We start from the raw sequence: 98,804 nt of genomic DNA, 5'->3' as shown, positions 1-98,804 counted from the left end.
TCATGAGTCTCGTCGGGCTATTCAGTTAAACCCCCGGCGAGGGTAGCCTCAAGCCATGGTGCTTATTGCTGTGGCCGGCGGGACCGGGCATGCAGGCAGGGCCGTGGCGGCCGACGCTGCCGGCCGCGGTCTCAAGGTCCGGTCGGTGAGCCGGCACGTTCCAGAAACGGCGGGCCCCGGGCGCGTGGCCGGCGTCGAGCATGTGGCGGCCGATTTCCGAACCGGTGACGGCGTCGCGGAGGCGCTGGCCGGCGTCGACCTTCTCGTGGAAACCCTTGACGCGCGCACCGGGCCGTCCCTGAAGGCGCTTCCTGCAACCACGGTGGCTGTCCTGGCGGCGGCGCAGAGGGCCCAGGTGTCGCGCTGTGTGCTGCTCACAATAGTCAACGCGGCGCAGTCGTCCATGGGCTATTACCAGGTCCAGGCAGCCAGGGCACGTAGTTACGAGGCGTCGGGAATGCCGACCACGGTGGTCTACGCGACGCAGTTCCACGATCTCGTGGCAGGCATCTTTTCGGCAGGTTCCCGTGTGGGGATCATCCCGACATTTTCAGGTGTGTCGTTCCAATCGATAGCGACGGCGGACGTGGCGCGAGTGCTCGTGGACGAGGCCGTGGCCGGCCTGGGGACGGGCGCGGAGGTGCACCGCTCCATTAAGGCCGGGGGACCGTCAGTGTGGCCCATGAAAAGCATGGGCGAGCAATGGAAATCAGCGACGGGTCGCCGCGGCGTGGTGGCATCCATGCCGCTGCCGGGTTCGTTCGGCACGTTTTTGAGGGCGGGCAAAAACCTGGTGCCGGATGCCGCCGTCGGACGCCTTGAGTTCAACGACTGGCTGGCCGCCGGTCCCCGTGGTTGAACCTCTTGAAACCCGTGGTTGGACCCTAAGCCGTTTTCGCCGCAAACAGTTCCAGGGCGATGTTGTCCGGGTCGCGGAATTCGACGATGAGGCCGCTACCGATGTCCTTGATGCCGCCATGCCCGACGCCGATTCCGTCCAGCAACGTGACGGACGCTTCAAGGGCCGCAGGGGAGTCCACGGCAAGGCTGAGATGGTCCAAGCCGGTTCGGTCTTCGCTGAACACATCGCTCGCCACCGGCCGGAGCCCGAGGAGTGTGTAGCCGAGGTTGTAAATGACACCGCCGTAGAGGAAACCATACTTTGCCTGTTCCTCGGATGGAGTGCCGGCCGGCATTTCAATGGCGACGGGCCAATTGAATATTCCTTCATAGAATCTACGGGACCGCTCAATGTCGGTGACCGTCAGGCGGATGTGGTTGACGGAGCTGGTATGTATGGGCATGTCTGCATCGTCCCACCGCGGCGCGATTCCCACCAGACGCAATGTTGAAGCGCGGGCACCTTTGGGGATTGCGACGGACGCGACCCGCTTGAGGCGCCGCGGTTTGGATTCTGCGACGGTGAGGGCTTAACCTAGAAACGCTGACGGTTCTACAGCCGTCACGGGGCTATGGCGCAGTTGGTAGCGCGCCTCGTTCGCATCGAGGAGGTCAGGAGTTCGAATCTCCTTAGCTCCACCCCGAAAGCCCCCTGACCTGCGGAAACGCTGGGTTGGGGGGCTTTGCTTTTGGTGAAAATGGCTCCAACCCGACGTTTACCCGACGATTTGAACGCAAACTACTGTGAATCTTTGACTACTGTCATATTTGTCGAACACGGTCTTTTGCGCATGAGAGGGTCCCCGCCGGTAAGCGAAACTGCGGTTCCAAATCGTCGCCGAAGAGTTGCTTGCACTCATGTGGTCGGCCGGATTGACGGGTGCCTATTCCTCGCCGAATTGTTCCAGGGCATCTGTGACGTCGGGTGTTTCGGATGCCTTGGCGATGTAGTGCTTTTCCGTTATGCCCGGCCCGGAATGTCCAAGTTGGGCGGCCGCCTGTTTGGAGCTGTATTCACGGTCAATCAGCGTGGCGACGGATTTCCGGAAAACGTGCGGGGTGACCCATTCAAAGCCGGACCCCGAGCGCGCATCCCGCCATTGTCTTCGAAAGTTGTGGGGGCTGCGGACGGTGCCGGTGGAGGAGGGGAAAAGCATATCTTCGGGCTTGGGATGCTCCGAGCCTTGTTTGCGGAGAAGTGTCTTGGTCGCAAAGGGTGGGAGCTTGACTGTCCTGAAGCCGGCCTTGGTTTTCGGGTGGTCCTGGCGGTAGGTGCCGCGTCCTTTCTCCATGACTACGGTCCCTGAGATGGTGATGGTTGGGGGCTTCGCGTCGAGGTCGATGTCCTGCCAGCGGATTGCCAGGACTTCGCCGATGCGCGCACCCGTGGCCAGGAAGATGTCTAGTACGTCGATGAGGTCGGATGCCCGTGGGCGGCCTTGGTGGTCGGGGTCGTCCTGCCATTTGCGGACGATTGCTCTTAGCTTCTTGACCTCGATGGGCGACAGTGCCCTAACGTCTTTAGTGGCGAGCTTGATCGCGCCCACATCACGAATGGGATTGCTGCGGAGGGCATCCTGCCGAACGGCGAGCCCCAGAATGCCGGTCAGCACGATTTTGGCATGTCGGGCGGTCGTTGCATGATCGAGCGCAACATTCTTCAGGAAACGGTCCAGTCGGCCCGTTGTCATTTCGTTGAGACGAACGCCTGCCAAAGCGGGCGCAATGGCGCGGTTGTAGGTGTCTTTGTATCCGTCGATCGTGCGTCGACCTGCGCGGCCGTTATTTTCGATTTCGTCGAACCACAGGGTACTGAGTTCGGACAGTCGCATGCTGGGAGTTATGTCGGACTCCACATGGGCCTGCCGGTCCTTGAGCATTGTAATGAGGGCACGCTCCGCAGCAGCGCCTGTATCGCCCCAGGCCTCAACTGCACGCGTTTTGCCGTCGGTGTCCCTGTAGCGGGCAGTTGCATGCCACCTACCGCTCTTCACGCGTTGGCGGCGGATTCTCCCCCAGGAGCCCAGTGGCAAGGGTGGCCGCGGCGACATTATGCCTCCAGGTGCTCGGCGATCCAGGTCTCAAAGTCGCTGCGAATGACGCGCACATGCCTGCCGACTTTGTGGGCCCGGGGGCCTTGGTGGTTGACGCGCCACTGGTAGAAAGTCTGCTCCGGGATGTGCAGAATATTGCAAATGTCCCGTGGGGACAACCATTCCTCGGCGGTTGGGTCCTGGGACTGATCGGGGACTGTATTGGCTAACATGCTTCCCCTCAGTGTTCTGGGGAACCGAAGGTGTGGCCGGCTTCAACGTGGGACTGCAGCCATTCATCGAAGTCGCGGCGATCAATGCGCAAGTGCCTGCCAAAGCGGTAGGCGCGTGGTCCAATTCCCTTGACCCGCCACTGGTAGAACGTTTGCAGCGGAATCTGCAGTTCATGGCAGATGTCGGTTGGTGACAGCCATCGGTTAGTTTCGGAATCGATGCGGTTCTCTGGATCAGTGTAGATCGTCATCGGGGTGCCTTTCCTATGGGGCTGCCGACTGATTGACGGTGGCCAATTGTGTTCGTACCACTCTCATAGTTAGGGAAGCGGTGAACAATATGACTGAAAACCAGTCAGGATGGAAGGCTGCTCAAAACTTAAGTCCAAGGAATTGGTACGCCCGTGCCATTTCCTGGAAAATCTCGGGGACGCCCGCAGCAAAGTGCGGATCAATGCGCCCGTGGGTGGGCACAATACGCGTTACGACGCCACGGTCAACAAGGAACGTGATCTCGCGGAGAGTGACCCTCTTGGACAGGCCCAGGGCGGAGGCGATGTGCGCCACCGAGCATGGACCCTCGGTCACCAGCATGTGTAGAATTCGGCTCCGCGTGAGATTCATTAAGATTGAGGGCTCCATGGGTAACACTCCTGCGCCGCGCAGGCGGGTCAAATTGGACCCGTCCATTCTGAACAATTTACTCTCATCAGTCCATGGTGTAAACGGCCATAAACAACATGACTAAATGCAAGTTGGCATGGCAAAGTGACTTGCGGTTCGCCAACTTGCGGAAGGGGAGCGACTTCTTGCGGTGCTGAAAGCTGGCGACAATACTGGAGGGAACGCGACGGAGCCGGGGAATCTGGATCCGTCCAAACTTGGATTGTGAGGAGCCGGGCATGACCGCTGGACCTAGTGGGACGCCGGAGCCGCTGTCGCCCCAGGTGGCCCTGGCCAGGCGCCTGAACCTGCTGTTGGACGCGGCGGCTGAAAAGCGCGGCGAGGCGGTCACTTTCCGTGAGGTCAAGGAAAAGCTTGCCGAGCACGGGGTCGGTATGTCCCGGGCCCGGTGGTTCTACATGAAGGATGGCACCGGTGCGCTGGTTCGGGACAAAAAGGTTCTGATCGCACTTTGCGAAATGTTTGACGTCGACCCGTCATTTCTGCTCGACATGGACTCAGATGAACTTCCCGAGAGCATCCAGGCCCGCCTCGATTTTGTGAAGGCATTGCGGGCCTCGCGGGTTCAGGCCTTTGTGGCACGCACGCTGGCGGATGTTTCCCCGGACACCCTGCATGCCATTACTGAGTTCTTGAACCGCGACATCGCCGCGCATGCTGATGTGCCTAACGCTCCGTCAAGTAGCGAAGATGGGCTTCCATAAGGGCCTTGATCCCTTCGGGGTTCGCTGAATACCGCGGCGCCCGGCCGTGTCGGCGACCGGGTTCAACGTCGACCACCACGGCACCAGCGTCCTCCAGAAGTACCAGGTGCTTGGCAACGCTCGCCTCGCTGGCACCCACGTTGGCAACGATGTCGCCACGTGCGGAGGGTCCGTGTTCAAGCAGGTAGCGGATGATTTCAGTGCGCGCCAAGTTGCCGAAGGTGAACACGGCCACTTCGATTTCTTTGGGCCAATCCTTGGCCACTGGACGCGTTATTCGAGGCATGCCCTCATTCTGCCTCATAGGTATCAACAAGGTAAGATTGATCCCTTGACAATATATCTTTGATGCTTGCAAACTAGTCTTACGACACTTTGAGCAGGGTTGCGAATAGTCATTGATCGAGCCCGGCCTGCTAATTCCGGTTCCGGCCGGAACGATTCTGCCGCCATCCCGGTGGCTCCAGGACCGCCAGCACGACATCCGCAAACGATGCCGCGCATACTATCCAATCAACGCGCGAAGCGGTGATCATGATGGGTCCACGGACCAGTGAAGAAGTTGAAGCATTTGCAAGGGGGACGCTTGACAGGTCCCTGACCCGGCCTCCGGTGCCGGACATTCCCGTTGACCAGCTGATGCGGGCCGTCGAGGGGGTTCGCGCCTACGTCGGCTCCCACTTGTCACGTTACGGCCTGTTCCAGGACCTGGAGGATGTCCTGCAGGACATCCGGGTCGCGGCGTGGGAAGGAACGGTGCGGGGGAGCTATCAGGCCATTCCCGACGTGAAATTTGATGCCTGGGTGCAGGGGATTGCCTGCAACCTGTGTGCCGACCACCTCCGGAGGAGCATTGCCAAGTCGACAGTTCCCTTCGTCGACTACCCCGAGCGCGGAGTCCACGACGTGGCAGACCTGGGACTGACGCGCCGCCCGGATCCGGTATCAGAGGAGGCCACCGGCGGTGTTTGGGCAGCCGACATCCTGAACATCGTCAAGGCACACGTGTCCGACGGTATTTGGGACCTGGCGATGGAAAACGTGTTGCGCCCGTCGCGGTATGGAGATCCGGACAACGTTCGTGTCGCTGACAGCAAGCACTGGCATGCCCTGACCGTGGTACGCCAGATGGCCGTGGCCGTGAAAAACGCCATGGACGTCGATCCCAGGACGGTGGAGGATCTGCCATCACTCCGGGAAGCGTCCGTCGAGTCGCTGCCGACGCCTCTGCTCCAACTCATTGCCAAGCGGGTTGTCGTGCCGGGCTTCAAGGGCAAGGAGCGTACGGCGGCAGCCGCCGCCGTCGGCCAAGAGTCGGGCGTCAGTGCGAGGTATGCCGAAGTCCAGATTGGCCTTGTCCGCGACATGATTCACGCAGTGGACGACGTCCTGCGCTCCGGCACCGGCATCGAGGGTCCCGTCATCCAAAGCAGGGACAAGCGCCCGCGCGCCGCCGACGCGAAGGGCCTGGGCCACCCGATGACGAACCACAGTCATGTTCCAGAAGTCGCTACATCATAGGGGTTCAGCCGGCCGGGTCCGACGGTGGGTACTGCTGTTCATCGCTGCGGCGGCCATCGCCGGAATCGCCGCGGTGCTGTCGATCAGGACACCCAATTCTGCAACCGGAACCACGGCTCTGGCGCCGCCGAGCTCGGCACGGGCCACGCCTCCGCCAACCTCTGCAGGTGCCACCCAACGTCCGACGGCGGCCAGCCCGCCTCTGGACGCGGCACCAGTCCCAGCTGGGGAACCATCCACCCTCGACTTCCGCCATCTCGCCGCCGCGGCGGCCCGCGCTGTCTACACCTGGGACACGCGCACCGCCACCTACTCCCAGACGTACGGAAGGCTGCGCAACTGGTGGCACGTGCTCCCGGACGGCTCGAACCCATTGACAGTCTTCGCCACGCAGTTCGAGGCCACCGGGACCAACGCCGCGGCCTACGCATCCCTGACCGGTTCACAGGGCTACCGCACCGCCCGCCTCCTGAACTCCTCCTGTGACAGCCAGCTGGCCCAATACGTCCAACACCCGCCACCCTGGGCCGGGATGCACGTGTGCACCGAGACCCTGGCCGTGACCGAGCACGCCACCTCCGGCACCAACAACTACACCGCACCCGTCAGCGTCGTCGTCAACTGCCCGCCGGCAGCGACTGCCCCCGCCAACCGTTGTGACATGGTGGCTTTCTACGCCGCCGCCGACCGGATCGTGTACTGATGCCCGCCCCGGCACTACTCCTGGGCGCAGTCAAGAAGCGCGCCGTACTCAAGCTCGCTGGAACGGCCCTGAGCGCCCTGGTGCTGTGCTGCATCATGGCTTTTTGCGGGTCCATGGCCCTGATGGCCGTTGCAGCCCACGGCTCGACGGCGGCGTGCACTGTTGCTGCCGGCGGACCGGGGACGGTGATGACCATCACCGTGCCCGGTGGCAGATCTGTCGGACTGAACGCTGCACAGGTGGCCGTGGCCCGGACCTACATCGCCGTCGGCCTGGCCCGCTCAGTGCCCGACGACGGCATCGTCATCGCCCTGATGATGGCGCTGCAAGAATCCAACCTGCAAATGCTGGCCAACCCTTCCGTGCCTGAGTCCCTGAACTATCCCCACGACGGCGTCGGCAGCGACCACGATTCCATCGGCAGCGCCCAGCAACGTCCCTCCGCAGGCTGGGGGAGCGTCGCCCAGCTCATGCAGCCCGCCTACAACGCCGAGGCGTTCTACGGCGGACCCCAAGGACCCAACCACGGCTCCCCACCAGGACTACTGGACGTCCCGGGCTGGCAACAGATGGACAAGGGTGCAGCAGCCCAGGCCGTGCAGGGATCGGCATTCCCGGAACGGTACGCCCAATGGCAGCCGGCGGCCGAGCAAATTCTCAGGGCGCTGGCCACCTCCACAGGTCCGGCTGCGTGCAGCACGACCCAGCAAAGGCCCGGCCAGCCGACGCTTCCCGCCAACCTGAGCCAGCTCAGGCGCACCATCCTTGCTTACGCCCAGCAAGGTGTCGGCGGCGCCTACGTCTGGGGAGGAACTGCCTTCAAGGCGTGGGACTGCTCCGGCTACGTGAAATGGGTTTTCGGCCAGGCCGGAATCACCCTGCCGCGGACGGAGCAGTGGACCTTCGGGACGCGGACAACCAACCCACAAGCGGGCGACCTCGTCGTCCAGAACCCCGACGGACCAACCCACTGGGGCCATATTGGCATCTACGCAGGCAACGGCATGATGTACAGCGCCCTCAACCCGGAGGTTGGGACGCTTCTGCACCCTGTTGCTTGGAACACTGGGACGGCGTACTTTCATGTGAGTGCACTCATGGATCGTGTTCCTTAGGGCCTTGAAACCGGGGGCCATGCCAGCTGGCGCCAGGCTTTTGGTCCCTGCCTCGGGCGACAATTGACGGGAATATATCCAAATTGCTGAAATGGATCCTCGACGTCAGTTCAGCAGGCTTTGGGTTTGTGGACCTTATGACTTGAACTGGTCCGATCGAACACGACTGAATTCAGTGAAGGCGCGGCGTGGGTTGTTGGTTTACTCAGTCCGCCGTAATTCGTTCACCTTTTCGGGAACAAGAGAGTTGAGCGCTAGCTCGGTCCAGGAGACGGGTGGAAGGACGATGGAGACAGATGTGCCGGCATGGCGGAGTGTTGGGTTTTCAGTCAAGTTGACACGGTTTTGGTCGTCGATGGTGTTGGCAGCGTTTGGGTCCTCGGAGCTCAGGGTGCGGGCGGTCATGTTGCCAACAGGGAGCCCCCCGATGTCAATGGACACTTCAATTTCTTCGTTCTGGGATCGGTTGACGAGGTACACGGCACCGTGGCCACTAGATTCATCGAATGTGGCGACGGCGTCGATGAGTGGCACCTCACCGTAGGACGACGTCGAGTAGCTTTCGCAATCGATTTGCACTCTCAGTGCCGTGCCGGTGGCGCGGGCCGCGGTGGCGGCAAAGGGGAAGAAAGTGGTCTGGCGCCAGGCTGCGCCGCCGGGTTCCGTCATGATGGGGGCAATGACATTGACCAGCTGGGCCATTGACGCGCTGGTCACCCTGTCTGCGTGATTCAGCAGGGAGATGAGGAGGCTGCCGAAGACGACGGCGTCCGTGACGGTGTAGCAGTCTTCGAGCAGCCGAGGAGCGACTGGCCAGTTGTCCACACCCTGGATCTTGTCGACCTTCTCGAATCGTTCGTTGTACCAAATGTTCCACTCGTCGAATGAAATGTTGATCGTCTTGTCACTGCCTCGCACGGCTTTGACGTGGTCAGCGGTTGCAGCGACCGATTCGATGAAGCGGTCCATGTTGACACCGGAGGCGAGGAAGTTTCCGGGGTCTCCGCTTTCTTCGTAGTAGGCGTGGCAGGAGATGTAGTCGACTTCGTCGTAGGCGTGGGTCAGGACGCTTCGCTCCCATTCGCCAAAGGTCGGCATGGAGGCGCTGGAGGAACCGCAGAGGACCAGTTCGAGGCTCGGATCGAATGAGCGCATGGCTCGGGCGGTTTGGGCGGCCAGTTTTCCATAATCTTCGGCGGAGCGGTGCCCCAGTTGCCATGGGCCGTCCATCTCGTTGCCCAGACACCACATCCGCACGTTGTATGGTTCTGGATGTCCGTCCGCGATTCGCTTTTCGGACAGGGCCGTGCCGCTGCCCAGGTTGGCATACTCGAGAAGGTCCAGTGCTTCCTGCATGCCTCTGGTGCCTAAGTTTATGGCGAGCATCAACTCGCTGCCGGCCTTCTCGAGCCAGCTCGAGAATTCACTCAGGCCAACTTCGTTGGATTCTGTGGAGTGCCAGGCCAGGTCGAGGCGGCGGGGTCGCTGATCTCGTGGTCCGACGCTGTCTTCCCAGCGGAATCCGGAGACAAAGTTGCCGCCTGGGTACCTGATTGTGGTGACACCGAGTTCTCGGACAAGATCGAGTACGTCTGTTCGGAACCCCTCATCGTCGGCTAGGTTGTGGCCGGGTTCATAGATGCCGTCATAGACAGAACGGCCAAGGTGTTCGACGAAGGAACCGAAGAGGCGCCGGTTGATGGGTCCGATGACGGATTTGGAGTCGACGGTGAGTCGGGCTTGATGCATTGGAGTCACTTTCGGGCGAGGGAGGATTGGGCGACGGCTGCCGTGGCATGTTGGCGGAACCGATCGGCCACCGGATTCCGGCGCCGATGGAGTGGACCTTCGGGGTTTTCGACGAGATCGAAAAGTCCCATTGAGAGCAGGTGGTCTGCGCGTGGGTTGGTGCTGTGTCGGTAGGTCCACTCGTACATGTCAAACAGTGGCCACCACGTATATCCGACGATCGGGAGGCCGGCGGAGCGGAGTCCATGCACGGTGGCAACCGATTCGTCCATCCAGGCCAAGCGTTCAGCGACGCTCCCGGTGACGCACGTCTCCGTCAGCATGACCGGGGCGCCGTAGCGATCGGCGTAGCTGGTCAGGACCTCCCGGAGTCCTTCGGTTCCTGCGTCGAAATGTGGCCGCGGGTCTGCGAACCCGCCGGAATGATGAACTCCGGTCTCAAAGATCTCTGTGGAATGCCGGGGATAGTAATTGACGCCCATGACGTCGGGCTTGACGGCGTTTTCCGCGAACCAGGAGAGTTGGCGGTCCGTCACACCGCCGAGGCGCAATTGGCTCAGTAGGGGGTGTGAATCGCCAACGTTTCCGGTGACGAGGTCCTCGACGAGGAATGACTGGTGGCGGAGTCTGGCGACTGTATCGCGGTGCTCCGGGGCGTCTACATCGCCGACGTAGCGCATCCCTGCGTCGACATGGACGAATGTCGCCCTGTCACCGAGTGTGGCCGCAATGGCCTGCTGGGTCAGGACGAAGCCCTCCGCAAGCGACGCCGCGATGGACACCAGGCCGGACGGGCCCTCCAAGTACGGAGGCCAATAGGCATATTCGCCGGAGAACAGGGCATGGATCATGGGTTCGTTGACTGGCGTATAGTCTGTGGCCACGTGTGCGTATCGCTCGGCGAACCGGGCCCCGAATTCAGCCATGTGCTTGGGATAGTCCGGATTGGCGAACTGATTCTCAAGCCACAAGGGTGTGCCGTAGTGCAAAAGGTCCACCACAGGTCGAAGGCCGAGCCCTTCGAAGCTTGCCATCGCTCGGTCCACCCACGACCATTCCCACTGACCGGACGACGGCGCCACCCGGTACCACGGGACCCCCCACCGCACCATCTCGGCACCGACTTCCTTGGCCAGGCCCAGGTCGGAATCGACCTGCTCGTAATGGTCGGTCAGCTCATATTCGTCGATGGGGCGCTCGCCTGGACGGCTTTGTGGGACAAACGTGTCTTCTATACCGAGGGCGAAGTGGAGGTCTCCGTCGTTGAACCATTTCATGCGTTCTTTGTCCGTTCCATGTTGCGGAGGTAGGTGGGTTTGGGGTCGGCTGTGCCGCATGGCTGCGTTACTTGAGTCCTGTGCTGGCGACGCTTTCGATGAACCGGCGTTGCACGAGCAGGAACATGATCGCCAAGGGGAGGATCGCGATCAGGGCCCCGGCCATCATGATGCCTTGGGGGATGATGCCGCCGGGACCGGTCAGGAGGGTCAGGCCGGACGTGATCGTGCCCATTTTCTGGTCAGTCGTGAATACGAGGGGCCAGAGAAGATCGTTCCAGTTGTTCACGAAGGTGAAAATGCCCAAAGTCATCAGGGCCGGAACGGCGTTGGGCAGGATGATGCTGCGGAAGATGCGCCATTCGGACGCGCCGTCGATCCGTGCTGCATTGTCGAGGTCTCGGGGGAGCGAGATGAAGAATTGTCGCAGAAAGAAGATGCCAAACGCATCGGCTGCCCGGGGCGCGATGAGGCCGGCGAATGTGTTGACCCAGCCGAGGTCGGACACGATCTTGTAGATCGGTATCAGGGTGGCCTGGAAAGGGATCATGAGGCTGGCGATGATGACGATCAGCAAGATTTTGGACCCGCGAAAATCGAGGCGGGCAAGTGCATAGGCTGCGAGCGAATCAAACATGAGGGCGAATAGAGTCACACCTCCGGCGAAACCGAAGCTGTTGGCAATGAGGCGGCCAAACGGCAGGGCTGAGAAGATGGCCTTGAAGTTGGCAAACGTCCACTGGTGCGGGAAGAGCGACGGCGGAAAGGCGTTGACCTCGGAGGCTGGCTTGAACGCGGTGAGCACGATAATGATGACGGGCAGCATCAAGGCCACAGTTACCACCAGAAATGCTGCAAAGTAGAGCCAGCGAACTGGATCTCGTGTCCTCTTCGAACGAGTGTTGGTTGCCGGAATCGTGCGGGGTTGGGTGAGCGCGGTCATGACGTGGTGTCCTCCCCTCGGCGGCCGAAGAACAGAAATTGCACGAGGCTCAGGAGCAGGGTGACAATCAGCAGAACGTACGACAAGGCGGAAGCGAATCCGAGGTCGAGGTCTTTGAAGCCGGACTGGTAGATCTGCATCACGATTGTTTCCGTGCTGCGGTAGGGCCCGCCGCCTGTCAACACATATATCTGGTCGAAGGCCTGAAGCGCTGCAATCAGGGCAACAATGACCACGAACGTCATTGTGTTGCTGAGCATGGGGAAAGTGACGTGGACGAATCGTTTCCAACCGTTGGCGCCATCGAGCTGGGCGGCCTCGTAGAGGCTCTTTGGGATGTCCTGGAGGCCTGCGAGGAAAATGACCATGTAGAACCCGAAGCTCTTCCACACGGCAACCAGCACAACGGTTGGCATGGCAAGGACTGGATCCTGCAGGACGTTGCCGATCCGGATGCCCGCCGTCTGGAGCCAATAGTTCAACAGACCGATCTGGGGGTCGAGCAGGTAGGACCATGCGAAGGCGGCTACAGCGAGTGAGACGATGAACGGCAGAAAGAGCGAGGACCGGAAGAAGCCGCGAAATGGCAGCCTGTCACTATTAAGCATTAGGGCTAGGACCAGGGCAACGATGATCGCGACAGGAGTGAACAACACTGCGTAAAGGGCTGTGTTGCCCATCGCCCGCACGATATTCGGGTTGGTGAAAATCCGGACATAGTTGTCGAATCCAACGAATCGGGGAGTCCCGAATCCGCTGGCATCGGTAAAGGAGAGCTGTAGCGCCGAGATCATCGGCCAGCCGACGAAGGCCGCGAGGACGATGAGGGCCGGGGCGAGGAAGCCGACAATGGTGGCGCGCCGCTTGAAGGTTCCATTTAGGGGAGTCCGCCCGCCGAGCTGGCCAGGGGGCCGGTAGGGGCGTCGTCGTTGGAGTTGCTGCTGGGTGGTCATGATGTCTCCGCTGTCCGTGGGGCCCCGGAGGGCCCCACCAGTTGGCTTGGTGCTGCGGCCTATTTGGCCAGGGCCGACGTAATGTTTGTCTGCGCCTGGTCCAGCAGTTGCTTGGGGTCTCCGCCCGCTACCGTTTTCTGTGTGGCGGTGTCGATCGCGGTCAACACGTCCGTGCTGTTGACAACGCCCGGCAACAATGCGCGCGTGTTCGGGGATATTGCCGTCAGTTTCGCGACGGTCGCGTTCGAGCTGACGTCGGCCACCGTCACGTCGGTCCGCAGGGGCGGCCAGCCGGACCCCAGAGACCACTTCGTGGACGTCGCCTTGTCATTGAAGTAGGCAAGGAATTGCTCTGCGGCCTTCTGCTTGTTCGAATCTGCCTGTGCCGTTATTGCCAGGGAGATGCCGATCGCTGAAGCTGCTTGGCTCTTCGGGCCTGCCGGTATGGCGGCGATGCCGTAATCAATTTTCGAAGCGGTCGCGACGCCAGCCATCCAAGGCCCTCCGACCTCCATTGCCGTTTTTCCTGCGGTGAATAATTTGTCCGCGGCGATGCCGTCCAGGCCTGTTGGTGAAATTTTGTCGTTGCGGATGGCTTTGGCCCAGTAGGTCAGCGTGTCGACATTGGCTTGTGAGTTAATGGTTGCTTCGGTGCCGGCATCGTTCGTGATCGAACCGCCGTTTCCTTCGAAAAGGCTGGGCCAGATGCCGTTGCCGACGGTGGCGTGGTCTGGAAGTGCAAGCCCGTACTGCTCTGGCGTCCCGTCGCGGTTCGCGTCGATGGTCAGCTTCTTCGCATCCGCCACCCATTGATCCCAGGTGGTGGGGAATGTTGAAATGCCAGCTTTAGCAAACATGGTCTTGTTGTAAATGACGGACAGTGGAACAAATCCACTGGGAACTCCATACTTCTTCCCGTCAACAGTTTCCATGGCCACGGCCTCGGGCTTCAAAGAAGCGGTGTTGCTTGAGGCCTGGGAGTAGAACTCGTCGAGGCTGGTCAAGGCATGCTTCTTTGCATAGACCGGCAGCCGGTCGGAGGTCATCGCCACGAGGTCCGGCCCATTTTTCGATGACAATGCCGGCAACAATGTGTCGTCAATGACGGCCCACGTCTTCGTCTGGGTTGTGATGGTGATTTTGTCTTGCGAGGCATTGAAGTCCTTGACGATTTGGTCTAGGACCCCGCCGTCAGCTTCCGTGTAACCGTGCCAGAAGGTCAGTGCGACCTTCCCGGTCGAGGACTGGGAGCCGGAAGAACCGGAGCAGCCGGATAGCCCGACGGCCAAGACCGCCGCCGCTGCAATGACACTGGCCAGTTTTTTCACTGAGCACCTACTATCCGCTCCCAACACCATTGCTTGGAAGACTTTTGAGGGATGGACACCAAATTTACATCGATGTAAATTTGACTGTAGGCGACATCACAATGACTGTCAATGGGTGTTGGAGGATTTCTTGGGGTGGTCTACAAAGTTGCGATGTCGGTCGAGGATTCGCGAACCACCAGGGCATAACTGGTCTCGATCTGCTGCGGTGCCGCATTCTCGGCCCGACCTTCAATCCGCTCAATGAGGAGGGAGACAGCAGTAAGGGCGATCTCGTCGCGTTGGGGCGAGACAGTGGTGAGCGACGGCGTCGAATAGGCGGCGTCCTCAATGTCGTCGAATCCGACGACGGCGACATCACCTGGGATTCCCCTGCCGTGCCGATGAAGCGATCTCATCGCACCGAGGGCAAGGGCATCATTGAAGCAGACGACGGCGTCAAAGTCGACACCACTGGCGAGGAGCCGGTCCATGGCCGCGACTCCATCGGTCCGGTGCCACAGCGCTGCGGTCATCACCAGGGCGGGGTCAACGGCTATTCCGTAGTCGGCGAGCGCGTCGGCATAGCCGCGCAATCGTGAAGCCCCTGTCGCGACTGGACCTTCAGGCTGGGCGCCGATAACGGCGACACGGCGCCGGCCCGAGGAAAGGACATGGGTGGTGGCGGCTTTCATCGCCGCCACGTTTGATATCGTGACGTGATCGGCACGGCTGCCCTCGATCCCTTCGCCCAACACGACGAGCGGGAATTCTACGTCGAACTGGTTTACGTCGTTGGCCCGGAGTGCCAACGGACTGTAGATCAGCCCATCGATGGAGTGCTTGCGCATTGCGGCAACAGCACCGACTTCATTCCCGCTGTCAGAAATCGTTTGCTCGATTAACACCGTGTAGCCCCGTGCCCCCGCAGCGCGGATGACTGAATCGGCAAGCTCAGCGAAGTACGCCTGACTCAACTCTGGAACGGCAAGACCGAGGACTCGAGTGCGCCCAACACGAAGGTTGCGTGCGGAGACATTGATCTCATAGTGAAGTTCATCGACCGCGCGCATGACTCGGTCACGCATCTTCACCGAGACGTGCTCGTAACCCGACAACACGTTGGAGACCGTCTTGCGTGAGACCCCCGCCAGAATTGCGACATCGTCCATCGTCGCGACTGTTCGTGCAGTCTGAGCCATCGCAACCTCCGAGTGTCGTCGGCATCCCGTGACGATGCCGATCTTCCAGTCATCTTATGCACAAACCATTTCTATCGAACGAAAGCGGTGCACAGGCCAAGAAGTCAAGGCACAGCCAGGGGAGCAGGCCAACAATTGCTTGTTCGTATGGCTTGGCCCCAGCATGCAGCTGCCGTTAGGTTCGCATCCACCTATCACAGTGGTTCAGAGTGGGGGATTCCGAGTTGTATCCAGATTTGCGCCTGATCATATAGTTTCGCCACCCGCCAACCATGAAGCAAGTGAACATACTGTCCACGCACGTGGACAGACACCGAATGGAGTTCACGATGTTGTACATGGCAGCGGTGGATCCGGGGATCACCCCGAACACCAACTTTCCGTTTCTCGAGTCGCTCAAGCAGATCGGCGGGGGCATCCTCGTCGGCGCATTCATTGTGATCGCCATCGTGGCGATCATCGGCGCCGCCATGCTTCTGGCCGGCAAGCTGAGCCAGTCCTCGCGGCTGGCTTCGGGCGGCGGCATGATCCTGCTCTGGACCGGACCCGTGGCGGCGATCTTGGGCGGCATCAACGGCTACATCCTGTGGTCGCAGAACGCGTTCAATCTCGGTTTCTAGGTTGCGGCCATGCTACCGATGGTCAAATGTGGGGCCGACGGCTGGTGGCCGCCCGGCTGCGGCATCGTGTCTCAGGCCAATGACGACTTCGCCTCGTCCGTCACGGCCTACATCGCCGGCATCCTGGAGAGCATGGCTTCGTGGATGTGGTCATTCATCTCCGGAGCCTTCGGCGTCTCCAACATCGACACCTCCGAATGGGCCATTGTCAGCGGCCTGACGAACTGGTGGATTGTCGTCATGATGACACCCCTGGTCGTCGTCATGATCGTGCAGCTGATCGCCGGACTGGTCAGCCAGCAGCCCCGCCGCATCGGACGCGCACTCCTCGGCGGTGCCCTGGCTGTTCCGCTGGTGTTCGTGGCCACGGGGCTCATGGGCAAGCTCTCCAGCTTCACCGACTCGGCATCGACGGCGCTGCTTCAGACCCTCGGTACGGACCCCTACGTCGTGTTCATGCGGCTCTTCGGCTTCCAACGTGCACCCGTCGGCTCCGGCCGGGCCTGGGACGTGGTCTCACTCAGCACCGGAACGGCAGCCGGACCGGTCGGCGGGGTTGTCGTGACCGCGATCGCTGTGCTGGTCGTATGGATCCTGTCCTTCATCCTCATGTGCTCCATGATCTTCCGCTCCTTCGCTCTGATCGTCCTCGCTGCGGTGGCCCCGGTGGCGCTCATGCTGCTGCCGTGGGAGCGCACCAAATCGTGGACCCGACTCTGGTGTGAAACGGTCGTCGCCCTGCTGATTGCCAAACCGCTGGCCGCCACTGTGCTGGCGGTGGCCGTGAAGCTGTTCGCCAATTCGACGTCGTTCAGCGGGCTGGCGTCCGGCGCCGTCGGCATGGTCCTCGCCTGCGGCGCACCCTTGATGGCCCTGAAACTTGTCAGCTTCGCCGGAGGCGAGATAGCCGGGGCGGCGCAGATGGCAGGCGGCGGCCACGTTGCCAGCCGGGCCGGCTCCTTCACCGGACGCCAACTTGGCCGCCAGTTCGGCGGGAAGTTGCACATGTCCGGGGTGGGTGCCCATGGGCCGACTCCGGTTGCATCGACACACGCGACCAGCCACCTACCGCCCAAGGAGGGCTGGACAAGGATTCCCAACCAGTCAGGTGCGACGGGCCCGACGACGTCGAGTAGTTCGTCTGCGGGCACGGCGCCGAAGCAGGCATCGAAGCCGGCAGCGTGGCCCATGCCAGGTCCGGCGCCCAAGGATGAATCCCCGTCGGGGCAAGGGAGCGGGCACGCAGAAGCGCCACAGCCTGCGCAGGCAAAAAGTCCCACGACGTCACGCTATCCGGGCCGGCCAAGAACGACGGCGGCCAGCCCGCCACCGCCTTCGCCGGCAGCGACGGTGAAACCGCCGGACGTGCCAGGACGGCACGCAACACCCCCTCCGAACTTCCCGCCACGAACGGAACACGGAAACGCACCAAGAACTGGAGATGGCAGCCATGACTGAAGACACCCGCACCCTGCAAGCGGTCCGCTTCCCGCGCTATGAGCGCCACGGCTTGTTCATGGGCCTGCAGTGGTACCAGCTCACGCTCATCGCTGCCGGCACGCTGGTCGCCGTCGTCGCTTCAGCCACGGGCGGGCCGCCAGCGTTCCTCATGACAGCGCCATTCTGGCTGGCCATCATCTTGTTCGGGATCCTCCACTATGCCCGCATTCCCTACCCCGTGTGGGCCTACACGGCTTCCTTGTTCTTCCTCCGCAGCGTCCTCAATGAATCCCGCTACCTCGCACGGCCTGAGCAGGCACGAAAAACAGGGACCATGGAACTTCCCGGCGGCCTGGGCAGCCTGGAACTCCGCCGCACATCAAAGGGTGAGGCCTTCATGGTGGACCACACGGGCCACGAGGCCATCGTCGCCCTGCGGTGCACCACCAACTCGTTCGCCCTCATGGACGGTGATGACAAGGCCTACGCAGTCCAGGCGTGGTCGCGGGTGCAGGCGGCCATGGCCCGCCGCCCGGCCGTTGCCAGGATCGCCATCCAGGACTACACAGTGCCGTACCCGTCGAGCGCCCTGCGCGCCTACTACGAGCGGGCGGTCCCGCCGGAACGCATTGCAGACGCGCAGTGGGGAGACCAGTCCTATCTGGACCTGATCGAGGCCGCGGGGTCCTCCATGAGCCATGAGATCATCATGGCAATCGTGCTGGACACCGCGAAGGGGCGCCGCCGGATCAAGGACGCCGGCGGAGGCATGGCGGGACTGGAGTCAGTCCTCCGCTCGGAAGTGGAATCCTTCACCACAGGGCTGAAGACGCACGGCGTCCTGGTGACGGAGTGGCTTTCCGACGCGGCCGTGACCGCCGTCGTGCGGGGTTCCTTTGACCCGGAAGCGGTCGCCAAATGGGCCTCGGCCACGGGCAGGGAACTGCCGAAAGTGTCGGCCGGCCCCATGGCGGCCGAGGAACACTGGTCCTACCTGCGCACGGATTCCGGCTTCCACCAAACGTTTTGGGTGGCGGAGTGGCCGCGCCAGCAGGTCTTCCCCGGATTCCTGCATCCGCTGATCTACGTGGGCGACTTCCGGCACACCGTCACCCAGGTCATCCGGGCCGTGCCCACGGACCAGGCCCTGCGGGACATCCGCTCCGCACAGGAGGCCCATGACACCCGGCGCCGCATCAATGCCCGCCTGGACCGGCCCCTGACCCGTGAACAGCGCGCCGAGGAGGAGGAAGTCGCCCAGCGCGAGGAGGAAATTGTCGCCGGTCATGGAGATGTGCGCCCCGCCGCCTATGTAACTATCACCGCGGACACCCTGGATGGGTTGTCCCGGTGCCGGCAGGAACTCGAGTCCGCGGCCGCCGGCGCGTTCGTCGAGCTGCGGCTGATGGCCGGACAGCAGTGGCCGGCCTTCATCGCCGGGGCGCTGCCGCTGGGAAGGGGATTGAAATGAGCAAGCACGTGGGAACCGTGGGCTTCGCACCGGCCGGGGAGACCCTTGGTCAGCGGCAGGCACGACGGCGGCGCGAACGTTCCCTGGCCGCCTCACCCAAGTTGTCCCTGCGAGAGCTGAGGGCCCAGCGGGCCGCTGACAAGGGCGAGGCCGGTTCGGCAGGTGATTGGGGCGACCGGGACGGCGCCACGATGTGGGGCCCGCACCGGGCCCAGCCGGCACCGCACCGGGCCTCGACCCTGACCATGGCCGCAGCCTATCCTTTCCTGACCGAATCCGGGCTGGGCCCCGAGGGCACCTACATCGGCACGGATCTGTTCGGTTCCGGCGCGTTCTGCTACGACCCCTGGGTCATGTACGACAAGGGCTTCATCAGCGGCCCCTCCATCGTCGTCATCGGCACCGTCGGCACCGGCAAGTCCATGTGCGGCAAGTCCCTCGTCACCCGCTCCATCACCCTGGGCCGGAAGGCTGCCGTGGCGTCCGACCCGAAGGGGGAGTGGGTTCCCGTCGCCAACGCCATCCCCGGCGGGAAGGTCATCTCCGTCGGCCCGGGCCGTGTGGCCAGGGTCAACCCGCTCGACGCCGGCCCGCGCTCCAGCGCCCTCACCGACGCCCAATGGCAGGCCGTCGTCCGGCAGCGCCGGCGCCACCTCCTCGTCGCGCTGGTGTCGCTGATGCGCCCCGGCGTCCCGCTGACCCCGGTGGAACACACCGCCCTGGACATGGCCCTCTCGGACGCCGTCGCCGCCAACACCACACCCACCCTGCCCATGGTCCTCGAGTACCTGCTCAACCCAACGCCCGCGACAGCCGCACTCGTCGGACCAAACGGTGGGACCGGCGTCGGGCATTCACTGCGGCGCACAGTTTCCGGCGACTTGGAGGGCATGTTTGACGCACCCTCCACGGTCGCGTTCGACGCCGACGCCCCCATCATGGTCCTGGACACCTCGGCCCTGATCGGCGCCTCGGAGCAGGCCCTGTCCCTGGCCACGGTGTGCGGCGCCACCTGGCTGGAGGCAGCCGTGACCAACCCCGGCGGCGCCAAGCGACTCGTGGTGTACGACGAGGGCTGGCGCATGCTCGCGGACCCCTACATGCTGGCAAAAATGAGCGAGCAATGGCGCCTGGCCCGCAGCTACGGCATCGCGAACCTGCTCATCATGCACAAAATCGCCGACCTCAACGAGATCGGCGACAGCACCAGCGGCCTACGGCAAAAAGCCCTCGGCCTGCTCACCGAGGCCGACACCCGGGTCATCTACCGGCAAAAACACGACGCCATGCGCCTGACCAAGGAAGCCCTCGGCCTCACCGAAGCCGAATGCGGACACGTGGAAAACCTGCCCAAGGGCGTGGGCCTGTGGAAGGTCGGCAACCGCTCCTTCATCGTCGCCAACCAGGTCACCACCGACGAACTCGCCGTCTTCGGCACCGATGAAAGGATGCTCTGATGCCGCGCCGCCTCGACGACGGCAACCCGCTGGTCTCCATCGGGCTCGCCGCCACCGCCGGCTATGTGGTCCTCGACCTCCTCGTGGAGGCCGCCGCCCACCTCGCCTACGCTTCCCACTGCGGCACCAACGCCCCTTGGGACTTCAACCCCACTGCACCGCTACTACTCCTATCGGGGCGGATGCAGTGGGCCCAACCAGGCGGGGGAGCCTGCAGCATCGGGGCCGGGCAGGTGTGGCTCATCATCGCACCCGCCCTGCTTTTCATGGCCCTGGCAGCGATCGCAGGCACCCTCGCCTGGCACTCCTGGCGCCAATCCGGCGCCTGGCTGCGGCAGGACATTCTCAAGCGCGACGGCGTGGCCCGGCGCGCGGAGATCGCCCGGGAGTTCGGTGCCCGGGCCGCGCTCAAACGCGGCCGCTACACCCGCCCCGGCGCGAAGGACCCCAAGGTGGAGGAAGTCTCCTGGACGATAGGGAAGTCCCGCGGCGTCACAGTCCACGTCTCCACGGAGGAATCCCTTGTCATCCAGGGCGCGCCCCGTTCCGGCAAGGGCCTCTATGTCATCATCAATGCCATCCTGGACGCCCCCGGCGCAGTGGTCACCACCTCCACCCGCGCCGACAATCTCGTCGTCACCATGAAGGCCCGCGCCACGAACGGCCGCCCCGTCACCGTGTTCGACCCGCAAGGCATGTCCGGACTGCCGTCCACACTGCGCTGGTCGCCCGTTCGCGGATGCCAGGACCCCGACGTTGCAACGCGGCGTGCCCTGGTCATCTCGGCCGACGCGGCACTCAAGGGGGAGAATGCCGCCTGGCAGAAGCGCTCCCAGATTGTCCTGCAATGCCTGCTCCACGCCGCAGCCTTGGAGGGGGAGGGTGTGGCATCGTTCCGGCGCTGGGCCTCCAACCCCGTCCTGGCCCGGGAGGCTTTGGACATCTTGGGCTGTCCCGAGGCTGCCTTGGGCTGGCAGGCGGACCTGATGGGGATCCTCCACGACGACCCCCGCAACACCTCCAACTCCTGGATCGGCGTGACCGCCGCCGTGGCGCCCCTGTCGTCGCCCAAGGTCCTGGCCGCCCTGAACCCCCTGGGGGCCGGCGAGCAGTTTGACCCCAAGGACTTCATTGAGCAACGCGGCACCCTGTACCTGATCGGGACCAAGAGCGGCGCATCTGCCGCCGGGCCCTATCTGTCGGCGCTGATCGATGACATCGACAACGCCGCCCGTGAAATGGCCTTCGTCGCTCCCGGTGGCCGGCTCGACCCGCCCCTCTCACTGATCCTCGATGAGATCGCGAACCTCTCACCGTGGCCTGGGCTGCCCGTGGTGCTTTCCGACGGCGGCGGAATCGGCATCTCCACCATCGTGGTGCTGCAGTCCCTCTCCCAGGCACGGTCCGGCTGGTCCATGGACGAAGCCGCCACCATCTGGGACGCCGCCATCATCAAGGTCATCTTCGGCGGCGGCTCCGACGAACGCGACCTCCGCGCCCTGGCCGGCCTCATCGGGGAACGGACCCTGACGTTCAACACCCGGTCCTGGTCCGCCCAAGGCAGGCAGGACGGTGAACAAATCCGCGAGTCGCCCGTGATTCCGCTTCACGAGATCCGCCGCCTCCCCGCCGGGACGGCCATCATGCTCGGACGCCGCAGCCGGCCCATCCTGCTGGATCTGCGCGAATGGCACAAACGCAAGGACGCCGCCCAACTCGGACGGTCCAAGGAACAAACCGAGCTTGAACTGCTCACCGGACACCTCAAACGACAACACGACCAACAAGCGGCCATCACCGCAGACAACCAGGAGGCATGACCATGGACGACGAGGACGAATCCTTTGAATACGACGTCGCAAACGGCGCTGAAGACAACTTCGCGGAGCTGCTCTTCGGCTCCACGAAGGGACTGCGCTCCGAACGGGTGCCCATGACGTACCGTTGGCGGGACATGGATCCCCGCACGGCCAGCCACGTCTGGGACCACCTGGGCAAGTGGGTGCAGTGGCTGGTGGCAACTTACCACCTGACAAGTTCCGTGGTCCCGGACTGCTGGTGGCGGCACTCGGAGATCGTTGCCGAGCTCTACGCGCTCCAGCGGGCCGAGCAGGCGTCCTACACCGAGGACGATGGCGGCTTCGGCCCCTTGGGTTTCCACGAACGGCTCGAACACTGCATCGCCCGGCTGCGGGAGGAAACCAGGACGGCCGGCTGCGTCAGCCTGCAACACCACCGGGAACCGCCACAGCGCAGGCTGCCCAGCGACGGACCCGGAGGAACAACGCCACTCTTTGGCGGATCCGGGAACGGACTGCCGACCCCGAACGAACCGGAAAAGGAAGGCGGCCAGGAACCGGATCGTTCCGATTCCTGACCCCAGCGGAGGCACAAAGTCATGGATCCCAACCCAAAACCGGCAAGTCGCCACCTTACAGTCGTTGACCCCAACGGGGCAGCTCCGGTGGCCTCGCACCCAGGACCCGAGCAACGCGTCGCCGAGCTCACTGAGGGGCTCTACGCTTTGCTGGCAGAAGCTGTCGACGATCCGCGGCAGTGGCACCGCCTGCTCGACGCCTCAGCAACCTTGTGGCGCTACTCCGGCGGCAACGTGGCCCTGTTGATGATGCAAATGGCCCAGCGAGGCACAGTACAGCCAACGCTTGTTGCCGGCTACAAGGAATGGGAACGCCACGGCCGCTACGTCCTCAAGGGCGAACACGCCTTGTTCGTCATCGCACCACGCACGGCCCGGATCACCGAGGCGGACCCGGCACCGCCGAGTTCAGGCTTCGGAGACCAGCCGCTGACGGAGCCCGGCGACGGCAAGAGCAGGTCACGAATCGTAGGCTGGCGGGGACAAGCCGTCTTCGATGTCTCCCAAACAGAAGGCGAGCCATTGCTCGTTCCCACATCCCGACCTGACGAGCTGCCACTGGATCCCCGAGCTCGCGAACAACTCTGGGAATCACTAACGGCCGTGGTGAGACAGGCACGCTACAAACTCGTGGTTTCCGACTCACAGGCCGGGCTCGCGGACGGGTTCACCGACCACGCGCGCCGGCTGATCAGCGTCGGGTCGTGGCTGGACCTGGATGACCGCGTCGCCACCCTGGCCCACGAGCTCGCCCACGCCTCACTTCACGTCCCGGGTGACGCCATCGGTGCGCTCTATGGCAACAGCGCCGAGCACCGAGGCCTCGCCGAAATCGAAGCAGAATCTGTGGCGTATGTGGTCCTACGCGCGCACGGCATCGACCGGGGACCACAAGCGGCAGCCTATTTGGCAGGTTGGGCGGATGCCATCCTGGAAGCCGAAGCCGACTCCATCTTGCGCGGCTCAAGGCAACGGAAACCATTGTCCCGGGTCGACATCGCCAAATCCACGCTGGGCCGGGTAACCTCCGTGGCGAAGACCATTATGGAAACGACCAATCCGTCGGGTTTCGGCGGGAGGTTGGGAGTCGCAGGTCCGTCTCCCCATCAAGGCCGAACGGCGAACGCGCCAGGTGTTCACGATTCATGGAATTTGCACGGCTCGAATACCGATGTCCTTGGTCCGTCGGCTGCGGGGTGACTGCAGTGGACTTGGAGCAAATGCCGATATTTCGCAACAGGTGGCCACCGCCGATGTGGACTGGCCACCTGCCACGGAAAATAGGGCCATCGATGCTATTCGCTGAAGATGTGTCCCCGTTGAGGACCGCGCTTTCGAGTCCAGGCCTCCGGTCATGGTGGTGGGGTCGCTTTTGGTGTCCGTTGATTTTTCGGGGTTTATTGTGGGTCGGGGCCTGTTAATTTTGTCCGGTCTGCGATAAAATGGAGTTACTGTTTTGATGCTTCGCGGAGGGTGGAATGATGGCTGTTATGACTGCCCAGCCGCCTCTTCCCCTGTCAATGGTTCCTGCGGCGGTGCCGGTGGGCTTGGCCGTGTCCCTGGTTGAAGGCGACCGGGGCGGGGAGGTCTATATTCGTGGTCAGCTCTGTGATGTTTGGGATGTCGGGGATGGTGCCGCCCGTCGTTGGGCGGCCGTGAAATTGGTGCGCCTGCATGCGGCGTCGGCCGCTGAAATCGCGAAGGCTTTCAAGGTTTCCACGGTGGCGTTGTGGAAGTGGGGCCAACTGGCCGATGCTGGTGGAGTGGCGGCCCTGGTGGCGGAGAAGAAGGGGCCCAAGCGTCCCTCGGTGCTGGTGGCTGCAACGATCGAACGGATTGTTGCCCTGCGCGGGCAACACCGCTCCCTGCGTTCCATTGCAGCGGCGGTCGGCGTCTCGGAATTCAGTGTCCGGCGTGCCTTGAAAATCGTTGATGAACAGGGAGTCCGGGAATCCGCAGCAGCGCCGGTAATTACCGCTGCCGGCGAAGACGAACCACAGCCGCCGCTGCCGGTGCTGCCGGTACCTCTCGCCCGTGGCGGGGAGCGGGCCGCGGCACGGGCCGGGCTCCTGAAGCAGGCGGAACCACGGTTTGCCCCGGCTGCCCGGGTGCGGCATGCCGGATTGTTCCTGGCCGTCCCGGCACTGGAAACCACAGGCCTGCTGGCATGCGCGAAAGCCACCTACGGTTCCTTGCCTGACGGGTTTTACGGGCTGGAAACCGTCCTGGTCGATGCCGTGCTCCGGGCCCTGGCCGGGGAAGCCCGTGCCGAGGGAGCCACCCGCTTCGACCCCCAGGAGCTTGGCCGGGTGTTGGGGCTGGACCGCGCCCCGGACGTAAAAACGATCCGCCGGCGGATCAGTCAGCTCGCGCAGGCCGGCAAGGCCGAAGACCTGATCGCGGCCCTGGCCAAACACCACCTCACATCCACCGGTCCGGGCGGGGCGGACCTGGCCGCAGTTCTTTACGTTGACGGGCATGTGCGCGCTTACCAGGGAACAAAGAAGATCGGGAAGATCTACTCGACCCGGTTGAAGTTCCCCGTCCCGGCGACCGAGGAAACCTGGGTCACCGACGCCCAGGGTTCCCCGGTCCTTGTGGTCATGGCCGCACCCGCCGCGTCCCTGGCCTCAGAGTTGCGCCGCATCCTGCCCGAACTCCGGAGAGCCGTCGGGGACTCCAGGCGCGTCCTCGTTGGTTTCGATAGGGGCGGCTGGTCGCCGGATTTGTTCCAGCACATGTCGGAAAACGGGTTCGATGTGCTGACCTGGCGCAAGGGCGCCAGCGAAGACATTCAGCAAGATCTCTTCAAAAAGGTCTCCCACACTGACGAGCACGGGCAGGAACGCAAATGGTCGGTCGCTGACACGGTCGTTGAGCTGTCCCTGGCCACGACGAAGACGACCGGGGAAGTCTTCCCGATCCGACAGCTCAGCCGCATCGTTCCGGCGACCGGTGGCGGCACACGGCAAATCCACATTCTCACCACCGACCGCACCATGAGTGCCGGGGAGGCGGTGTACCGGATGGGAGCCAGGTGGCGGCAGGAAAACCAGTTCCGCCAATCCCTCCTGCACTCGGGCATGATTCCTTTGGACAGCTACGCCGGCACCGGTGACGATGAAGACAGGAAAGTGACAAACCCGGCCAAGAAACAGGCCTACCAACTCGTTGTCGCAGCCCGTGCCCGGCACGCGGAAGCCGCCGCCGTGGCGGATGTGAACCTGCTGGCCCTGAAATCCCCGGCAGAAGGTGCCGGCGAGGTCACGGTGACCAGCACCATGCACAACCACGCCATGGCACCGCTCTGGGAAGCCGAAAATGCTTTGATCGCCGCTGAGAAGACCCACAAAGCCATTCCTGCCAAGCTCCGCCTCGGGGACCTGAACCCGGGCCAGCAAGTCCTGGACACCGAGACGAAACTGATCCACCACGGCATCCGCATGGCCGCCTACAACACCGCCATGACGATCGCACGGGAGATACGCACCAACACCGGCTACAAACGCGCCGCCCAGGAAGCCCACGCCCTCGCACGCCAGGCCCTCAACCAAACCGGCGACATCGACACCACCCGGACCGGCTACCTGACCATCACCCTCGATCCACTACCGACCAAGGCGAAAACCGCGGCCATCAAAGAGCTCTGCGACCACCTCACCGCCACCGAAACCCGCTACCCCGGCACCGACCTCACCCTCCGCTACGCCATCAGACAATCAGGACCGGGATAACAACATTAAATCGCCATGACCAGAGGCCTGGAGTCCGAGCCCATGGCGGCGCCAATCCAGACGAGGAGGCCGGTGAAGCTAGACGTGGCTGCGGCTACCGTGTCGGACCACCAAATAGTGCTCGTAGAAGGTTGCGAGGTTATTGCAAGGCTGTCGGCTGAACCATGGGCTCCGTCTTACCGGTGTCAATCAACCGATCGAGAACGCGATCACACTCGGATCGTGAATTTCGCACCTCAATTCACTTTGAGCCAGGGACGGCCAAGTCCCCAGACCCGCCGGCCGTAGGCTCTGCGGAAACCGGTCTGCAGACGGGCTGGCCACGATGAAATTCGAATGTGGCCGATCAGCGTTGTTATGAGAGTTCCGATATGTGCCTAGAGATGAACGACAATGTTGGAGCACACGATCGCGCCTCGCCATTTTACGATGCTGATTACTGACCAATGGTAAGGTTTTCGAAAGCTGGACCCAGCAAGATACTGGACCTCTCTTTATCGGCAGATCTCCAAACTCAAGTACCAACCCGATGCGCTTCCAAATCCACCACGCTAGATGTCCACGAGCCCAGCCTCCACCTCACCGTCCTCCAAAACGACGGGAACCGCACCATCCCCAATTGACCTTAGCTGCCCCTCGAGGCGCCGCCTAACTGCCTGAATCTCGGGGTCTCCATTGATCCGTTCAAAGTCAAGGAGCGCGTCTATGGCATCATCTATGGCAGAGAAATCGCCGTATTTACTGGCCAGGGCCAGACCGATCTCACCAAGCGTTCTGTAGCTATAGAGGTCTGATTCATATTGGCTAATGCACCGCCGGATAATGCCCTCGGCATCGAGCAGCATCGCCTTTCTATCGTTTTCTTCGATGCCTGGGGTGACCTCTGACTTCCTCAGGGTGAGCACTGCCTTATGTCGCATAATTACGGGATCATTGCCGATTGATCGTTCTGCCATGGCGATTGCGTTGTCAGCATCGTTCAAGCGGTCATTCTTGATATACAAACGAACCAAGCGCCTCCGTGGCGTTCGGTGCGCAGGGATCGTGTCGATGAGTCGGTGAAAGAGGACGATCTGACGCGATAAGTCCGTGAGGCGGGCGATGCCCCCGTCATTTGTAGCGATTGCAATCGCCGTCTCCATCTCTATCCTTTCAGATGGGTTCAATCCATCGATGAGATTTTCCAAGAGTTCGAACAGTTCGTCTTGGTCAGAGAATTTCCATTTGGCGATAACTTCCGCAATCACATCGTGGCGCGTACACCAGCCAAAGATGCCTTTTCGATCGTCGATGGTGTATTCATTAACAATTCCATCTAGCTGGCCCAACAATGCATCCAGGCCAGTTCCGCTGATCCCCTGAATGCGCATAATTAGCTGTCGGTGAACGAAGCCCCCGAGGGATTGAATGGCGGCAACGTAGCGGTACACATCCTTAGCTTCGCTGCTAAGTTCGGCGTACTCTTGAAGCAGAATGTTATCAAGGTTATCGTTCGCGAAAATATTCTTCAGGCATACGAACATGTCTGCGCTGCACTTGTCGCGGAGTCGCTTGATCTGGTCAAGCCTGCCGAGTACCAGAAATTGTTGTTCAACTAAGGCCCGTATTCGCGGCCTAGTTTCGACCAAATTAACAAGAGCTTCGATATCCGTCCTCTCCAAGAGCGAGAGACTAATCAAGGTACCGCGGGAGAAAAAACCCTGGGACTTCGGAGAAACCCTCCATTTTGCTGATTCGACTGTCGCCATAACCCTAAGGTAGGGACGATCCAAGGCGGAGAGTTTGTCCACGAGTTTGTTCAAAGACCGCAAATGCCTCGAGCAATCATCGACAAACAGGAACGCCTCTCTCCCCGTCCGACGCAGTCGTGTCTCGACGGCAAGCCAAGAGTTGACGTCGAGCGGATGATCGCCGAGGTGCTCCCAAGCCAAAATATCTTGCTTGGTCTTATCCAGCATAAACGATCGGGCCAAGGTGGTTTTTCCTACACCTCGTGCGCCACTCACTACTAAAAAGAATCCACGAACTCCACGCTGCGCTTCTTGCAGTCGAGCCTGGGCCACCCGGGTGATTGTGTTCCCCTGACAGATGTCGGCGTAAGTCGCTGGAGTTCCATTGAAAAGCCGGACTGGATCTGACAATAACTGAGATGCATGAGCTACATCCCGCGTTGTGAGTACAAGGTCTGGTGATAGAATTTCATTCGTTGAAGTAGTAGTCGAATATGCTGCTTCTTGAGATGATTTACCTTCAGTCATCAATGCAAGCAAAAGGTCTTCCAGGTCGCCTGAGATTACTTCGACGCCTAAGCGGGTGAAGAGTCCTGCCCGATCCTCATCGTAGGTGTGGACCATCAGGAAAACCCTGCCTTGGACACCTTCGCTGCGAAGGCCGACTACTTTTTTAACCAACTCCTTTAAGTGTCTATCATTCAAAGACTGCCCTACTATGACTGTGTCGGCAGTGAACATGTCAGCAGTCAAGGCGTTGAAAAGAGTCTGGCGATATTTGTCAAAGTCGTCGTAGTCGCTCTCCGTGATTAACATACGACTGTAGTGGCCACCGGAAGAATCCTGAGTTACGCAGCCATGGATCTTATAGAGTGGCGTGGTGGTAGTTCTTGGCTTCGAAACATCGAAATTTGAACGATACACGTCCAGATTTCGACCTGCTGCGCGATAAGAATCTTCAATCAAAGTGTCAAAGTTCGTCGAGTAGATAGATAGCCAATTGAAATTGGGCAATGTTAGAAGGCCTGCCGTCGGCTTAAGGCCTGCCAAAGATTCACGCACGATCTTTATTAATTCTGCTCGGCCTCGCTTGTTCTCGAAAATCTGGGCAATTTCGGCGAGGTCGTCACCTTGAGCCCGTCCAAGTCGATTGGCCAAGACGTTTGCTAACGCTGCGCCACTAGGTGCGCCAGAGGTCATTGACGCCCCAGCTCCGAACAGAAGAGTGGTCCTTGATGGCTGGATTGCCGCAGCGAGCTCTTGGATTTTCACGGATCCCCCATCTGTCGTCTGCCCTCTTACGGAGGCTCCGATAGCCTCAACAAAGTGACATGGCGCACGGTACGCCCGTGTTCCAGCATAGCTGTTGGCGGTCATCTCGGGTTCGTCGACAAGGCCGTGAGGGCTCGACCAGCCTGTAGGCAATCCTCGGGTACAGACCAAAGAGACTACTTGCACTCCCGTCTGTGGCCGCCACGGAAGTCATCGTTGAAGGTTACCCGTCTCAGGCTTGTACGGAGCGATAGCAATGAATGATTCACGCAATTGCTGCGCGTTGACTTTCTGGAAAGTCTGGACCGTCTGATGTCCACTGGGTCGTGAGACGTCGTATGTTTTCGTAGGTGAGCTCCAGCGTACCGTTCGGAACTGCCACAGCGAACCAGTGCCCAGCGCCGTACAGTCGCACCTGAATGAGGACACAAGGCTCCGAGACGAAGCCCCGGTCCAATACAACTAGCCGGAATGCGGCAAGATGATTGCATGGGATCTGCAACATTCGAGGACGTGCTGGACCGGCTCTATTTCACTGCCATTGACCAGAAGGACAAAGGCAGCAAGTTTGAGCGGCTGGTCAAGCGGTATCTGCAGCTGGAGCCGAAGTATGCAGACCAGTTTTCGGATGTCTGGATGTGGCAGGAGTACCCCGGCCGGGACGGCAAGGTGGACACCGGCATAGACCTGGTCGCCAGGGACCGGTACACCGGAGAACTGACGGCCATACAGTGCAAGTTCTATGACCCGATGTCCACGCTGCAGAAAGCGCAGATCGACTCGTTCTTCACTGCTGCCGGCAAGACCGACTTCTCCTACGGAATGGTGGTCTCCACCACGGACCACTGGTCCAAGCACGCGGAGGATGCACTCGAGGGCCAGTCGAAGGAAATGACCAGGCTGCGCTTGAAGGACTTGGCCGAGTCAACGATTGACTGGTCAGAGTTCGACGTCGACGTCCCCGAGCAGATGCGCAAGCTGGACCGCAAGGAACCCCGCAAATACCAGCGTGAAGCAATCGACGATGTCAAAGCCGGGTTCCAAACCAGCGATCGCGGGAAGCTGATCATGGCCTGCGGTACTGGCAAGACCTACACATCCCTGAAGGTAGTGGAAGAACAGGTTCCCATTGGCGGAACCGTGCTCTTCCTCGTCCCCTCAATCGCGTTGCTGCAGCAGACACTGAACGAATGGACCGCCCAGGCCACCGTCCCTCTCCGGGCGCTCGCAGTCTGCTCCGACACCAAGGTCGGCCGCAAGGAAAACGAGGACGTCAGCATCCATGACCTGGCATTTCCGGCCACCACGGACCCCGTCAAGTTGCTAAACCGCGTCCGCATCAGCACCGGCCAGGAGGCCGTGACGGTCGTCTTCTCCACATACCAGTCCATCGATGTCATTGCCCAGGCCCAGCAGCAGGGCCTCGCCGATTTTGACATGATCCTCTGCGACGAAGCCCACCGAACCACGGGCATCACGGAAGCAGACCATGATGATTCATCCTTTGTCCGCGTCCACGATGAGACGTACCTGAAGGCGGCAAAGCGACTGTACATGACAGCAACGCCCCGCATCTACGTCCAGGAATCCAAGGCGAAGGCCGCCGAGGACAACGTGGCGGTCTATTCCATGGACGATGAGGCAGTGTTCGGCCCCGAGTTCCACCACTTGGGCTTCGGCAGGGCCGTCGAGATGGGCCATCTGGCCGACTACAAAGTCCTTGTCCTGGCAGTCGATGAAGAAGCGGTGTCGCGCTCTTTCCAAGGCATGTTTGAGGAGAACGGTGATCTGAAGCTCGACGACGTTGCGCGCATCGTGGGTTGCTGGAACGGCCTTTCCAAACGGGGCGTCAACGGCCAACGCCTGGACATCGCTGACGACTCGCCCATGCGCCGGGCCGTGGCCTTCGCCCGCAACATCAAGGAATCGAAGAAGCTTGCCGAGGAATTCGAGCTCATAGGCAAGCAACTCTTGGTCAACGCCGCTGACGCTGAGGCAGAAGAGGCATTGAAGCTTGAGGCCGGTCATGTGGATGGCACCTTTAACGTCCTGGAACGTTCCGCGAAACTTGACTGGCTCAAGGAACCGGCGGACGGCAACGTCTGTCGCATTCTCTCCAACGTCAAATGCCTTTCCGAGGGCGTGGACGTGCCGTCCCTGGACGCAGTGCTGTTCCTGAACCCACGGAACTCGCAGGTCGACGTTGTTCAGTCCGTAGGCCGTGTGATGCGCAAGGCTGAGGGCAAGGAATACGGGTACATCATCCTGCCCATCGCAGTGCCGGCGTCCCAGGACCCGGAGACCGCCTTGAACGACAACAAGAAGTACAAGGTTGTCTGGGACGTTCTGCAGGCCCTGCGTGCCCACGATGACCGCTTCGAGTCCATGATCAACAAGCTGGACCTGAACCGCAACGCCAACGATGTCATCGACATTATCGCGGTCTCCAACCCGTTTAATGAGGACGACGGCGGTGCCCCGGCCGGGGAGAGGAACGGCACCGACAATGCAGGCACCCAGGAGACACTGTTCGCCCTCGCCAGGGCAGATGAATGGCGGAATGCGATCTTCGCCCGCATGGTTCGCAAGGTCGGCGACCGGCGGTACTGGGAATCCTGGGCCACGGACGTCAAGGAAATCGCGGACCGCCACGTCATTCGCATCCGCACCATCCTGGACGGTCCTGATCCAAGGGCACGCGAAGAATTCGCCGTGTTCCTGGAAGGGCTCCGCGGCAACCTCAATGACGGCATCAGCGAATCCGACGCGATCGACATGCTCTCCCAGCACTTGATCACCAAGCCCGTGTTCGAGGCCCTGTTTGACGGCTACTCATTTGCCGCCCACAACCCGGTGTCCCAGGTCATGGATTCCATGATCGCGGTTCTCGAGCAGTACAACCTTGACTCCGAGGTGCAGAACCTGGAGGACTTCTACCGCTCCGTGCGGATTCGCGCCGAAGGCGTAACCAATGCCGAGGGCAAACAGAAGATCGTCACGGAACTGTACGAACGGTTCTTTAAGCTCGCATTTCCGCGTACGGCCGAGTCCCTTGGCATTGTCTACACCCCGGTGGAGGTGGTCGACTTCATCATCCGCGCCGTCGACGATGTCCTCGCGAAGGACTTTGACTCGTCCCTGTCGGCACCCGGCGTGCACGTCCTTGACCCCTTCGCCGGAACCGGCACCTTCACTGTGAGGCTGCTGCAGTCTGGCCGCATCAAGCCGGAGGACTTGTTGCGGAAGTACACACAGGAACTCCACGCCAACGAGATCCTGCTTATGGCTTATTACATTGCCGCCATCAACATCGAGGCAACGCTGCATGGAATCCTGGAAGACCAGGCTGCAACCGCGGGAGGGGATCCCGCCGAGGTGGAGTATGTGCCGTTCGACGGCATGGTACTCACCGATACGTTCCAGATGTCCGAGGACGGCGACACCCTCGATGAGCATGTCTTCACATCGAATAATGACCGTGTGGTTGCCCAAAACAAACTCGACATCCGAGTAATTATTGGCAATCCACCCTATTCTGTGGGCCAGTCCAGCGGCAACGACAACAACACCAATCTTAAGTATCCGACCCTCGATGGATCTATAGAGTCTTCGTATGCTCGTCGTTCATCCGCGTCGCTGAAAAGGAATCTCTACGACTCCTATATTCGCGCCATTCGGTGGGCGTCTAACCGAGTCCTCAACTCTGTGAACGGGGGAATTGTAGGTTTTGTTACAAACGGCGGGTACATAGATGCTGCCAATGCGGATGGACTGCGTAAGACCATCGCAGATGAATTTCATGACATTTACGTTTACAACCTCCGTGGGAATGCTCGCACTGCGGGAGAGCAACGCAAGAAGGAAAAGGACAACGTCTTTGAATCGGGTAGCCGAAACACAGTGGCCATCTTGATCCTCGTCAAAAAGCCGGGAGTTGCAAAAGGAGCAGTGCTCCACTATAAGGATATCGGTGACTACCTCGATCGCCAGGAGAAGCTTGCCATCATTGACTCGGGCAGCCTTGGCAGTGTGGCCTGGGACACCATTAGCGTCAATAGTGAGGGCGACTGGATCAATCAACGCAACAAAGCGTTTGACGTGTTCCAGCCGGTGGCAGATCGGTCCGCAGGGGGCGCTGTCTTCGATTCGCATACCATTGGCCTTAGTACGAGTCGAGATGCCTGGGTATACAACTCTTCCTCAACCGACTTGCTGAAGAATGTTCGCGCAACCGCGTCGACTTTCAATCAGATGGTGTCTGCCAAGAAGCGTGAGGATTTGGACGATGGGAGCCTTGATAGAAATCCAAAGCGAATTAGTTGGTCAGCGGGCCTGATGTCTCGTCTTAGACGGGAGAGAGAAATCGTTGTTTCGCCAAACCACGTACGGGTGGGCGCGTATCGGCCCTTTGATAAAAGGTATGTCTACCTCGACGAAGCACTTAACGAGCGTCAAGGTCGGCTCCTTGGAGTCTTCCCGACAAATCAAGTAGAGAATTTCGGGTTCTACGTTGTGGGGACTGGCTCGGCTGTTCCGTTTTCTGCATTAGCAACGGACCTGATTCCCAATTTGCACCTTACGGGAGCAGGAAGTGGAGGCCAGTTCTTCCCAAGGTATACTTTTACAGCCCAGGGGAAAGGTGACGATTTATTCTCTCTGCCGGGTGCAACGTTGCCCCCGGAACGAGTGGACAACGTCACCGATGCCACGCTGGCAAACTATCGCGCAGCTTATGGCACCTCGGTCAGCAAGGACGACATCTTCTTCTACGTCTACGGGCTGCTGCATTCTCCCGAGTACCGCAGTGAATTCGTAGCGGATTTGAAGAAGATGCTTCCGCGCATCCCCAAGGTGCCCGGGGCAGAGAAATTCATGGCGTTCTCGCAAGCGGGCCGGGAACTGTCCGCCCTGCACATTGGTTACGATCAGCAAGAGCCGTACCCGCTCACAGAGGTGGAGACCGCCGTCGTGCCTGCCGAGGATGAGTACGCAAAGTACGCCGTGAAGAAGATGAAGTATGGCGGCAAGGCCGGTGCGTGGGACAAGACCCGCATCGTGTATAACAGCCACATCACCCTCGAAGGCGTGCCAGTGGAGGCACAGCGCTACATGCTGGGCGCCAGGTCCGGCCTTGACTGGATTCTAGAGCGGTACCAGGTGAAGACGGACAAGGCCTCGGGGATTGTAAATGACCCCAATGACTGGTGTCGCGAGCACGGCCAGCCGCGCTACATCATTGACCTGATCGGGCGGATCGTTGCGGTGAGCCTGGAGACGAACCGGATCGTGGATAGTCTGCCAACGCTAGATCTGGAAGGTGTCACTGCGTGACAATTCCCAAATGGTACGAGTTCATATTGCCTGCCCTTCAGGTGTTGGAAGATGGTCAGGATCACACGCTGAGATCGATTCGCTCGGGCGTCTTGGGCCGAGTTGATTTGACCCCTGAAGAGAGAGTCGAGCAGATTCCCTCAGGGCAGGAACGTTGGTACAACCGGCTACTGTGGGCCTTGACGCACTCCTATAATGCGGGACTCGTCTCGCGCCCGTCGCGGGGAATCTATCGGGTAAGCGACGAGGGGCAGGTACTCGCTGCAAAAGGATTGCCCGTCACGGCGGCGATGCTGCGTGAATATCCGTCATATCTCGAGTTCATGAACAGATCGGGTAGATCGGCCGAGGCCTCCGGACCTTCCGTACCCACTGACGAAGACGCTGCCGCTGAGACGCCAACCGACGCACTTGATGCCGCGTTGGCCGCACTTAATAGAAGCCTTGTTGCGGAGGTATATAGCTATCTGGCCCATTTATCTCCAGACGCCTTCGAACGGTTAATAAGGATCTTCGTTGTCCAGTTGGGCTACGGCGCCAACCGCACGAACGAAGCCACAGCGCGCCTGACGGCCGCCGATAAGGGGATTGATGGAATTGTCTGGCAGGATGCCCTAGGGCTGGACCGCGTGTATCTCCAGGCCAAACGCTACGGTGTCGAAAACAAAGTTGGTGGGCGTGAAGTTCGTGGGTTCAGCGGAGCTCTCGACCAGCACCGAGCAACAAAGGGCATCTTTATCACCACGTCGTCGTTTACCTCAGACGCATTGCTGGTTCCTAAGGAAGTGGTTCACAAAACGCTGCTTCTCATCGATGGCCAACGACTTGCGGAACTCATGGTTCAGTACGGTGTCGGCGTGCAAGCGGAACAGACGATCACGGTCAAAAAACTCGATTTAGACTTCTTTGAAAATATTTAAGTTTCTGGACCAGGGAGGCGCCATGGCAGGAGACAGTTGAGCCAAGTCGAGCCTTGGCATCCGACTGGCGCTGTTTCAATTAGTCGCCCTGGCCGCGGCTAGACGGGCTGGTGCGATGGCCAGGCAAGCGCTCGAGCTGACGTGGTAGGTGGCCGGCCAAGGCGCGCCGACATGTATTTGGTTTGGATCTGGGCGGATCAGCAGGACTGTATCGGGCCAGATGGAAAACATGCACGGCTCGATCCAGGCGGTCTGAACGTATCCGAATTTCTCCCATCGGATCGTTGCCCATGAACCGGTCGGCTGGACTTCTTGGAATCCGAGGACTGTTATCACCGCCGTTGTGCTGTTTTCACTTTGTGTTCGGGTCAAGTACTCCCATTGCCTGTCGGAGAAACGCTGCCATTCGGTTTTCTTGTGGATGAGGGTAGTCCATCGACGTGTTAGGAGGGCGGCGGCGATGACTACGACGGCCAGGGCAATCCAGGCCCCGATTTTCGGAGGCCACGCCAAAACGATAATGGCTGCAACGCAAACGAGGATGACGGCAGCGATGGTTGTCATCACCACCATGGGGGTGGTGGCGATGTGCGGTTTGACCATTGGGTTGGTGTCCACGGGCTTTCCCTCCGCCTTCATTCTAAATTTCCCATCCGACATTGGTAAGGCCGGTTTCAATTGAAACTGTTGGGGTTGTCGGACCGTCCCCATCCGGGGTGCCGTTCTGGAGCAGCGTGATTTGGGCTTCGAGTTTCTGGCGGTCCCGGCCGCGGTCCCATTCGTAGTCGGCCGGGGGAGGGCCCAATGGGTCTTGGGCATCGCCGATCAGCCAGCGGTCCCTGTAGACGGCGATGCTCTCCACCAAGTGATTGCGCTCCGCGGTGGGAGTGGATTCCGGGAGTGTCGCTGTCACTTGCTGGACCCAAGGTTCTGTGCCAGAGAGTGCCGTCAACCTCAGCTGTTGGATCCTGCGGTTTGCAAGCTCACGTACTTGCTCGATCATGGCCACCAGGTCGGCGCGCTCGCCGGGGACAGTCTCACAAAGCCATCCGTCGATGCCGGGGGAGTTGTTCCCACCGGTTGGTCGGAGGCGGGCGTGGATGACGGCCATCAGGTCCTTCGCGTCTCCGGGGCGCCGGATGGCTTGTTCCAGCGTGGCGGTTGCCACGCGGGGCTCGGCTGCAGTGGCGCGTCGCCAGGCGGCGACACTTGCACCCCATGACGGCGAGCCCTCAAGTTCTGCCGCCAAACCTGGCTGCAGGCGTTCGACGGCGGAACGCAGGTTCTCGGCTGCGGCGATCTGGGCGAGGTAGTCGTACTCGGCGGCAAGCTGATGAAGGGAGTTGGCGCTCTCCCTTTCCTCATCTCCCACTTCGTGCGCTGTCCGCTCGGCACCTTGGGCGGCAAGGACTTCGCCGATGATTTCCAGCCACGTGGTTGTATCGATTTCGTGCAGTTCCTCGTCGGGGGCGGGATCGGTTTCGCAGATGTACGCAGTGTTGGCTTCCCTGCCACGGGTCATGCCTACATAGAAGAGCTCCCTGGTGAGGCACCCTTGCGTGAGGAGGGTGTGGCTGGTGTCGACGGTGATTCCCTGGGAGCGGTGCGCCGTCGTCGCATACCCCAATTCCACGGACTCGGCGAGGTACTCACTCGTAAGCTTGATGCGCTCGCCCGTGTCAAGGCGCGTGCCAGTGATTGACCCGTCATGGCCCGGCCTATCGGTGAGTTTGATCAGGGTGCCGTTGCGGATGAAGTCCCCGGAATCGTCGGTAAGCCGCCGGTCGTTCTTGCGGGCGATCACCGTATCCCCGCAGCCGGCGCTGAGCCCGTCACTCAGGCGCACCGCCCGCCGGGCGTCGACCAGGCCCCGGTCCACCAGCTCCGCATGGGCACGCTCGTTGAGGACCGTGACGGTGTCGTTGTCCGGTGCAATCAGAATGGACGCGCGGCCGGCATGGATGTCCTCGATCCACCGCCCGTACGCTTGGTCAATCATCTCCGTATAGTCGCCGTGGCGGAGGCGTCCATGCGCCTCATACTGCTGCACCGCCGTGAAGTCGCCCGCCCGCAACAGCAGCGACGCCGGCCCCTCCCACTCGCGGAGGAATCGCCGCACACTCGTAAGCTCGATCGCCTTGCCCTGCCGGTCCAGCCAACCTAGGATCCCGCCAGCATCGATCGCGTCCAACTGGGCAGGATCGCCAACCATCACGATCTTGGCCCCGGCATCCCGAGCCTGGTGCACCAGGGCCGCCAGTTGCGCCGTGGAAACCATTGACGCCTCGTCCACAATTACTAGCTGATTGAGCCTAAAACTCCACTGCTCCTGTCGCAGCGCCAAGTCGGCCATCCGCTGCGACCGTCGCAGCCGCTGCCAAAATGTCCCCGGACGGGACGCTTCAAGGTCGCGGAACCGCTCCGCACGCCCCGCAGCGCCCTGCCCGACAGACTCATACAGCCACTTGGACACATTCTCAGCCACCAGCCCCAGCTTCCGGCCCAGCACGTCAGCGCTTGCTGCTGCCGGGGCAAGTCCGACGACGCTTCCCGCACCATAGGCCTGTTCCCAACCGTCGCGGATGGCAGCCATGGTGGTCGTCTTGCCCGAGCCTGCCGGGCCGACGACGGCGTCGAGGTACCTGCCGCTGGACAGCACCTCGTGAACGGCGGCGAGTTGGTCCGGCGCCAGCTCCGTCCGGTCCGGGGCCTGCCCCGCATGGGTGAGGAACGTGTCGGCGAGGTGGGGCGCGATGGCGGGGCCGCCGTCGTCGTTCCTGGTGTTCATGACCAGCTGCTCATTGGCGAGGATGCCGGCGTCGGTGTAGAGGCGGGCGCCGGGGAATTCGAAGACGGAGTGGCCGGCGAAGGCGACGTCGCTGCCGGCGTCCACGGGGACCGTGTAGCGGTAGGGGTTGAGCGCGACGCATTGGGACTCGGCCGCGGTAGCGACCGAATCGATCCAGGTGCGGCGGTCGGCTGCGGTGGCACAGCGGATGTCGGCGCAGACCCGTTCCGCCTCGGCCAGCAAGTTCCACCGGTTCCAGGTGGCGCGGCGCCCTGCCACCTCCTCGCGTGCGGCGGCAGCTGCGGCGGCGACCCATGGCCCGGTGAGGTCGGCGGCGGTAACGGGGCGTTCGTGGGAGCGGTTGATGGTCTGGCGAATCACGGTGGCCGCTTCGAAGCCAAGCTGTTGGGCGCGGACCCGCCACCCTGCGGCAAGGTCGCTGAGGGGTGTGGGGTCCTTGTCCTTGGCCTGGCGGGTGGACAGTGTGGCCTGCTGGCGGAACTTGGTCACGGTGGTCCTGGACGGCCGGCTGCCGTGGGTTTTCTCCCAGGCCTGGATGAGCCGGTCCGTTTCCGCGTTGATGAGGTGGGAGCGGCTGGAGAATTCCTGAATCAGCTGGTCGTCGACGCCGACCAGCTCGTGGCGCGGGTTGCGTTCGCGGATGGCGGGTGGGCGGAAGCCGGGGACTGCGCCGAGGCGTTCCTGGAGGCGGTCGAAGAGCAGGCCGTTGTAGTGCACGCTGGCGGAGATGGTGGCCTTGTAGAGGGTGCGTGAATCCAGGCTGGACCAGGCGCCGTCCGTGGCGCGCTGGACCCGGTTGGCGATGACCACGTGTGTGTGGAGTTGGGGGTCGCGGGCGCGGGATTCCCAATGGTCGAAGGCTGCGGCGACTGCGCCCTTGGCCCCGACGTGGGCGGCACCGCCGCGGCCGGTTCGTGTGTGGATGGCTTGGGTTTCGAGCCAGGCAAGGACTTCGTTGACGGCTTCGTGGTGGGATTCGAGGATGAGCTTTTGGATGTTCTTGGGGGCGAGGGCCCAGAGCACGGATACGGATTTGGGGACGCTGAAGGTCAGGTCGAAGCCGGCGACGGCGGCGCGCTTGGTTTCCTCGCCGTTGCGGTGGGCGACGGTGGTTTGGCCGTGGGGGCGGCCGAGTGGCTGGTGGGTGTCCGGGTGCTCGGCGTTACTGAAGATGGAGGTGGCGTCGGCGTTGGTCACCTGGTCCAGGGGATGGCGGCTGATGCCGTCGAGCCCCTTCCCGAGCCAGCGGCCCGGGGGAGTGCCGGCCTTCATGTAGTAGCCGGTGGCGTCGCCCGGGGTGAGGGGGACGTCGTCGCGCATGGTGGTCTTCAACAAATACTTCACGCCTGCGTGCGCGGTGAGGCGGGCGATGGAGACGGTCATCGCGCACGCGCCGGCATGCTGGTGGGCCAGCCGCGGCGGCGGTAGATTTCCGCGGTGGGCCGGTCGAGGGGGATGCCGAGGTGGTCCGAGAGCTGCAGCAGGCGTGCCGCGAGCCGCATGAGGTCCTGCGCGTCGCCCCGCTGGCTGTGGAGGACCCGGGCGATTTCCAGGCGCAGCTCGGTGGTTTGTGCCTTCGCCTCGGCCAGTTCCCCGCAGAGGTCCAGATTGACCGCGGCAAGGTGCCGCAGCTGGGTGAGCTGCTGGTCGATGGTCTTGTCGCGTTCCAGGACGGCGTGGTGGAACCTGTCCTCCGCCGACGTCGTTTCTCGCCGGAGCCGGCGCTGGTAGTCGGTTTCTGCCTGCAGGAGCCTTTCCTGGGCATTGGCGCGTTCGACGGCGACCAGGGTTTGCCGTGTTGCACGGCTGGTGGCGCGGCGCTTCTCGGCCCGCCGCCGGTCGCGGCTGGCCCTGGAGCACGACGGCGAACAGTACAACTGGGTTGGCCTGCCCGATTCAAAGGCGGCCAGGCATTCCCGACACTTCTGCGTAGACATGCATACTCATGGTGTTTGGGGCCGGAAACTCCATGACTGCCCGCGACAATTCCCGCCGCGGGCAGGGCCTTGGATGCCAGACGTGTGAAGGCTTTTTTGGTTGCGGCAGCGGCATGGCGGATTGGGATGAATCTGCTGTGAGGGCTGGCTTACAGATGGTGACTGGGCGGCAGTGGTGGGTACATGAAATGTGGAATGGAAGACGGTGGTGGTGACGTAAGGGGAGTGCCGCATGAGGTCTTCATGCGGCAATGGATTTCTTGTTCGTGTTGCCGGTCATTGGATGGCGGGTTGCAGCCCTTCGATTTCGGTGGAGTTGACTCCTGAACCAACAAGTTGGGACACTTAGCCATCGCATTGACTACCTGCTTGACGACCTGATGGCCGAACGCCGTGGACTCAGCTAGCGAACGGTCTTTCCCCTGCTGGATGTTTCTGGGGTTTCTGCGTTCGGGGCCACGCGGTCGCCCAACAGCTGGGCCGCATACAGTCCATCGGCGAGCACGTCGGGGGCCGCGCTGTCCGCGAACCACTCCGATCAGCGTTACGTTTCCGCTCTTGGTGTGCCGCTCGTACGGGACTATGAACCAGCCACCGGCTGCGTGGGTGTTTGGACGGTGGGGGTGATGTGTTCCCGGCCCTGTGGCGGCGGCTGTCACCTGGGGTGTCGCATTTCAGACGCGGATGGTTGCAACTCGAAGCGGCCGGAGCGGCAGTCCTCGATCACGTCCGGTTGGTCTCTGCTCAGGTTAGTCTGGCAATGGTCCGGCGGGTTGGTCGAGGCACGGTTCCGTCAGAGAAGAGACCGGGACTGGTCGCTTGGATGCGCTTGATATCTTCGAAAACGTCTCGGAGGTGGATTCGCAGGGAAATGTCGGCGCCTTGAGGATCATTGGCCTCCAGCGCGTCCACAATTGCCGTATGTTGTTCAATCAGCGTTAACACGGGCCTGGTGTCTATGAGGCTTAGGCGCCGCGCGCGGTCCAGGTGGGCCTTGGCTGAGTTCACGGTGTTCCAAGCGGTTTCATGTTCGGCCAGGCGAAGCAGCTCATGGTGGAAGTCCTCATCCAGGCGGAAGAATTCCTCGATGTTGCCGGCGGACTCGGCATCCCATTGATTCTTGAGTATCTGCCGCAGCCCGGCGATGCCGGCGGCATCGGGTGCCGCGTCCGCCAGCGATGCGCATTCGATGGCTTCCCGGATGAACTGGGCTTCAAAGACCCTGCCCAGATCCACGAGTGAGACGAAGGAACCGATCTGGGGAAAGACGTGGACGAGGCCTTCCTCGCGGAGCAGAATCAGGCTTTCCCTCACCGGTGTCCGGCTGACTCCGAGCTCCTGGGCCAGTTCGTTTTCAGACAACGGCTCGCCGGGTGCCAGCTCGAGCGAAATGATGCGTCGGCGCAGGGTTTCCAGCGTCTGGTCACGCACTGAAAGCCGGGTAGCGGCTGGCGTTGAAGGATTTTTGGTTGCCATACTAACAGTGTACCCACCATTGACAAACTAGAATGGTAGTGCTTGTATGGTAGTCATTACACGCCGCTGACTGCCGCTCTGCAAGGGCATTCATACGGCAAGCGCAGACCCAGATTGCCGAACTTTTCATCTTCCCTGATTCATCGCCTGCAAAGGAGCAACTGATGGCTAAGAGCACTACCCTCCCGTCCTATGATATGAAGATGGTGCGCCGAACTGTGGCCGCCTCCTTCATTGGAACGATGGCCGAGTACTATGATTTCTTCATCTACGGAACTGCCTCGGCCTTGGTCTTCAACAAGATTTTCTTCCCGGAAATTGACCCACTACTGGGAACCCTCGCCGCTTTTTCGACCTACGCTGTGGGGTTCTTTGCCCGCCCGCTTGGAGGCATCGTCTGGGGTCACATCGGCGACAAAATTGGCCGCAAGAAAGCCCTCGTGTTCACCCTCCTCATAACTGGCCTAGGAACCTTCGCCATTGGCCTCATGCCGACCTACCAAACGATCGGGCTCTGGGCGGCGGTCATCTTGGTTTTTGTGCGCCTGATCCAGGGGTTTGGGGTTGGCGGCGAACAAGGCGGTGCCGTCTTGTTGACAGCGGAGGCCTCACCTCCGAACCGCCGGGGCTTCATCTCCAGCTTTGTCCAGATGGGCTCACCTGCCGCCTACCTGGTGCCATCGGCACTCTTTGCCATTCTGACCACCCAGCTTTCCCAGGAACAGTTCCTGCAGTGGGGTTGGCGCGTACCGTTCCTACTCAGTATCGTTGTCGTCGCTATCGGGCTGTACATCCGGCTGCGCGTTGACGAATCGGAGACGTTTAAGGCCGTCAAGGAAAACAGCGCCGCCCAGCAGGCTCCCGTGAAGACGATCCTGACAAAGAACCGCCGAGAAGTGTTCCTGGGCATGGGGTCCAAATTCGTCGAGGCCGCCGTGTTCCCGTTCTACACGGTCTTCCTCGTCGCCTATTCCAAGAACCTGGGCAACGACTCATCCTTCGTGCTCGAGGCCATCATCATCGCCATCGTTGCCGAACTCATCATGCTTCCTGTCTGGGGCCACCTCACGGATCGGATCGGCCGCAAGAAAGTCTTCCTCGGCGCCGCAATCCTCAACCTCATTCTTATTTGGCCTGCCTTCACCGCCATCGCCAACGGTGACACCCTCCCCATCGTCGCGATCCTCGTAGCGGGGCTGGCTCTGGGCCACGCAGGGACATATGCCCCCCAAGCCTCCTACTACCCGGAGCTCTTCCCCGTCCGAGGACGGTACACCGGCGTCTCTATCGTCTGGCAGTTCGGGGCTATGATCGCCAGCGGGCCATTCACCGTCATCGCTACAGCCCTCCTCATCGCCGGCGGAGGATCCATCACAGGAGTGGCAATCTACGTTTCAGCCCTGATCCTGGTCAGTGTCGTCTGCTTGATCCTGCTGCCCGAAACGGCCCCCGGCCTGCGCGAAGGCAAGGAATATGCAGAGTGGACCGTCCACCCCGCCACCTCGGCTGGGACCGGCATCAACTCCAGCCACACCTCCCGAAAGTAGAAGGACCACGCAGTGAAGATCACCGACGCTAGGGTAGTCGTCTCCTCGCCAGGGCGAAATTACGTCACGCTTGTCATTGAAACCGAGGACGGGCTGACTGGCATCGGCGACGCCACCCTCAATGGCCGCGAACTCGCAGTTGCCGCTTACCTGACCGAGCATCTGTGTCCGCTGCTGATTGGCCGCGATGCCCGCCGGATAGAGGACACATGGCAGTACTTCTACAAGGGAGCGTACTGGCGCCGCGGCCCGGTGACCATGACGGCGATCGCCGCGATCGATGTCGCGCTGTGGGACATCAAGGGCAAAGCCGCCGGCATGCCGGTCTATGAGCTCTTGGGTGGTGCCGCCCGTGATGGTGTGATGGTCTATGGGCACGCCAGTGGCTCCACGCTGGAGGACCTCAGCATCGATTTTCAACGCCATCTTGACTTGGGATACAAGGCGATCCGGGCCCAGGCATCGGTCCCGGGGCTGGAGAAGACCTATGGGATTGCCCCGGTGGACGGCAGACTCTATGAACCGGCAAGCGGCAACATCCCGCAGGAAGATCTCTGGGAGACGACGGCCTACCTGGACTTCGCGCCGAAAATGATGGCCCATGTGCGGGAGGAGTTCGGCTACGGCGTGCACGTGCTCCACGATGTGCACCACCGCCTGACGCCCATTGAAGCCGGAAGGCTGGGTGCCTCGCTGGAGCCCTACCGGCCGTTCTGGATCGAGGATCCGACACCGGCCGAAGACCAGTCGGCATTTCGGCTCATCAGGCAGCACACCACTACCCCGATCGCGGTTGGCGAGGTGTTCAACTCGATCTGGGATTGTCAGCAGTTGATCACCGAACGCCTGATCGATTACATCCGCACCTCCGTCTCGCATGCCGGCGGCATCACCCACCTGCGCCGGATCTTCTCCCTCGCGGACCTCTATGGCGTTCGGTCCGGCTCCCACGGGGCGGGTGACCTCTCCCCAGTCTCATTCGCCGCAGCCCTGCACGTGGATATGAGTATCCCCAACTTCGGCGTCCAGGAATACATGGGCCACCGCGACCCCGCCGGCGAGCTCTTCAAAACAAGCTACACGTTCACCGACGGCTACATGCATCCCGGGAACGCCGCGGGCCTGGGCGTGGAATTCAACGAGGAAGCGGCGGCCGCGTACCCGTTTGAACCCAAATACCTGCCCATCAACCGCCGGCTCGACGGAACGGTGCACGACTGGTGAACACCCTGGCTGAACCCTCAACACCACAGGATTTCGACGTCGTCGTGATGGGCGAAATACTCCTCGAAGTGGCCACCGACGTCCCGTTTGGCCACGGCATCCCAGCCCAGCTGGGGATCTCCGGGGACGCCCTGAACGTGGCCGCATCCGCCGCCGCGGCCGGCGCTCACGTCGGATTGCTGGCCGTACTCACTGATGACGACCTAGGACAGGCAATTGCCCGCCGCGTTGCGGAACTGGGAATAGCGACCGGGCTGCTCAAATTCCGGTCAGGGCAGCAAGGCGTCTACCTGGTGCACTGCGACCCGGACGGCCAGCGCGAGTTCTCCTACGCCCGCAGCGGCAGCGTAGGGTCCACACTCTGCCCGGACGACGTCGATCCGGCCGTATTCTCCACGGCCGGGGCAGTCGTGGCCGGAGGAATCGCCTGCGCCATCTCCCTAAGCTCGCGTGCCGCCGTAATGAAAGCGGCCCGGGTCTCCGGCCGCTTCGTCTACGATCCCAATTTCCGTCCCCGGCTCACCAGCCCCCAGGATGCCGCCGCCGCGCTGGAAGAACTCGCCCCGAACGCCTTCCTGGTCACGCCATCGTTTCCGGGCGAAACCTCGGCACTTCTCGGGTGTGCTGCGCCCGCTGAGGCAGCAGCGAAACTCCGCTCCCTGGGTGCGGCAAACGTGGCCGTCACCTGCGGGGCCGACGGCATCCAGCTGGAGACCGACACCGGCTCGTCCTGGATCGACTCAATCCCCGCGCCCGCCGTTGTGGACCAGACCGGAGCCGGTGATGCCTTCGTCGGCACGATGACGGCGCGGCTCGTACTGGGGAACAGCCTCCCCGACGCTGCCAGATACGGGGCCGCCGCCGCCTCCCTCGTCGTCGGAGGCAAGGGCGGCACAGGCCTGGTTCCCACCTTCGAGCAGACTACCGCGCACGCGCAATCTGCGCACGAAGGAGAACTGCCATCACACGCCTAAACAACACCACCCTGGCAGCGTCCGGAAAGTCCCCGGCGTTCTCGCGGGACAATCTGCGAATCGGGATTGTGCATCTCGGCCTCGGGGCCTTCGCCCGCGCGCACACGGCAGTGTTCACCGAAAACGCCATGTTGAAAAGTGGTGACCACAGCTGGGGCATCGCCGGCGTCACCCAACGCTCCCGCACCGTAGCACGGCAGCTCGCACCCCAGGACGGACTCTTCACCGTATCCGAACGGGGAGCCGGAGCGGCACCCCTCCGCGTCGTCTCCAGCATCACCGAAGCCATCTCCGGCACGGACGACCCCGACGCAGTGGTGGAGCGCATCAGCGCCTCGACCACGGCCCTTGTCACCCTCACGATCACCGAAAAGGGATACCGGATCAACCCCCGCACCGGCGGCCTTGACACCACGGACACGCAGATCGAGGCGGACCTTACCGGCCAACCACCCCAAACCGCCATCGGACAGACAGTAAGGGGGCTGCAGCGGCGGTCGGCCCGCGACGCGGGACCAGTCACTGTGCTTTCCTGCGACAACCTGCCCGCCAACGGCGAACTGACCCACAGGCTGGTCCAAGAGTTCGCCGCGGCGCTGCCCCGCCCAGAGGCCGATCCACTGTGCCGCTGGATTGAAGCCAATGTCACCTTCCCGAACACCATGGTTGACCGAATGGTTCCGGCCACCACTCCGGCCGACCTGGACGCCGTCGAAGATGAGCTCGGCCTCCGGGACGAAGGCGCCGTGGTGGCCGAACCGTTCCTTCAATGGGTCATCGAGGACCACTTCGCCGCCCGTCGGCCCCGCTGGGAAGACGCCGGAGCGGTGTTCACCCAGGACGTTGCCCCTTGGGAAGCTGCGAAGCTGCAGCTCCTCAACGCCAGCCACTCCATGCTCGCCTACCTCGGGATGGCCGCAGGCAAGGCCACCATCAGCGAATCGGTGGCCGAAGATGCTTTCCTGGCCGCCTGTCGACGCATGATGGCCGAAGAGGTCCTGACAACCATCTCTACCCCCGACCAACTAGACGCCGACGCGTACTGCGCCCAGATCCTGAGCCGCTTCGCGAACCCGGCCTTGGGCCACACCACGGCCAAGGTGGGCAGCGACGGATCACAGAAAATAGGCCCGCGGCTCCTCAGCACCGTCCGGGACAATCTCGCCGCAGGCCGCGAGCCCCGATGGGCGGCCCTGGCAGTCGCCGCCTGGATGCAACACGTGGCATCCACCCCCGCCCCACAGCTGGATGACCCTCTCGCCACCACACTTCACGAGATCCTTCCCGCAAACCGCACCGCCACCACGGTGATCCCTGCACTGCTGGGATGCCGGACTATTTTTGACGAACAGCTCGCAACCCAGCCGGTGTTTACAGCCCTCCTCACTCACTGGTACTCCATCATCGACACCCATGGGCTGGAAGGCCTGAGAAACGAGATTAACCATGGCTGACATCACCAATATTCTGCAGATTTCCCCCGTCATCCCGGTGGTAACCATCGATGATCCTCAACACGCAGTCTCCATCGCTCGGGCCCTAGCTGACGGCGGGGTCCGCATCATTGAACTCACCCTGCGCACGGGCAGCGCCCTCACCTCTCTCGAGCTCATCGCCCGCGAGGTGCCCGACATCCTGATTGGTGCCGGCACTATCCTCACCCCCGCCCAGGCAGACGCAGCCCTGGCAGCCGGAGCACAGTTCCTGGTCAGCCCCGGCACCACTCCTGCCCTGCTCAACCACATGCTCACCCTGGACGTCCCGATCCTGCCCGGCGTCGCAACCGTTGGGGAAGCCATGGCAGTCATGGACCAGGGACTGGAAACCATGAAATTCTTCCCGGCCGGACCCGCGGGAGGCCCCGACTACCTGGCCGCGATCGCGGCGCCAATGCTCCACGTGCAATTCTGCCCAACCGGGGGCATCAGCCTCCGAACAGCACCCGACTACCTCAAACTACCCAACGTCTCCTGCGTCGGCGGGAGCTGGCTCACACCCCGAGACGCAATAGACAGCCAAGACTGGCCGCGGCTCACCGAACTGGCGAAACAGGCCGCAACCCTGCGGGGATGAGAGCCCGAGGCGTAGCTGCACCGCAAGAAGTCTAAAGAGAAGCGAGCTTTGGCTTGCTGGGCTGCATCGGTTGGAACGCCTCGAATTGAGAAGTCGGGGCGTTCGGTAACGAACGTTGGCGAGACACTTCAATCTTTGGACTATGAGGATCATCGGCATGCTGGAGACCATTGAAACCGGCGCGATCGAGCAGACGGAGTCATAGTGTCATACCGGCAGGGATTCGACGCCATGCGCCGGCTGCTGCTCGACGGTGTGCGGTTGCTCAGCGCCCGCAGCGAAAGGTAAACCTTCCAGCAAACTGAGGTCATTGGAGGCTTCGGGGAACCACCTGGCTGCCCTGTTGCGAGCCTGGCTCACGCTATCTCGGATAGCATCCTCGCACGACAGTGCGCGACGTGACTGTCCGCAGCAGCGGAAAGCGCCTGGAATCGGGCCTGATTCATCAACTCTTGGAGCAAAAGGATGACCATGTCGAGTTCCTGATTGCCATTGAAGGCTCTGATGCTGACTCTCGGGCTCTACGCCATCCCCATGCCACCGATTTCGGGTCCGCGGGTGTGTGGCGGCTGGTAGGCGGTTTGTTTGTCGGTGGCCCAGTCGGAGAGGATGCCGTCGCGGACGAGGTGGTCAGTGAGCTGAGCGAGTCGGTAATCGGGGTCCGCTTCAAGGGCGCGTTGGAAGCATTGGTGGGCTTTGCTTCCGTGGCCTTCCCACCATTGGATGACGCCCAGGCTCGTCAGCACGGGTGCGGCGTCGGCGCCGTCGGTGCGCATGTAGAGCTGCAGCAGCACTTCGGAGGCGCGGTCGACGCGCTTCCAATGGGGGCTTTGCTTGGTCTGGCCCAGGAGTAGGTCGCGCATGCTGTCCTCGATGCCGGGGATGTCGGCGAGGAGTCGGTCCCGGACGCTAATGAACTTGAGGTTCGCGATGAGCTCCGCGGCTTCGTCGTCGGTAGGCTCGCCACCGCCGTCGAGCATTTTGTTCCAGAGTGTCCTAGCCCGTTCAGTGGCAGCCCTCGGGGTCATCGCCTCGATTCGGAAGCAGTGCCGCATGACTTCGGTGCTGAGGGCCGGGCGGGCCATGACAGGGATGTGGAATCCGGGGGATGGTTCAATGCTGGATCCGCGGAAGACGAGTTCGGCGTTGAGTTCGCTGGAGAGGATCCGCTCCAGCGGATGGCTGGGTGCGGCGTCGTCGCCCATGCGCAGGTAGTTGGTGAACGTCGTTTCCCCAACGAGCCAACCGTCACGGACGATGACGCCTTGTTGGCTTAGCCTGCCCGTCAGCTCTTCCATGACGTCCTCGTGCGGACGAATGTCCCCAGGGTTCACGGATGCGTGGGTAAAGATGCCGAACACGACGGCGGTTGCCTCCCTGTCAGTGGCGACGTAGCGCAGGATCTGCTCGACGAAATGGGCAGTGTCAGCGCCTGGCGACGGGAGGTCGACCCTGAGGGTGGATCCGATGCGGCGCCGGTCCAAGATAACGCAGACCAGGCTTTCCTGCGGCCAAAAGCCCAGGCTATGGCCCATTAGGGCGATGAAGTCGTCAGGGGTTTTGATGCTGAGCTTTTCCATGATGCCTCCACATGGCGGTGCGGCTGGCTGATGCCGGCAACACATGTTCATGGTGGGGAGGCGCGCTAACTACATGACCAAGGTCTGCTGATGCTGCTTCAGTGCCCTTGGAGGAGCTGTTCGGCTCGGTTGACGAGGACGCGGTCGCGGGGCAGGAGCGTCATGCCGCGCAGCTGGCAGTCGCGGATCTCGATTACACGGCGGTGCAGATGCGCCGTTGTGTGGCCCGTGACCGGGTCGAGAAGGGGTGTCCAGCGGTTGCGGAGCAGGTATTTTCGCTCCGTGCTGCTGTGACGCCACACCGGTGTCAGCAGAACCAAGAGCCAGCGTGAGCGGAGATTGCGCCGCAGGAGTTCCGGCGATTCGCGGAAACGCGGCAGCATCAGTCCGATGCTGACGAGAAGCACGGCCAGCGTTTCAAAGATGGTGAACGACCAGTTCAGCGCACCGAGCAAGGGGCTGCTATGACCGGGGGATTCCTCGAGCATGCCGAGTGTCAGCCGGTTTCCCAGCGCCAGGGCCATGAAGGCGCAGCCGGCGCCGAAGCAGCCGAATCCCGACTTGAACGTTCCGCTCTTCATCCGGGGGAGGAACCGCAGGCACGTCAGCGCCGCGTCGGCGCAGACCCAGATGATGAACGCCGAGCCCATCCACAGGAACAACTGCATGCCTGGTTGGTTGCCGTAGGCCAGCGGCAGGTTCTGGTTAGTTACGTCCACGTGGCTGGCGGAGAAGCCGGCGACGACGCATGTGCCGGCCACGGCGATGGCCACACGGCCGCGCACGAGGTGGCGCCGCCGTCGTCCTTGGTTACTTACGGCGGCCAGCACCGTGGCGGTGTGGAATTGCCAGAAACTGGCCATGATGGCGATGACCAGGACCAGGCCGATGTGGTTGCGGCCGCCGAGGAGCGGATCTGCCGAGTTGTAGACGGCGGGGATGAACAGGGTGCAGGCGAGGGCGGCGAAGAACGTGGCGCGCAGGACGGAGGCGCGTTCCTTGTCCCGGGCGGTGGGGATCCGGACGAGGGTGAGCAGCCACAGCATCGCGGCCGGCACGTACTCCATTAGCCAAAGACCTGGTCGAAGCCGGCAGGGTCGCCGGTGGCATCCGGCGTGTGGCGTGCGATGCGGGCTGTCAGGAGGTCTGCCAGGTATTCTGCGGTGGCTTCGGCGTCGTCGACATAGCTGCTGCGGCCCAGCGTCATGAGCGGCGGTTCCGGGAAGCCGGGCAGGTGCATCAGTTCAAGGGATGTCGCGGTGAACTGGTGGCCCAGAATCAGGTGAGCGAATTCGTGGAGGATGATTTGCTGCAGGTGCCATGTTGAGCGGACAAGGGCATGGACGACGACGTTGATTCCTTCGTAGAGAACCCACCATCCGCAGAGGTCGTCTCCGCGCAGGGTGGCGAGTTCCATGACGATGATGGGACGGCCACATTTTGCTTCGATCCAGGACTGGAGGGCGTGCAGGCTTGGGTTGGGTCCAAGGTCCAGCCCGCGATTGGCTTTCCGGGCCTCGTGGCGGATCTTCCAGCTACTCACCGCAGGGCCTTTGGTTCGACGCCGCGCCCGGCCGCCATCTTGATCATAAGAGCGCTTGGCCGGTGGGGCGCCGGGTTTGGGGCATGCGCCAATGAGTTCTGCGTGGCGGCCGCCGGAGTGCTTGTTTTGGCGACGGACTTCACTGGGTGGTGCTGGCAGAGATTCATGCGTGAGACCCATCGACTTGCCTTCAGCGGTTGTCGAACATCGCTGTGTAATTCATGCTAAGTCTGCTCGATGCGGCTGGCCAGAGTTTTTGGGCAGCTCTACTCGCTGTTGTTTTCGTTCCGCTTAGCCAAATACGCTTTGAGGCCCGCCTCGCCGCGGCGCATCAGGGCGGCATGGGCATACGTGAATGCGGGTGCTGCGACGGGGCTGAGGATTGTCATCCAGCGGCTGGTGGGGCGCACCCGCCATTCAATGTCCATCCGGGTGTGGCCGTTGTCGATGGTTGAGAGGACCACGCGACCTTCGCCTTCCAAGTCACCGCCCGCGTCAAAGACGACTTCACGCGGGCTGTCGACAACGGTTGGGTGGTACGACACCGACAGCGTGTAGCCCAGCGACGCCTTGAATTTCAACGTGGCTGTCGTTGCCAAGAGCAGGTCTTCATTGGACGTGCCGGAGTGTGGCGATCGCTCCAGCGGCTTGGCGTAGGTGCACCCCGGCCACCAGTCCGGCCAGGCCATGTCCGGATCGGCGATGACTTTCCAGACCTCCTGCTGGCTGTTGGGGAACGTCCATGAGGATGAAAGGTCGTAGAGTCGCGCTGTCATGGGGAAATTGTTGCACGATGCTTCGAAGAGTGGCCATTTGTGATTGATGCCGTCAACGAAGTTCTAAGCGATCACATCGTCAACTACCGGATCGGCACACACGCGCTACCAAGGCGCCGTCAACGCAGACCCCCGCTACCACCCGAGGCTATGCGCCAGTTTTTGGGCGGCTGCTTCGAGGAGCATTGACATGGGGGTTTGGGACTGGTGGGGGTCAGGCTGGGTTGATGTCGTCAACGCTTCGTCGTGTGGTTTTGGGGCCGAGTAGTCCTATGGTGATGCAGATGATTAGCAGAGCCCCTCCGACCATGCTGAACATGGGCAGGGCTCCGAATGCATCCAGAATGGGCAGCAGAATGAAGGGTAGTGCGCCGCTGGAGAGACGTGATAGGGAGTAGGTCCATCCGACTGCCGTTGCTCGTACAGCGGTCGGGAAGATTTCGGCTTGGTAGATGTGGTAGACGTTGGAGAAGATGTTGCTGATCAGGGTGGTGATGAATCCGAAGGCAATGATGGCTAGGGGGGCCGTTGATGTTGCGAATGCTAGTCCGGAGGCGGCTAGGGCGATGAGTGATCCCATGAGGAGGTATTTGCGCTCGAAGCGAATGATCAGAGGCGTCGAAAGGAGCGAGCCGATGGGGTATCCGAGGAACGAGAGCGCAACGAAGAGCAGCGAGGATGTAACACTGTACCCTCGTGCAACTAGAACAAGGGCGGCGAGGGTGCCAAATCCGTAGTAGCCGAAGGTCTGAAATACATGGAAGATCGCCAGCATCGCCAGACGCTTGTTGTAAGGAGCTTTGCGGAGAATTTCCAGGCTCGATTTTGTCTGTGTGTTGGTGGGGGAGGGGTCGTCGCAGATTTGGGTGACTTCGACTCCTGAGCCCGCGGCGAAGGCCTCGAGGGCGGTTTGCGCTTCTTTCGACCGGCCCTTCGTGAGCAGCCACCGCGGGGATTCGGGGAGCCCTCGGCGCAGAAATAGGACGACTAGGGCCCCGAGTGCACCGAATGCCATCAGCCAACGCCATCCGGAAATGTCCATCGGTCGGGATTGATTGAGCCACAATGCCATGAATCCGACGACGGGGATGGCGACGTAGGAGCAGGTATAGGCCCATGAAGCCATTCGTCCGCGCTTGTCTTTGGGCATGGTGTCTGAGAGGTATGCGTCGGCCACTGGATATTCCGCTCCGACTCCGATGCCGGCCATGAAGCGTGCGATGACGAGAAACCACACATTGGGTGAAAATGCTCCGATGAGGGACCAAGCTGAATACCAGAGCAAATTGAACAGGAAGGCCTTCCGGCGACCAAACCGGTCAGCCAGACTGCCCAGGAAGGCTGCTCCAAAGAACATTCCGACGAAAGCTGATGCCAGCAACAACTTCAGCTGCAGTCCTGAAACAGAGAAATCTTTCAGTGCTGCGCCCATGGAGCCGGATAGAAAAACTTCGTACATGTCAAAGAAGAGTCCGAGGCCGACGGCGATGACAACTTTCCGGTGCAGGCGGCCGATGGGTAGCCGATCCATTTGGGCGGGTAGGCCATTTCGCGAGGTAAGTTCCGTGGGTTTGGAGGCAGTCATTAGATTCCTTGGTCGAGGGTCGGGGACACTCCCATTCACGGCTTCGAGGACTGGGTCGTGTCGGCGCAGGGCGGACGTGTCCGGGATCCACTTTATGAGCTGAAACTCATATTGTGATTTTCTCTACACTATTTTGCGGACCATCGCGGCCAAAAGTCAAGACTTGAGGGTTGGTCCTTCGGATGGGCGACTTCGGCATGGTTGCGGCCGTCCGCCAAGGCTGTACCTGACTTTCGGAAAAACAGGCGACGGGGGAGGGGGCTTGGACGGTTGTCCCAAGCGGTGCGAGCGGTTGCGTGTGAAGCCAGTGAGGCGGCCACCCCTGAGCCGGTTTCGTGGACCCATTTACAATATGGGTTTCATCTCATATTATGAGTTCTGGATAGTTCATTGCACCACCCGCATTCCGTCCTTCACCGTAGAAGTCAACCGATGGGATCCTCGATATGTCAGTCGTCGCCGCCTCTACCGCTTTAGCTTCCGCGGTCACCGCTGCGTTAGGGCTAATCGCGCTCTCGAAAATTGCCGCAGCAAGACGCCTGTCTCCCGTCCTCACGCATATCGGAGTGGAGCCCAGCGTCCTGCCCTTGGAGGTTGGTGTTGAGGCGGTATTCGGGTTCCCGCCCCAAACAACACGTCCTGGCTCCTGCCATCACTGTGCGGCAAAGCCGTGGCAGGTGATCGGATTTTGAGGTACGGGATCTGTCGATCCTGGTGATCCTGTCCATGGGGCTGAGGTTTTGCCCGAATGCCACCACCAAGAACTAAGGTACGAAAGAAGGATGATTTTGATACGGAATCGTGTTGCTCCGCTTGAAGGTGTTCGCGTCCTTGAGCTGGGAAACTACATTGCCGCACCCACCGCTGGTCGGATGCTCGCTGATTTCGGTGCCGAGGTGATCAAGGTGGAGCGGCCAGGGACTGGTGATGAGCTGCGAAACTGGCGCCTGCACAAGGGCGACACGTCCATGTTGTACCGCACGATCAACCGCAATAAGAAGTCTGTGGTGTTGGATCTTCGCACTGAAGCGGGGAGGCAGGCGGTACTGAAGTTAGTCGCCAAGTCGGACATTCTTTTGGAAAATTTTCGTCCGGGGACGCTAGAGAAATGGGGTCTCGGCCCGAACGCGCTCAATGAAGCCAACCCGGAACTGATCATCACCCGCATCTCTGCCTTTGGGCAGACCGGTCCGCTGTCGGCGCGTCCGGGGTTTGCCGCCGTCGCCGAGGCCTACGGGGGATTCCGCAACCTGGTGGGTGACTCGGACCGTCCTCCGGTCCGGGTGGGCGTATCAATCGGCGACTCCATCGCCGGATTGTATGCCGCCTTCGGGGCGATGATGAGCCTTTATCAGCGCGAGGCCGGCCGCCGTGAGGCGGGCAGCGTCATACCACTTCAGGAGCGGATCATTGATGTGGCACTCAATGAAGCCATGTTCTCCATGATGGAATCACTTATCCCGGACTACCAGGCCTATGGCGTGGAAAGGCAGCGCGTGGGCGGCCGCATGGAAGGGATTGCCCCATCGAACGCTTATTTCTGCAGGGACGGCTCGAGCATCGTCGTGGCCGGCAACGGGGACTCTATCTTCCAGCGTTACATGGTCACCATTGGGCGCCCTGATCTGGCAGCTGACCCGACACTGCAGAGCAATGCCGACCGCTGGGCCCGACGCGAGGAACTTGACCACTCCATCGGTGCGTGGGCCGCCGGCCTTGACTCCGCAGACGCGCTGGCTGCACTTGATGCCGCCGGTGTTCCTGCCGGGCCCATATTCACGGCGGCGGATATCAGCACGGACAGCCAATACGCTGCCCGGAACATGATTCAGAAATTTGACGTTTCCACCGGCGAGGAGATACTGACCGGTGTCGGGTTCCCCGGAATTGTTCCGGTCATCGGCGGCCAATCGCTGCCCATCCGCAGCCTGGGCCCCGATCTGGGCGAAAACACGGTAGAAATTCTCTCCGGACTCCTTGAAATGGACGACGAAGAGATTAATGCGGCATCTGGCCGCGAGGAGGCACTCCAGCCATGAACCATCGACCAGCCCGGCACGATTTCGCCCCAGCTGCGGATCGTGGCCAGACAATTCTTAGAGACGTCACCCTGCGCGACGGGCTGCAGCTCACGGGAAAGCTGCTCTCGACGGAACAGAAGCTGGAGACAGTTCGGGAGCTTCTGCACCTGGGCGTGACAGACATTGAATTGGGCTCCATGGCCCGACCAGATCTTGTCCCGCCCATGGCCAATACTCTGGAGGTGGTTCAGGCGCTCACCCCCGGGGAACTGGAAAAGTGCTGGATCTGGGTGGCCACCCCCGGGCACGTTGCCAAGGCTGCGGCGGCCGGTGCCCGGAATTTTCAGTACTGCCTCTCGGCATCAGACTCGCACAACAAAGCGAATATCGGCCGCACCACGGATGAAAGCCTTGCTGCGCTGCCCGAAGCGGTGAAATATGCCAAGGCCGTCAACGGGACGATCCAGCTGTGCATCGCGACCTCGTTTACGTGTCCCTTCGAAGGCATGGTCCCCGAGGAACGCGTCCTCTCCATCGCTAACGATGCCCGTGCCGAGGGAACGGCTGACATCGTCTTGTGCGACACTCTAGGCCAGGCCATCCCCGCCCAAGTTGCCGGGTTGATCACCCGCATCCGCGAGGAATCACCGGCTCGCCGGATCGTCTATCACGGGCACGACACCTGGGGGCTCGGCGTCGCCAACACCCTTGCCGCCATCCAGGCCGGTGCCGATATGGTCGACGGCGCGCTGGGAGGCCTTGGCGGGTGCCCCTTCGCCCCTGGAGCCAGCGGAAACACGTCGAGTGAGGACATTCTGTTTGCGACCCGCCCCGGCTGGCTGACCACAGAGAGGTTCGCCGGATTGGTGGTTTTGTCCGAGAAGCTCCTCGCGGAATTAGGTGAACCCAACCGATCCAAGGCGGCACAGGGTGCCCGATCCAACGCGGCGGCCTTCGCATGGGTCATCCCCACCGCAAAAATGACTTCAGACGGCACCGCCTGCAGCGCTCGAGTGGTCTAACCATGCACCCCCAATTCCGTGTCACCACCGCCGTGCCGGGACTGAAACTACTTAAGGCAGCCACCCAAGTCACCGTTCTATTTGAAACCTCAACCACAAAACACTCACCGCACTATGCGCCTCAGGCAACGACGTCGGCATTGCTCGTCCAATGCACAGTGTCAGAACGAAGGAGTAATAAGTGAAAATTGAACGACTCGACCATCTTGTCCTGACAGTTAGCTCGATCGAGGGAACCTGTGCCTTCTACAAGGACCTTTTCGGGATGGAGATCGTTACCTTCGGTCAAGGGCGACGAGCCTTAGTGTTCGGCAACCAAAAGATCAACTTGCATCAGGTTGGAAGGGAATTCCTCCCGAAGGCGGAAGTGCCGACCGCCGGCAGTGCAGACCTCTGCCTGATCACTGAAACGCCCCTTGAAGAAGTGATTGGGCACGCTAAGTCTCTCAACATCGAAATCGAAGAAGGACCCGTTAGCAGAACGGGCGCCAGGGGCCCCATCCTTTCGGTTTACATTCGCGATCCTGACAAGAATCTCATTGAAATAGCCAACTATCCCCGCTCGACGCAGCCGCAAGCACGGCCTGCCAACGATGACCTGCACTTCGATAAGTTCCATAGCGAAGTCCGTCCTGCCCAAGAAACGACAAGCATCACAGGGGAACCGCTCGGACTCGAGTACATCGATCATGTTGTAATTACCTGCAAGGACTTGCTTGAGTCGCGAGATTTCTACGGAGAACGGCTCGGAATGAGAATCATCGAACTTGCAGATGGTCGTGTTGAGGCACATTTCGGCAGGTCGAAAGTCAATCTGCAACCGGCGGGACAGACGTATGGCCCCGTCACCAATCAAGGGCTTCATTGGAACCTGAATATTTGTTTGGTGTCGAGCCAACGGATCGACACTGTCGAAGAAATTCTCACCGGCGCTGGAATTCTCATTGAAGACGGGCCGGTCGAGAGGCTCGGCGCCTCCGGAAAAATGCAATCGGTTTACTTCCGGGACCCTGACGGTAACCTCATCGAAATCAGCAGCTACATTGACTCCTAAGCTGTCATCCACAGATCCAAGGTGGGACACTGGTGAATTCTCAATTCTGTTGAATGTGGGAATTTGGGCGGAATTCGGTGACCGGCCTCGCTGCTCGTTCTGTTCCAGCTTTTAGTTTTCGGGTTGCGAATCCTGGGCTGGGTTGATGGATCTGCTAGTCGAGGTGACCAGGGACGGTGACGAATCCCGCTCAAGGGATCTGCCATGGTTAGGAGCGATGTAGTTGATGAACGGGGCGCTGGAAGAGATGCGGGCGGGGAAGTTGATGACTTTGTGTCGGATAGTCCGGCGACGCCAGAGTCGGCCCAGCCAAAATATTCGGTCCAATGACGCAAGTATCGGAATGATCTTGAACTTTTGGCGATGGCCTGTGACGCCATCTCATTTCCATGGTCCTTGGTGGCGCATAGTCTCGGGTGATAGAGGCTTCCCGGACCTCGCCTACCATGAGCGGAGCCTAAGTACCCGCGTCACCCGCGCGAACTCATGAGTGCACGGAAATGGGAAACCGCCAGTACCCGTTCCTTATCTGGGGCCGGTAAAAAATGATGCAGTTCTTTCAGTCAGCAGCGGGACATTCGGAGGGTGCGCCACAACGCGGCGCCAAACCTCGACTTATCCACGAAGTAGAACCGAGCAATTCAAATTTTTTGAACAGATTCAAGGTAAAGGAACACATCATGATCACACGGAAAAGCCTTATCCGAGATGACGAGGATCTCAGGCGGATGGCAACCACGATTCGCAAGGACATCATCTCCATGCTGGCTGCTGCAAAGAGCGGACACAGTGCCGGACCCTTAGGAATGGCAGAACTGCTAACCGTTCTATATTTCCACAGCATGCTTCACGATCCCAAGAACCCGGACTGGGAAAAACGGGATGTGTTCTACCTCAGCAACGGGCACACCGCACCAGTACTTTACGCAGCCATGGCTCGTTCCGGGTACTTTCCGGTCGAAGAACTAAAGACCCTGCGGCAACTGGGCTCACGCCTACAGGGCCACCCGGAACGCCGCGCGCTAGCGGGGCTGGAGAGTACGAGCGGCCCGCTGGGATCTGGGTTATCGCAAGCCGCTGGCTATGCCTACGTCCTACAGGAGATCGACCAGATCAACCAACGCTGGGTTTACGCAATCATGGGCGACGGCGAGATCAACGAAGGCAACGTTTGGGAGGCAGCAATGTTCGCGGGCAAGTATGCTCTGGGCAACCTGATCGCTTTCATCGACCGCAACAACATCCAGATTGACGGGTCCACCGAAGATGTAATGCCTCTTGGGGACCTGCATGCCAAATGGAGAGCTTTCGACTGGCACGTATTAGAAATTGATGGGAACAACGTTCGTAGCATTATCGACGCCATTGACCTGGGCAAAGCAGTCACTACAAAACCCACCATGATCATCGCCAACACCGTTCCAGGGAAAGGCGTCCCTTTCATGGAGTACAACCACCGCTGGCACGGGATGCCTCCCACATCGGAACAAGCCGATACCGCCTTACTCGCACTCGAAGGAGTAACTGCCTCATGACCGGTTTTCACTTGGACCCCAGGGCCCTTACCGATGATGTCATTTCGGAACCCATCCGCGCCGGGTTCGGCAGGGGACTTCTCGCGGCCGGCGAAGCGGACGAACGTGTAGTCGCCTTATGCGCTGATCTCACTGACAGCACACAAATGCATCTTTTCAAAGATCGATTTCCACGCCGGTTCATACAAGTGGGCGTCGCCGAGCAAAATCTGGTCACCGTCGCCAGCGGGATGGCCCGCGCGGGGAAAATTCCATTCACCTCCAGCTATGCCGCCTTCAGCCCCGGCCGCAACTGGGAGCAGTTCAAAACAACCGCGGCCCTAAATGACCAGCCCGTGACCATCGTAGGATCCCACGCCGGAATCAACGTCGGTCCAGACGGGGCAACGCATCAGATGCTTGAAGACATCGCCCTTATGCGGGTTCTGCCAAATACCCGGCTCATCGCCCCTGCCGACAGCATCGAGGCCGAAAAGGCCACACGAGCACTAGCCGCAGAGCCTGCCCCCGGATACTTGCGCCTCGCCCGAGATGCAACCCCAGTTTTCACCACAACTGAGTCCCCGTTTGAAATCGGAAAAGCATACGTGCTGCGTCCGGGCACCGACGTTTCGATAATCACGACCGGAACCATGACTTACCAAGGTCTTCTTGCCGCCGACATATTGGCGAAACTCGGGTTGCAAGCCGAGGTGGTGCACGTCCCGACTATCAAACCGCTTGATGAGGAAACTGTTCTCAGCAGCATTAGGAAGACCGGATACGCCGCCACCATCGAAGAAGCCCAGATCACCGGCGGCCTCGGTTCAGTCATTGCAGAACTAGCCACCCTACGTTTTCCGATTCCCATCGACCGCTTTGGCATGAGAGACCGCTTCGGCGAAAGTGGCTCGCCGAAGGACCTTCTGGAAGCGTTCCGCCTCACTGGCCCCCTGCTGGCGGAGGATATCGGGCAATGCTTTCGCTCAAGATTTCCTGATCGAAGCTTGAATGCAAATTCTGAAGTCATGTCCATTCCACTCACATCGTAGAGACTCATGACCACCCGGCGCGCTGACCGGTTTCGTTCAGGACATCCCGCCCTGAACGTTCGGGGCCGCTATGTTGCTTCGCATTCCGTTCGAGGCGTTCAGGTGGCGTACTCGACAAAACAGTGGGACCGGAGCGAGAGCACCACGAGGAGCAATTTGCTCAACGCCAAGAAGAACAACCCGACGTGATGGCCACTCGATAGCCACGTGCACAGCTGCCGGCGCCACGGTGCCGGTAGCTGTGTACAAAGTAGTGAGACCCGGTGTCCACGAAGAGGTGAGATTCACTGTCCACGATGTAGCGAGATTACACACCCGATCAACCCACACGTGCTACCAAAAGCCTCGTCTAAACAGGTAAGCCGCCCAAAACCAGTTCTGGAGCGGCAGATGGGTCTTGTGCAACACTGTCCCGGCCGTGAGTGAAGTCTGGCGGTGGCAGTCAGCACATTCCCAAAGAATCCGCGTTGCAAGGGGCCAGCCCTTTCGCCCCTGGCATTGTGGGCAAACGAAGCCTTCCGGCCATCGGCAGGCAAACAAGTATTTCAAGCAGGACGACTCGTCACCGAACCTTGCCTGGAACTCCAGGATCGACCGAGGAAAGTCCGGACGTGCCATGGACCCAACTTACACCTGAGCTAACCGGATACGCCCTACCGGTTTTTACCCTTCTGTTCGAGTTGTGGCAAATACGGCTTCAGGGTACCGCCAGTCCGGGTAGATGGTACCGCTCGTTTCGGCTAGGCGGTACCGCTGTGGTCCTCTTGGAATACCGGCGGCACATTCGGTGACGCCGCGTTGATGGAGAGGGCCCTTGATGGCTGATTACAGCGCGATCATGGCGTTGGTGTTGGAGCGCCGAAGCTACCGCGAGATTGTTCAGATGGTGGGTTGTTCACGCCGGGAGGTTTCCCTGGTGAGTAAGACTGTCAAGGCCCGTGGAATCACGGCGGCACAGGCGGGCTCGATGAGCCGGGATGAACTGGCGGAGCTGTTCCCTGATGGCAGGAAGAACGTCTCGGCCGGCTTCGTGCAGCCGGACTTCGCCGGGATTGTGAATTCGATGAAATTCAACCGGCATTACACCCTGCAGCAGGCCTGGCACCGGTACGTCCAGGCGCCTGCGGTGCAGGGAAGGAAGTACGGCTATACGCAGTTCTGTCAGTTGTTCAACGACTACGCGGCGGTTCACGAGGTCGTGGCCACTTTGCACCACGAACCTGGCCGGGCGATGTTGGTGGATTGGGCCGGGGACACACTGCCTCTCATCGACGCCGTGACCGGCGAGGTGACCAAGGCGTACCTGTTCGTGGCGGTGCTGCCGTATTCGGGCATGGTCTTTTGCACGGCGTTTACCGATATGAAGCAGGAGGCATGGAACAGCGCCCACGTTCAGGCTTTTGAGTTCTATGGCGGCGTCACCCCGATCGTGGTGCCAGACAATGCTGCGACCGCCACCAACCGGCACAGCAAGGGCGATAGCACCCGGGTCGTCAACGCCAAGTACCAGCAACTGGCCGACCACTACGGCACGGCGATCGTGCCGGCCAGATCGAACCGGCCCCGCGACAAGGCGGCCGCAGAATCTGCGGTCAACGTCGCCAACAAGCGGGTCATCGGGTACCTGGCCGAGGAACTCTGGAGCACTCTGGCGGAATTGAACACGGCCATCGAGGAGCGGGTCGATGAGATCAACGGCCAGATCAGGCGGGTGGATGGCACGACCAGGGCCGAGCAGTTCACCGAAGAGGAAGCGCCGCTGCTGCAGCCCTTGCCGGCGGAACGGTTTGAATCCGTGGAATGGAAGCAGCTGAAAGTCGGGCGGAATTACCACCTGTTGACTGAACAGCCTGCCGGGTTTGGGCATGTCGCAGAGGGACGGGTCAGCTGGGGACATAGCGTCTTGGATCATGGTCGAAGAATCTGATTGTTCCAGGGAGTTGGAATATCTGCGTGTGCCTGCGGGCGGTTCGCTGGAGGCAACCGGGTCGCGGTGGGAGCCGTATCGGCTGGTGGGCGCGGACGGCGGAACAGTCCATGCCGTCGAGGCGTTTTTCGCTGATCTGCTGGCGGCCGGGCGCAGCGAGGCAACCGTCCGCTCGTATGGCATGGATCTACTACGCTGGTTCCGTTTCTTGTGGGCGATTGGCGTGGCCTGGGATCGGGCGACCCGGATCGAGGCGCGGGATTTCTGCCGCTGGCTGGCAGTGGTGGCCCGGGAGGGCCGCGGGTATTCAATTTCAGCCCGGCTCCACAGCGAGACGGTGCTGCGGGGCTTCTACGATTTCCACCGCGATGTCGGATCGGGCCCGTTGGTCAATCCGTTCCCGCTTGCTCGGTCCCGACGCGCCGGACGGGCGAACGCCCATCACAATCCTATGGATCCCTACCGGCTGGAAAAGTCGGGCTTGTACCGGCCCAAGCCGCAGCGCCGGATTCCACGGAGCATCCCTGATCGGGTTTTCGACGACATCTTCGCGAAGTTGCGCTCGAACAGGGACCGCGCCATGGTGGCCTTCTACGTGTCTACCGGTGCGCGCGCCTCGGAGTTGTTATCGGCCACTCAGGGAGGCGTGGACCCCGGAAGGCAACTGATAACGGTGGTGCGCAAGGGAACCCGGGAAGTGCAGGAATTGCCGGCGTCACCAGACGCGTTTGTGTGGCTACGTTTGTACCAGGTCGAGATGAAAGATGCGATCGGGCAGGGCCCCCTGCAGCCGTTGTGGTGGACGCTGGACCGGCCGGCGCGGCCGTTGACCTACCACGCCGCACATCGCATGTTTGAGCGTGCCGGCCAGGCGGCCGGCCAAGAAGCAACGCTACACGCGCTTCGGCACACCGCTGCCTACCGGATGGCCGAGGACCCCTCGATGCCGCTCACAGACGTGCAATACGTCCTTGGCCATGCCCGGCTGACAACCACCCAGATTTACATCACGCCGCGAAAAGAGGACGTGATCGCCCGCGTGTTGGCGCACCACTCCGCCCGTGACCGCGTCGAACAGCCGCCGCCGCCGGCGCCGGGCTACTCGCCAGAAACCCTCGCCGTGCTCTTTGGAAAGGCCACACCATGAGCATCAGCGCCGTTATGGCCCCGGCAGAACAAAGCAAAGACACCAACGGCGACTGGCCACCACAGTCGGATGACACCAGGGACGTGGCCGCATGGCGGGCACGGTTTCCCCCGAGGCCCACCGTCGATCGGTGGCCGGCCACCGGCGTCGACAGGCAGACCTTGGATCAACAGGCGTCGGAAGCGCTGTGTGCCCCGGTATCGAAATCGATGCGACTGCTGGGCCTTCGCGGATTGTTGATGCTCCTGGACTGGTTGTCAGAGCACCCGGGCGACACCTGGCAGGAACGATGGCTGGCCAGCGGAGCGGACGCGGCGGGCGACGACTGGGCCGAGCTGCCCGCCCGGTGGCTACGTGAGCACGGCGACTACTCGCCCTCCCGGCTGGAGGTGATGACCAGTTCCTTCCTGATCGCCGTCGGACTCGATGTGGTTCGCCCGTCCTTGCGGTGGCTGCTGACCGGAGGAAAGAAACGCAAGCTGGTCCGTCACCTGACCCGTACCCGCGACGGTGAAGGATTCGCCCGGTTGGGAGACCACTGCGACCGTGACGAGACAGTCGGCACCGACGTGGGCAAGCACGTCCTGTTTCGTTGCGCCGTGATCGTCGCCGCAAAAGGCGGCACGGTCGAGGACATCACCGTCGGTGATGTCCTCGAGGTCATCGACCTGGAGAAGGAGCTTCGCGGCAAAGCACCCTCGGCCGGGGCGAGCATCCGCGTCCTGCGGCAAGCCGGGATCATTACAGCAGACGTACCGAGCCTCAAACAGATCCACAGCATCGGGCAACGCACCGTCGAACAACTCGTCGACCGCTACAACATTGCCTGCACCCCAATACGCGAACTGCTCGTCGACTACCTACGTGAGCGGCAGCCGTCCGTCGACTACTCCACACTGCTGTCGCTGGCCTACGCGCTGGTCCGCTGCTTCTGGGCCGACCTGGAACGCCACCACCAGGGCATCGAATCGTTGAACCTACCCCGCAATATTGCCGGCGCGTGGAAGCGACGACTAAGCACCAAAACCCGCACCATTGTCCGCGACGGCAAGGAAATCCAGATCGAGACCGAGCGACTGTCGCACCTGGATATTCTGGCAGCGGTCCGGGCGTTCTACCTCGACCTGTCCCAGTGGGCACTGGAAGACCCCAGTCGATGGGCCCCATGGGTGGCACCGTGTCCTATCAGCCAGGACGATCTGTCACGCCGGAAAATGGTGCGGCACCGCAAGGCGCGCATGGACAGCCGCACCCGCTCCCGATTGCCGGTAATGCCCGTATTGACCAACTCCACTAACACATGGCGCCGTCAAACGGCGGCGCTCCTCGCCGCCGGGCTACGCGCCGCGCCCGGCGAACCGTTCACCTCCGACGGCATCACCATGACCAGGATTAAACGTCCGCACGGCACGCAGGCCAACGTCTGGGTCACCAACCCGGACACCGCCAAAAAAACCCTGCTCAACCGCGATGAAGACCATGCATTTTGGGCGTGGGCGGTCATCGAGGTGCTGCGGCACACCGGCGTCCGCATCGAGGAACTGCTTGAGATCAGCCACCACAGCCTGATCCAATACCGGCTGCCGGACAGTGGGGAACTCGTTCCGCTCTTGCAGATCGCCCCATCTAAAACCGACACCGAACGGTTGCTGGTGGTCAGCCCCGAACTGGCCGAGGTGCTTTCCACGATCATCAGCCGCCACCGCAAACCCGAGGGCACCATCCCCCTGGTCAGCGCGAGAGACGAGCACGAACTGGTTTGGCGCCGACCTGCCCCGCTCCTGTTCCAACACCTCGTCAACGGCGAACACCGCGCCATCACCGCACGATTTGTCTCCACCCTGCTCGACGAAGCGCTGGCACGCACCGGCCTGACAGGCCCTGATGACGGGCAGCCGCTCCGGTTCACCCCGCATGATTTCCGCAGGATCTTCATCACCGATGCAATCATGAACGGGCTTCCGCCGCACATCGCGCAGGTCATCGCCGGTCACCAGGACATCGGCGTCACCATGGGATACAAGGCCGTCTATCCAGAGGAAACGATCACCGCCCACCGGGCGTTTATCGCCCGGCGCCGCACCCTGCGACCGAGCGAGGAATACCGCGAGCCCACCGACGACGAGTGGCAGCAATTCCTTGGCCATTTCCAACGCCGCAAGGTATCCGTCGGGACCTGCGGCCGCGCGTTCGGCAGCAACTGCATCCACGAACACGCCTGCATCCGCTGCTCCCTGCTCTGGCCCGATCCGAACCAGCAGACCCGCCTACTCGAGATCCGCGACAACCTCAAAGCCCGCGTCGTCGAAGCCCATGAGCAAGGCTGGCTCGGTGAAGTCGAAGGCCTCGAAGTCAGTCTCGCCGGCGCCGAAGACAAACTGGCCCAAGTACAACGGCGCACCAACACATCCGTCGCCCTCGGCATCCCGACCATCGGCCACCAGCCCGCTGGCTGACGCCGGCGATTCGCGATGATATATATGACTCATTCGAGTTCAGAGAACATGTCACCGCCGATTACCAGCACTACTCGGTGCCCTACAAGCTGACGGGTCGGATCTTGAAGGTCCGGCTGACCGGCGTGAAGGTAACCATCTTTGACGGCGACGCTGTGGCTTGTGAGCATCCGCGCAAGCACGGGCGCAAGGGCCAGTACTCAACCATGGTCGAACACGTGCCCAAGCAGCATCAGGACGTGCACGGCCTCTGGTCCCGGAAATGGTTCCTTGACCGCGCCCGAAGCTTCGGCCCCGCCACGATCAAGGTGATCGAGATGGTCCTTGACCGGCCAAAAATCCAGGCTCAGGCCTTTTTGGACTGCCAGAACATCCTGGAGGGCCTGGGCAAGAACAACAGGCAACGCCTGGAAGCGACGTGCCAGCAGATCCTGAACCAGCACGGCTATCCGACCTACACCACGCTCAAGCGGCTGATGGCCTCGATGAACAGTGACAGCCAACAAGCGGCGCCGCCACTGCCGGCGGCCCCGAACACGAAGAAGGCACCGGCCGCAACCGACACAGCGGAACGCAGCGACGTGTATGTCCGCGGCGCAGACTACTACCAGGAAGGCCGGTAGCAGGGTATGTTCACCAGTGTTGATTACGAGAAATTCCGGGCGCTGCGCATCACCCAGGTCGCCCTCCAACTCGAGGAACTGCTCAAGGACGATGGCAACGACCTCAAAACCCCGGAGGAGCTCTTCCTCACCGCAGTGGATGAAGCCCTGGAGGTCCGGCGCTCAAACCGCATCGACAAGCTCATAGGCAAGGCCCGGTTCCCCATCCCGCACGCCTCGATCGAAGAGATACGGTACCTGCCCGCGCGCGGGGTCTCCTCGGTGCGAATGCAACGCTACGCCGCCCATGACTGGCGGGCGGACCCGACGAACCTGCTGCTGATTTCCCCCACGGGCGCCGGGAAAACCTACATCGCCTGCGCGATAGGGATCGCCGCGTGCCATGCGGAGCACTCGGTCCACTACACCCGGATGGACGAGCTGGCACTGGAACTGGTCATCGCCCGCGGCGACAGGATCGCCCACCAAAACCTGCTCAACAAGCTCAGCGACGTTGACCTGCTCATCATCGACGACTTATGCGAAGCTTCGCATAAGTCATCTCATGTGAAGCAAAAGATTATGCGAAGTTCGCTTGGTCTGGCCCGTCGCCTGTGTTCCGGCAGCGAGTTTAACTTCGCATAACTCACACCCTTATCCTCCGCAGTTTGCCTTGGCATGATGTCAATCCCTTGACATTTGGAGGCAATGGTATGAGTAAGAACATTGACGAGCTGGCTTCTCAGGCAGGCCAGATGCTCGCTGAACTCGGGTACATGCCCGGTACGATCCAGCATTACAAAAGTTCGTGGAACAAGGCCAGGCGATGGTGCTCCGAGCGAGACATCAAATGCTTCGATAGGGAGCAGGAAGAGCAGTTCATCGTGGACATGGGGCTGAACGGGAATGTTCTTTCCCGTGTCAATCGCAAGATGCTCAGGCAGGTGCGGACCCTACTTTCCCTGGACAATGACGGGTGTCTGCCGCCTTATTCGAGGGCACTGTCTGAGGATGTACCTGATCGATTTCGGCACGTCTTTGACGCATATGTGTCCGTTCTTGAGCAGCGCAGCCTTGCACGTTCCTCAATCCGTGGCCAGAGCTGCCTGATCAGAAAGTTCATGGTCGGGTTGAGGATCAATGATTTTACTGATCTCTCCATGGAGGATGTCACCGCCCACCTCGAAGCGTGTTCCTGGATGACCGCGCAGTCACGGGCCGGGATCCTTTATGCCATCCGCGCATTCACGGCGTGGGCGGCCGGCGAGGAATTGTGTAGTCCGGCCGTCGCGGCTGCGATGCCGGTCATTCCAGGGCATAAGCATGCTGCGTTGCCGTCGGCATACGCAGTCACTGAGGTTGCCGCGATGGTCGCTGCAACGGGAGCGGGGTGCCCCAGACGTGATCGGGCAATGCTGCTCCTGGCATCTGTCCTCGGGATGCGCGCGGGCGATATTAGAGCGTTGCGTTTGGGGAGTCTGGATTGGCGTGCCCGCGAGGTCCGGTTCACGCAGGCCAAGACCGGTAACCCTGTCAGGCTGCCCCTGCCGGAGGAAGTGATGCTTGCCCTGGCCGACTACCTGCGCAACGAGCGACCCAAGAACCCAAATGAGCACGTATTTTTGCACCATCGTGCACCCCATGACAGCTTCGAGGACGCCGTGAACGCGTTCCACTACGTCGCCACCGGTGCCTACGTGCGGGCATCCGTGAACACCATGGGTAAGCATCACGGGATGCATTCGCTGCGCCACTCGGCAGCAACCAACATGCTCTCGGGGCACACTGGGTACCCGGTGATTTCGGGAATATTGGGGCATTCGAACGCCAACACCACGCGCAAGTACATGGCCATCGACGTTGAAAGGCTGCGTGTTCTGTCGTTGGAGGTGCCCCGTGGATGACATCATCGTCTTCCCAGGCCCGCACGGCGAACTGTTCACCGGCTATGTGCGCTACAAACGCTCGCTGGGCTACTCCATCGCCACGGGCTACCAATACGTGCTGCGGGAGATCGCACGATTCATCGCCGACTACCCGGTCGACTCCGGCATTGTTTCCCGGGTTGCCATGGAAAAACTGACCGGCAGGAAACCAGGCGAAGCGGTATCGAACCAGTGCAAACGCATCGCGATTTTGCGTCAGTTCTGTCTGTGGCTTGCGAGCAAGGGCTACACGCCGGCGATTCCGCCCGCGGGGCTCGTACGCGGCACGACCGATTTTGTGCCGAGGATCGTGACCGCACCCGAGATGGCCCACATCCTGGCCACTGCGGACCGCACCGTATCCGAGGCGCGTCGATTGCTGCTGCGGCTGCTGTGGTGTTGTGGCATCCGCATCGGTGAAGCCTGCGCGCTGGCAGTGTCTGACCTGGACATCAGTGCGGGCACGATCCTGATCAGACATGCCAAGGGTGACAGGACCAGGCTGCTCCCGATGTCGGCATCACTGTGGGAGTACGCCGCGGGTTATTTGGATCGGTGCGGCCTCTCCGGTGCCAGTGGCACGTCACCGTTGATGCCAACGGCGCGCGGCAATGTCCCCAAAGGCAACCACGCGGGTGTCGCGCTCCGCAGCGTTTTCGCCCGGGCCGGCGTTCTCACAGACAAGGGCAAGCCCATTCGCCCTCATGATCTCAGGCATTCGTATGCGGTTCACGCGCTTGAAAAGATGGTCGACAGCAGGATGGATGTCTATGTCGCACTGCCCCTTCTCGCCACCTACATGGGCCATGCCGACATCACCAGCACCGAGTATTACCTCAGGTTCACCCAGGACACGTTGCTGCGGATCATTGACGCGCAAGAGCCAGTGTCACAACGCGTGTTCGGTGGTGCGTCATGAGGGAGTTTCAGTCGCTGCTGCAGTCCTTCCTCATCGACTACCTGCCGAAAAGACGAGGGCTCAGCGCCCACACCATCGCCTCATACCGTGATGGGTTTGTGCTGCTGCTCAAGTGGATGGACAGCAGCGAAGCTGTGCCACCAGACAAGGTCACCATGGCACACCTCGACCCTGACCATATCGGCCGATTCAGTGGTTGGCTTCGCGAGGAACGCCAATGCGCCGCTTCCACCTCAAACGCACGCATCGCCGCCATCAGATCATTTGCAAAGTTCGTGCAGGCTGAGGCTCCCGAACACATCGAGATTTGTCGCCGTCTCCTCGAGATACCATCCGTGAAGACACCAAAAACCGAGGAGATCGAATTTCTCAGCGTACGAGCCGTGCAACTCGTCGTCGGCACCGCATCCGCCAACTTGCGGGACCTAACGATCGTGTCCCTGCTCTACGACTCGGGCGCCAGAGTCAGTGAGCTATGCGGCTTGGCGGTCGGTGACCTAACGCTTTCACGCCCCCACACTGCCAAAGTCGTCGGGAAGGGGAGGAAAGCACGCGTGATTCCTCTCTCCAACCAAGTCGGTGAAATGTTGGTGCGCTACATCGCTTCAGTTCGTCCCAACGGAGAGCTGACGGATCCGCTGTTCGTGAACCATAGCGGAAACCGGCTTGGCAGGGCCGGTGTCGCATATGTGCTGCAAAAGAGCGTCGCCGCCGCCCACTGCGCCCACCCTGCGGAAGTTCCCTCGAGTTCGCATCCCCACATCATGCGGCATTCGAAAGCCATGCATCTCCTCGACGCCGGTGTGAACCTGGTCTACATCCGCGATTTCCTTGGACACGAGAGTGTCACCACCACGGAAATCTACGCCCGGGCAAGCACCGAAACCAAACGCCGCGCCATCGAAGCAGCCGAACAAAACATAGTTCCCCACAGCCCCTACGGGAAGGAGCAACGAGCAGACCTGCACACATGGCTGCGCAATCTGCTCTAACGACCAAGAATTATGCGAAGCGACCGACACCACCGAGGCTGACAGCCTGGGCCAGACGACATGAACTTCGCATAATCTTTTGCTTCACATGAGACGACTTCCTCACCATCGGCATCGATGAGACCGCAGCCAACGACCTATTCACCGTCCTGGTCAACAGGGACCAGCGGCTGCCCACCATGATCGCCAGTCAATCCGGACCAAGATACTGGATCGAAAGCCTGCCGGAGAAAGTCGCCGCCGATTCCATCGTGAACCGGCTCGCAAGCCGGGCCCGCACGATCAACCTCGGCGACGTCGACATGCGCCGGCTGCATGCCCAAGAAGCCCGCGACGCCACCGACCACTGGGAATAACCGCCACACTCCGGCAACGCACCAGCGCACTCCCGGCGGCGGTCAACCCTGGTGCTGGCCAGAAACCGAGTTCCGCGGTTCCTGGTCGGTACCGGGTCGCCGAAATCAGCGGTACCACCTACCCGGACTGCCCGTACCATCAGGCCGTATTTGCCAAGTTGATGGCACTGGTGATGGTGTCGTGTCCCAGGGCGGCGGGATCGTCCTGACGGAGATGCTGAAGGCATCCGGGCTCACGGCTGGGTTGTCCGAGGGGTTGGGGCCGTGGCGCAAGCCGTTCGCCATCCACAATCCGGGCAAGATCCTCACCGATCTTGCGCTGTCGCTGGCCACGGGCGGGGACTTCGTCTCGGACATTGACCGGCTCCGCAACCAGCCCGAAGTTTATGGTTTGAACGCCTCGGATCCCACGATCAGCCGCCTGTTCAAGGTCCTGGCCACCGTGCGGCCGGAGAGGGCGTTGGTGGCGATCAACAAGGCCCGGGCCGCGGCCAGGGCGCATGTGTGGGAGCAGGCCGGGGAAGACTCGCCCCTGCACGGTGCCAGCAAGGACAAGCCCCTGATCATTGACCTTGACGCTTCGTTGGTGAATTCCCATTCGGAAAAGGATGACGCCCGCCCGACGTGGAAGAAGGGCTTCGGCTTCCACCCCTTGTGTTCCTACCTTGACCATGGCCAGTTGGGCACCGGGGAGCCCTTGGTGACGTTGTTGCGGCCCGGCAACGCCGGCTCCAACACCATCGCCGATCACATCCAGGTGGTGAAAGACTCCCTGAAGTAGTTGCCGGCCGGGTGGCGGCCAGGGCGGAAGATCATGATCCGCACGGACTCCGCCGGTGGCACGCATGGGTTCCTGGACTGGCTCACCGCAAAGGGGCGCAACTTCTCCTACTCCGTCGGGTTCACGATCACCGATGCCGTCGCGAAGATGCTGCCGCTGATCCCGAAGAACGGCTGGTCCCGGGCCTATGACAGTGACGGCACCGAACGGGACGGCGCCTGGGTGGCCGACATCACCGGGATACTCGATCTGTCCTCGTGGCCAAAGGGGATGCGCATCATCGTGCGGAAGGAAGTCCCGCACGTGGGTGCGCAGTTGCGGATCACCGATATCGACGGGCACCGGTACACGGCGATCGCCACGAACCAGGAAAAGGGTCAGCTGGCCGACCTGGAAGTCCGCCACCGCCTCCGGGCCCGGTGCGAGGACCGTATCCGCAACGCCAAGGACACCGGTTTCGCGAACCTGCCGTTTAAGTCCTTCACCGCCAACGAGCTGTGGTGCCATGTCGTCATGATGGCCACGGAAATCATGGCCTGGACCCAGATGATCGGGTTCAAAGACACCAAAGCCAGACGCTGGGAGCCGAAGAAGCTCCGGGCCAGGCTCTTTGAAATCGGCGGGAAACTCGCCACGCACGCCCGCCAAACCACCCTGCACCTGGCCTCCACGGCACCAGAGGTCCAACTGCTGCTTCAGGGAGTGAAACGGATCGCCGCGCTCAGCCCACCATAAACGGCAAGCAGCCGACCATCCGACACTCACCAGAAAGCCAAGAACCAGCACCACCGTGACCGGCGTGGAACCCGTCACCGACAACCGCCCCACAGGTCAGCGGCCAGAATGTCACACCCAAATGCCACAATAGGAACCACCAGGCAGACGGTCAGCCCTGATCCGCCAGAAACCCCGCCTCATGAAAGTTCGAGGCTAGACAGGGGCAAGACACCATGCCGAGGCTGGCCGGCCGACAGTCCCCATGATCCTCTTTTTAGGGACTATCAAAAAGATAACGGGGCGGGTGCCCGCCCCGTGGCGTCGCGGAGCATTTCGATTTCTGCGCGGAGATCGGGTTGGGTGTAGAGGAAGACCCGAGTTACCCCGACGTGGCGGGCGACGGCTTCGAATGAGGCAGGGGCGCCGGACTTGTCGAGTTTCCGTAGGGTTCGGATCGTTTTGGATCGGGCCAGTTCGTGGCGGCGGCGGGCGCTGGCGGCCAGGTGCCCGGAGTTTTCAGCGGGCATCGGCTGTCCCGTCGGACTGGAGGGCGTCGACCTCGAGGGTGCCGATGATGGTGTCGAGGTTTTCGGCGACCTGCCGGTTCATCTCGGCCAGCCCGGTCTGGCCCCCGGCTTGAAGCGGACCTATCGGCTTCCCGGGCGATAGCACGGACAGGGTGCCGTCAGTTACCGGTCGTACTGACGTGCTTCAGTCGGAGAACAGCTTTGGGCCTGGTGTCAAATCTCCAGAAAAGTCCATGGAAATTCTAGTTGCTTATGGCTTGATCAAGTCTTACCGGGATGATCACCGGTGTTTCACAAAACACACTGGTTGTTCGTATGTAAAAGCTCGGGACTCAGGAGTCCAGACACCCGTCGCCTGAGCGCGGCTGGACCACGCACCAATACCTGCCGGCCATGATGACAATTCGGGGGAGTAGCGCCGCGGGAAGATTCGTGGATCCGTTGTGGATGGCAAACTCGTGGATCTCGGTTACACCCGTTCCATCTGCGCGACCCGCCACGTGGTGTCCGTGCTGACGACGAATTACCTGGCACAAAATTTGAGTGTTCACCCGTCCTGGGTCGCAACCGACGGTGGCTATTATGGAGAACTCTTTATAATAGCCTTTATAATAGCCACCGGTCAGTTTAAAGTTGCAGTCGAATAATCTTAAGTAGTAGCCGACAAGAATCAGTTGGGTCAGATGAGTCATTTTGAGGAAATTCTAGACATCACGGAACCCCTCGTAGACCGTCGTCCCCGGAGTGCTGACTGTGGCCTCTGGGGATGTTGCGCCTCCACAGGGCTCAGGGCTCTAGACATGGCGATTTAATAGATGCAAGCTCACCGTGCCGATTTGCCGATTTCAAGGGGCGCGAACCGCGAGATGTAGAGGATCTTCGCACCCAGTGGGATACATGACCTTGCATCAATTATATCGAGAATGGACGCCGGAGTGCCGCGCTCCGGCGTCCAAAAGCCCTAAGATTCACCGAACTGAGTCTGCAGTCACCTGAGCGTGTCCAGAGTCCTGGGGCTTGGGCGGGATACCCACCCCTCGCGTGTCAATAGCCGGAACGGCGCCAGTTGAGGGCCCAGGGGAAGCATTTCGGCATAGTTGAAGCCATGCTCATGCATTTTTTATTTTCCTGGTTCCATGTCAGGTTCTACCTGGTGCTCAATCAGGAATGGGAAGGGGATGCCGAGGAGACAGTAGGGGCGGCTTGTTCTGCGTCGATGGACTTCCCGGTCCTGCTCGCACCGAAGGCGAAGACGGCAATGGCTCCGGCTACCCAGGCTGCTGAAACCATGAAGAACACAGGAACATAGCCGGCGGCACCGAAGACCATAGCTACTATGAGCGGGAAAGCGACGTTGCTCAGGCGGCCGAATGCGTTGGAGAGTGCCGTGCCGGCCATCCGCTGGCGGGTGGGGAACTGTTCCGGGGTGTAGGCGAAGAGTATGGCCATAGTAGTCTGACTGAAGAAGGTCACCGCAAGTCCAAGAAGCATAATGGATACATCGTTGCGGGCAAGTCCGTAAAAGACTCCGCAGCAGGCAACCAAGAGGCAGAAGATCCCCAGCAGCTTGCGGCGGGAGAAACGGTCAATCAGCACGGCTGAGAAGAGGGCGCCGGGGAAACTGCCGATCGACATGATGGACGTGAAGAGTAAGCTTTTGGTGACCGAGTGACCATTGGAGGACAGCAGCGTCGGGACCCACGAGGAGAAGCCGTAGAACCCGGCGAACAGCAGAACCCATGCAAGGAGAAGTCCGATGGTCCGGCGAGCCAAGCCATTGCGGAAAAGACTCACATAGGTGGCCAATGAGCCATTGCCCACACTGGAGGCGTGAAAGGGCTCCAGTGAAACGTGTCCAGCACTTAGTTCGCGACCGATGATTGACGATGTCGACTCCAACGCCCGTTCGGTTTGTCCGCGCAGTAGCAGCCACCTAGGGGACTCTGGTAGCCGCATGAGGAAGGGAATCAGGAGTATGCCGAGGGCGCCGAAAACGAAGATTCCGCGCCAGCTCTCGCCTGGCAGGCCAACTAGGAATCGCGCGACAAATGCGGCGACAGGGATGCCGACCATTCCCGTGGCGAATGAAATTGACTGCATCCGTCCTCGGGAGGCCGCAGGCGCGACCTCGGCGACGTAAGTTAGTGCGATGGCAGTCATGGCGCCTAGGCCAAGCCCTGTGAGGAATCGCGTGAGGCCCATTTCCCAGACCTGCGTAACTGTGGCGTTGGCTAGCGAACCGACCGAGAACAAGGCCACGGAGACTATGAGGCCTTTGCGGCGACCAACAAGGTTGGCGAACCAACCCGCGGCGATGGATCCAATTGCCATGGCGAGGAAGGATGCGGAAGTGACACCCGCAATGTCACCTATCGTGTAATGATAACCAACCTTGAGCACGGGCGCGGCATAGGCAAAGGTGTTCAGGTCTGCGAGATCGAAGAAGAATATGGCACTGATGACAATCAGAATGAAGCGATGGGTCCGTCGGAATGGGCTGGCCTCGAGTTCCGACAATACGTGGGGTGAAGACATTGTTACCTCCTTTGGGGAATTTGTTTGTAGTAGGCGCTCGCCATCTCGGGGAAGCGCCCGTGATCACGGCGAACGTTTGTGACAGCTGACATGAAAACTTGCAACATATTTTGTAATTACTAGAAAAGCCTTTCGGTATGTTCCAGCAAAACCATCCAAGTGCAGAGCCGTATCTAGTTCGTGGATGCAAAATACCGCCGGGGCAACCTGGAGCAAGAGGCTCCCTCGGACGTTTCGCTCGGCGACGTACTCATCGTTAGTTGGGACGGCAAATCTTGCATGAGAGCAGCGGATCCTATGCGCATGCAGACGTCGGCCGTCAGCAACTTCATGCCCTGGTTATCACGGATACGGCGGTAGAACTCCAGATGTTCGTACGCATACCGGGCGGCTTTATCAGCGAATAGTTGGTGGTCACCAGCCTCCCTGGCGTCAGCGGGCGTGGAGGCGCGCGGGCCAGGGCAGGAGATCTTGGAGTTCCACAATTGGACACGGAACAGGCTCTCGCAACGCGAATTGTTTGCATCGCTTTCGGCGGCCCTTGGCGCCGGCACGACTCGTCCACCTCCGTTCGGGCAGAGACTGCGAATACGCAAAAATGATCACGAAAACCACGACGAGGCTGGCTGGTTGAACAAGCAATTGGAAAATTTGACAGGTCCATCATGTTCTCCTCGCTAGGGGCGGCGCCATTGCCGCCCGATGATGGTTGTCTTCAGATAACATGACGTTCACGCAGGTCCGACATTTCGACTTCGGTTAAGCCGAGCAGACCGCAAAGGATCTCCTCGTTGTCGGCGCCGACCGAGCGTCCCAAATGACGCACGACACCGGGCGTACGCGACATCCGTGCGACGGGGGCCTGGACCCGGACGGAGTTGAGTTCCTCGTCCGCCACACTCAGGAACGTGCCGCGGGCCATGACGTGCGGGTCGTTCATGAGCTGCTTCGCGTTGTAGACCGGGCCCGAGGCAACACCGCTGGCATCGAACTCGTCCAGCACAGTCTGCAGCGGGCGGGCACCGATCCAGTCGGCGATGAGCTGGTCCACGACATCGCGGTTGGCGATGCGTCGCAGCGGATCGGCGTACTCGGGGTCCTCGCGCAGCTCGGGCCTGCCGATGGCGTCGTAGACACGCAAGGCGATCGTTTGTGCGCTGCCCGAGACGGCCAGCCACTGGTTGTCTGAAGTCTTGTAGGTATTGCGGGGGACGCTGATGGACCACTTGTTGCCCACACGAGCCGGGATTTCCCCGAGCTGGTCGTAAACCAGGGTGGCTTGTTCGGCGAAGCGGGCCAGCGGCTCGAGCAGGCTCAGGTCGATCAGCTGCCCCTCGCCGGTGCGCTCACGGTGCAGCAGCGCGGCGCTGATCGCAAACGCCCCGTGCACGGCGGCGACACAGTCGGCCAGCATGAAGCCGGGCAACGTTGGCGGCCCGTCGGGTTCTCCCGTGAGGTGGGAGAACCCGCTCATGGCCTCGCTTATGGTGCCGAAGCCGGGCTTGTCGCTGTAGGGGCCGGTTCCGCCGTAGCCGGTCACGTGGACCATGATGAGCCCCGGCTGGATCGCGGAAAGCTCCTCCCACGTCAGTCCCCAGCGCTTGAGTGTGCTGGGACGGGTGTTGAGGACCACGACGTCGGCGTCGGCCACGAGGTGTCGGAATATGCCTTGGCCCTCCTCAACGCGCAGGTTGAGCGAGACGGTGCGCTTGTTGCGGCCCAAGCTCTTCCACATCAGGTTGACGCCGTCCTTGTTGGCACCCCATTGTCGAATTGGATCGCCAGTTCCGGGCTGTTCAACCTTGATGACGTCTGCCCCGTATTCGGCGAGGTATGTGGCCATCATCGGGCCAGCCACCAGGGACGCCGCGTCCAGGACCCTTATTCCGGCGAATGCGCTGGCGTTCACAGGGCTCCCTCCAGGATGCGGCGCGCGCGTGCAACTACTGGGTAGTCGACGAGTCTGCCATCGACGACTATGGCTGCCTTGCCCAGCCGGTCGGCTTCTGTGAAGGCTCGGACAATGTTCTTGGCCTGCTCGACCTCCTCCGGGTCCGGCGCGAACCCCTCTCTGGCGGGCCCCACCTGGGACGGGTGGATGAGCATCTTTCCCGCATAGCCCATGCGGCGAGCCTGTCGGCACTGCGCGAGCAACGCTTCCGGGGTGCGGATGCCCAGGAAGGGTCCGTCCAGCGGCGGTTGGATTCCGGCGACGCGGCACGCCATAACGACGGCGGAGCGTGCGTAGAGTAGCTCATCGGCGTCGGGAGTGTGGTCGATCGAGTGGATCCCTACGTCGAGCATGTAGTCGACGAATCCGAAGATGGCCGTCCGTACGCGGGACGACGCAGACAGGATGTCGACGGCGCGGTGCACGCCGGCTGCGGTTTCGAGCAGCGGGATAATGCCGATGCTGCCGATCGGGATGCCGGCGGCACGTTCAGCCCGGGCCAGCGCGGCATCAGCCAGGTCGATATCCGCTGGAGACGACGCCTTGGAGAGGACAATCCCGTCCAGGTGCGGATGCACAACACCGGCAATATCGTCCTCAGTGAGGCCCGTGCTGGTGTCGTTGATGCGAACGAATACGGGGAAATTCCGAAACGCGGAAGAAGTGATGCTCTCGAGCGCGATGGCTCGTGCCGCCACTTTGTGGGTCGTGTTGACGGCGTCCTCAAGGTCGATCGCCGCGGAGTCGGCGCCGGTCGAGGGGATCTTTGCGACTTTGTCCGGCGCAGTTGCGGGACAGAAGAGCAGGGTGCTGATGGGGGTGGACATGGGGTCCTTTCAAATCGTGGGCCGCATGAATTGGCCGTGTGGGGGCGTTCGGTTCGAGCAGTGCGGCCAGAGGAAGGGCGGTGCTGACAGCTATGTGGCCCACGTCTTGAGTGGGGCCAGGCTTTGGTGGTGCTGTCTCCCGTTCGGTGCCAATGCGTCATATCGTTACCAAACTGGCTTTTGGATCCAAAATCCATTGATAGCGTAACTGAGAGTGACGTGAGGCACAACCCCGGGGCATGAAGTTCTTTCCAGCTGCCTTTAAGCAACTAATATGGCTGGCATGTCACCCACCTATGAGTTCTCTGGAAAGTCCCCCGTCACTCCGGCATCCGTTTTCGTGGCACCAACCGCGTCGATCATCGGAGACGCCCATTTTGGCGAGGGGGCGAGCGTGTTTTATGGCGCGACCGTGCGCGCCGACACAGCTAGGATTGAAGTGGGCGAGGGTAGCAACCTGCAGGACAACGTTGTAGTTCACGCCGACCCCGGGTTTCCGTGCACCCTTGGGGCGGGAGTCAGCGTGGGGCACGGGGCGGTGGTGCACGGCTGTACGGTCGAGGACGGTAGTTTGATCGGCATGGGTGCCACGGTGATGAATGGCGCAGTGATTGGCGCGGGGTCACTTGTGGCGGCTGGCGCGGTCGTGCTGGAGGGTACGGTCGTTCCACCTCGTTCGCTGGTGGCCGGGGTGCCGGCGAAAGTCAGGAGGCCGCTGACAGACGCCGAGGTCGAACGTGTCGGCGCGACGGCCATCCGCTATGTTCCGCGCGCGGCGGCACACCGTGAGCTCCACGCGCGTTACTGAGCCGCTCCGCAACACATTGCTCACAGACAGGCGGACGAGAGGTCCCGCCGTCGTGCCGGATGGTGAGCCGATCAGCGGAACGTAAGTGACGCCGTCGCGCTTGCCGGCCGCCGCCCTGCGGCGAAGAGTTGGACATCGACCCCCGTGGGCGTGTCTCTGGAACTCAGCGACAGCTCATCGCCCAGGTGGGCAGGTCGGAGCAGTCGGTAGTTGGCAGACGCGAGCGAGGAGGGTGCGCGACCCGACAGACCCTCGCGCATCATCAGCAGGATCTGCAGTGGCCCATGGATGACCAGCCGCTCATAGCGCTCCTTCTCACGTGCGTAGTCCGCGTCGTAGTGGATGCGATGTGCGTTGCCGGTCAGCGCGCTGAAGCGGAACAGTGTCGTCGCTTCAGGGGTAAACGCGCTGGCCGCTGGCGCCACCCCCGCAACGCCGCCGGCAGGCCCTGCGGGGGTGATCGCGGCGGGCGGTGATCCGCGGTGGACTGGTCCCGAGCGGTACACAATATCCTGCTCTTCCACTACGCACAGTTCACCCAGCTGATGAAACTCGTGGCGAAGTACAACAAAAAGCATCTCCCCGGAGCGCCCGTTCTTCACCTGTGTCCGGATCACCGTGGCCGAGCGTTCGGTGTCCATGCCGGTCCGCAGCGGTTTGAGCTGCTTATAACGTCCGCCGGCGAACATTCGCGTTCGTAGGCGAAGCGGTGGCAGGAAATCTCCGGCCGTCGGGTGCCCGTCGTTCCCAAGCTCTGCTGCCGGGGTCCAGTCCAGGAAATAAAGCCAGTGCCACAGTGGCGGGACGTTTGTGGACGCCGGCGGTTCGATCCCGAGCGTGGCAGCAAGTGCACCGAGCGGCCAAGGGTCTAACCACTGGTTCCGCGTCAACGGTTTGGGTGACCACCCGGAAAGCTGTGGGGTGATCGCATATTCGTTGGCTGTAGCCGGTTCGGTGGCTTCGGTGCTATGTTTTGTTGTCATGCCCGCTCCTTCGCGGTCGTGATGGATTGAGGCCCGACCCCGGCGCGGAAGTCAGACGCCGATGCCGTATTTTTCGCACATAGCCAGCAGCTGCGAATCGAGCTCGGCCTCAGGGTGCAGGACTTCTATCTGGTCCTTGATCGCCAGCCAGTTGTGCCGGGCGACCAGCCGCTCAACGGTTTCGGAGTCCCGTTCGAGCCATGCCGCAGTGATGTCCAGGTGGGCAGCCTCCGAACGGTTGACATGGACCGTGCTGCGCCAATAGTACAAGCGGTACCGAGAAAACAGTTCCCAGTGCCGACGAATCGTTCGGCCCAGGTCGGTCTCCTTGGCATGCGGTCCGATCCCCGAGATTTCAAAGTGGAAATCCCTGTTGGAATCGAAGAAGGCGTGTGTGTCCATCGGATCGATTTGCGCCAACGTCATGTCGCGCAAACGCCCGGCAGCCGCATCGTCGTGGACGCGTGCCGCCAGCCCCGCCGAAACGGGCTCGAGCATCATTCGGGCCACCGCGATGTCCGTGATCTCGTCGATCGTCATCTCGTTGACGACGATTCCCTGACGCGCATGGTTGGCAAACCAACCCTCGCCCTGAAGTCGGCGGAAGGCCTCGCGCAGGGGAGTGCGGCTCACCCCGAGTTCCGCCGCAATCTCCTCCTGTCGCAGCCGCGATCCCGGCTTGAGCCTGCCGTCGATGACCTGTGCGCGGAGTTCGTCGGTTATTCGCTCCACTAGCGGGCGTGTATCCAAGGCTGTCATATTCTTCAGTTTAGGCGACGGGGGCTCCTTTCGGGACTCTCGGATCCCAAAACCAAATCAGTTCTGGTTTTTGGATCCAGAAATAGGATAATGTGATTGTGTCCCCGCGCACAAGCGCCCCGGCAGTGCAAAGATTGGAGCATCCAATGCCCTTAGGAACCACGACTTACCGCGTTGAGGACGGCGTTGCCGTGATCGAACTGGTCAATCTTCCGCTGAACCTCGTTTCCCTCCCATTGACAGCAGACCTGAACGAACATCTCAAGGCCGCCGCCGACGATCATCAGGTACACGCCATTGTCCTGACGGGGGCCGGAGAGAAGGCATTCTGCGCTGGTTCGGATATCGACGAGTTCGATGAATTCATGCAGAGCGGACGCGTTGTGCCTGGAAAGCTGCGTTTCCAGAACGAGGTTTTCAGCCGGTTGGAGCAACTTCCCAAGCCGACTGTTGCTGCGCTGAACGGACTCGCCTACGGTGGCGGACTGGAAATTGCCCTCTGCTGCGACGTGATCGTGGCCGATGAGACAGCCAAGCTGGCACTGCCAGAGATTCGTCTGGGCGTGTTTCCCAGCAGTGGAGGTCCCGTCAGACTGAGTCGGCGAATCGGACCCGGCCGTGCGAAGAGGATGATTTTTACCGCCGAATCAGTCGACGCCCGGCAGGCCGAACAAATGGGATTGGTTGATGAACTTGTGCCTCAAGGCACCGCGCTGGTTGCCGCCCTGCGGCTGGCCACCGAGATGGGTCGTGGGCCGGCACTTGGGCTCGCTGCGGCAAAGGACCTCATCGACCGGAGCCACGTCGACGACTGGGTGACGTTGCGGGAGGTGTCCTTCCAATGGAGCGACGAAGCCTTCAGCTCGTTCGATTGCACAGAGGGGGTCCGTGCATTCCGGGCCAAAGAGGAGCCGAACTTCAGACAAGCAATCCAGGGTTCGGCCACGGCATCGGCCGAGGGTGCTCGTTGAGCCCGCTGGGACCGCTCGCCGGACTGCGCGTCGTCGAGATATCCGCCTTTATCGCTGCGCCATTTGCCGGATTGAACCTGGCCCAACTCGGTGCCGACGTGATTCGCATCGACCCGATCGCCGGTAACGTCGACTTCGGGCGCTGGCCGCTGGCACCCTCGGGAAAGAGCATCTACTGGGCCAGTCTAAACAAGTCTAAACGCTCCGTTTCCTTGGACCTGAAGTCGGAGGAAGGGCAAGCCCTGGCCACAGCGATCATTCGCGACGCCGGCATTCTTGTAACCAATTTACCTGCCCGCGGCTGGATGGACTATGAGCGGCTGCGCGCGGAGCGCGACGACCTTGTCTTCGTGGAGCTCACGGGGAACTTCGACGGCACGCCGGCGGTCGACTACACCGTCAATCCTCCCAGCGGATTTCCAACGGCCACCGGAGTTGGGACCGCGCCCGTGAATCACGTGCTCCCTGCCTGGGATATAGCGGCGGGCCTTTATCTGGGCATGGCCGTCCTGGCCGCTGATCGCGCGCGAGGAATAACAGGGGAGAGTCAGAAGGTCAGTTTGGCACTCTCCGATGTCATGCTCTCGGTCGTCGCCAATCTGGGATACGTTGCCGACGTCCAGGTCAACAACCACTCCCGCGAGCCTGAGGGTAACTACATCTATGGTGCCTTTGGCTGTGACTTCGAGACCGCCGATGGACGGCGCGTCATGATTGCCGCCATGACCCTACGCCAATGGGCTGCAATTGCAACGGCGAGTGGTGCAGGCACGGAGCTCGACGCCATGGCCGCTCGGCTCGGCGTTGATTTGGGCACCGACGGCGGACGCTATGCGGCCCGGGAAGAGATCGCGGCGATTATCGAACCGTGGTTTGCTGCCCGCAGCTTGTTCGACGTCGAATCTGGTCTGGCGAAGGCCGGAGCGATGTATGGCGTCTATCGTGACTTTAGGCAGCTCGTCACCGAGGATTATCGGTGCTCGGAGAAGAATCCGATGTTTTCGACCATCGAGCAGAGGGGACTGGGATTTATTTTGGCGCCGCGCAGCCCGCTTGCCTTTGGGGAAAGCGGTTCAGCAAGCCCATCGGTTGAACCCGCTCCGGAGTTGGGGCAGAACACAGCTGGAGTGCTCAGCTCAGTGTTGAACCTTTCCGGCAGTGAGCTGCAGGACCTTGCAGACGCGGGTTTTGTGAATCTCGGTTCGGCGCCTCCGTTCGACGCTCTGGCTGGAGCGACAGTGCAAATACAGATTAGTTAATCGAACGCCATTCCCAGCCATGTCGTTCCGCGATGACCGCGTCGGGCGTCTATGCCGAAGGAAGCCTCGGGTACCGTAAACTCGCGGGTCAGAGGCAATTTGACGTTTGTCCTGTTCCAGCGGTGCTCCGATGTGTTCGCGTGGAATGACTTTGCATGCACCCTGCTGGTCGTCCCGTGGCTGACTTAGCCGTTTTGCCTTGGCCGTTCCTCCGTGGTCGCCGTCGGCTGTTTCTTCTTGCACTTGTACATGGTGCTCTGGATTCATGACGACGTGAGAATTTACGGTCAGCCGGGTCTTGAACATCAAGCGGCCCTGGTCGGGCGGCACCTTCTCAGTTTGGTGGTGAGTATTCGGGCCCATAGTTGCCATGGTCGACGGGCCGTGGCCCGCATACGATCTCGCGGGTGGAGCTGGCTACCAGCTACCCGGCCAGAAATGACAGTACTTCTGCTGAAGCCTCGTCGATTTGCTCCTCGAAGTATGCATGCCGGGCACCGTCGAACACGCGGACGGTGGCGCCGGGGATCAGGTCGGCCAGCAGGTGCCCGTTGGCGGTCGGCACGACGGCGTCGTCCGTTCCGTGGAGCACCAGCGTGGGTGCCGTAATACTGGCTGCGAGGGCGGACGTGTCATGCGTTTTGCTCGCGCGTCGGTGTCCGATCCGGGCAAGCTGGGTGGCCGGGGCCGCAACCACCGCGGCGTTCGGTTCATGGGAGGCAAGCCAGTTGTCCGTGTACATCAGGGGCAGTCGGGCGCGGTTTCCTTCCGGCCCCGATTGTCCGAATTGTTCGGCCGTGGCAGGGTCCATCAGGACGGCGGGCGGCCCTCCGGTAGAGGTGCAGCCGAGCACCAGTTTGATGACCCGCTCCGGATGGTCCAGCGCGATCCACTGTGCCACTTTGCCGCCCATCGACGTGCCGTACACATGAGCCGCCGCAATGCCCAGGGCATCCAGGACGGCAATGGCGTCGCCGGCAAACCGGCGGGTGGAGTACTCCGCCTTTGGTGCGGCAATGCTGGCGCCCGTGCCGATGTAGTCGGCGCGGATGACCGTGTGGCGCCCCGCCAGCGACGGAACAACACGGTCCCACCACCGCCGGTCCGTGCCCTGGCCGGACGGCAGTAGCAGCGCAGGTCCGACACCGTCGACGCTGAAGGCAATGGTGGAGCCGTCGTCTGCGGTGGTAGTGCTGGAGGTCGTCATGGTCAGTATGACCGGGGCAGGCCGAGGACCTTGGTGCCGATGAAGGCCTTGATCATGTTGTTGTTTACCGGTGCAACCTGGTACATGCGGGTTTCGCGGAACTTGCGTTCAATGTCGTATTGGTCCACAAAGCCGTAGCCTCCGTAGGTGTTCAGTGCCGCATTGGCGGCGTCCCAGCTGGCCTCGGAGCTGAGGTGCTTGGCCATGTTCGCCTCGGCGCCGCAGGGCTCGCCGGCGTCGAAGAGCCGGGCGGCCTCGAAGCGCATCATGTCCGCGGCGCGGATCTTCATGTACGCGTCGACGATCGGGAACTGGACGCCCTGGTTGGAGCCGATTTTGCGGCCAAAGACCTCGCGGCTGTTGGCCCAGTCCGTGGCGCGCTGCGTAAACCAGTAGCCATCGCCCACGGCCTCGGAGGCGAGCAGGATCCGCTCGGCGTTCCAGCCGTCGAGCACGTAGCGGAAGCCGTTGTCTACCTGGCCAATGACGGCTGAGGCCGGCACCCGCATGCCATGGTAGTGGACTTGGTTGGTGGCGTAGTTGAACATGGTCCGCACCTTCACCACGTTCAGGGTTTCCGGCTGCTGGGCGCGCACCTGGCGCAGGTCGACCAGGAACAGGGTCAGGCCGCGGGTGCGTTCGGCGCCCTTCGGGGAGGTGCGGGCGAGGACGAAGGCCAGGTCTGATTCATCGATGCGACTGGTCCAGCTCTTGTGCCCGGTGATGACGAAGTCGTCACCGTCGCGGACCGCTGCTGTTTCAATGCTTGTGGTGTCCGAGCCGGCCTTGTCCTCCGTGATGGAAAACGCCTGAAGGCGTAGCCGTCCGGCCGCGATTTCGGGCAGGTACGCGTCTTTCTGCGCCTCGCTGCCGTGGCGGAGCAGGGCGCCCATGGTGTACATCTGCGCGTGGCAGGCGGCGGAGTGCCCGCCGGAGCGGTTGATTTCCTCCATGATGATGCTCGCCTCGGTCAGGCCGTAGCCCAGCCCGCCGTACTCCGTGGGGATGAGTGCTGCCAGCAGCCCTGAGTTGGTCAGGGTGTTCACAAATTCCTGGGGGTAGCTGCGTTGCTGGTCTGATTCGCGCCAGTACTCATCGCCAAATCCCTTGCAGAGGTCGCGTACTGTCTGGCGCAGCTCCTCGGTGGTGGGCTTGGCGGTCGCGCTCACGTCTGTGGTTTGGGGGCCCATGGCTACTTCCTTGTAGGGCCGGGCCGATGTCCGGCGGACTGTTCTGACGTCACTCTACATAATATATTGGAAAGCGGCAAGAGGGATGTTTGTGAATCATAGCCCCTACTACCCTTGACATCACAGGCATTTATGGAAAGATTCTCTGGAGAACATAATATATTGATGGATTCGAAGATGATCCCGCGTCGGAAGGAACAAGATGGCACGCAGCACTGAAGTCAAGGATTCACGGATCGTCCAGGGGTGGACAGGCCGGCTCTTTGAGGACTTTGCCGTCGGCGACATTTATTACCACCCGTTCGGCAAGACGGTGACCCAAGCCGACAATCAGCAGTTCACGCTTATGACGCAGAATGTGGCCAAGACACACGTCGACGCCAACTTCGCCAAGTCGACCGAATTCGGCCTGCCGCTGGTCAACTCCACTTTCACCCTTGCGCTCGTCACGGGCCAGTCCACGATTGACCTGTCCATGAATGTCTTTGCCAACATGGGCTGGGACGAGGTCCGCATGCCGCACCCGGTCTATGAGGGCGACACCATCTACTCCCGTTCCAAGGTCCTCTCCGTCCGCGGCTCGGCGTCACGCCCGCACCTGGGCCTTGTCACCGTCGCCACTGAGGGCTTCAACCAGGATGGTGCCATCGTGATCAGCTACCGGCGCACGTTCATGGTCTACCGCCAGGGACACCTGCCCAGCACCGCCTCATCCCGCCCCGACGAGTCCTCGCTGCCGGCCGTTGAGGTCCAGGCATGAGTGCCCTCGCCGCCGTTGACCCGCGGACGACGCCGGAGGTGGACTTGGCAGCGTTTGTCACCGTTTTGTTCGTCCCCGGCGACCGCCCCGAGCGTTTCGCCAAGGCCTGTGCCACGGCTGCCGACGCCGTCATCATTGACCTGGAAGACGCGGTCGCGCCCGGCGACAAAGTAGAGGCCCGGCGCAATGCCGTCGCGGCACTCTCAGCGGCAGCCGACGGCCGGCTCCGAGCGCTGGTGCGCGTCAATGCCCCCGGCAGCGACTGGTTTGCCGCGGACCTGGCCGCGCTGGGCGAACTCGCAAGCACGCCGGGCCATGGGCTGCGCGGCATCGTGCTGCCCAAGGCCGAACACCCCGGCCATATCGCCATGGTGACGGCAGCCGTGGGGGTGGGGACAGGCGTCGTGCCCTTGGTGGAATCGGCGCTCGGTGTGGTCAACGCCCTGGAGCTCGCGCGCACCCCGGGCGTCGCCCGGCTGGCTTTCGGTGCCGTGGACTATGCACTGGACATTGGTGCCACCGACGATCCCCGGGCGCTGGAATACGCCCGCGGCGCGCTCGTCGTCGCTTCCCGTGCAGCCGGCATTGCTGCCCCGTTGGACTCGCCCTCAACCGCCATCAAGGACCTGGCGCAGGTTGCCACCGGTGCGGAGTTGGCCCGCGTTCTGGGCTTTGGCGGAAAGTTGTGCATCCACCCCGCCCAGCTCGCCGCCGTCCAGACGGCGTTTGCGCCCAGCCGGGCCGAGATCGCCTGGGCCGCCGAGGTGCTGGCCGTCGTCGACGCCGGCGCAGCACAGGTCAACGGCGAGATGATCGACCGTCCGGTCGTGGAACGTGCCCGGCGCATCGCAGCCACGGCTGAGGCCACCCGCAGCGGGAAGGACGAGTCATGAGCATGTTGCCGCTGGAGGGCCTGACCGTTGTCTCGCTGGAGCAGGCCGTTGCCGCACCGTTTGCCACGCGCCAGCTGGCGGACCTGGGCGCACGGGTGATCAAGATCGAACGGGACACGGGTGATTTTGCCCGTGGATATGATGAAAGTGTCCACGGCATGGCCAGCTATTTCGTCTGGTTGAACCGGGGGAAGGAATCAGTTGTCCTGGACTTGAAGTCAGAGGACGGGATCGCCGCCCTCAAGGCGCTGGTAGCCAAGGCTGACATCCTCGTTCAGAACCTGGCCCCTGGTGCCATCGAGCGGATGGGTCTGGGGCCGGACGAGGCCCTCGCGCTGAACCCTCGACTGATCCACGTGTCCATTTCCGGCTATGGGCGGGGCGGCAGCTATGAAAGTAAGAAAGCCTACGACCTCTTGGTGCAGTGTGAGGCGGGGCTGCTCAGCGTCACTGGCACACCGGCTGAACCTGCCAAGGTGGGCATTTCCATCGCCGACATCTGCTCGGGCAGCTATGCCTACTCCGGCGTTCTCACTGCCCTTTATCAGCGGCGGGGGACCGGACGCGGCGACGTGCTGGAAATTTCCATGCTCGAAGCGTTGGCCGAATGGATGGGACAGCCATATTTCTACGCCCAGTACGGCGGCAAGCAGCAACCCCGCACGGGCGCCCAACACGCCACCATCGCACCCTACGGCCCCTTCGCGGCCACCGACGGGACGGTGTTCTTCAGCATCCAAAACGAACGTGAGTGGACCAACTTCTGCGAGGTGGTCCTGGGACAGGCCGATCTGGCTGCGGACGCACGTTTTCGCACCAACACGCTGCGGGTCGCCAACCGGGACGACCTCCACGCCACCATTGACGCCGTGCTCGGAACAATCCCGGTGGCCGATGCCCTGGCCCGGCTTGACGGGGCAGGCATCGCCAATGCACAAATGCGGAACATGGAAGAACTGGCAAAACACCCGCAGCTGCAGGATCGAGACCGCTGGCGCGACGTCGACTCGCCCGTGGGGCCCCTGCGAAGCCTCCTCCCACCCGTCACATCACGCGAGACAGGGGTGCGCATGGGGCCGGTCCCCGCGTTGGGCGAACACACCGAGAAGGTTTTGGCGGAGCTTGCCGTCGATGCCGCAGATGGGGAGCCGTCTGTTCGCTAAGCTGGGAACTTCGGCGGAAGGAATAATGGGCGGACCATGACGGAAACTCAGCAAGGAGGGCGGCGCCCGCAACTCAGCGACGAGGCGGCCGCCTACACACGGGCGCTGATCATGTCCGGGGAGTTGCGGCCAGGAACGCAAGTGCGCCCGGAAACGATCGGCGAGCGACTGGGCATTTCCACCACGCCGGCCCGGGAGGCGTTGCAACTGCTGCGCGTGGAAGGGTTTCTGGAATTGGTTCCCCGCCGCGGCTTCCAAGTGGCGCCGCTGACCGGAGGGGACATTCGGGACCTGTTCCGGGCACAGGCGCTCTTGGGCGGCGAGTTGGCCGGACGCGCTGCCGGCCGCGTCGGCCCCGGCGATCTGGCGGAACTCTCCGCGCTCCACCATGAACTCATGGCGGCCGCCGCGCGGAACGACACCGGGCTTCTGGAGGAAAAGAACCACGCCTTTCACCGGATCATCAACCACCTGGCAGACTCCCGTAAGATCCTTTGGGTGCTCGGGCTGACGGTGCGGTACGTCCCCCGGATGTTTTATGCTTCCATCCCGGGGTGGCAGCAGGCCACCGTGGAAGACCATGGAAAGGTCCTGGACGCCCTTTCCGCTGGAGATGCCAACGCGGCCCGCCGGGCCATGGAAGATCACCTCACCCATGCGGGCGAACTGCTGGCGGACAACTTTGACGCGCGGATCCAAGGAGAAGGCCAGCGCACCCCCGCCTGACGCCCCCTTGCGGCGTCTTAGCCGTGCCACCGGCGGTAGGCGGCAGCAGCCCCTGGATGCAGGGGGACCCCGGCAGTGGTAATGAGCGCGCGCGGGTCCAAAAACTGCGTCCCCAGCGTTTCCGGCGGCACCAGGTCCGCGGACCGTGAAACCAAAATGTCCACCAAAGATCCAGCGACCCCATCAGCCAGGTCGGCCCGGGCCAACAGCAGGCTGGCGACACCCACCGTCCGGGTCTCCCCGGAATTGCCGTAGACACCCGCCGGGATGCGGGTGGACTGGTAAACGGGCCCGTACTCTTGTTGGAGCCGGAGGGCTTCGACGCCCAGGTCGATAAGACGGATCCTGTTGCCGGCCGGACCTGCCACTATTGGCAGGGGAACCCCGCCGGCGAACAGGGCAGCGTCCACGGCACCCTTGACCAAGGCGGATCCAGTGTCGCCGATCCCGATAGGGCTTTCGGTGAAATCGCTGGTGCCCACACCGGCGGCCGCCAGAATGCGCAGTGCCGTGAAGCGTGTTCCGGACTGTGCCGGCCCCAAGCTGACGGTGCGCCCAGCCAGGTCGGCAACGGATTTTATGGGCGAGCCGAGGGGAACGGCGAGTTGCCAATAGGTTTGGTAGACGCGCCCGATGGCGGCCAGGCCTGCCACGTCCGTGCCAAGCGCGTCGGCCAGGACCAGCCCAATCCCTGCGCGGCCCGCCCGCATGAGCTGAAGGTTTTGGAGGGTTCCGGGCGTCTCCAGGGGCGCGATCCTGAATGCAGGTTCGGATGCCGCTGCGGTGGCAAGGAGCTGGGTAAATTGGGCAAAGAAGCCACCTGCTTGTCCGCCGGCCATCGCTATTTTGGCCGGTTCCTGCCGGTCGCAACCGGCCAAGGCTGCAGCCATTGCGGCGCCTGCAGCGGCCAGGAGCGCACGGCGGGTCGGTGGGCGGCCGGTGAAATGGTGTGGTGTCACGATACGCTTCCTTCCTGCACCGATTCCGGGTTTGCAGGGTTGGGGAGACCCGGAAGTTCCACTGCTGCCGTCAATCCGCCCCCGGGCGTCGGCGAGAGGTGAAGGGTCCCGCCCATGTTTTCCGCCAGCGCCGTGCCTATGGCCAGTCCCAAGCCGGTGCCAGGCGGATTCGAGGCACCGCGGTCGGCTGAAATGCCGCCGCGGAAGAACCTTTCACTCAGGCGCCCCAAGTCTGAGGCGGGAACGCCCGGACCGGAATCGGCAACCGTCACAACCACGGTGTTGCGCCGTCCTGCGGTGACGCTGACTACTACCTTCTCGCCCGGAGCATACTTGCAGGCATTGTCCAGCAAAACGTCCAGTAACTGCTGCACGAGATGCTCCTGTGCCAAGACCCGGTGTGTGGTGTCGGACTTGACCAAGGTCAGTGGGGTGCCTGCTTCCAGGGCCGCCACTGACCAGAAGTTGACCCGTTCGGCGGCCATGGACCAGGCATCGCAGCTTTCGTTTACTGGGGGACGGGGTGTTTCAGCCCGGGCAAGGGCCAGCAGGTCGCGCAGGATCGCGTTCAGGCGTTCAGCCTCGGCGCCGGCGCGCTGCACTCTTGGGCGGTTGGCTGCATCCACTTGGCCTTCGAGTGTGTCCAGGCGCAGCTGCAAAGCCGCCAGGGGGTTGCGCAACTGGTGTGCGGTGTCAGCCACCAAGCGCTGCTGGGCCGCCGTTGACGCGGTGACGGCACTGGCCATCGCATCGAAGGAGCCGGCCAGCTCGCGCAGTTCGGGCGGCCCGCCGGCCCGTGGGGATGGCTGCGGCCGGCCCGGGCGGACAGGGATGAATGGCAATCCGGCGGCCAGCTCCCGCACGCGCAGGCGGAGCCGGCCCAAAGGGCGGAGCACCCAACGGCTGACGGCGTGGGCGATGACTCCAAAGATGAGCAGTGCCGCCGCCACCGCGGCCAGCGCCAGGAGCCACGCGCGTTCAATGTCGGCCCTGGCACCCTCGGTTGAAGCGGCCAGAATGATGGCACCGGACACTTGGACGTCACTGCCGATGGGCTGGGCGAACAGGACGGTGGGCGGAGACCAGGGAGTCAGGGCTGCCGGGACCGGGGCCGGTTGGTTGCGGATCGCGCGGGCCAGCGACTCGCGAACGCCGAGGGCGTTGCTGGCCAGGCCGGTGGACAGAGGTTTGATGCCCAGGGTTGAGGTCACAAGCAGGGGCTCGCCATAAAGTGCCGTATACGCTTCCATTTCCGCCGGAAGTGTCCCGGCCTTGCCTGTGGTGACGTATTCCTCGGCAAGCCCAGCGAGCCGCTGGACATCAGCGTCACGGCTGAGCACAAATTCGCGGGTTCGGGACTCGGAGGTGACCAGGGACAGGGGGACAGCGAAGCCGGCCGCCGTGACGGCGGCCAGGATGGCAAGGACCAGCAACAGCCGGGCGCGCATGCGTCAACGCGTCCATCTGTAGCCGAAGCCGCGGATGGTCTCGATCAGGCCGGGCCGGCCCAACTTGCCACGCAGGGCGTTCATGTGGACGTCCAGGGTGCGGGAGACGGCCAGGAACGCGTCTCCCCAAACTTTGTCCATGAGCTGTTCTCGGCTGACGGCTGTTCCCGGGTCCGTGACGAGTGCGGCTAGCAGCTCGAATTCCTTGGTGGTGAGCACAATTTCCTCATCGGCAACCCAAACGGTCCGGGAGGCGAAGTCCACGGTGATGTCGTTGAAGGTGTCTTTGACGGGGGGTGCCCCGGGCGACCTGGCGGCGCGTCGGGCCACGGCCTCCAGCCTGGCAAGCAGCTCGACCATGCGAGGGGGCTTGACGAGATAGTCGTCGGCGCCGGACCGCAGGGCACGGATAAGTGAGCGCTCATCGTCACGGGCCGTGAGCACCACGACCGGGACGAGGCTCACTTGGCGCAACTGTCGAAGGATGTCGATCCCGTCCGCATCCGGCAGACCCAGGTCGAGGATGACGGCATCGAATTGGGCATGGCGCATCAGGAGCTCGGAGCCACGGGACATCCTGAACGACGGGATCCGGTGGACCGCAAGTCCGTCCTTGAGCGCGTCAGCCACGCCGTCGTCGTCTTCGACAATCCCTATGCGCATGTACTGCTTTCCTTCTTTGTTCCGACACCGGTGAGCGGCATCGTCAATGATGCCGCCCACCGACCGTCTTTGGGGTAACTCTAGCGCCCTGGGCGGGTGCCTGCCCCACTGCTAAACCGCTGCGGGTGCCTTGTCCGCGGCCGCTCCACCGTCACCAGCTTCGTGAGCCACAGGTTCCGGCAGGGGCTGGGCCTGCAGTCCTTCCAGCTTTGAGTTCTTCGAGGGCTCCGTGACCATCAGCGCGGCGATCAGCGTCACGGCGATGCAGCCGGTGACGTACCAGAAGAACATCGATTCAACTCCGGCCTGTTTGAGGGCCAGGGCCACGGGCTCAGCAGTTCCACCAAACAGCGCCGCGACGATGGCGTGGGGCAGGCCGACACCGAGGGCCCTGACCCCGGTGGGGAACATTTCGGCCTTGATGATGGCGCTCAATGAGGTGTAGCCGGTGACGAAGACCAGTCCGGTCATCATCAGGCCGAACGCGAGGAACACGTTGTTGGTGTGGGACAGGGCCGTCAGAAGCGGGACGGTGGCGATGGTGCCGCCGATGGAGAAGAACAGCATGACCTTGCGGCGGCCGATCTTATCTGACAGGGCGCCGGCAACGGGCTGGAGGCACATGAAGATGAACAGTGCCACGAAGCTGATGACGGCGGCGTCTTCCTTGGAAATGCCGGAGGTGTTGACCATGTATTTCTGCATGTAACTGGTGAAGACGTAGAAGGCGACGGTGCCGCCGAGGGCCAGACCGAAGACGGCAGCCAGCTGCTTCGGGTATTTGGACAGCGCGCGCAGGCCTGTGGTCTTGCGGCCGTCGGCTTGGGCGGCTTTTTCCTTTTCATAGTGGGCGGATTCGTCCATGCCGCGCCGGAGCAGCATGACGGCAAATCCTGCAAGGGCGCCGACGACGAACGGGACCCGCCAGCCCCAGGCATACATCTGCGCGTCGCTGAGGAGGTTTTGCAGCACGATCATGAGGAGCAGCGCCAGGAGCTGGCCCATGATGATGGAGACGTACTGGAAGCTGGAGTAGAAGCCGCGGCGGCCGGGGGTTGCGATTTCGGAGAGGTAGGTGGCGCTGGAGCCAAACTCACCGCCAACGCTCAGACCCTGAAGGAGCCGGGCAACCAGTAGAAGAATTGGTGCGGCGACTCCGATGGCGGTGTAGGACGGGGTCAGTGCGATGGTGAGGGAACCGGCGCCCATCAGCAGTACCGAGACGGCGAGTGCATTGCGCCGACCGAAGCGGTCAGCGTACATGCCCAATATCCAGCCGCCCAAGGGCCGCATGAGGAACCCGACTGCAAAGATCGAGGCCGCGGCCAGCAGCTGTGCGGTCAGGCTTTCGGCCGGGAAGAAGGACTTGGCAAAGTAGATGCTGAAGGAAGCATAGACGAACCAGTCGAACCATTCGATCAGGTTGCCGAGGCAGCCCTTAATGACATTGCTGACCACCCTCCTGGTTGGGTGGGTGCCTGTTGCTGCTGTGGTGCTCATGGGAATCTCCTGTGTGGTGTGTCACTGGGTATGGGAACACAGTGGCACGGGTCACATCCCCGCTGCCAGCGATCCGCTCGTTTCTTAACCGCCGCTTAAGAATGGGTGGGCGCAGGGAGCCCAACCACACGGATGGACCAGATGCGAACGCGCGGAAGGCCGGCTGGAACCTCAGTTCCAACCGGCCTTCCGTGGAGTGCGCGGGGTTAGTCCGTTCGTGCGCCGTCGGAGACGCTGATGCCGCGTTGGGAACCGCCGTCGTCCGGTTCCACGTCGATGGTGTTGCGCGTGAAGGATCCCTTCATCATGATCAGGGCGATGAGCGTCAGTGCCGCGAAACCGGTCACGTACCAGCCGAAGAGGCCTTCATGGCCGGCGGCCTTAAGCCCCAGGGCCACTGATTCCGTGGTCCCGCCCAGGACTGCGCCGACAATTGCGTAGGGCAGGCCGACGCCGACAGCTCGGACATGGGTGGGGAACATTTCCGCTTTGACGATGGCGCCGCAGGCGGTGTACCCGCTGAGGATCGCCAAGGCGGCCACCATGAGCAGAAAGGCTGCCCAGGGGTTTCGTGTGTGGCCCATTGCCGCCAAGATGGGGACGGTGAACAGCACGGCTCCAATGGCGAAGGCCAGCAGCGCGCGACGCCTGCCGATCCGGTCCGAGAGCGCACCCATGGCCGGTTGCATGAAGAGGAACACCAGGAGGGCGAAGAAGTTGATCATCGCGGCGTCGGGTTTGGAGATTCCGGCGGTGTTGACCATGTATTTCAGTGCGTAGGTGGTGAATGTGTAAAACGCGATGGTGCCGCCGGCGGTCAGGAGCATGACGGCAACCAGCTGGCGCGGGTGGTTCCGGATGAGCGCCCGCAACCCGGTCGCCTCGCCCTCCGGAGGTCGTGTCCGGCCGGCCTGGAAGTGGGCCGACTCGTCCATGGAACGGCGCAACCACAGGACGACGAGGCCGAGGACAGCGCCGACCAAAAACGGGACGCGCCACCCCCAGGCATGCAGCTGCTCGGCGGTGAGCGCCGACTGCAGGCCGATCAGTGTGAGCAGGGCCAGCAGTTGGCCGACGATGATCGAGGAGTACTGGAAACTGGAGTAGAAGCCGCGGCGTCCCGGCGTCGCAATCTCCGACAGGTAGGTGGCACTTGAGCCGTACTCACCGCCAACGGAGAGTCCTTGGAGCAGGCGGGCGGCCAACAGCAGGGCCGGGGCGCCAAGTCCGATCACGTCGTAGCCGGGAATGAGAGCGACAATCAGCGAGCCGACGCTCATAAGGGTCACGGACAGGGTGAGCCCGGCCCGGCGACCCCGCCGGTCCGTGTATAGCCCGAGTATCCAGCTGCCCAGGGGCCGCATCAGGAATCCGACGGCGAACACCGCCGTCGTGGAAAGCAGCTGTACCGTCGCGTCACCCTTCGGGAAGAAGACGCTGGCAAAGTAGAGGCTGAAGGAGGCGTAGACGAACCAGTCGTACCATTCGACCAGATTGCCAATGGAGCCCTTGATGACGTTTGAAACAACTCGCCGCCGCGGGGGCATGAGTGGGAGAGCCATGTTTTTCACCAATCTTTTGAAGGGAGCGGCCGGCGCGCCGGACAGGCTGCCGGCCGCTGGCATTTGACGGGTCTTCAGCCCAGGACGAAGGGATCCCGGTTCGGGGCCCCGGTGTTGATCCACACGGTTTTGGTCTCGAGATAGTCGCTGATGGCCTCGCTGCCATTTTCCCGGCCGACGCCGGAGTCCTTCATGCCGCCGAAGGGTGCCATGAAGCTGACCGTTCGGTAGGCATTGACCCACACCATGCCGCTGTCCACGGCCTCGCTCATGCGGAAGGCCCGCTCGATGTTGCTCGTCCAAATGCCGGCACCAAGCCCGAACCGCGTACTGTTGGCCAGGCGAACTGCCTCGGACTCGTCACGGAACGGGATCACGGCCAGGACGGGTCCGAAAACTTCCTCCTGCGCGATGTCCATCTCAGGTATCACATCCGTGAAAATGGTTGGTTCCACAAACCAGCCGCCGCTGGGCGGCGTATTCGGCACCTGGCCGCCAAGCGCCGTCGTCGCCCCCGCCGCGACCGCCTGGTCGATGTGCCCCAGGATCTTCGCCAATTGCTGCCTGGTCGTCACCGGTCCCACTTGCGTCCCGGGCGACATGGGGTCGCCGATGCGTGCCCGGCGGGCGAGGCGTACAAGCCTGTCCACGAAATCGTCGTGGATGGATTCCTCGACCAGCAGCCTGGACCCTGCAATGCAGGTCTGGCCGGTGGCGGCGAATATCCCGGAAACGACACCGTTGACGGCAGCGTCAAGGTCGGCGTCGGCAAAGACGATGTTGGGCGATTTGCCCCCAAGTTCCAGGGTGCACCGCTTCAGCCCGGCCGCGGCCTGGGCCCCGATGAGCCTGCCGGTTGCATCCGATCCGGTGAAACCGATCTTGCGCACCAAGGGGTGGTCAACGAGCCGGGCCCCGACGTCGTGTCCGAAACCGGTCACGACGTTCACGACGCCCGCCGGTACACCCGCCTCCTCAAGAATCCGGACAAATTCCACGGTGGAGGCCGAGGTGAATTCAGAGGGCTTGATGACGACCGTGCAGCCGGCCGCCAGGGCGGGGGCCAGCTTCCAGGCCAGCAGCAGCAGCGGCGAGTTCCAGGGCGTGATAATTCCCACCACCCCGACCGGCTGCTTGCGGGTGAAGGCGAAGTAACCCTTCTTGTCCAGTGGCAGGACCGAACCTTCGACCTTGTCCGCCAGACCGCCGTAGTAGCGGAACCACTCGGGAATGTAGTCCATTTGGCCGCGCATCTCGGCTAGCAGCTTGCCATTGTCACGCACCTCAATTTCGGCGAGCCGTCCGGCTTGGGCGGCCAGGGCATCGGCTGCGCTCACCAAGACCTTCCCGCGCTCGGTGGGCGTCATGCCCGCCCAAGGACCGGTGGTGAAGGCCCGGTGGGCGGCGGTCGCGGCAAGGTCGACGTCGGCCTCATCGCCACGCGCGATCCTGGCCCAGGCCTGGCCCGTCCACGGATTCTCGGAATCAAACCACGTCCCCGTCGTATGTGGGCGGCCGTCAATGTGCATCGGGTAGGAAACAAGTTCGAAGGCTGCATCATTGGTCGTGGCGGACGACTGGGAAAGCCTCACAGCGGTGCCAAGCCGAGGTGGGCGCGGAAAGAATTCTTTGCGGCAGCCCCGTCACGCCCGGGCATGGCGCGCGGCTGCTCGCCCGTGGCGATGACGGCATGGGCGAACACTGGCCCGGACTGGCACCGTATGTGTTTGGCGAGGTCGTCGACGTCGTCCGGTTCGTTGATGCGCAGGACCACGCCGATGCCAAATCCGGAGGCGATCTCGGCCAGGTTGGCGCCGAGGGAGGTATGGCTTTGCTGCATGCCGGTCTCCCCAAAATGGCCATTATCCAACACCACGATGCTCAGATTGGCGGGTCTGCTGGCTGCGACGGTGCCGAGGGATCCGATGCCCATGAGCATTTCGCCGTCTCCGGTGATGACGATGACCTGCTTCTCCGGCTGGGCCAGGGCGAGTCCGAGACCCAGGGGGACTGCCCCTCCCATGGCACCCCAGAGGTGGAAGATGCCCGCGCGGTCCGGGGCGGTTGCATGGACGTCATAGGTGGGGGAGCCGAGGCCCGTGACGACGAGCGCCTCAGGCACGGCGGCCAGGAGCGCCGCCACGAGTTCCCGGCGGTCGAGCTTGCTGGATGCGGTATTCACTTGTTGTCCTTCTTCCAGATCTTGCGTCCAATGAGCCGCTGGCCGATGAGCACGGCAACGCGCTCTCCAGCCAGGAATGCCGCATCAGCGGCTGCCGAAACCGTCTCGGCAACGTCGTCCGGGGTGTCGACCCGCAGGACGGTGATTCCCATGAGTTGGAGGGCCTCTTCGGTGGCCCGGCCCATGGGCCCCTGCCACGGGTTGAACTCTGCGTATTCGCCGCGCATGGTGACCAGCGTCAGGAACGGGAAGCGGCAGGAATCCAGGAGGGAGAACATGTTGATGCAGTTTCCGACGCCGCTGCTTTGCATCAGCAGGGCTGCGCGCTGACCGCCAAGCCACGCCCCGGCAACGACGCCGACTCCTTCCTCCTCCGTCGTCAGGACGATGTCGGTGATGTCCGGGGTGGCGATCGCCTCGCGGATGGCGTGGCTGTGGCCGGCGTCGGGCACGTAGGCAACTTGCTGGACGCCACTGGCACGTAGGGCGTCCCAGACGTCGTGCTGCCAAATGGGTGTTTCTACGGTGGGCACTGTCTCTCCTTTGATGTGATGCATGTCATCTATTATTTGAATTGATTTCACATCAAATCAAATAGTATTTACTGATATCACTATCAAGGCACGGAATGGCCGCGGGGAATCGATGCAGTGGTTATGTGGCTGTCGCTATGCGGAGGGCAGGCGTCCCGAGGGCCAGTCCCCGGCCTTCACGAGGTCGCTGGCGAGGGCGGCCACTATGTCACTTACCGCCTTGACAGCCTGTCGAGTGAGGGCGTCCCGGGCAGTGACAAGGATGATGGAACGCTCGATGACGGGCGCTTCCAGAGGGGCTGCTTCGACCCGGCCCTCTGCCAGGTCGGAGACCAGGCAGCATGCAGGGAGTGCTGACCAGAAGCCGCCGGACATGGCGAGGCGCTTTTGAACATCCATGGAGTCCGTTTCGACGGCGGGCTCCAGTTCCAGGTTTTCAGCGGCAGCCGCGAGGTTGAGGAGCGTGCGGATGCCTTGGCCGGTGGCCGGCAGGGCCAATGCATGACGGGTGAGCTCGGCCAGCGGGACCGAGTCCCGGGTGGCCAGACCCGAACCCTTGGCGGCGACGGCCCAGAGTTTTTCTGAAAGCAGCGGGCGGGTATTTAGCGTTGGGCCGCCCTGGGCTTCATAAAGCAGTGCTGCATCGACTTCACCACGGTCAAGGTGCTGTTGCAGGTCTCCCGAATAGCCCACCCGCAGCCGCAACTTGATGCCGGGATATTGGGCCGCGACCGCCTCGACGAGCGGGACGGCCAAAAGCTCCGTGGTGCTCGGCAACAGGCCCATTGCCACCAGTCCACGGACAGATCCGAGGCTTGGACCGACCTCTGCCTTGGCGCGCGCCACGTCGTGAAGGACCCTGCGGGCGTGTTTTACCATTGCCTCGCCGGCGTCGGTCGGCTGCATGCCGTGCCGATTGCGTTCGAACAGTGTGACGCCCAGCTCCTGCTCGAGGAGGCGGATCTGCCGGGTGACGGCGGGCTGGACCAGGTGGAGGATTTCCGCCGCGCGGGTCACGCTGCGGGTCTCGGATACCGTCACGATCGCCAGAAGCTGCTTGAGGTCCATCAGGTCCTGTCCTCGGGTGTAGGGCTTCATCAAATACTATGGGGCAAACCACGCCGTCATGGGGCTGGGCCGTTGTCCCACTTGTTCCCCGTGTCCGCGGTGCCCGGCGCAGGCTCACGGTTACGGTTACGGTTACGGACACAGATATACAGTGGAAAGTGTCGGAAAGTAAGGACAATGACCATGCCCACACGTGTTAGCTTTGCCAATCTTGAGACTTTCCTGGCGGTTGTCCGCAGCCCGACGATCAGTCAGGCCGCCGAGAAGCTGAATATCGCGCAGCCCGCGCTCAGCCAGCAGCTTCGACTGCTCGAACGCCGCCTGGGCGTGGGGCTTTTCGAACGCGACGCGCGCCCGTACCGGCTCACGGAGGCCGGGATGCTGCTCAGGGACGAGGCGGAACGACTACTGTCCGACTTCGAGGACCTGGTCGACCGGCTGCAGGGCCTCGCTGAGGGGAAGCGTGGGCGTCTTCGGATCGGCTTCACCCGCTCCGCCATCTACGGAGTCATGCCGCCGGCGATCAAGGCATTTACGGCGTTGTACCCGGATGCCGAGCTGCAACTTCATGAGATTCTCACGGAGGACCAGCCGGAGGCCCTGCGGACGGGCATCATTGACTTGGGGATCGCCCGGGATCCGGCC

General features: G+C 62.0%; 81 protein-coding genes, 1 tRNA gene and 2 pseudogenes. 44 read left to right on the top strand and 40 right to left on the bottom strand.

Features of this window, described 5'->3' with window-relative positions; genetic code table 11:
- The first annotated feature begins 55 nt into the window (after nucleotides 1-55).
- The gene (locus G6035_RS07730; protein ID WP_176616499.1) at nucleotides 56-859 is read left to right on the top strand and encodes an SDR family oxidoreductase; all 804 of its coding nucleotides are present in this window, start codon (nucleotides 56-58) and stop codon (nucleotides 857-859) included.
- 25 nt (nucleotides 860-884) lie between these two features.
- Here the strand turns inward: G6035_RS07730 and G6035_RS07725 are convergent, their stop codons facing one another.
- Nucleotides 885-1,304: a VOC family protein gene (locus G6035_RS07725; RefSeq protein WP_176616498.1), complete on the bottom strand. Its 420-nt coding sequence runs from the start codon at nucleotides 1,302-1,304 to the stop codon at nucleotides 885-887.
- Nucleotides 1,305-1,466: 162 nt separating this feature from the next.
- Here G6035_RS07725 and G6035_RS07720 point away from each other — a divergent pair.
- Nucleotides 1,467-1,539, top strand: a tRNA-Ala gene (locus G6035_RS07720).
- Nucleotides 1,540-1,784: 245 nt separating this feature from the next.
- On the opposite strand, the gene G6035_RS07715 is transcribed toward G6035_RS07720, so the two are convergent.
- The 4 genes from G6035_RS07715 to G6035_RS07700 form a co-directional block, all read right to left on the bottom strand.
- The gene (locus G6035_RS07715) at nucleotides 1,785-2,732 is read right to left on the bottom strand and encodes a site-specific integrase (protein ID WP_176616497.1); all 948 of its coding nucleotides are present in this window, start codon (nucleotides 2,730-2,732) and stop codon (nucleotides 1,785-1,787) included.
- 218 nt (nucleotides 2,733-2,950) lie between these two features.
- A complete protein-coding gene (locus G6035_RS07710; RefSeq protein WP_176616496.1) occupies nucleotides 2,951-3,166 on the bottom strand; it encodes a helix-turn-helix domain-containing protein in 216 nt (71 codons plus the stop codon).
- Between the two features lie 8 nt (nucleotides 3,167-3,174).
- A complete protein-coding gene (locus G6035_RS07705) occupies nucleotides 3,175-3,417 on the bottom strand; it encodes a helix-turn-helix domain-containing protein (protein ID WP_176616495.1) in 243 nt (80 codons plus the stop codon).
- Between the two features lie 121 nt (nucleotides 3,418-3,538).
- Complete coding sequence (locus G6035_RS07700) at nucleotides 3,539-3,790, bottom strand: MarR family transcriptional regulator (protein ID WP_370875210.1); 252 nt, start codon at nucleotides 3,788-3,790, stop codon at nucleotides 3,539-3,541.
- A gap of 278 nt (nucleotides 3,791-4,068) precedes the next feature.
- On the opposite strand from G6035_RS07700, the gene G6035_RS07695 reads away from it, so the two are divergent.
- The gene (locus G6035_RS07695; RefSeq protein WP_176616493.1) at nucleotides 4,069-4,554 is read left to right on the top strand and encodes a hypothetical protein; all 486 of its coding nucleotides are present in this window, start codon (nucleotides 4,069-4,071) and stop codon (nucleotides 4,552-4,554) included.
- Here the strand turns inward: G6035_RS07695 and G6035_RS07690 are convergent.
- Entirely contained in the window at nucleotides 4,517-4,840 is a 324-nt protein-coding gene (locus tag G6035_RS07690; RefSeq protein WP_165182171.1) for a helix-turn-helix transcriptional regulator, read from the bottom strand. The genes G6035_RS07695 and G6035_RS07690 overlap by 38 nt on opposite strands.
- Before the next feature lie 248 nt (nucleotides 4,841-5,088).
- Between G6035_RS07690 and G6035_RS07685 the strand changes: the two genes are divergently transcribed.
- Genes G6035_RS07685 through G6035_RS07675 form a run of 3 tightly spaced genes read left to right on the top strand, consistent with a single transcriptional unit; the run spans nucleotide 5,089 to nucleotide 7,893 of the window.
- Nucleotides 5,089-6,075 (top strand): sigma factor, encoded by a 987-nt coding sequence (locus tag G6035_RS07685; protein ID WP_176616492.1) that lies wholly within the window; start codon nucleotides 5,089-5,091, stop codon nucleotides 6,073-6,075.
- Nucleotides 6,050-6,778, top strand: a complete 729-nt coding sequence (locus G6035_RS07680) for a hypothetical protein (protein ID WP_176616491.1) — start codon at nucleotides 6,050-6,052, stop codon at nucleotides 6,776-6,778. The genes G6035_RS07685 and G6035_RS07680 overlap by 26 nt, the downstream gene beginning before the upstream one ends.
- Nucleotides 6,778-7,893: a C40 family peptidase gene (locus G6035_RS07675; RefSeq protein WP_176616490.1), complete on the top strand. Its 1,116-nt coding sequence runs from the start codon at nucleotides 6,778-6,780 to the stop codon at nucleotides 7,891-7,893. Before G6035_RS07680 ends, G6035_RS07675 begins: the two co-directional genes overlap by 1 nt.
- Nucleotides 7,894-8,094: 201 nt before the next feature.
- Here G6035_RS07675 and G6035_RS07670 read toward each other — a convergent pair whose 3' ends face one another.
- The 6 genes from G6035_RS07670 to G6035_RS07645 form a co-directional block, all read right to left on the bottom strand.
- Complete coding sequence (locus tag G6035_RS07670) at nucleotides 8,095-9,642, bottom strand: alpha-N-arabinofuranosidase (RefSeq protein WP_176616489.1); 1,548 nt, start codon at nucleotides 9,640-9,642, stop codon at nucleotides 8,095-8,097.
- A gap of 5 nt (nucleotides 9,643-9,647) precedes the next feature.
- Nucleotides 9,648-10,919 carry a family 1 glycosylhydrolase gene (locus tag G6035_RS07665; RefSeq protein ID WP_176616488.1) on the bottom strand — a complete coding sequence of 424 codons (1,272 nt, stop codon included), beginning with the start codon at nucleotides 10,917-10,919 and terminating at the stop codon, nucleotides 9,648-9,650.
- A 67-nt stretch (nucleotides 10,920-10,986) separates the two neighbouring features.
- The gene (locus G6035_RS07660) at nucleotides 10,987-11,862 is read right to left on the bottom strand and encodes a carbohydrate ABC transporter permease (protein WP_176616487.1); all 876 of its coding nucleotides are present in this window, start codon (nucleotides 11,860-11,862) and stop codon (nucleotides 10,987-10,989) included.
- Nucleotides 11,859-12,815, bottom strand: a complete 957-nt coding sequence (locus G6035_RS07655) for a carbohydrate ABC transporter permease (protein ID WP_176616486.1) — start codon at nucleotides 12,813-12,815, stop codon at nucleotides 11,859-11,861. Before G6035_RS07655 ends, G6035_RS07660 begins: the two co-directional genes overlap by 4 nt.
- 59 nt (nucleotides 12,816-12,874) lie before the next feature.
- The gene (locus G6035_RS07650; RefSeq protein WP_176616485.1) at nucleotides 12,875-14,143 is read right to left on the bottom strand and encodes an ABC transporter substrate-binding protein; all 1,269 of its coding nucleotides are present in this window, start codon (nucleotides 14,141-14,143) and stop codon (nucleotides 12,875-12,877) included.
- A gap of 140 nt (nucleotides 14,144-14,283) precedes the next feature.
- Nucleotides 14,284-15,294, bottom strand: coding sequence for a LacI family DNA-binding transcriptional regulator (locus tag G6035_RS07645; RefSeq protein ID WP_176616484.1), 1,011 nt, complete (start codon nucleotides 15,292-15,294; stop codon nucleotides 14,284-14,286).
- 359 nt (nucleotides 15,295-15,653) lie between these two features.
- Between G6035_RS07645 and G6035_RS07640 the strand changes: the two genes are divergently transcribed.
- From G6035_RS07640 to G6035_RS07605, 8 genes are all read left to right on the top strand, one after another.
- On the top strand, nucleotides 15,654-15,944 hold the full coding sequence (locus tag G6035_RS07640) for a hypothetical protein (RefSeq protein WP_129545596.1): 291 nt from the start codon (nucleotides 15,654-15,656) through the stop codon (nucleotides 15,942-15,944).
- A 9-nt stretch (nucleotides 15,945-15,953) separates the two neighbouring features.
- Nucleotides 15,954-17,402 carry a type IV secretion system protein gene (locus G6035_RS07635; protein ID WP_176616483.1) on the top strand — a complete coding sequence of 483 codons (1,449 nt, stop codon included), beginning with the start codon at nucleotides 15,954-15,956 and terminating at the stop codon, nucleotides 17,400-17,402.
- Nucleotides 17,395-18,855 carry an SCO6880 family protein gene (locus G6035_RS07630; protein ID WP_176616482.1) on the top strand — a complete coding sequence of 487 codons (1,461 nt, stop codon included), beginning with the start codon at nucleotides 17,395-17,397 and terminating at the stop codon, nucleotides 18,853-18,855. The genes G6035_RS07635 and G6035_RS07630 overlap by 8 nt, the downstream gene beginning before the upstream one ends.
- Nucleotides 18,852-20,312, top strand: a complete 1,461-nt coding sequence (locus tag G6035_RS07625) for an ATP-binding protein (protein WP_176616481.1) — start codon at nucleotides 18,852-18,854, stop codon at nucleotides 20,310-20,312. The genes G6035_RS07630 and G6035_RS07625 overlap by 4 nt, the downstream gene beginning before the upstream one ends.
- On the top strand, nucleotides 20,312-22,132 hold the full coding sequence (locus tag G6035_RS07620) for a type IV secretory system conjugative DNA transfer family protein (RefSeq protein ID WP_176616480.1): 1,821 nt from the start codon (nucleotides 20,312-20,314) through the stop codon (nucleotides 22,130-22,132). The genes G6035_RS07625 and G6035_RS07620 overlap by 1 nt, the downstream gene beginning before the upstream one ends.
- Nucleotides 22,129-22,689 carry a hypothetical protein gene (locus tag G6035_RS07615; protein WP_176616479.1) on the top strand — a complete coding sequence of 187 codons (561 nt, stop codon included), beginning with the start codon at nucleotides 22,129-22,131 and terminating at the stop codon, nucleotides 22,687-22,689. The genes G6035_RS07620 and G6035_RS07615 overlap by 4 nt, the downstream gene beginning before the upstream one ends.
- Before the next feature lie 21 nt (nucleotides 22,690-22,710).
- Nucleotides 22,711-23,889, top strand: a complete 1,179-nt coding sequence (locus G6035_RS07610; protein WP_176616478.1) for an ArdC-like ssDNA-binding domain-containing protein — start codon at nucleotides 22,711-22,713, stop codon at nucleotides 23,887-23,889.
- A 290-nt stretch (nucleotides 23,890-24,179) separates the two neighbouring features.
- Nucleotides 24,180-26,423 carry a helix-turn-helix domain-containing protein gene (locus tag G6035_RS07605; protein WP_176616477.1) on the top strand — a complete coding sequence of 748 codons (2,244 nt, stop codon included), beginning with the start codon at nucleotides 24,180-24,182 and terminating at the stop codon, nucleotides 26,421-26,423.
- Nucleotides 26,424-26,974: 551 nt separating this feature from the next.
- Here G6035_RS07605 and G6035_RS07600 read toward each other — a convergent pair.
- Nucleotides 26,975-29,425, bottom strand: a complete 2,451-nt coding sequence (locus G6035_RS07600; protein ID WP_176616476.1) for an SIR2 family protein — start codon at nucleotides 29,423-29,425, stop codon at nucleotides 26,975-26,977.
- Nucleotides 29,426-29,914: 489 nt separating this feature from the next.
- Here G6035_RS07600 and G6035_RS07595 point away from each other — a divergent pair, with 489 nt between their 5' ends.
- Both G6035_RS07595 and G6035_RS20555 read left to right on the top strand, forming a co-directional pair.
- Entirely contained in the window at nucleotides 29,915-34,756 is a 4,842-nt protein-coding gene (locus G6035_RS07595; protein ID WP_176616475.1) for a type ISP restriction/modification enzyme, read from the top strand.
- On the top strand, nucleotides 34,753-35,676 hold the full coding sequence (locus G6035_RS20555; RefSeq protein ID WP_176616474.1) for a restriction endonuclease: 924 nt from the start codon (nucleotides 34,753-34,755) through the stop codon (nucleotides 35,674-35,676). The genes G6035_RS07595 and G6035_RS20555 overlap by 4 nt, the downstream gene beginning before the upstream one ends.
- A gap of 75 nt (nucleotides 35,677-35,751) precedes the next feature.
- Here the strand turns inward: G6035_RS20555 and G6035_RS07585 are convergent, their stop codons facing one another.
- The 4 genes from G6035_RS07585 to G6035_RS07570 all read right to left on the bottom strand — a co-directional run bounded on the left by G6035_RS07585 (nucleotide 35,752) and on the right by G6035_RS07570 (nucleotide 41,898).
- Complete coding sequence (locus tag G6035_RS07585; protein ID WP_176616473.1) at nucleotides 35,752-36,294, bottom strand: hypothetical protein; 543 nt, start codon at nucleotides 36,292-36,294, stop codon at nucleotides 35,752-35,754.
- Nucleotides 36,295-36,316: 22 nt separating this feature from the next.
- On the bottom strand, nucleotides 36,317-39,868 hold the full coding sequence (gene mobF / locus G6035_RS07580) for a MobF family relaxase (RefSeq protein ID WP_176616472.1): 3,552 nt from the start codon (nucleotides 39,866-39,868) through the stop codon (nucleotides 36,317-36,319).
- Complete coding sequence (locus tag G6035_RS07575; protein ID WP_176616471.1) at nucleotides 39,865-40,422, bottom strand: hypothetical protein; 558 nt, start codon at nucleotides 40,420-40,422, stop codon at nucleotides 39,865-39,867. Before G6035_RS07575 ends, mobF begins: the two co-directional genes overlap by 4 nt.
- 744 nt (nucleotides 40,423-41,166) lie before the next feature.
- Nucleotides 41,167-41,898: a GntR family transcriptional regulator gene (locus tag G6035_RS07570; RefSeq protein ID WP_176616470.1), complete on the bottom strand. Its 732-nt coding sequence runs from the start codon at nucleotides 41,896-41,898 to the stop codon at nucleotides 41,167-41,169.
- 164 nt (nucleotides 41,899-42,062) lie between these two features.
- Here G6035_RS07570 and G6035_RS07565 point away from each other — a divergent pair, with 164 nt between their 5' ends.
- From G6035_RS07565 to eda, 5 genes are all read left to right on the top strand, one after another.
- The gene (locus tag G6035_RS07565; protein ID WP_176616469.1) at nucleotides 42,063-43,445 is read left to right on the top strand and encodes an MFS transporter; all 1,383 of its coding nucleotides are present in this window, start codon (nucleotides 42,063-42,065) and stop codon (nucleotides 43,443-43,445) included.
- Nucleotides 43,446-43,457: 12 nt separating this feature from the next.
- Entirely contained in the window at nucleotides 43,458-44,669 is a 1,212-nt protein-coding gene (gene manD, locus G6035_RS07560; protein WP_176616468.1) for a D-mannonate dehydratase ManD, read from the top strand.
- A gap of 47 nt (nucleotides 44,670-44,716) precedes the next feature.
- On the top strand, nucleotides 44,717-45,643 hold the full coding sequence (locus tag G6035_RS07555) for a PfkB family carbohydrate kinase (protein WP_176616507.1): 927 nt from the start codon (nucleotides 44,717-44,719) through the stop codon (nucleotides 45,641-45,643).
- Nucleotides 45,644-45,711: 68 nt separating this feature from the next.
- Nucleotides 45,712-47,097, top strand: coding sequence for a mannitol dehydrogenase family protein (locus G6035_RS07550; protein WP_176616467.1), 1,386 nt, complete (start codon nucleotides 45,712-45,714; stop codon nucleotides 47,095-47,097).
- Nucleotides 47,090-47,716 carry a bifunctional 4-hydroxy-2-oxoglutarate aldolase/2-dehydro-3-deoxy-phosphogluconate aldolase gene (eda, locus tag G6035_RS07545; protein ID WP_176616466.1) on the top strand — a complete coding sequence of 209 codons (627 nt, stop codon included), beginning with the start codon at nucleotides 47,090-47,092 and terminating at the stop codon, nucleotides 47,714-47,716. Before G6035_RS07550 ends, eda begins: the two co-directional genes overlap by 8 nt.
- 521 nt (nucleotides 47,717-48,237) lie before the next feature.
- Here the strand turns inward: eda and G6035_RS07540 are convergent.
- The 5 genes from G6035_RS07540 to G6035_RS07520 all read right to left on the bottom strand — a co-directional run bounded on the left by G6035_RS07540 (nucleotide 48,238) and on the right by G6035_RS07520 (nucleotide 53,200).
- A complete protein-coding gene (locus tag G6035_RS07540) occupies nucleotides 48,238-49,296 on the bottom strand; it encodes a DUF4192 domain-containing protein (RefSeq protein ID WP_176616465.1) in 1,059 nt (352 codons plus the stop codon).
- 98 nt (nucleotides 49,297-49,394) lie between these two features.
- Nucleotides 49,395-50,363, bottom strand: a complete 969-nt coding sequence (locus tag G6035_RS07535) for a hypothetical protein (RefSeq protein ID WP_176616464.1) — start codon at nucleotides 50,361-50,363, stop codon at nucleotides 49,395-49,397.
- On the bottom strand, nucleotides 50,363-50,839 hold the full coding sequence (locus tag G6035_RS07530) for a hypothetical protein (RefSeq protein ID WP_176616463.1): 477 nt from the start codon (nucleotides 50,837-50,839) through the stop codon (nucleotides 50,363-50,365). Before G6035_RS07530 ends, G6035_RS07535 begins: the two co-directional genes overlap by 1 nt.
- A 266-nt stretch (nucleotides 50,840-51,105) precedes the next feature.
- A complete protein-coding gene (locus G6035_RS07525) occupies nucleotides 51,106-51,615 on the bottom strand; it encodes an SRPBCC family protein (RefSeq protein ID WP_176616462.1) in 510 nt (169 codons plus the stop codon).
- A 214-nt stretch (nucleotides 51,616-51,829) separates the two neighbouring features.
- Nucleotides 51,830-53,200, bottom strand: coding sequence for an MFS transporter (locus G6035_RS07520; protein WP_218063035.1), 1,371 nt, complete (start codon nucleotides 53,198-53,200; stop codon nucleotides 51,830-51,832).
- 782 nt (nucleotides 53,201-53,982) lie between these two features.
- Between G6035_RS07520 and G6035_RS07515 the strand changes: the two genes are divergently transcribed.
- The 5 genes from G6035_RS07515 to G6035_RS07495 all read left to right on the top strand — a co-directional run bounded on the left by G6035_RS07515 (nucleotide 53,983) and on the right by G6035_RS07495 (nucleotide 59,863).
- Entirely contained in the window at nucleotides 53,983-55,239 is a 1,257-nt protein-coding gene (locus G6035_RS07515) for a CaiB/BaiF CoA-transferase family protein (protein ID WP_176616461.1), read from the top strand.
- Nucleotides 55,236-56,243 carry a hydroxymethylglutaryl-CoA lyase gene (locus G6035_RS07510; RefSeq protein WP_176616460.1) on the top strand — a complete coding sequence of 336 codons (1,008 nt, stop codon included), beginning with the start codon at nucleotides 55,236-55,238 and terminating at the stop codon, nucleotides 56,241-56,243. The genes G6035_RS07515 and G6035_RS07510 overlap by 4 nt, the downstream gene beginning before the upstream one ends.
- 181 nt (nucleotides 56,244-56,424) lie before the next feature.
- Nucleotides 56,425-57,297, top strand: a complete 873-nt coding sequence (locus G6035_RS20550; protein ID WP_176616459.1) for a VOC family protein — start codon at nucleotides 56,425-56,427, stop codon at nucleotides 57,295-57,297.
- A gap of 680 nt (nucleotides 57,298-57,977) precedes the next feature.
- On the top strand, nucleotides 57,978-58,832 hold the full coding sequence (locus G6035_RS07500; RefSeq protein ID WP_176616458.1) for a transketolase: 855 nt from the start codon (nucleotides 57,978-57,980) through the stop codon (nucleotides 58,830-58,832).
- Nucleotides 58,829-59,863 carry a transketolase family protein gene (locus G6035_RS07495; RefSeq protein WP_176616457.1) on the top strand — a complete coding sequence of 345 codons (1,035 nt, stop codon included), beginning with the start codon at nucleotides 58,829-58,831 and terminating at the stop codon, nucleotides 59,861-59,863. Before G6035_RS07500 ends, G6035_RS07495 begins: the two co-directional genes overlap by 4 nt.
- Nucleotides 59,864-60,217: 354 nt before the next feature.
- Here the strand turns inward: G6035_RS07495 and G6035_RS07490 are convergent.
- Nucleotides 60,218-60,481 (bottom strand): annotated as a pseudogene (locus G6035_RS07490) (transposase); the annotation flags it as partial.
- 199 nt (nucleotides 60,482-60,680) lie between these two features.
- On the opposite strand from G6035_RS07490, the gene istA reads away from it, so the two are divergent.
- From istA to G6035_RS07440, 10 genes and pseudogenes are all read left to right on the top strand, one after another.
- Entirely contained in the window at nucleotides 60,681-61,790 is a 1,110-nt protein-coding gene (gene istA, locus G6035_RS07485; RefSeq protein WP_176616455.1) for an IS21 family transposase, read from the top strand.
- Nucleotides 61,774-62,937, top strand: coding sequence for a tyrosine-type recombinase/integrase (locus G6035_RS07480; protein WP_176616454.1), 1,164 nt, complete (start codon nucleotides 61,774-61,776; stop codon nucleotides 62,935-62,937). The genes istA and G6035_RS07480 overlap by 17 nt, the downstream gene beginning before the upstream one ends.
- On the top strand, nucleotides 62,934-65,393 hold the full coding sequence (locus G6035_RS07475; protein WP_218063034.1) for a tyrosine-type recombinase/integrase: 2,460 nt from the start codon (nucleotides 62,934-62,936) through the stop codon (nucleotides 65,391-65,393). Before G6035_RS07480 ends, G6035_RS07475 begins: the two co-directional genes overlap by 4 nt.
- Nucleotides 65,345-66,016, top strand: coding sequence for a hypothetical protein (locus G6035_RS07470; RefSeq protein WP_371130909.1), 672 nt, complete (start codon nucleotides 65,345-65,347; stop codon nucleotides 66,014-66,016). The genes G6035_RS07475 and G6035_RS07470 overlap by 49 nt, the downstream gene beginning before the upstream one ends.
- Before the next feature lie 6 nt (nucleotides 66,017-66,022).
- On the top strand, nucleotides 66,023-66,640 hold the full coding sequence (locus G6035_RS07465) for an ATP-binding protein (protein WP_176616452.1): 618 nt from the start codon (nucleotides 66,023-66,025) through the stop codon (nucleotides 66,638-66,640).
- A gap of 68 nt (nucleotides 66,641-66,708) precedes the next feature.
- The gene (locus G6035_RS07460) at nucleotides 66,709-67,899 is read left to right on the top strand and encodes a tyrosine-type recombinase/integrase (RefSeq protein ID WP_176616451.1); all 1,191 of its coding nucleotides are present in this window, start codon (nucleotides 66,709-66,711) and stop codon (nucleotides 67,897-67,899) included.
- Nucleotides 67,892-68,839: a tyrosine-type recombinase/integrase gene (locus G6035_RS07455; RefSeq protein WP_176616450.1), complete on the top strand. Its 948-nt coding sequence runs from the start codon at nucleotides 67,892-67,894 to the stop codon at nucleotides 68,837-68,839. The genes G6035_RS07460 and G6035_RS07455 overlap by 8 nt, the downstream gene beginning before the upstream one ends.
- The gene (locus tag G6035_RS07450; protein WP_176616449.1) at nucleotides 68,836-69,831 is read left to right on the top strand and encodes a tyrosine-type recombinase/integrase; all 996 of its coding nucleotides are present in this window, start codon (nucleotides 68,836-68,838) and stop codon (nucleotides 69,829-69,831) included. The genes G6035_RS07455 and G6035_RS07450 overlap by 4 nt, the downstream gene beginning before the upstream one ends.
- A gap of 179 nt (nucleotides 69,832-70,010) precedes the next feature.
- Entirely contained in the window at nucleotides 70,011-70,187 is a 177-nt protein-coding gene (locus G6035_RS07445) for a hypothetical protein (RefSeq protein WP_256127817.1), read from the top strand.
- 127 nt (nucleotides 70,188-70,314) lie between these two features.
- Nucleotides 70,315-71,703, top strand: a pseudogene (locus G6035_RS07440) (IS1380 family transposase).
- Nucleotides 71,704-72,544: 841 nt separating this feature from the next.
- Here the strand turns inward: G6035_RS07440 and G6035_RS07435 are convergent.
- The 4 genes from G6035_RS07435 to G6035_RS07420 all read right to left on the bottom strand — a co-directional run bounded on the left by G6035_RS07435 (nucleotide 72,545) and on the right by G6035_RS07420 (nucleotide 77,525).
- Nucleotides 72,545-72,904 carry a hypothetical protein gene (locus G6035_RS07435; protein WP_176616448.1) on the bottom strand — a complete coding sequence of 120 codons (360 nt, stop codon included), beginning with the start codon at nucleotides 72,902-72,904 and terminating at the stop codon, nucleotides 72,545-72,547.
- A 469-nt stretch (nucleotides 72,905-73,373) separates the two neighbouring features.
- Nucleotides 73,374-74,747, bottom strand: coding sequence for an MFS transporter (locus tag G6035_RS07430; RefSeq protein ID WP_176616447.1), 1,374 nt, complete (start codon nucleotides 74,745-74,747; stop codon nucleotides 73,374-73,376).
- Nucleotides 74,748-75,462: 715 nt separating this feature from the next.
- Nucleotides 75,463-76,656: a CaiB/BaiF CoA transferase family protein gene (locus G6035_RS07425; RefSeq protein WP_371130907.1), complete on the bottom strand. Its 1,194-nt coding sequence runs from the start codon at nucleotides 76,654-76,656 to the stop codon at nucleotides 75,463-75,465.
- Nucleotides 76,653-77,525: a CoA ester lyase gene (locus tag G6035_RS07420; protein WP_176616446.1), complete on the bottom strand. Its 873-nt coding sequence runs from the start codon at nucleotides 77,523-77,525 to the stop codon at nucleotides 76,653-76,655. Before G6035_RS07420 ends, G6035_RS07425 begins: the two co-directional genes overlap by 4 nt.
- 283 nt (nucleotides 77,526-77,808) lie before the next feature.
- Between G6035_RS07420 and G6035_RS07415 the strand changes: the two genes are divergently transcribed.
- Nucleotides 77,809-78,333 carry a gamma carbonic anhydrase family protein gene (locus G6035_RS07415; RefSeq protein WP_176616445.1) on the top strand — a complete coding sequence of 175 codons (525 nt, stop codon included), beginning with the start codon at nucleotides 77,809-77,811 and terminating at the stop codon, nucleotides 78,331-78,333.
- A 71-nt stretch (nucleotides 78,334-78,404) separates the two neighbouring features.
- Here G6035_RS07415 and G6035_RS07410 read toward each other — a convergent pair whose 3' ends face one another.
- Nucleotides 78,405-79,316 (bottom strand): hypothetical protein, encoded by a 912-nt coding sequence (locus G6035_RS07410; protein WP_176616444.1) that lies wholly within the window; start codon nucleotides 79,314-79,316, stop codon nucleotides 78,405-78,407.
- Between the two features lie 51 nt (nucleotides 79,317-79,367).
- Nucleotides 79,368-80,075, bottom strand: a complete 708-nt coding sequence (locus G6035_RS07405) for a GntR family transcriptional regulator (protein ID WP_176616443.1) — start codon at nucleotides 80,073-80,075, stop codon at nucleotides 79,368-79,370.
- A gap of 146 nt (nucleotides 80,076-80,221) precedes the next feature.
- Here G6035_RS07405 and G6035_RS20035 point away from each other — a divergent pair, with 146 nt between their 5' ends.
- Both G6035_RS20035 and G6035_RS07395 read left to right on the top strand, forming a co-directional pair.
- On the top strand, nucleotides 80,222-81,046 hold the full coding sequence (locus tag G6035_RS20035) for an enoyl-CoA hydratase/isomerase family protein (protein ID WP_176616442.1): 825 nt from the start codon (nucleotides 80,222-80,224) through the stop codon (nucleotides 81,044-81,046).
- A complete protein-coding gene (locus G6035_RS07395; RefSeq protein WP_176616428.1) occupies nucleotides 81,043-82,305 on the top strand; it encodes a CoA transferase in 1,263 nt (420 codons plus the stop codon). The genes G6035_RS20035 and G6035_RS07395 overlap by 4 nt, the downstream gene beginning before the upstream one ends.
- A 424-nt stretch (nucleotides 82,306-82,729) precedes the next feature.
- Here the strand turns inward: G6035_RS07395 and G6035_RS07390 are convergent, their stop codons facing one another.
- Together G6035_RS07390 and G6035_RS07385 are read right to left on the bottom strand one after the other, a co-directional pair.
- Nucleotides 82,730-83,512 (bottom strand): alpha/beta fold hydrolase, encoded by a 783-nt coding sequence (locus G6035_RS07390; RefSeq protein ID WP_176616441.1) that lies wholly within the window; start codon nucleotides 83,510-83,512, stop codon nucleotides 82,730-82,732.
- Between the two features lie 2 nt (nucleotides 83,513-83,514).
- Nucleotides 83,515-84,702, bottom strand: a complete 1,188-nt coding sequence (locus G6035_RS07385) for an acyl-CoA dehydrogenase family protein (RefSeq protein WP_176616440.1) — start codon at nucleotides 84,700-84,702, stop codon at nucleotides 83,515-83,517.
- Between the two features lie 202 nt (nucleotides 84,703-84,904).
- On the opposite strand from G6035_RS07385, the gene G6035_RS07380 reads away from it, so the two are divergent.
- Genes G6035_RS07380 through G6035_RS07365 form a run of 4 tightly spaced genes read left to right on the top strand, consistent with a single transcriptional unit; the run spans nucleotide 84,905 to nucleotide 88,244 of the window.
- Nucleotides 84,905-85,462 (top strand): MaoC family dehydratase, encoded by a 558-nt coding sequence (locus G6035_RS07380; protein ID WP_176616439.1) that lies wholly within the window; start codon nucleotides 84,905-84,907, stop codon nucleotides 85,460-85,462.
- Entirely contained in the window at nucleotides 85,459-86,355 is an 897-nt protein-coding gene (locus G6035_RS07375) for a CoA ester lyase (RefSeq protein WP_176616438.1), read from the top strand. Before G6035_RS07380 ends, G6035_RS07375 begins: the two co-directional genes overlap by 4 nt.
- Nucleotides 86,352-87,518 (top strand): CaiB/BaiF CoA-transferase family protein, encoded by a 1,167-nt coding sequence (locus G6035_RS07370; RefSeq protein WP_218063032.1) that lies wholly within the window; start codon nucleotides 86,352-86,354, stop codon nucleotides 87,516-87,518. The genes G6035_RS07375 and G6035_RS07370 overlap by 4 nt, the downstream gene beginning before the upstream one ends.
- A gap of 36 nt (nucleotides 87,519-87,554) precedes the next feature.
- A complete protein-coding gene (locus G6035_RS07365; protein ID WP_176616437.1) occupies nucleotides 87,555-88,244 on the top strand; it encodes a GntR family transcriptional regulator in 690 nt (229 codons plus the stop codon).
- A 17-nt stretch (nucleotides 88,245-88,261) separates the two neighbouring features.
- Here the strand turns inward: G6035_RS07365 and G6035_RS07360 are convergent, their stop codons facing one another.
- The 9 genes from G6035_RS07360 to G6035_RS07320 form a co-directional block, all read right to left on the bottom strand.
- The gene (locus tag G6035_RS07360) at nucleotides 88,262-89,203 is read right to left on the bottom strand and encodes a TAXI family TRAP transporter solute-binding subunit (RefSeq protein WP_176616436.1); all 942 of its coding nucleotides are present in this window, start codon (nucleotides 89,201-89,203) and stop codon (nucleotides 88,262-88,264) included.
- Nucleotides 89,200-90,651, bottom strand: coding sequence for a HAMP domain-containing sensor histidine kinase (locus G6035_RS07355; protein WP_176616435.1), 1,452 nt, complete (start codon nucleotides 90,649-90,651; stop codon nucleotides 89,200-89,202). The genes G6035_RS07360 and G6035_RS07355 overlap by 4 nt, the downstream gene beginning before the upstream one ends.
- Before the next feature lie 3 nt (nucleotides 90,652-90,654).
- Nucleotides 90,655-91,314 carry a response regulator transcription factor gene (locus G6035_RS07350; protein ID WP_176616434.1) on the bottom strand — a complete coding sequence of 220 codons (660 nt, stop codon included), beginning with the start codon at nucleotides 91,312-91,314 and terminating at the stop codon, nucleotides 90,655-90,657.
- Nucleotides 91,315-91,425: 111 nt separating this feature from the next.
- Nucleotides 91,426-92,814 (bottom strand): MFS transporter, encoded by a 1,389-nt coding sequence (locus G6035_RS07345; RefSeq protein WP_176616433.1) that lies wholly within the window; start codon nucleotides 92,812-92,814, stop codon nucleotides 91,426-91,428.
- A 206-nt stretch (nucleotides 92,815-93,020) separates the two neighbouring features.
- Nucleotides 93,021-94,376 (bottom strand): MFS transporter, encoded by a 1,356-nt coding sequence (locus G6035_RS07340; RefSeq protein WP_218063031.1) that lies wholly within the window; start codon nucleotides 94,374-94,376, stop codon nucleotides 93,021-93,023.
- A gap of 74 nt (nucleotides 94,377-94,450) precedes the next feature.
- The gene (locus tag G6035_RS07335; RefSeq protein WP_218063030.1) at nucleotides 94,451-95,968 is read right to left on the bottom strand and encodes an aldehyde dehydrogenase; all 1,518 of its coding nucleotides are present in this window, start codon (nucleotides 95,966-95,968) and stop codon (nucleotides 94,451-94,453) included.
- The gene (locus tag G6035_RS07330; RefSeq protein ID WP_176616431.1) at nucleotides 95,965-96,558 is read right to left on the bottom strand and encodes a thiamine pyrophosphate-dependent enzyme; all 594 of its coding nucleotides are present in this window, start codon (nucleotides 96,556-96,558) and stop codon (nucleotides 95,965-95,967) included. The genes G6035_RS07335 and G6035_RS07330 overlap by 4 nt, the downstream gene beginning before the upstream one ends.
- Nucleotides 96,555-97,091, bottom strand: a complete 537-nt coding sequence (locus G6035_RS07325) for a thiamine pyrophosphate-binding protein (protein ID WP_218063029.1) — start codon at nucleotides 97,089-97,091, stop codon at nucleotides 96,555-96,557. The genes G6035_RS07330 and G6035_RS07325 overlap by 4 nt, the downstream gene beginning before the upstream one ends.
- 135 nt (nucleotides 97,092-97,226) lie before the next feature.
- Entirely contained in the window at nucleotides 97,227-98,189 is a 963-nt protein-coding gene (locus G6035_RS07320) for a LysR family transcriptional regulator (RefSeq protein WP_218063028.1), read from the bottom strand.
- Between the two features lie 147 nt (nucleotides 98,190-98,336).
- Here G6035_RS07320 and G6035_RS07315 point away from each other — a divergent pair.
- Nucleotides 98,337-98,804 (top strand): LysR family transcriptional regulator (locus G6035_RS07315; RefSeq protein WP_176616429.1); only part of this gene is annotated, 468 nt, incomplete at its 3' end.

It is taken from the genome of Arthrobacter sp. SDTb3-6 (genome assembly GCF_013376095.1).
Classification (GTDB): Bacteria; Actinomycetota; Actinomycetes; order Actinomycetales; family Micrococcaceae; genus Specibacter.
Note: the sequence above shows the minus strand (reverse complement) of the source record. Positions and strands in the feature narration are given on the sequence as shown.

What these genes read in the sequence shown, in the direction of transcription:
- G6035_RS07730 (WP_176616499.1), top strand. Translation starts at nt 56, where the DNA reads ATGGTGCTTATTGCTGTGGCCGGCGGGACCGGGCATGCAGGCAGGGCC.
- G6035_RS07725 (WP_176616498.1), bottom strand. Translation starts at nt 1,304, where the DNA reads ATGCCCATACATACCAGCTCCGTCAACCACATCCGCCTGACGGTCACC.
- G6035_RS07715 (WP_176616497.1), bottom strand. Translation starts at nt 2,732, where the DNA reads ATGCGACTGTCCGAACTCAGTACCCTGTGGTTCGACGAAATCGAAAAT.
- G6035_RS07710 (WP_176616496.1), bottom strand. Translation starts at nt 3,166, where the DNA reads ATGTTAGCCAATACAGTCCCCGATCAGTCCCAGGACCCAACCGCCGAG.
- G6035_RS07705 (WP_176616495.1), bottom strand. Translation starts at nt 3,417, where the DNA reads ATGACGATCTACACTGATCCAGAGAACCGCATCGATTCCGAAACTAAC.
- G6035_RS07700 (WP_370875210.1), bottom strand. Translation starts at nt 3,790, where the DNA reads ATGAATCTCACGCGGAGCCGAATTCTACACATGCTGGTGACCGAGGGT.
- G6035_RS07695 (WP_176616493.1), top strand. Translation starts at nt 4,069, where the DNA reads ATGACCGCTGGACCTAGTGGGACGCCGGAGCCGCTGTCGCCCCAGGTG.
- G6035_RS07690 (WP_165182171.1), bottom strand. Translation starts at nt 4,840, where the DNA reads ATGCCTCGAATAACGCGTCCAGTGGCCAAGGATTGGCCCAAAGAAATC.
- G6035_RS07685 (WP_176616492.1), top strand. Translation starts at nt 5,089, where the DNA reads ATGATGGGTCCACGGACCAGTGAAGAAGTTGAAGCATTTGCAAGGGGG.
- G6035_RS07680 (WP_176616491.1), top strand. Translation starts at nt 6,050, where the DNA reads ATGTTCCAGAAGTCGCTACATCATAGGGGTTCAGCCGGCCGGGTCCGA.
- G6035_RS07675 (WP_176616490.1), top strand. Translation starts at nt 6,778, where the DNA reads ATGCCCGCCCCGGCACTACTCCTGGGCGCAGTCAAGAAGCGCGCCGTA.
- G6035_RS07670 (WP_176616489.1), bottom strand. Translation starts at nt 9,642, where the DNA reads ATGCATCAAGCCCGACTCACCGTCGACTCCAAATCCGTCATCGGACCC.
- G6035_RS07665 (WP_176616488.1), bottom strand. Translation starts at nt 10,919, where the DNA reads ATGAAATGGTTCAACGACGGAGACCTCCACTTCGCCCTCGGTATAGAA.
- G6035_RS07660 (WP_176616487.1), bottom strand. Translation starts at nt 11,862, where the DNA reads ATGACCGCGCTCACCCAACCCCGCACGATTCCGGCAACCAACACTCGT.
- G6035_RS07655 (WP_176616486.1), bottom strand. Translation starts at nt 12,815, where the DNA reads ATGACCACCCAGCAGCAACTCCAACGACGACGCCCCTACCGGCCCCCT.
- G6035_RS07645 (WP_176616484.1), bottom strand. Translation starts at nt 15,294, where the DNA reads ATGGACGATGTCGCAATTCTGGCGGGGGTCTCACGCAAGACGGTCTCC.
- G6035_RS07640 (WP_129545596.1), top strand. Translation starts at nt 15,654, where the DNA reads ATGTTGTACATGGCAGCGGTGGATCCGGGGATCACCCCGAACACCAAC.
- G6035_RS07635 (WP_176616483.1), top strand. Translation starts at nt 15,954, where the DNA reads ATGCTACCGATGGTCAAATGTGGGGCCGACGGCTGGTGGCCGCCCGGC.
- G6035_RS07630 (WP_176616482.1), top strand. Translation starts at nt 17,395, where the DNA reads ATGACTGAAGACACCCGCACCCTGCAAGCGGTCCGCTTCCCGCGCTAT.
- G6035_RS07625 (WP_176616481.1), top strand. Translation starts at nt 18,852, where the DNA reads ATGAGCAAGCACGTGGGAACCGTGGGCTTCGCACCGGCCGGGGAGACC.
- G6035_RS07620 (WP_176616480.1), top strand. Translation starts at nt 20,312, where the DNA reads ATGCCGCGCCGCCTCGACGACGGCAACCCGCTGGTCTCCATCGGGCTC.
- G6035_RS07615 (WP_176616479.1), top strand. Translation starts at nt 22,129, where the DNA reads ATGACCATGGACGACGAGGACGAATCCTTTGAATACGACGTCGCAAAC.
- G6035_RS07610 (WP_176616478.1), top strand. Translation starts at nt 22,711, where the DNA reads ATGGATCCCAACCCAAAACCGGCAAGTCGCCACCTTACAGTCGTTGAC.
- G6035_RS07605 (WP_176616477.1), top strand. Translation starts at nt 24,180, where the DNA reads ATGACTGCCCAGCCGCCTCTTCCCCTGTCAATGGTTCCTGCGGCGGTG.
- G6035_RS07595 (WP_176616475.1), top strand. Translation starts at nt 29,915, where the DNA reads ATGGGATCTGCAACATTCGAGGACGTGCTGGACCGGCTCTATTTCACT.
- mobF (WP_176616472.1), bottom strand. Translation starts at nt 39,868, where the DNA reads ATGACCGTCTCCATCGCCCGCCTCACCGCGCACGCAGGCGTGAAGTAT.
- G6035_RS07575 (WP_176616471.1), bottom strand. Translation starts at nt 40,422, where the DNA reads ATGTCTACGCAGAAGTGTCGGGAATGCCTGGCCGCCTTTGAATCGGGC.
- G6035_RS07570 (WP_176616470.1), bottom strand. Translation starts at nt 41,898, where the DNA reads ATGGCAACCAAAAATCCTTCAACGCCAGCCGCTACCCGGCTTTCAGTG.
- G6035_RS07565 (WP_176616469.1), top strand. Translation starts at nt 42,063, where the DNA reads ATGGCTAAGAGCACTACCCTCCCGTCCTATGATATGAAGATGGTGCGC.
- G6035_RS07555 (WP_176616507.1), top strand. Translation starts at nt 44,717, where the DNA reads ATGGGCGAAATACTCCTCGAAGTGGCCACCGACGTCCCGTTTGGCCAC.
- eda (WP_176616466.1), top strand. Translation starts at nt 47,090, where the DNA reads ATGGCTGACATCACCAATATTCTGCAGATTTCCCCCGTCATCCCGGTG.
- G6035_RS07540 (WP_176616465.1), bottom strand. Translation starts at nt 49,296, where the DNA reads ATGGAAAAGCTCAGCATCAAAACCCCTGACGACTTCATCGCCCTAATG.
- G6035_RS07535 (WP_176616464.1), bottom strand. Translation starts at nt 50,363, where the DNA reads ATGGAGTACGTGCCGGCCGCGATGCTGTGGCTGCTCACCCTCGTCCGG.
- G6035_RS07525 (WP_176616462.1), bottom strand. Translation starts at nt 51,615, where the DNA reads ATGACAGCGCGACTCTACGACCTTTCATCCTCATGGACGTTCCCCAAC.
- G6035_RS07520 (WP_218063035.1), bottom strand. Translation starts at nt 53,200, where the DNA reads ATGACTGCCTCCAAACCCACGGAACTTACCTCGCGAAATGGCCTACCC.
- G6035_RS07515 (WP_176616461.1), top strand. Translation starts at nt 53,983, where the DNA reads ATGATTTTGATACGGAATCGTGTTGCTCCGCTTGAAGGTGTTCGCGTC.
- G6035_RS07510 (WP_176616460.1), top strand. Translation starts at nt 55,236, where the DNA reads ATGAACCATCGACCAGCCCGGCACGATTTCGCCCCAGCTGCGGATCGT.
- G6035_RS07500 (WP_176616458.1), top strand. Translation starts at nt 57,978, where the DNA reads ATGATCACACGGAAAAGCCTTATCCGAGATGACGAGGATCTCAGGCGG.
- G6035_RS07495 (WP_176616457.1), top strand. Translation starts at nt 58,829, where the DNA reads ATGACCGGTTTTCACTTGGACCCCAGGGCCCTTACCGATGATGTCATT.
- istA (WP_176616455.1), top strand. Translation starts at nt 60,681, where the DNA reads ATGGCTGATTACAGCGCGATCATGGCGTTGGTGTTGGAGCGCCGAAGC.
- G6035_RS07480 (WP_176616454.1), top strand. Translation starts at nt 61,774, where the DNA reads ATGGTCGAAGAATCTGATTGTTCCAGGGAGTTGGAATATCTGCGTGTG.
- G6035_RS07475 (WP_218063034.1), top strand. Translation starts at nt 62,934, where the DNA reads ATGAGCATCAGCGCCGTTATGGCCCCGGCAGAACAAAGCAAAGACACC.
- G6035_RS07465 (WP_176616452.1), top strand. Translation starts at nt 66,023, where the DNA reads ATGTTCACCAGTGTTGATTACGAGAAATTCCGGGCGCTGCGCATCACC.
- G6035_RS07460 (WP_176616451.1), top strand. Translation starts at nt 66,709, where the DNA reads ATGAGTAAGAACATTGACGAGCTGGCTTCTCAGGCAGGCCAGATGCTC.
- G6035_RS07450 (WP_176616449.1), top strand. Translation starts at nt 68,836, where the DNA reads ATGAGGGAGTTTCAGTCGCTGCTGCAGTCCTTCCTCATCGACTACCTG.
- G6035_RS07445 (WP_256127817.1), top strand. Translation starts at nt 70,011, where the DNA reads ATGATCGCCAGTCAATCCGGACCAAGATACTGGATCGAAAGCCTGCCG.
- G6035_RS07435 (WP_176616448.1), bottom strand. Translation starts at nt 72,904, where the DNA reads ATGACTCATCTGACCCAACTGATTCTTGTCGGCTACTACTTAAGATTA.
- G6035_RS07430 (WP_176616447.1), bottom strand. Translation starts at nt 74,747, where the DNA reads ATGTCTTCACCCCACGTATTGTCGGAACTCGAGGCCAGCCCATTCCGA.
- G6035_RS07420 (WP_176616446.1), bottom strand. Translation starts at nt 77,525, where the DNA reads ATGTCCACCCCCATCAGCACCCTGCTCTTCTGTCCCGCAACTGCGCCG.
- G6035_RS07415 (WP_176616445.1), top strand. Translation starts at nt 77,809, where the DNA reads ATGTCACCCACCTATGAGTTCTCTGGAAAGTCCCCCGTCACTCCGGCA.
- G6035_RS07410 (WP_176616444.1), bottom strand. Translation starts at nt 79,316, where the DNA reads ATGACAACAAAACATAGCACCGAAGCCACCGAACCGGCTACAGCCAAC.
- G6035_RS07405 (WP_176616443.1), bottom strand. Translation starts at nt 80,075, where the DNA reads ATGACAGCCTTGGATACACGCCCGCTAGTGGAGCGAATAACCGACGAA.
- G6035_RS20035 (WP_176616442.1), top strand. Translation starts at nt 80,222, where the DNA reads ATGCCCTTAGGAACCACGACTTACCGCGTTGAGGACGGCGTTGCCGTG.
- G6035_RS07390 (WP_176616441.1), bottom strand. Translation starts at nt 83,512, where the DNA reads ATGACGACCTCCAGCACTACCACCGCAGACGACGGCTCCACCATTGCC.
- G6035_RS07385 (WP_176616440.1), bottom strand. Translation starts at nt 84,702, where the DNA reads ATGGGCCCCCAAACCACAGACGTGAGCGCGACCGCCAAGCCCACCACC.
- G6035_RS07380 (WP_176616439.1), top strand. Translation starts at nt 84,905, where the DNA reads ATGGCACGCAGCACTGAAGTCAAGGATTCACGGATCGTCCAGGGGTGG.
- G6035_RS07375 (WP_176616438.1), top strand. Translation starts at nt 85,459, where the DNA reads ATGAGTGCCCTCGCCGCCGTTGACCCGCGGACGACGCCGGAGGTGGAC.
- G6035_RS07370 (WP_218063032.1), top strand. Translation starts at nt 86,352, where the DNA reads ATGAGCATGTTGCCGCTGGAGGGCCTGACCGTTGTCTCGCTGGAGCAG.
- G6035_RS07365 (WP_176616437.1), top strand. Translation starts at nt 87,555, where the DNA reads ATGACGGAAACTCAGCAAGGAGGGCGGCGCCCGCAACTCAGCGACGAG.
- G6035_RS07355 (WP_176616435.1), bottom strand. Translation starts at nt 90,651, where the DNA reads ATGCGCGCCCGGCTGTTGCTGGTCCTTGCCATCCTGGCCGCCGTCACG.
- G6035_RS07350 (WP_176616434.1), bottom strand. Translation starts at nt 91,314, where the DNA reads ATGCGCATAGGGATTGTCGAAGACGACGACGGCGTGGCTGACGCGCTC.
- G6035_RS07345 (WP_176616433.1), bottom strand. Translation starts at nt 92,814, where the DNA reads ATGAGCACCACAGCAGCAACAGGCACCCACCCAACCAGGAGGGTGGTC.
- G6035_RS07340 (WP_218063031.1), bottom strand. Translation starts at nt 94,376, where the DNA reads ATGGCTCTCCCACTCATGCCCCCGCGGCGGCGAGTTGTTTCAAACGTC.
- G6035_RS07320 (WP_218063028.1), bottom strand. Translation starts at nt 98,189, where the DNA reads ATGAAGCCCTACACCCGAGGACAGGACCTGATGGACCTCAAGCAGCTT.